This is a genomic window from Neobacillus niacini (assembly GCF_031456445.1).
GTDB classification, from domain to species: Bacteria; Bacillota; Bacilli; order Bacillales; family Cytobacillaceae; genus Neobacillus; species Neobacillus niacini_I.
The window spans coordinates 1-101354 of sequence record NZ_JAVDUQ010000016.1 but is presented as its reverse complement, the minus strand read 5'-3'; the positions used below and the strand labels follow the sequence as shown (position 1 = coordinate 101354).

At 38.8% G+C, this 101354-nt stretch carries 93 protein-coding genes, 10 tRNA genes, 1 pseudogene, 1 riboswitch and 2 other annotated features; of the genes and pseudogenes, 32 read left to right on the top strand and 72 right to left on the bottom strand.

Annotated features, from left to right (window positions below; all coding sequences use genetic code 11):
* Positions 1–123: 123 nt before the first annotated feature.
* Both ezrA and refZ read right to left on the bottom strand, forming a co-directional pair.
* The gene (ezrA, locus tag J2Y67_RS14715; protein ID WP_310175267.1) at positions 124–1812 is read right to left on the bottom strand and encodes a septation ring formation regulator EzrA; all 1689 of its coding nucleotides are present in this window, start codon (positions 1810–1812) and stop codon (positions 124–126) included.
* Between the two features lie 171 nt (positions 1813–1983).
* Complete coding sequence (refZ, locus tag J2Y67_RS14710) at positions 1984–2613, bottom strand: forespore capture DNA-binding protein RefZ (protein WP_310175265.1); 630 nt, start codon at positions 2611–2613, stop codon at positions 1984–1986.
* A gap of 159 nt (positions 2614–2772) precedes the next feature.
* Here refZ and J2Y67_RS14705 point away from each other — a divergent pair, with 159 nt between their 5' ends.
* Positions 2773–3255 carry a GAF domain-containing protein gene (locus tag J2Y67_RS14705; protein WP_310175263.1) on the top strand — a complete coding sequence of 161 codons (483 nt, stop codon included), beginning with the start codon at positions 2773–2775 and terminating at the stop codon, positions 3253–3255.
* A gap of 45 nt (positions 3256–3300) precedes the next feature.
* On the opposite strand, the gene megL is transcribed toward J2Y67_RS14705, so the two are convergent.
* A complete protein-coding gene (gene megL, locus J2Y67_RS14700) occupies positions 3301–4485 on the bottom strand; it encodes a methionine gamma-lyase (protein WP_310175261.1) in 1185 nt (394 codons plus the stop codon).
* 133 nt (positions 4486–4618) lie between these two features.
* Positions 4619–6055: a sensor domain-containing diguanylate cyclase gene (locus J2Y67_RS14695; RefSeq protein WP_310175259.1), complete on the bottom strand. Its 1437-nt coding sequence runs from the start codon at positions 6053–6055 to the stop codon at positions 4619–4621.
* 382 nt (positions 6056–6437) lie between these two features.
* Between J2Y67_RS14695 and rpsD the strand changes: the two genes are divergently transcribed.
* Entirely contained in the window at positions 6438–7040 is a 603-nt protein-coding gene (gene rpsD, locus J2Y67_RS14690) for a 30S ribosomal protein S4 (RefSeq protein WP_310175257.1), read from the top strand.
* Between the two features lie 44 nt (positions 7041–7084).
* On the opposite strand, the gene J2Y67_RS14685 is transcribed toward rpsD, so the two are convergent.
* Positions 7085–7276 (bottom strand): DUF6954 family protein, encoded by a 192-nt coding sequence (locus tag J2Y67_RS14685; protein WP_310175255.1) that lies wholly within the window; start codon positions 7274–7276, stop codon positions 7085–7087.
* Between the two features lie 844 nt (positions 7277–8120).
* Entirely contained in the window at positions 8121–9377 is a 1257-nt protein-coding gene (gene tyrS / locus J2Y67_RS14680) for a tyrosine--tRNA ligase (protein WP_310175253.1), read from the bottom strand.
* Between the two features lie 45 nt (positions 9378–9422).
* Positions 9423–9637 (bottom strand) — a binding site (T-box leader).
* Positions 9638–9785: 148 nt separating this feature from the next.
* Between tyrS and J2Y67_RS14675 the strand changes: the two genes are divergently transcribed.
* Positions 9786–12578 carry a transglycosylase domain-containing protein gene (locus tag J2Y67_RS14675; RefSeq protein ID WP_310175251.1) on the top strand — a complete coding sequence of 931 codons (2793 nt, stop codon included), beginning with the start codon at positions 9786–9788 and terminating at the stop codon, positions 12576–12578.
* 22 nt (positions 12579–12600) lie between these two features.
* On the opposite strand, the gene acsA is transcribed toward J2Y67_RS14675, so the two are convergent.
* Positions 12601–14319, bottom strand: a complete 1719-nt coding sequence (gene acsA / locus J2Y67_RS14670; RefSeq protein ID WP_310175249.1) for an acetate--CoA ligase — start codon at positions 14317–14319, stop codon at positions 12601–12603.
* A 197-nt stretch (positions 14320–14516) separates the two neighbouring features.
* On the opposite strand from acsA, the gene J2Y67_RS14665 reads away from it, so the two are divergent.
* The 3 genes from J2Y67_RS14665 to J2Y67_RS14655 are packed head-to-tail and all read left to right on the top strand — an operon-like array spanning position 14517 to position 17015.
* Complete coding sequence (locus J2Y67_RS14665) at positions 14517–15149, top strand: N-acetyltransferase (RefSeq protein WP_310175247.1); 633 nt, start codon at positions 14517–14519, stop codon at positions 15147–15149.
* A 49-nt stretch (positions 15150–15198) separates the two neighbouring features.
* Complete coding sequence (locus J2Y67_RS14660; RefSeq protein ID WP_310175245.1) at positions 15199–15846, top strand: acetoin utilization AcuB family protein; 648 nt, start codon at positions 15199–15201, stop codon at positions 15844–15846.
* The gene (locus J2Y67_RS14655; protein ID WP_310175243.1) at positions 15843–17015 is read left to right on the top strand and encodes an acetoin utilization protein AcuC; all 1173 of its coding nucleotides are present in this window, start codon (positions 15843–15845) and stop codon (positions 17013–17015) included. The genes J2Y67_RS14660 and J2Y67_RS14655 overlap by 4 nt, the downstream gene beginning before the upstream one ends.
* Before the next feature lie 39 nt (positions 17016–17054).
* On the opposite strand, the gene ccpA is transcribed toward J2Y67_RS14655, so the two are convergent.
* The 11 genes from ccpA to J2Y67_RS14600 form a co-directional block, all read right to left on the bottom strand.
* Positions 17055–18053, bottom strand: a complete 999-nt coding sequence (gene ccpA / locus J2Y67_RS14650; RefSeq protein WP_310175241.1) for a catabolite control protein A — start codon at positions 18051–18053, stop codon at positions 17055–17057.
* Between the two features lie 263 nt (positions 18054–18316).
* A complete protein-coding gene (locus tag J2Y67_RS14645) occupies positions 18317–19393 on the bottom strand; it encodes a bifunctional 3-deoxy-7-phosphoheptulonate synthase/chorismate mutase (protein WP_310175239.1) in 1077 nt (358 codons plus the stop codon).
* A 305-nt stretch (positions 19394–19698) separates the two neighbouring features.
* A complete protein-coding gene (ytxJ, locus tag J2Y67_RS14640; protein ID WP_396954079.1) occupies positions 19699–20031 on the bottom strand; it encodes a bacillithiol system redox-active protein YtxJ in 333 nt (110 codons plus the stop codon).
* Positions 20032–20120: 89 nt separating this feature from the next.
* Positions 20121–20609, bottom strand: coding sequence for a YtxH domain-containing protein (locus tag J2Y67_RS14635; protein ID WP_310175237.1), 489 nt, complete (start codon positions 20607–20609; stop codon positions 20121–20123).
* Positions 20610–20639: 30 nt separating this feature from the next.
* Entirely contained in the window at positions 20640–21101 is a 462-nt protein-coding gene (locus J2Y67_RS14630) for a DUF948 domain-containing protein (protein ID WP_310175235.1), read from the bottom strand.
* Positions 21102–21329: 228 nt separating this feature from the next.
* Positions 21330–22628, bottom strand: coding sequence for a UDP-N-acetylmuramate--L-alanine ligase (gene murC, locus J2Y67_RS14625; RefSeq protein ID WP_310175233.1), 1299 nt, complete (start codon positions 22626–22628; stop codon positions 21330–21332).
* 233 nt (positions 22629–22861) lie between these two features.
* Positions 22862–25306 (bottom strand): DNA translocase FtsK, encoded by a 2445-nt coding sequence (locus tag J2Y67_RS14620; protein ID WP_310175231.1) that lies wholly within the window; start codon positions 25304–25306, stop codon positions 22862–22864.
* A gap of 164 nt (positions 25307–25470) precedes the next feature.
* Positions 25471–26265, bottom strand: coding sequence for a DUF1444 domain-containing protein (locus J2Y67_RS14615; RefSeq protein WP_310175229.1), 795 nt, complete (start codon positions 26263–26265; stop codon positions 25471–25473).
* Positions 26266–26347: 82 nt separating this feature from the next.
* Positions 26348–26662, bottom strand: coding sequence for a thioredoxin family protein (locus tag J2Y67_RS14610; protein WP_310175227.1), 315 nt, complete (start codon positions 26660–26662; stop codon positions 26348–26350).
* A 431-nt stretch (positions 26663–27093) separates the two neighbouring features.
* Positions 27094–27612: a DUF84 family protein gene (locus J2Y67_RS14605; RefSeq protein WP_310175225.1), complete on the bottom strand. Its 519-nt coding sequence runs from the start codon at positions 27610–27612 to the stop codon at positions 27094–27096.
* Positions 27613–27672: 60 nt separating this feature from the next.
* A complete protein-coding gene (locus J2Y67_RS14600; protein ID WP_310175224.1) occupies positions 27673–28746 on the bottom strand; it encodes a M42 family metallopeptidase in 1074 nt (357 codons plus the stop codon).
* Positions 28747–28938: 192 nt separating this feature from the next.
* On the opposite strand from J2Y67_RS14600, the gene J2Y67_RS14595 reads away from it, so the two are divergent.
* Entirely contained in the window at positions 28939–29262 is a 324-nt protein-coding gene (locus J2Y67_RS14595; RefSeq protein ID WP_310175222.1) for a PepSY domain-containing protein, read from the top strand.
* A gap of 44 nt (positions 29263–29306) precedes the next feature.
* On the opposite strand, the gene J2Y67_RS14590 is transcribed toward J2Y67_RS14595, so the two are convergent.
* Entirely contained in the window at positions 29307–30143 is an 837-nt protein-coding gene (locus J2Y67_RS14590; protein ID WP_310175220.1) for a YtnP family quorum-quenching lactonase, read from the bottom strand.
* A gap of 67 nt (positions 30144–30210) precedes the next feature.
* Positions 30211–30873, bottom strand: a complete 663-nt coding sequence (gene trmB / locus J2Y67_RS14585; RefSeq protein WP_310175218.1) for a tRNA (guanosine(46)-N7)-methyltransferase TrmB — start codon at positions 30871–30873, stop codon at positions 30211–30213.
* A 167-nt stretch (positions 30874–31040) separates the two neighbouring features.
* Between trmB and J2Y67_RS14580 the strand changes: the two genes are divergently transcribed.
* Complete coding sequence (locus tag J2Y67_RS14580) at positions 31041–31319, top strand: YtzH-like family protein (protein WP_310175216.1); 279 nt, start codon at positions 31041–31043, stop codon at positions 31317–31319.
* On the opposite strand, the gene J2Y67_RS14575 is transcribed toward J2Y67_RS14580, so the two are convergent.
* From J2Y67_RS14575 to J2Y67_RS14550, 6 genes are all read right to left on the bottom strand, one after another.
* Positions 31320–32093 (bottom strand): phosphotransferase family protein, encoded by a 774-nt coding sequence (locus J2Y67_RS14575; protein ID WP_310175214.1) that lies wholly within the window; start codon positions 32091–32093, stop codon positions 31320–31322.
* A gap of 239 nt (positions 32094–32332) precedes the next feature.
* The gene (gene pulA, locus J2Y67_RS14570) at positions 32333–34477 is read right to left on the bottom strand and encodes a type I pullulanase (protein ID WP_310175212.1); all 2145 of its coding nucleotides are present in this window, start codon (positions 34475–34477) and stop codon (positions 32333–32335) included.
* Positions 34464–35444 (bottom strand): diacylglycerol/lipid kinase family protein, encoded by a 981-nt coding sequence (locus J2Y67_RS14565; RefSeq protein WP_310175210.1) that lies wholly within the window; start codon positions 35442–35444, stop codon positions 34464–34466. The genes pulA and J2Y67_RS14565 overlap by 14 nt, the downstream gene beginning before the upstream one ends.
* Before the next feature lie 18 nt (positions 35445–35462).
* Positions 35463–36029 (bottom strand): RNA 2',3'-cyclic phosphodiesterase, encoded by a 567-nt coding sequence (thpR, locus tag J2Y67_RS14560; RefSeq protein ID WP_310175208.1) that lies wholly within the window; start codon positions 36027–36029, stop codon positions 35463–35465.
* A 629-nt stretch (positions 36030–36658) separates the two neighbouring features.
* Positions 36659–36790: a hypothetical protein gene (locus J2Y67_RS14555; protein WP_310175206.1), complete on the bottom strand. Its 132-nt coding sequence runs from the start codon at positions 36788–36790 to the stop codon at positions 36659–36661.
* Between the two features lie 440 nt (positions 36791–37230).
* Entirely contained in the window at positions 37231–37362 is a 132-nt protein-coding gene (locus J2Y67_RS14550) for a hypothetical protein (RefSeq protein ID WP_310175205.1), read from the bottom strand.
* 179 nt (positions 37363–37541) lie between these two features.
* Between J2Y67_RS14550 and J2Y67_RS14545 the strand changes: the two are divergent.
* Positions 37542–37715: pseudogene (locus tag J2Y67_RS14545) on the top strand (transposase); the annotation flags it as partial.
* A gap of 256 nt (positions 37716–37971) precedes the next feature.
* On the opposite strand, the gene pepV reads toward J2Y67_RS14545, so the two are convergent.
* Entirely contained in the window at positions 37972–39393 is a 1422-nt protein-coding gene (gene pepV / locus J2Y67_RS14540) for a dipeptidase PepV (protein WP_310175202.1), read from the bottom strand.
* A gap of 236 nt (positions 39394–39629) precedes the next feature.
* On the bottom strand, positions 39630–40859 hold the full coding sequence (locus J2Y67_RS14535; protein ID WP_310175200.1) for an RNA-guided endonuclease TnpB family protein: 1230 nt from the start codon (positions 40857–40859) through the stop codon (positions 39630–39632).
* A gap of 676 nt (positions 40860–41535) precedes the next feature.
* Here J2Y67_RS14535 and J2Y67_RS14530 point away from each other — a divergent pair.
* Both J2Y67_RS14530 and J2Y67_RS14525 read left to right on the top strand, forming a co-directional pair.
* Complete coding sequence (locus J2Y67_RS14530; protein ID WP_071358441.1) at positions 41536–41757, top strand: DeoR family transcriptional regulator; 222 nt, start codon at positions 41536–41538, stop codon at positions 41755–41757.
* A gap of 489 nt (positions 41758–42246) precedes the next feature.
* Entirely contained in the window at positions 42247–43584 is a 1338-nt protein-coding gene (locus tag J2Y67_RS14525) for an amino acid permease (RefSeq protein WP_310175194.1), read from the top strand.
* Positions 43585–43651: 67 nt separating this feature from the next.
* On the opposite strand, the gene J2Y67_RS14520 is transcribed toward J2Y67_RS14525, so the two are convergent.
* From J2Y67_RS14520 to J2Y67_RS14510, 3 genes are all read right to left on the bottom strand, one after another.
* A complete protein-coding gene (locus tag J2Y67_RS14520) occupies positions 43652–44026 on the bottom strand; it encodes an ArsR/SmtB family transcription factor (RefSeq protein WP_310175193.1) in 375 nt (124 codons plus the stop codon).
* A complete protein-coding gene (locus J2Y67_RS14515; protein ID WP_310175191.1) occupies positions 44027–44443 on the bottom strand; it encodes an SRPBCC family protein in 417 nt (138 codons plus the stop codon).
* A gap of 186 nt (positions 44444–44629) precedes the next feature.
* Positions 44630–45151: an LURP-one-related/scramblase family protein gene (locus J2Y67_RS14510; RefSeq protein ID WP_310175189.1), complete on the bottom strand. Its 522-nt coding sequence runs from the start codon at positions 45149–45151 to the stop codon at positions 44630–44632.
* 122 nt (positions 45152–45273) lie between these two features.
* Here J2Y67_RS14510 and J2Y67_RS14505 point away from each other — a divergent pair, with 122 nt between their 5' ends.
* A complete protein-coding gene (locus J2Y67_RS14505; protein ID WP_310175187.1) occupies positions 45274–46020 on the top strand; it encodes an AAA family ATPase in 747 nt (248 codons plus the stop codon).
* A gap of 48 nt (positions 46021–46068) precedes the next feature.
* Here the strand turns inward: J2Y67_RS14505 and speD are convergent, their stop codons facing one another.
* The gene (gene speD / locus J2Y67_RS14500) at positions 46069–46878 is read right to left on the bottom strand and encodes an adenosylmethionine decarboxylase (RefSeq protein ID WP_310175185.1); all 810 of its coding nucleotides are present in this window, start codon (positions 46876–46878) and stop codon (positions 46069–46071) included.
* Positions 46879–47024: 146 nt separating this feature from the next.
* Here speD and J2Y67_RS14495 point away from each other — a divergent pair, with 146 nt between their 5' ends.
* The gene (locus tag J2Y67_RS14495) at positions 47025–48278 is read left to right on the top strand and encodes a TolB family protein (RefSeq protein ID WP_310175183.1); all 1254 of its coding nucleotides are present in this window, start codon (positions 47025–47027) and stop codon (positions 48276–48278) included.
* A 47-nt stretch (positions 48279–48325) separates the two neighbouring features.
* Here the strand turns inward: J2Y67_RS14495 and J2Y67_RS14490 are convergent, their stop codons facing one another.
* From J2Y67_RS14490 to J2Y67_RS14480, 3 genes are read right to left on the bottom strand one after another with little or no spacing between them, the layout of a single operon-like run.
* Positions 48326–49018, bottom strand: coding sequence for a hypothetical protein (locus J2Y67_RS14490; RefSeq protein ID WP_310175181.1), 693 nt, complete (start codon positions 49016–49018; stop codon positions 48326–48328).
* Positions 49019–49046: 28 nt separating this feature from the next.
* On the bottom strand, positions 49047–49766 hold the full coding sequence (locus J2Y67_RS14485) for a pseudouridine synthase (protein WP_310175179.1): 720 nt from the start codon (positions 49764–49766) through the stop codon (positions 49047–49049).
* A 27-nt stretch (positions 49767–49793) separates the two neighbouring features.
* Positions 49794–51404 carry a putative polysaccharide biosynthesis protein gene (locus tag J2Y67_RS14480; RefSeq protein ID WP_310175177.1) on the bottom strand — a complete coding sequence of 537 codons (1611 nt, stop codon included), beginning with the start codon at positions 51402–51404 and terminating at the stop codon, positions 49794–49796.
* 233 nt (positions 51405–51637) lie between these two features.
* Here J2Y67_RS14480 and J2Y67_RS14475 point away from each other — a divergent pair, with 233 nt between their 5' ends.
* Entirely contained in the window at positions 51638–52918 is a 1281-nt protein-coding gene (locus tag J2Y67_RS14475; RefSeq protein ID WP_310175175.1) for a BaiN/RdsA family NAD(P)/FAD-dependent oxidoreductase, read from the top strand.
* A 136-nt stretch (positions 52919–53054) separates the two neighbouring features.
* Here the strand turns inward: J2Y67_RS14475 and J2Y67_RS14470 are convergent, their stop codons facing one another.
* Positions 53055–53240 carry a sporulation protein Cse60 gene (locus J2Y67_RS14470; RefSeq protein WP_071356693.1) on the bottom strand — a complete coding sequence of 62 codons (186 nt, stop codon included), beginning with the start codon at positions 53238–53240 and terminating at the stop codon, positions 53055–53057.
* Between the two features lie 140 nt (positions 53241–53380).
* Between J2Y67_RS14470 and J2Y67_RS14465 the strand changes: the two genes are divergently transcribed.
* Complete coding sequence (locus J2Y67_RS14465) at positions 53381–53737, top strand: hypothetical protein (RefSeq protein ID WP_310175170.1); 357 nt, start codon at positions 53381–53383, stop codon at positions 53735–53737.
* A gap of 120 nt (positions 53738–53857) precedes the next feature.
* Here the strand turns inward: J2Y67_RS14465 and J2Y67_RS14460 are convergent, their stop codons facing one another.
* From J2Y67_RS14460 to J2Y67_RS14440, 5 genes are all read right to left on the bottom strand, one after another.
* Positions 53858–54172: a rhodanese-like domain-containing protein gene (locus J2Y67_RS14460; protein WP_310175168.1), complete on the bottom strand. Its 315-nt coding sequence runs from the start codon at positions 54170–54172 to the stop codon at positions 53858–53860.
* Positions 54173–54228: 56 nt separating this feature from the next.
* Positions 54229–56646 carry a leucine--tRNA ligase gene (gene leuS, locus J2Y67_RS14455; RefSeq protein WP_310175166.1) on the bottom strand — a complete coding sequence of 806 codons (2418 nt, stop codon included), beginning with the start codon at positions 56644–56646 and terminating at the stop codon, positions 54229–54231.
* 41 nt (positions 56647–56687) lie between these two features.
* Positions 56688–56906: a binding site (T-box leader), on the bottom strand.
* Positions 56907–57059: 153 nt separating this feature from the next.
* Positions 57060–58241 carry an MDR family MFS transporter gene (locus J2Y67_RS14450; protein ID WP_310175164.1) on the bottom strand — a complete coding sequence of 394 codons (1182 nt, stop codon included), beginning with the start codon at positions 58239–58241 and terminating at the stop codon, positions 57060–57062.
* Between the two features lie 148 nt (positions 58242–58389).
* A complete protein-coding gene (locus tag J2Y67_RS14445; protein WP_310175162.1) occupies positions 58390–58569 on the bottom strand; it encodes a glycogen biosynthesis protein GlgD in 180 nt (59 codons plus the stop codon).
* 20 nt (positions 58570–58589) lie between these two features.
* Positions 58590–58877, bottom strand: coding sequence for a YtzC family protein (locus J2Y67_RS14440; protein ID WP_310175160.1), 288 nt, complete (start codon positions 58875–58877; stop codon positions 58590–58592).
* A 198-nt stretch (positions 58878–59075) separates the two neighbouring features.
* Between J2Y67_RS14440 and mnmL the strand changes: the two genes are divergently transcribed.
* Complete coding sequence (gene mnmL / locus J2Y67_RS14435) at positions 59076–60032, top strand: tRNA modification radical SAM protein MnmL/YtqA (protein ID WP_310175158.1); 957 nt, start codon at positions 59076–59078, stop codon at positions 60030–60032.
* On the top strand, positions 60032–60604 hold the full coding sequence (mnmM, locus tag J2Y67_RS14430; RefSeq protein ID WP_310175156.1) for a tRNA 5-(aminomethyl)-2-thiouridylate-methyltransferase MnmM: 573 nt from the start codon (positions 60032–60034) through the stop codon (positions 60602–60604). The genes mnmL and mnmM overlap by 1 nt, the downstream gene beginning before the upstream one ends.
* A gap of 27 nt (positions 60605–60631) precedes the next feature.
* Here mnmM and J2Y67_RS14425 read toward each other — a convergent pair whose 3' ends face one another.
* Both J2Y67_RS14425 and J2Y67_RS14420 read right to left on the bottom strand, forming a co-directional pair.
* Positions 60632–61723, bottom strand: coding sequence for a tetraprenyl-beta-curcumene synthase family protein (locus J2Y67_RS14425; RefSeq protein ID WP_310175154.1), 1092 nt, complete (start codon positions 61721–61723; stop codon positions 60632–60634).
* 103 nt (positions 61724–61826) lie between these two features.
* Positions 61827–62630, bottom strand: coding sequence for an alpha/beta hydrolase (locus J2Y67_RS14420; protein WP_310175152.1), 804 nt, complete (start codon positions 62628–62630; stop codon positions 61827–61829).
* Between the two features lie 208 nt (positions 62631–62838).
* On the opposite strand from J2Y67_RS14420, the gene J2Y67_RS14415 reads away from it, so the two are divergent.
* Entirely contained in the window at positions 62839–63357 is a 519-nt protein-coding gene (locus J2Y67_RS14415) for a gamma carbonic anhydrase (protein WP_310175150.1), read from the top strand.
* A gap of 12 nt (positions 63358–63369) precedes the next feature.
* Here J2Y67_RS14415 and asnB read toward each other — a convergent pair whose 3' ends face one another.
* Together asnB and metK are read right to left on the bottom strand one after the other, a co-directional pair.
* Positions 63370–65268 carry an asparagine synthase (glutamine-hydrolyzing) gene (gene asnB / locus J2Y67_RS14410; protein ID WP_310175147.1) on the bottom strand — a complete coding sequence of 633 codons (1899 nt, stop codon included), beginning with the start codon at positions 65266–65268 and terminating at the stop codon, positions 63370–63372.
* 153 nt (positions 65269–65421) lie between these two features.
* On the bottom strand, positions 65422–66621 hold the full coding sequence (gene metK, locus J2Y67_RS14405) for a methionine adenosyltransferase (protein WP_310175145.1): 1200 nt from the start codon (positions 66619–66621) through the stop codon (positions 65422–65424).
* A 246-nt stretch (positions 66622–66867) separates the two neighbouring features.
* Positions 66868–67024, bottom strand: a riboswitch (SAM riboswitch).
* Positions 67025–67300: 276 nt separating this feature from the next.
* Between metK and pckA the strand changes: the two genes are divergently transcribed.
* Positions 67301–68884, top strand: a complete 1584-nt coding sequence (pckA, locus tag J2Y67_RS14400) for a phosphoenolpyruvate carboxykinase (ATP) (protein WP_310175142.1) — start codon at positions 67301–67303, stop codon at positions 68882–68884.
* Between the two features lie 181 nt (positions 68885–69065).
* Here the strand turns inward: pckA and J2Y67_RS14395 are convergent, their stop codons facing one another.
* Both J2Y67_RS14395 and J2Y67_RS14390 read right to left on the bottom strand, forming a co-directional pair.
* Positions 69066–69308, bottom strand: a complete 243-nt coding sequence (locus J2Y67_RS14395) for a DUF2584 domain-containing protein (RefSeq protein ID WP_310175140.1) — start codon at positions 69306–69308, stop codon at positions 69066–69068.
* 35 nt (positions 69309–69343) lie between these two features.
* The gene (locus J2Y67_RS14390) at positions 69344–70108 is read right to left on the bottom strand and encodes an alpha/beta hydrolase family protein (RefSeq protein ID WP_310175269.1); all 765 of its coding nucleotides are present in this window, start codon (positions 70106–70108) and stop codon (positions 69344–69346) included.
* A 145-nt stretch (positions 70109–70253) separates the two neighbouring features.
* Between J2Y67_RS14390 and J2Y67_RS14385 the strand changes: the two genes are divergently transcribed.
* Genes J2Y67_RS14385 through J2Y67_RS14375 form a run of 3 tightly spaced genes read left to right on the top strand, consistent with a single transcriptional unit; the run spans position 70254 to position 72876 of the window.
* Positions 70254–71267: an ABC transporter substrate-binding protein gene (locus J2Y67_RS14385; RefSeq protein ID WP_310175138.1), complete on the top strand. Its 1014-nt coding sequence runs from the start codon at positions 70254–70256 to the stop codon at positions 71265–71267.
* A 51-nt stretch (positions 71268–71318) separates the two neighbouring features.
* Positions 71319–72089, top strand: a complete 771-nt coding sequence (locus J2Y67_RS14380) for an ABC transporter ATP-binding protein (protein ID WP_310175136.1) — start codon at positions 71319–71321, stop codon at positions 72087–72089.
* Entirely contained in the window at positions 72076–72876 is an 801-nt protein-coding gene (locus tag J2Y67_RS14375; RefSeq protein ID WP_310175135.1) for an ABC transporter permease, read from the top strand. The genes J2Y67_RS14380 and J2Y67_RS14375 overlap by 14 nt, the downstream gene beginning before the upstream one ends.
* Positions 72877–72908: 32 nt before the next feature.
* On the opposite strand, the gene ytkD is transcribed toward J2Y67_RS14375, so the two are convergent.
* On the bottom strand, positions 72909–73370 hold the full coding sequence (gene ytkD, locus J2Y67_RS14370) for an RNA deprotection pyrophosphohydrolase (RefSeq protein ID WP_310175133.1): 462 nt from the start codon (positions 73368–73370) through the stop codon (positions 72909–72911).
* Between the two features lie 1061 nt (positions 73371–74431).
* Positions 74432–74755, bottom strand: coding sequence for a hydrolase (locus tag J2Y67_RS14360; protein WP_310175131.1), 324 nt, complete (start codon positions 74753–74755; stop codon positions 74432–74434).
* 519 nt (positions 74756–75274) lie between these two features.
* On the opposite strand from J2Y67_RS14360, the gene J2Y67_RS14355 reads away from it, so the two are divergent.
* The 6 genes from J2Y67_RS14355 (at position 75275) to ytzI (ending at position 81122) form a co-directional block, all read left to right on the top strand.
* A complete protein-coding gene (locus J2Y67_RS14355; RefSeq protein WP_310175129.1) occupies positions 75275–76798 on the top strand; it encodes an NADH dehydrogenase subunit 5 in 1524 nt (507 codons plus the stop codon).
* Positions 76795–79413 carry a DUF2309 domain-containing protein gene (locus tag J2Y67_RS14350; RefSeq protein ID WP_310175128.1) on the top strand — a complete coding sequence of 873 codons (2619 nt, stop codon included), beginning with the start codon at positions 76795–76797 and terminating at the stop codon, positions 79411–79413. Before J2Y67_RS14355 ends, J2Y67_RS14350 begins: the two co-directional genes overlap by 4 nt.
* Positions 79414–79488: 75 nt before the next feature.
* Positions 79489–79854 carry a Na-translocating system protein MpsC family protein gene (locus J2Y67_RS14345; protein ID WP_310175126.1) on the top strand — a complete coding sequence of 122 codons (366 nt, stop codon included), beginning with the start codon at positions 79489–79491 and terminating at the stop codon, positions 79852–79854.
* Positions 79855–79878: 24 nt separating this feature from the next.
* Positions 79879–80364 (top strand): carbonic anhydrase, encoded by a 486-nt coding sequence (locus J2Y67_RS14340; protein WP_310175124.1) that lies wholly within the window; start codon positions 79879–79881, stop codon positions 80362–80364.
* A gap of 229 nt (positions 80365–80593) precedes the next feature.
* On the top strand, positions 80594–80851 hold the full coding sequence (locus J2Y67_RS14335; RefSeq protein WP_310175122.1) for a DUF6154 family protein: 258 nt from the start codon (positions 80594–80596) through the stop codon (positions 80849–80851).
* A gap of 103 nt (positions 80852–80954) precedes the next feature.
* Positions 80955–81122, top strand: a complete 168-nt coding sequence (gene ytzI, locus J2Y67_RS14330; RefSeq protein WP_310175121.1) for a YtzI protein — start codon at positions 80955–80957, stop codon at positions 81120–81122.
* Positions 81123–81156: 34 nt separating this feature from the next.
* Here the strand turns inward: ytzI and J2Y67_RS14325 are convergent, their stop codons facing one another.
* On the bottom strand, positions 81157–81627 hold the full coding sequence (locus J2Y67_RS14325; protein ID WP_310175119.1) for an S-ribosylhomocysteine lyase: 471 nt from the start codon (positions 81625–81627) through the stop codon (positions 81157–81159).
* Positions 81628–81768: 141 nt separating this feature from the next.
* On the opposite strand from J2Y67_RS14325, the gene yidD reads away from it, so the two are divergent.
* Positions 81769–82023, top strand: coding sequence for a membrane protein insertion efficiency factor YidD (yidD, locus tag J2Y67_RS14320; protein WP_310175117.1), 255 nt, complete (start codon positions 81769–81771; stop codon positions 82021–82023).
* Here the strand turns inward: yidD and J2Y67_RS14315 are convergent.
* The gene (locus tag J2Y67_RS14315; RefSeq protein WP_310175115.1) at positions 82004–82576 is read right to left on the bottom strand and encodes a beta-class carbonic anhydrase; all 573 of its coding nucleotides are present in this window, start codon (positions 82574–82576) and stop codon (positions 82004–82006) included. The genes yidD and J2Y67_RS14315 overlap by 20 nt on opposite strands.
* A gap of 208 nt (positions 82577–82784) precedes the next feature.
* On the opposite strand from J2Y67_RS14315, the gene J2Y67_RS14310 reads away from it, so the two are divergent.
* Positions 82785–83723: a metal ABC transporter solute-binding protein, Zn/Mn family gene (locus J2Y67_RS14310; RefSeq protein WP_310175113.1), complete on the top strand. Its 939-nt coding sequence runs from the start codon at positions 82785–82787 to the stop codon at positions 83721–83723.
* 83 nt (positions 83724–83806) lie between these two features.
* A complete protein-coding gene (locus tag J2Y67_RS14305) occupies positions 83807–83965 on the top strand; it encodes a DUF1540 domain-containing protein (RefSeq protein WP_310175111.1) in 159 nt (52 codons plus the stop codon).
* 71 nt (positions 83966–84036) lie between these two features.
* Here the strand turns inward: J2Y67_RS14305 and J2Y67_RS14300 are convergent, their stop codons facing one another.
* Genes J2Y67_RS14300 through J2Y67_RS14275 form a run of 6 tightly spaced genes read right to left on the bottom strand, consistent with a single transcriptional unit; the run spans position 84037 to position 90458 of the window.
* Complete coding sequence (locus J2Y67_RS14300; protein WP_310175109.1) at positions 84037–85518, bottom strand: o-succinylbenzoate--CoA ligase; 1482 nt, start codon at positions 85516–85518, stop codon at positions 84037–84039.
* Complete coding sequence (locus tag J2Y67_RS14295) at positions 85508–85669, bottom strand: hypothetical protein (protein ID WP_310175107.1); 162 nt, start codon at positions 85667–85669, stop codon at positions 85508–85510. Before J2Y67_RS14295 ends, J2Y67_RS14300 begins: the two co-directional genes overlap by 11 nt.
* The gene (menB, locus tag J2Y67_RS14290) at positions 85666–86484 is read right to left on the bottom strand and encodes a 1,4-dihydroxy-2-naphthoyl-CoA synthase (protein WP_310175106.1); all 819 of its coding nucleotides are present in this window, start codon (positions 86482–86484) and stop codon (positions 85666–85668) included. The genes J2Y67_RS14295 and menB overlap by 4 nt, the downstream gene beginning before the upstream one ends.
* Positions 86485–86498: 14 nt before the next feature.
* Entirely contained in the window at positions 86499–87311 is an 813-nt protein-coding gene (menH, locus tag J2Y67_RS14285) for a 2-succinyl-6-hydroxy-2,4-cyclohexadiene-1-carboxylate synthase (protein WP_310175104.1), read from the bottom strand.
* Positions 87302–89056 (bottom strand): 2-succinyl-5-enolpyruvyl-6-hydroxy-3-cyclohexene-1-carboxylic-acid synthase, encoded by a 1755-nt coding sequence (gene menD / locus J2Y67_RS14280; protein ID WP_310175102.1) that lies wholly within the window; start codon positions 89054–89056, stop codon positions 87302–87304. Before menD ends, menH begins: the two co-directional genes overlap by 10 nt.
* 1 nt (position 89057) lies before the next feature.
* Positions 89058–90458, bottom strand: coding sequence for an isochorismate synthase (locus J2Y67_RS14275; RefSeq protein WP_310175099.1), 1401 nt, complete (start codon positions 90456–90458; stop codon positions 89058–89060).
* A gap of 354 nt (positions 90459–90812) precedes the next feature.
* Between J2Y67_RS14275 and J2Y67_RS14270 the strand changes: the two genes are divergently transcribed.
* Positions 90813–91742 (top strand): 1,4-dihydroxy-2-naphthoate polyprenyltransferase, encoded by a 930-nt coding sequence (locus tag J2Y67_RS14270; RefSeq protein WP_310175097.1) that lies wholly within the window; start codon positions 90813–90815, stop codon positions 91740–91742.
* Positions 91743–91778: 36 nt separating this feature from the next.
* On the opposite strand, the gene J2Y67_RS14265 is transcribed toward J2Y67_RS14270, so the two are convergent.
* From J2Y67_RS14265 to J2Y67_RS14195, 15 genes are all read right to left on the bottom strand, one after another.
* Entirely contained in the window at positions 91779–94166 is a 2388-nt protein-coding gene (locus J2Y67_RS14265) for a glycogen/starch/alpha-glucan phosphorylase (protein WP_310175095.1), read from the bottom strand.
* A complete protein-coding gene (glgA, locus tag J2Y67_RS14260; RefSeq protein ID WP_310175093.1) occupies positions 94156–95607 on the bottom strand; it encodes a glycogen synthase GlgA in 1452 nt (483 codons plus the stop codon). The genes J2Y67_RS14265 and glgA overlap by 11 nt, the downstream gene beginning before the upstream one ends.
* The gene (locus J2Y67_RS14255) at positions 95604–96635 is read right to left on the bottom strand and encodes a GlgC family sugar phosphate nucleotidyltransferase (protein ID WP_310175091.1); all 1032 of its coding nucleotides are present in this window, start codon (positions 96633–96635) and stop codon (positions 95604–95606) included. The genes glgA and J2Y67_RS14255 overlap by 4 nt, the downstream gene beginning before the upstream one ends.
* 23 nt (positions 96636–96658) lie before the next feature.
* Positions 96659–97804: a glucose-1-phosphate adenylyltransferase gene (locus J2Y67_RS14250; protein ID WP_310175089.1), complete on the bottom strand. Its 1146-nt coding sequence runs from the start codon at positions 97802–97804 to the stop codon at positions 96659–96661.
* Complete coding sequence (gene glgB / locus J2Y67_RS14245) at positions 97746–99692, bottom strand: 1,4-alpha-glucan branching protein GlgB (protein ID WP_310175088.1); 1947 nt, start codon at positions 99690–99692, stop codon at positions 97746–97748. The genes J2Y67_RS14250 and glgB overlap by 59 nt, the downstream gene beginning before the upstream one ends.
* A gap of 735 nt (positions 99693–100427) precedes the next feature.
* A tRNA-Glu gene (locus J2Y67_RS14240) sits at positions 100428–100499 on the bottom strand.
* Between the two features lie 10 nt (positions 100500–100509).
* A tRNA-Ser gene (locus tag J2Y67_RS14235) sits at positions 100510–100600 on the bottom strand.
* Between the two features lie 3 nt (positions 100601–100603).
* Positions 100604–100678, bottom strand: a tRNA-Asn gene (locus J2Y67_RS14230).
* A gap of 38 nt (positions 100679–100716) precedes the next feature.
* Positions 100717–100790 (bottom strand) — tRNA-Ile (locus J2Y67_RS14225).
* A gap of 6 nt (positions 100791–100796) precedes the next feature.
* Positions 100797–100870: transfer RNA gene (locus J2Y67_RS14220), tRNA-Gly, on the bottom strand.
* Between the two features lie 8 nt (positions 100871–100878).
* Positions 100879–100954: transfer RNA gene (locus tag J2Y67_RS14215), tRNA-His, on the bottom strand.
* Positions 100955–100980: 26 nt separating this feature from the next.
* Positions 100981–101056 (bottom strand) — tRNA-Phe (locus J2Y67_RS14210).
* 6 nt (positions 101057–101062) lie between these two features.
* Positions 101063–101139, bottom strand: a tRNA-Asp gene (locus J2Y67_RS14205).
* Between the two features lie 3 nt (positions 101140–101142).
* Positions 101143–101216: transfer RNA gene (locus tag J2Y67_RS14200), tRNA-Met, on the bottom strand.
* 44 nt (positions 101217–101260) lie between these two features.
* Positions 101261–101353, bottom strand: a tRNA-Ser gene (locus J2Y67_RS14195).
* Position 101354 lies beyond the last annotated feature (1 nt).

Here is a 101354-nt window from a genome sequence, read left to right as displayed (position 1 = left end):
GCCAAATTTAATGGCCTTAGCCCGATAGAATATCGAGCTAAGGCCATTGCCTAATTTTATTTTTTTATACTGTCTACTTGACAGGGTGCAGTTCAGGGCTGAATCGGTTTTCTGTTTATCCTTTTATTCATTTTCAATGGCTGCTTTTATTTTCTTTAAGGCTCCAGGGTCAACACCTTCTATTGAAGCTGCGACTTGCTCTAATGCCTCTTGATATTCATAATGCCTGAAAGCTTGTTCTGCATCTGATAATCCCTTTGCAATGGCTGGAAATTTGCTGCGGTATCGGTTTCCATATTGTATGGCTTTCTCCGCCAGCATCGCATTTTCAATCAATTCCACGGTAGAATGAGTAAGTTTATCAACCGTTAAAACGGCAATTTCTAAATATTGATTAAGGGCAGAAATGTTTAGCGGTTTTTCCTCAAGCTGAAGCTTTACATTTTGTATGCTCTCATTTGTATCCTCAAACAAATACTTATAATCCTCCGGCAATCCAGGAATATTGCTTTTGGAAACGAGCCGGACGGTTTCGCCAACCTTTTTTGTTAACTCTCTTACTTTGTCTCTTGCTTCAAGTTCATCCTTACGTAACGATTGAAGTTTATCGGTAAATTGCTGCTGCTCTACTCTGATGTTTTCAAGCTGCTCTTTTATCTCGTTTAATTCCTCGCTAATTTTTGTCTGAGCCGTTTCATTTAGTTTTAGTTTTTCAACAAGGATTTCATAATGTTTATACACTGCAGAAAGCTCTTTTTCTAAATGTCTTTGTGTTTCAAAATCATATTCCTTTAAATGATAGGTTTGCTGGACATTCGTCACTTCATCAATTAGGTGATTGTTTTCTTCTTGTGCCGCAAGCAAAAGATCATAGGTGATTTTCTCATTTTTAATAATAAAATGCTTTGCATGAACTTCTTTTTCCAGTAAATCAAATAGGATATCCACACGATCCTTGGTTTCTTTTACACTTTCAACGGCTCTATCTAAATCCGTTTCTTCAATCAACTGGAGGGCTTCTGACAGCTTCTCTTCTAATGCTTTGATTTCCTGCTCCAATTGAATATGTTCCAAGTAATAGCCCTGCTGTGCCATTTCCTTAAACCCATCATGGACATCTGAAAGCTGTGCAGGCAGGATCGATTGAACTTCAATTAGTAGCTGTGGTATAAGTTCCATCACATTTTTAATGGTCCTTAAATGGCTGTTAATGGTTAACACAATTTCGCGGGCTTCCAGGTAGTTTCCATTCTCCGTTTTTTCATCAAACTCCTGAAATTTTTTCGTTACCTCTTCCAGTTGCTTCTCCAGACTTTTTTCTGCCTTGCTGAAGGTATGACGGTGGGCAAGAAGCATTTTTTTTGTTTCCCGGTATAGTTCTTTTAATTGTTCAATTTCTACCCGGTTTTTTTCCTCGCTTCCAACCAACTCATGCAATTCTTCCAATATTTTTGTAATCTGATTTTCGATTTCCTGCAAGGTATCATTGATTGTCCGCTGAACTGTTTTAGCCTTTTTAAACCGATAGCGATCTATGTATTCCTCCGCATCAAACAACATTTCCTCTAAACTCGGGAGCTTCACCGTGACAATGTCATCCCATTGGTTACGCCAATTCTCGAACAATTCCTCCGTTTGCCCTGTCATATTAAGTTGTTTCACCTTGGACATTTCTTCCAAAATTGGGCGATTCATCAAATCTATCTTCCAAGCTTCTAAACGATCCATTTCTCTAAAATACTTTTTCTTTATTACATATCCTAATAAAAATATTACTAGAATCAGGATAAAAAATCCTATGAAATACTTCACATGTAAGCCTCCTGTTCCGAAAAACATCCGATTCAAATCACTTTAGGTGTCAGTTTATATAAAAAAAGCACGATATGTTCAATTCAATGTATTTATGATACCATGTTAACGACAATTTTTGACTATTATTTTCAATTTTTTTGCAAAAGAAATCAAAAAAATAGAGGCTCATCATAAAATAGCCTCTTTCTTCACTACTACACCATTACAAAGGGTATTTTCAATCCAATAGTACATTTCATTTAAATATTTTTGCTCAAAGAAACGTTCATTTGGAAAAATATAAAGTACTTCTCTTAAATATTGAGAATTCATGAAAGGCATCATTAGTAAACCCTTTAGCTGTATAGTCAAATAAGGAGCAGAGTGAGGCCGGAATTCCTTCCATTCCATTCCTTTTTCAAAGACTTTTTGTAAATAATATTTTTCTTTTAGATTATATGTCGACATTATTTCTCTGACTATTTGTGAATCCAATGACATTTCACGGTATACAACATTTGCTAAATGAATATTTTCACATTGGTAATGGAGCAATTTGGCAGTCATTCGTTTTAAACAATCTTTGGCACCGAGCCCGATCAGGGCATATTCCTCTTCCATGATTCGGAGGTATTGTTCATAAAAATGTGTAAAGCAATATTCCAAAAGGCCAAGCTTATTTTCAAAATAGTAAGCAACCGTTGCAGAGTTAACATTTGCATACCCTGCAATATCCCTAATTGATGCGCCGGAATATCCATTGGAATTAAATAATTTAATCGCTGCTTCAATAATTGCTTCCTTCAAATTTTTTTTCATGCTTTTCCCCCTCGAAAGTGGATCGAACTTTTACCCCTTACATAAATGTTTCTTTATTTCTTCTCTTATTCCTTTATTTAAAAATCGACAAATTCTATCTGATTTCATTGGGATTTGATAAAATAGAATAAAAAACTAACGAAAAATAGGTGAAAAAACATGTTTAACGTCGAAATCTACACGGGCAGCCGTGAGGAAAATTATGAACTTGTAAAAAAACAATTACACGCACTGATTCATGATGAAAGAAATCAAATTGCGAATCTTAGTAATGCCTGTGCCTTATTAAACCAATTTCTTGACCGCACCAACTGGGTTGGGTTTTATTTAATGGATGAGAAGGAAGAGCTTGTGTTAGGACCTTTCCAAGGACTCCCTGCCTGTGTTCGAATCCCTGTTGGTAAAGGCGTTTGCGGCACTTCCGCAAAGTTAAAAGAAACCGTCAGAGTAGAAGATGTGAACCAGTTTTCAGGACATATTGCCTGTGATGCTGCATCACAATCTGAAATTGTCATCCCATTGCTAAAAGACGGACAATTACTTGGTGTCTTAGATATTGATTCACCGGAAACAAACCGCTTCGATGAGCTTGATCAGGTGAAATTGGAAGAGTTTGTTGAAATTTTAATGCAGCATATTTAAATAACAGAGCACGGAAGAATTTTCGTCTTCCGTGCTCTGTTATTTTTATAGCTTTTCAAGTGATTGATCAAGGTCTTCGATAATATCCTCCCAAGCTTCAAGACCTACTGAAAGCCGGAGTAAATTTTCCGTTATTCCCATTTTACTTCTTTCTATTTCAGGGACTACTGCATGTGTCATCGTAGCAGGATGCTGAATTAATGTTTCTGCATCCCCAAGACTAACAGCGATTTTTATTAAGTTTAACTCATTCATAAACCGCTGTGCCGTTTCCTTTGTTCCTACTATAGAAAAAGAAATAAGACCTCCGGGCTTTTTCATTTGTTTTTTCATAATTTGATAGTCTGGATGATCCACGTCACCAGGGTAATGTACAGTCTCAATTTTGGGATGATTCCTTAAAAAATGAAAGATTTTATCTGTATTTTCACAATGACGGTCGATTCTAACTGGTAAAGTTTTTAATCCCCTTAGTAAAAGCCAGGCATCAAAGGGAGAAATGATTCCTCCAATATCTTTTTGCGTTGTTCTTGAAACCTTTTGAATCCATTCCTTTTTACCAACGACGATGCCGGCCAGAACATCACCATGTCCACAAATATATTTTGTCGCACTATGGATGACGACATCACAGCCATAGGTAAGCGGGGTTTGCAGGTAAGGAGAACAAAAAGTATTATCGACCACTACCGGTATGCCTTTTTCATTCGCAATTTTAGCAATCATCCCTAAATCAACCAGTTTCATTGTAGGATTTATCGGCGTTTCAATATAAATACATGCAGTGTTTGGAAGAATCGCCTTTTCAACCATTTCTTCTGAATCCATTGAAGAGAAATCATGTTCAATCCCATATTTCTCTTTCAAGATTTGCAGGAACCCAAAAGTACAGCCATAAACCCCCTGTGAACAAAGAATGTGGTCACCTGTTTTCGTTAAGGCAACTAATGTAGCAGAAACAGCTGCCATTCCCGATGAAAAGGCTAAGGCAGCGTCCCCTTTTTCAAGTACCGCCAACCGTTCTTCCAGTATTTTCACAGTTGGGTTTCCTAATCTTGAATAAATGTATCCATCTTCCTGACCGGAAAACCTTTTTTCCCCTTGCTCAGCAGTGGAAAAGGTAAAGGTTGATGTTTGATACAATGGTGGAACGAGACTCCCCTGATGTTCATTCGAAACGTAGCCTGAATGAATGACCTCTGTTTCAAAGCGCAAATTTTTATCCTCCAATTTTATCCCTCCTATTTTTCCGAAAACGCTTTCATTTCTATAGAATATGAAGCTTCTATCAATAAAGTACGCAAACAAAAATTCAATCTAAAACAGAGTAAGGCACCCATGAATCCATGGATGCATGGATGCCTTAACTTGCCATTATACGATCATTTTGATTAATGACTTTATTTTTCCCTGTCCCTTTTGCCGTGTAGAGAGACTCGTCAGCCCTTTTAAATAAATAATTATAGGAATCAAGCTGGTCTTTATTCCAATAGGATACACCGCAGGATACGGTGATCGATGGAACAGAGCATTCAGCCACAGCTTTTACCAAACGCTCGGCGATTGCCACCCCTGTCTCTAATGTAACTTTAGGAAGATAGATCGCCAGCTCCTCTCCGCCCCAACGTGCCCCAACATCTTGATCGCGAATATTTCCACGAATAATATTAGCCACTTGGACCAGTACCTCATCGCCAATCTGGTGTCCATATGTATCATTAATGTCCTTAAAATTATCAATATCAATTAGAATAAATGTCCCTTGCTCATCCTCTTTCATCGACAATTGAATCTTTTCATCCAGATAATTTCGCGAATGGAGTTTCGTTAAATGATCCGTAATAATCATTCTCTCCAATTCTTCCCTAAGCATTGAATTGGTAAGCGCCAGTGCGGAATGATGAATCAGCGATTGCAGAAGCTTAAATGCTTCAAATGAAAAGAAATAGGGGTCTTGATTCATTACAATACTGAAGCCACTAAATTTCCCTCTTTGGACCATTGGAACCGCCATTATGGACCGAAAACACTTTACTCCATTAATAGAAGGAAGGTTAATATCTCCGAAAAATAATGCCTCTGTTTCTATCATTATTTTATTCTTTATGTATTCAATATAGGGATTTGCTTGTTTAGTAAAGAAGTATGGGGTAGAACCCGGCAGTACTTTACTATCCATCAAATTGTCTGTGAGCAGGAAAAAACCTGCCTCCTCTGCTTGAAAGGAATGTTTAATTTGATTTGTCATAAAGGTAATCATATCTTTTAGCCTTAGATTCGAGTTTAAACGATGTGAGGTCTCATTAATTAATTGTAAATCGGATATAACCTGCTTGGACTGCTGATAAAGCTTGTTGTTTTCCAATGCACCACCCGCAGCATTGGCCAGATGTGTGATAAATTCGATTTCATCTTTTGGAAATACAAGTATATTTGGGGCAAAAATTTGCAGTACTCCATAAACTCCCTGTTTTCCTTTAAGCGGAGCATAAAGGACAGAGCGGTTCTCTTCAAGAGAATTTTCCATTTTGACATTTCCTGAAACATAGGCCTCCATAGCTGTAATATTTTCACTATCGTATTCAAGATCAATAATGGGTAATTCATTTTGATTGTGATAATCTTGAGAAAGAAGTAAATAGCAGGAAAAAGAAGGAAATAACTCTTCGAGAGAAACGATTATTTCCCGCAAAAGAGATTCCTTATCCATTAAAGAATGGAATTTTTCAGTTATAAGAAATAACCGCTTATATCTATTTTCTTCATTTTCTATGATTCCATTGCCACCGTTAGCGTCCATTTTTCAATTCACCCAATTTTCTCAATCTAATTCCAAATATTTGCACCTTCACCTAATTATAGTAAAAATCCATAAACTTTTGCTATTATTTTTTTGAATAATTTCTAACTTTTATAACGGTTTCAAAATTTTGACTTTACATTATTATAACAAAATATACTTGACTTAACAGCAAATAAAATTATATAATAATCTTTGTGTAAAATATTGCAGCTTATGTGAACACTTTAATCGTTCATTTTGTTCCTCGCAAGAATTGCGATGGGGTATCTTGTAACCCTCTGCTGCTAGGGCGAAGGTATCTGAAAACAAAATGGCTATCATCGTTGTTTCATAACCGTTTTTATTTTACCAAAATAAAAACATGAAGGAGGAGTCTCTCATGGCTCGTTATACCGGCCCAAGCTGGAAATTATCCCGTCGTCTTGGAATCTCTCTAAGCGGCACAGGTAAAGAATTAGATAAGCGTCCTTACGCTCCAGGACAACATGGTCCTAACCAACGCAAAAAACTTTCTGAATATGGTTTGCAATTACAAGAAAAGCAAAAACTTCGTCATATGTACGGAGTAAATGAGCGTCAATTCCGCAACCTATTTGACAAAGCTGGCAAATTAGCTGGTAAACACGGTGAAAACTTCATGGTTCTTCTTGAATCACGTCTTGATAACGTTGTTTATCGTTTAGGCTTAGCTCGCACTCGCCGTGCTGCACGTCAGTTAGTTAACCATGGTCATATCCTTGTTGATGGATCACGCGTTGATATCCCATCATACCGTTTAACTGCTGGACAAACTATCAGCCTTCGTGAAAAATCACGCAGTCTTGATGTGGTTAAAGAAGCAGTTGAAGTTAACAACTTCGTTCCTGATTTCTTAACTTTCGATGCTGATAAGTTAGAAGGTACTTTCACTCGCTTACCAGAGCGTTCTGAATTACCAGCTGAAATTAACGAAGCACTTATCGTTGAGTTCTACTCACGTTAATCTTTGTAAAAAGGAGACCCTTGAGCAATTTGTTCAGGGGTTTTTTATTTACGTTTATTAATTGATCGAAGTGATTTTCGATAAAAAAAGAGAATGACTACATATAAAATGAACACAATGAATGCTGTGACAATTCTTTCTGTTAAACCTCCATCTGCCAATAAAACCGGTCCTAAACCAAAAAATGTAACAAGTGCGAGTACGATGATAAAAATAGCATGTAATAATAATCGCAAATGTCTCACCCCCGTCTTGTTCTTCTCCTATATTAGACGATATCCATTCAGCTGTTGTTACAGAAATGTAATTCACTTCAAATAATATGCTCTTAATACCGCTTATTGGAGACAGTTTGCATTGCTTTCCTCTCAGTTTTGTCGCCTATACCGCCTATTGGCGACAGTTTGCACTGCTTTCACTTCTATTTTGTCGCCTATGCCGCCTATTGGCGACAGTTTGCACTGCTTTCCCCTTATTTTTGTCGCATATACCGCCTATTGGCGACACTTTTCATCACTTCCTCCTTATTTTTGTCGCCTATACCGTCTATTAGCGACAGTTTGACTGCTTTCCCCTTATTTTTGTCGCCTATACCGCCTATTGGCGACACTTTTCATCACTTCCTCCTTATTTTTGTCGCCTATACCGCCTATTGGCGACAGTTTGCATCGCTTTCCCCTCTATTTTGTCGCCTATACCGCTTATTGGCGACAGTTTGCATCGCTTTCCCCTCTATTTTGTCGCCTATACCGCTTATTGGCGACAGTTTTCATTGCTTCCTCCTCATTTTTGTCGCCTATACCCCTTATTGGCGACACTTTTCATCACTTCCTTCTTATTTTTGTCGCCTATACCGCCTATTGGCGACACTTTTCATCACTTCCTCCTCATTTTTGTCGCCTATACCGTTATTGGCGACAGTTTACACTGCTTTCCCCTCATTTTTGTCGCCTATACCGCCTATTGGCGACACTTCACACCGCTTTCCTCTCTATTTTGTCGCCTATTAGCTCCGAACAAAACCTCTAACAAAAAAGCCCCTGGAAAATTTCCAAGGGGCCCACCAAATCAAAAATCATTCTAGTACTTAATTAAAGTATATTTCTTCTTCCCTCTTCTAATAATCGTAAACTGTTCTTCAATCCGGTCATTTTCAGATAGGGAGTAGGAAGCATCAGTAATCCGTTCTCCGTTAACGGAAACGGCTCCGTTTGTAATATCTTCACGCGCCTGGCGTTTAGATGGTGAAATCGTTGCTGCAACAAGCAGATCAACTAGATTCCCTTCAAAACCAGAAGCATCAAATGAAGGAACATCTTTAAATCCTTGTCTAATTTCTGCAGCAGAAAGCTCCTTCACATCACCGCTAAACAATGCCTGGGTAATTTTAATTGCCTGCTGCAATGATTCTTCACCATGAATTAAACGGGTCATTTCTTCGGCTAAAGCCTTTTGCGCCTTACGAAGATGCGGTTCTTCCTGTACAGACTTTTCTAGCTGCTCAATTTCCTCATGTGACAGGAAGGTGAAGTATTTCAGGTATTTGATCACATCCGCATCCGCAGAATTAATCCAGAACTGATAGAATTCATATGGGGTTGTTTTTTCAGGATCAAGCCAAACGGCACCGCCTTCCGTTTTCCCGAACTTTGTACCATCCGCTTTTGTTACTAACGGAATCGTCAAACCAAAAGCTTTCGAGCCTTCGCCCTGCATTTTACGGATCAATTCCAGCCCGGAGGTAATATTTCCCCACTGATCACTTCCGCCTATTTGTAATTTACAATTATGGTGCTCATATAAATGCTGGAAATCCATGGCTTGTAAAATTGTGTAGGTAAATTCAGTAAAAGAAATACCTGTTTCAAGCCGTGAAGCGATCGTATCCTTTGCCAACATGTAATTTACACCGATATGTTTTCCGATATCACGTAAAAACGATACGATATCCATGGAACCAGCCCAATCATAGTTATTTACCATGATGGCCCCATTTTCACCATTAAAATCAAAAATCGCTGCTAATTGTTTTTGGATGCCTTCCACATTTTTTTGGACCGCTTCTAATGTTTGCAGATTACGCTCTTCACTTTTACCGCTTGGATCCCCAATTAGCCCTGTCGCACCACCGACTAGCACAATAGGACGATGCCCGTGCTGTTGAAATCTTCTAAGTGTTAAAAACGGAACTAGGTGACCAATATGCAAGCTGTCCGCTGTTGGATCCGCACCACAATATAATGAAATTTTTTCACTTGATAATAAATCTTTTAAACCTTCTTCATCCGTTTGCTGGTAAATAATCCCACGCCATGCCAAATCTTCTAATAAATTCATTAAAAATTCCTCCTAAATAAGAAATAAAAAACGCCCCTGCAAACATGCAGGGACGTATAATACGCGGTACCACCCGGCTTGAGGAAAAACTTCCTCCACCTTAAAAAATTAACGGCTTATCCGTTCTCTGCTACTCCAATCTTCACAGAGAAAGCTCCAGGACGTAATTCAATTTTCTATATGTATCAGCTCTCACCTTCCGCTGACTCTCTACAAACAGGGATAGAAAATCTACTGTTGATTCCTTTCACAGCTTTTAATTATAAAATTGATTATACCTTTTTTACCACATTTCAATGTCTTCTGTCAAACTCAAATTGGAAAATTAAGATAAATGTAGGACTTTGTCATTTTTTTGAACATGTATATGCTATAATGTAGGTGATTTAAGTCGAGGTGATGCTCTTAATGAAGGAAAAACTGAAGGCATGGATGGAAAGTTTAAAATCCTCCCTAAACTTGATTACACATAAAAAAACAGTAAAAAGTGCTCGAATTACATACTCAGTGGTTTGGAATCTTTTATTACTCTTTTTAATCGTAGTCATTCTTGGCGGTTCCTTTGCAACTGGTGTTGGTGCAGGGTACTTTGCCTCACTTGTGAAGGATGAACCCGTCCGATCTTACAGTAGTTTGAAAAAAGATATTTATAATTATGCCGAGACTTCTGACCTCTACTTTGCAGATAATGTTTATCTTGGAAAACTAAGATCAGACCTTGAACGCGAAGAAGTAAAGTTGGATCAGGTTTCAGATTACCTTGTAAAAGCTGTCATTTCAACAGAGGACGAGTATTTTTACCAGCATCATGGTGTCGTTCCAAAAGCCGTTTTTCGCGCCCTTTTTCAGGAAGTCACCAATTCAGCCGTTCAATCGGGCGGAAGTACGTTGACCCAGCAGCTGATCAAAAACCAAATTTTAACCAATGAGGTTTCCTTTCAACGGAAAGCAAATGAAATTTTACTCGCCCTTCGTTTAGAAAAATTTTTCTCCAAAAAAGAAATTCTTGAGGCCTACTTAAATGTTTCAACATTTGGACGAAATTCATCCGGTCGAAATATTGCAGGCGTACAGGCAGCAGCAAAGGGAATCTTCGGGAAAAGTGCAAAAAAGCTCACATTACCGGAAGCAGCCTTTATCGCAGGGTTACCGCAGAGCCCCTTCGGATACACCCCTTTTACAAGGGACGGTAAAGTGAAAGAGAATCTTGTACCGGGGATAAACCGGATGAAAACTGTTTTAAAAAGGATGTATGATGGCGGTTACATTAACAAAAAGCAGTATGCGAAAGCAGCCGCCTATGACATTACAAAGGATTTTACACCACCGCGCCCAAATCCTTTGGAGAAATATCCATGGCTAACAATTGAAATTGAAAAGCGTTCAATCGATGTTCTTGCCACAGTTTTAGCCCAAAAAGATGGAATCAGTGAAAAAGAATTAAAGAAAGATAGTAATCTTCATTACAAGTACCAAACATTAGCCAGCCATGATTTAAAACAAAATGGCTACGAAATTCACACAACCATTAACAAAAAAATGTATGATGCCATGCAAAAAGTAAAGGATCGTTATCCTTATTATGGCCCTGATAAATCGGAAGAAAAGAAAGACCCGGAGACAGGTAAAATAAAAACAGTCATGGAGCCTGTAGAAGTAGGGGCTATACTGATTGAAAATAAAACCGGTAAAATCATCAGCTTTGTCGGCGGAAGAGATTATGATAAACAGCAGCTTAATCACGCTACCAGCGCGATTCGCCAAAACGGTTCAACCATGAAACCGCTCCTTGTATACGGGCCAGCAATCGAATTAGGAAAAGCTTCACCTGGAACTGTCCTGCCTGACGTTGCTTTAAGCCTTAACCCGGCAAGCAGCAGTCCTTGGCCTCATAATTATGACTTAAGGTACAGTGGTTTAGTCTCAGCAAGATATGCTCTTGCATGGTCTTTTAACGTACCTGCTGTCAAATTATACAGGGACATTATTAATCAACGTCCGGCTAAATACTTGGAAAAAATGGGCTTCTCCTCCCTTAGAAGTGAAGACTATACAAACCTTTCAACAGCTATTGGTTCCTTAAGCAACGGGGTAACTGTTGAAGAAAATACAAATGCCTTTACTACTTTTGCCAATGGCGGGAAATTTATCGACGCCTATATGATTGACAAGATCGTCGACAAAGACGGTAAAGTGATTTATCAGCATCAGGTTAAACCAGTTAAGGTTTTCACACCGCAGACCGCTTATTTAACATTAGATATGATGCGTGATGTTATGAGAATGGGAACAGCTGCAGGCATTAATTACCGTCTTAAATTTAGGACGGACTGGGCCGGAAAAACTGGTACCGGGGTTGATTATAAAGACTCATGGCTGGTTGGAACCAATCCAAATGTAACATTTGGAATTTGGACCGGTTATGATACGCCAAAATCACTTCAATCCTATGGCTATATGTCATACAGTCAGCGGACGAATAATCTTTGGGTTGATTTAATCAATTCTGCCTATAAAATAAAGCCATCCTTAATTGCTCCGAAAAAGCAATTTAAAATGCCTAATGGCATCGTAAGACGCTCTTATTGTGCAGTATCAGGTCTCCTGCCATCTGCAGCTTGCATAAATGCTGGATTAATACAAAGTGATTACTTTAATGCCAAATACGTGCCAACAAAAGTGGATGATAGTTTGGTAGCAGGAAAATACGTTACAATTGGTGACAGAAGATATTTAGCGTTGGATTCAACACCAGCCGAATTTGCGCAAAGCGGGCTTGTCTTAAACCCCGATTTTATTGCCCGAATGGTTGGTCGAAATTTCAGTAATCCAAGCCAGCTTATTCCAAACAGGAGCCGCTGGGCCCATATTCTTGTCTCTTCAGCAAAAATTGTTGATAACGGAAAGACTCCCGGACCTGTTAGGCTGAAAGCTGATGGAACTACAATCGCCTGGTCATCATCTGCAGAAAATGATGTAATTGGGTATCGAGTATACCATGCTGGACTTCTAAAATCGAAGATAGCCAGTATAAAAAGTGGTTACAGCCTTTCTCTTTCTGTACCAAGCGGAACCTTTTATGTAACGGCAGTAGATATTGCCGGAAAGGAATCCCCGCCATCTAATTTGGTTGAAGTTGGTGGAAGCGATAATAATAAAGATCAAGAACAAAACAAGCAAAAAGAAACCGCTCCGAAATAAATCGGTGCGGTTTTTTCTGCTCTTAATCTTCCATTGTCGAAAGGTCTCCAGTAGGCAGGTTTAGCTCCCATGCCTTTAAAACACGTCTCATAATTTTTCCGCTTCTTGTTTTTGGAAGCTTATCACGGAAATCAATCTCTCTAGGTGCTGCATGCGCTGCAAGACCTTTTTTCACAAATTGTCTGATTTCCTCTTTTAAATCATCACTTTCTTCAAAGCCATCCCTTAAGGCAATAAAAGCCTTAATAATTTCTCCGCGAACAGGGTCTGGCTTTCCAATAACGCCCGCTTCTGCTACCGCTGGGTGCTCCACAAGCTTGCTTTCCACCTCAAAAGGACCAACACGTTCGCCAGAAGTCATAATAACATCGTCAATCCGTCCTTGGAACCAGAAGTAACCTTCTTCGTCCATATAAGCTGAATCCCCTGAAACATACCAGCCTCCAGGCATAAAATAGGACTCATATTTTTCTTGGTTATTCCAAACGGTGTACATCATTGAAGGCCAGCCTCTTTTAATTGCAAGATTGCCCATACGATATGGAGGTAGTTCATTACCTTGGTCATCAACGATAGCAGCAATGACTCCCGGAATCGGTTTCCCCATTGAACCCGGTTTGATTGGCATGGACGGATAATTTGAAATTAACTGTGCCCCTGTTTCCGTCATCCACCAGTTATCATGAATCCGTTTATTAAATACCTTTGCTCCCCATTTAACGACTTCCGGATTTAATGGCTCTCCTACACTTAAAACATGTCGGAGGGAGCTAAGATTAAATTTTTTAACAAGCTCATCTCCTGCTCCCATTAGCATCCGGAAAGCGGTTGGAGCACTATACCAAACTGTTACACCATAATCCTCTAGCATTTGATACCATGATTCCGGGCTAAAACGGCCGCCAATAATGACATTGGAGGTCCCTGTTAACCATGGTCCGAAAATACCGTAAGAGGTTCCGGTAACCCAGCCTGGATCCGCTGTACACCAGTAAACATCATCTTCTTTTAAATCCAGAACCCATTTTGCTGTTTGATAATGCTGAATCATTGCATTATGTACATGTAAAACTCCTTTAGGTTTTCCTGTAGAACCAGAAGTATAATGCAGGATCATGCCATCGGTTCTCTCTACCCATTCAATTCTTAACTCCTTACTAGCTTCATCAAACTTTTTCAAGAAGTCAATAATCGGTCCCTGTTCATCCACATTTTTACCTATTACAAAAATATGCTTTAAATCAGGTAAATCATTAACTGGAACACGGTCAAGTAATTCCGGAGTTGTAACAAGAACCTTTGCACCGCTGTCCTGAAGACGGTCTCTGACTGCTCCCTCCATGAATGCTTCAAATAACGGACCAACAATCGCACCAAGTTTAATCGCACCTAAAACAGTGAAATAAAGCTCTGGAGAACGAGGCATAAAAATAAATACCCGGTCACCTTTTTCGACATCGCCATAGGTTTTCAGAACATTTCCTGCCTTATTCGACAAATCTTTCATTTCTTTAAATGTGTACTTTTCGTCTCTCAATCCATCACGATAGTAAAGGGCAATTTTATTCTTGCGGAAGGTTTTTACATGCCGGTCAATCGCCTCATAAGCCATATTCACCAGGCCTGTTTCATACCAAGAAAATTCCTTTTCAGTTTCTTCCCATTTGAAATTCTTATACTTTTCTTCATAATTTTCTAAGTTATAGTTTCCCTGTACTACTGGTAGCGCTTCCACTCTCATGTCAATCTCCTCCTTTAAGCTTTATTGAGATAATTATATTACAATTAGAGACTATTCTCAATTTTTAAAATTATTTTTTGTATAATAATTTTTTGAAATATATAAAAAATGTCTAAAAATTTTCTGAAAGCGCTTTTAATTAATAGATTTTTTGTATAATAGAAGTATACTTGAAACACTTTCCAGGTGGTGAACAAATGGAACATAAAAAAACGTATAATGCCAAAGAAATAAAGACTCCTCATGGGAACTTAATTATAGAAGGACCGATCTCAGCGGAAAAACTGGCAGGTTATGAATTCCATGAGGATCTTATCGCTTTTCGCACACCAACCCAGCAACACCAGGCATTAGTTGGAATTGCCGATCTTACAGAAGGAAGAATTATCATCGCCAGACATCATCACACAATTGTTGGATATGCTACCTACCTCTATCCAGACCCTCTTGAAAGATGGTCTGAAGGAAAAATGGATAATTTAATAGAATTAGGAGCCATTGAGGTCATTCCTAAATTTAGAGGCTGTGCTGTTGGTAAAAATCTTTTAATCGTATCGATGATGGATGATGCGATGGAAGATTATATTACGATTACAACAGAGTATTATTGGCACTGGGACTTAAAGGGAACGGGGCTAAATGTTTGGGAATATCGAAAGGTCATGGAAAAAATGATGAATGCCGGCGAACTTGAGTGGTATGCGACCGACGACCCGGAAATTTGTTCCCATCCCGCAAATTGTTTAATGGTCAAAATCGGTAAAAGAGTGGATAACGAATCCATCCAAAAATTTGACCGCCTGCGCTTTATGAATCGGTTTATGTATTAATAAGGTTATTCACCTGATTTTTGTTAAGGAAATGAAGGGGGAATTTTCGATGATTGTAGAAGAAATCATGAAACCAAATGTTGCAACACTTTATCCAACAGCTTCGATTAAGGATGCCTTACACCTAATGGAATCAAAAAAAATTCGCCATGTGCCCATTATCGACACAGGCAACCATTTAGTTGGTTTGGTTACAGTCGTAGATATACGTGATGCAATGCCATCTATATTTCATGCAAATGAACATTTGGAAGATTTACAAAAACCTGTTGCGACGATTATGAAAAAAAATGTCATTACTGGACATCCGCTTGATTTTGTAGAAGAGGTTGCAGGGCTTTTTTATGAACATAAAATCAGCTGCCTTCCGATCACAAATGATCAGAAGCTCGTTGGAATTATCACAGAAACAGATCTGCTACGAACAATGGTTGAATTAACAGGCGCCCATCAGCCCGGGTCTCAAATTGAAATAAAGGTCCCGAATAAATCAGGGATGCTTTTTGAAATTTCCAGTATATTCCGAAAGCGAAATGCAAATATTCTCAGCGTACTTGTATACCCGGACAAAAAGGATGATCAATATAAAATACTTGTTATTCGCGTTCAAATGATAAACCCTATGGGGTTAATTGAAGATTTGAAAAAAGCAGGACACCATGTTCTATGGCCAAATCTGCCGGGGATTTCAATATGACAGATAAATGCTCCTTTGTTTTTTCAGAAGAACTGCTGAATTATAAATTCAGCAGCCATCATCCTTTTAATCAGTTTCGCCTTAAATTAACAGTAGATTTACTAAAAAAAATAAATGGATTGGATGAGAAACAAATTATCGCTCCGAGAATGGCGACCGTAGAAGAACTACGCCTGATCCATGATCCCAATTACATTGATGCTGTTTATAAGGCTGGCCATGATCAGCTTCCAATCGAAATAGCAGAAAATTATGGTTTAGGAACCGAGGATACCCCCATTTTTCCAAACATGCATGAAGCTAGCTCATTGCTAGTAGGAGGGACAATGACGGCGGTAGACCAGGTAATGACAGGACAAGCCGTTCATGCACTTCATCTTGGAGGAGGCCTGCACCACGGTTTTCGAGGAAAGGCTTCCGGATTTTGCATTTATAATGACAGCTCTGTAGCCATAAAATATCTACAGCAAAAATACAATGCACGGGTTTTATATGTCGATACGGATGCCCACCATGGTGATGGAGTCCAATGGTCATTTTATGATGATCCCAATGTCTGTACCCTGTCTATTCATGAAACAGGCAGATATTTATTCCCGGGAACAGGTAACGTAAATGAACGTGGACAGGGAAAAGGCTATGGCTATTCGTTTAACATTCCTGTTGATGCCTTTACCGAAGATGAATCATGGCTTAATGCCTATTCACATGCAATTAGGGAAGTGGCCGATTTCTTTAAACCAGATGTTATTTTCACCCAAAATGGCGCTGACGCTCACTACTATGACCCATTAACACATCTATCCTCAACAATGAAAATTTATCGTGAAATCCCGAAGCTTGCTCATGAAATCGCCCATCAATATTGTAATGGCCGCTGGATTGCTGTTGGCGGGGGCGGGTATGACATCTGGAGAGTGGTTCCACGAGCATGGGCCCTTATTTGGCTGGAAATGACGGAAAACTCCAATTGTTATGGTAATTTACCTTCTGAATGGGTCCAATTCTGGCAGAAAGATGCCCCCTTTGAATTACCAAAGGAATGGGATGATCCGCATGATCTCTATATACCAATCCCAAGAAAGGCAGAAATTACCGAAAAAAATGAACGAACGCTTGAAAAAGCACTATATCCGATTCGAAATCAGCAAAAGAGTCAATCTAGCTAATATTTAAAGGACTATCCAAAACGGATAGTCCTTTTCCAATTACTTCGTTGATTGACGGTGTTCAATTCGGTGTGGAAGGACAACAGTATGCTGCTCCACTTTTTCTTTATTCATGTATTTTGTCAAGAGACGCATTGCTACAGCACCAATATCGTATAACGGCTGAACCACAGTCGTAAGCTGCGGGCGTACCATAAGAGACAATCTTGTATTATCCGATGTAATGACCTCAAAGTCATCAGGAATATGGTACCCCTTATCTTGTGCCCCATGGATAACACCAAGAGCCATTTCGTCAGAAGCCACTAAAATTGCTGTCGGACGGTTTTGTGCTTCTAATAATTTATCAAAGGCTTCAATACCTGAATCGTAAGTGTAATCTCCCTCAACAATTAACTCTTCATTAAAGGGAATTCCGGCTTCCTCAAGGGCATGTTTATACCCTTTTAGCTTTTTCTCTGTATTTTCCGGTTCATAAAGGGGACCCACAATATAAGCAATATTTTTATGGCCTTTATCGATAAATTCTTTAACGGCATCAAATGCTGCCTGCTCGTAATCGATATTAACCGAAGGAATGGTTTCAGATTCCTCGATGGACCCCGCAAGAACAATCGGTACAGGGGATTTTTCAAATTCCTCTACATGTTCCGGAGTAATATTGCCTCCCATAAAGACAAGCCCGTCCACTTGTTTCCCGAGCATCGTGTTAAATAAGTGTAATTCTTTATCTTTATTTTGATCAGAGTTACTTAAGATTATATTGTATTTATACATTGTGGCAATATCTTCAATACCGCGTGCTAATTCAGCATAAAAAATATTTGAGATATCCGGGATAATGACTCCAACGGTAGTGGTTTTTTTACTTGCTAATCCTCTTGCAACAGCATTTGGACGGTATCCTAGCCGTTCTATTACCTCTAGTACCTTTTTGCGGGTAACCGGTTTTACATTAGGGTTCCCATTCACTACACGTGAAACAGTTGCCATCGAAACATTTGCTTCCCGGGCAACATCATAAATCGTAATATTCACGCTCAACACTCTCCTTAAAACGATACATTATTTTTCTTTATTTTATAGCAGTTTAACGCAGCCTAGTCATTTTTTTATCTTTGCTTGTTCAATCGTTTCCGCTATTTTTATTTGTGATATAATAAACAATCTCAATTATCTATTTAATGATACGACAAGAACTTAGAAGCCGCAATTAGATTCCTCTATTTTCGGAAATTTTAAGTAAAAAAAACCTCCTGCATAGGTTCACAGAAGGTTTTTTGGAAATAATTACAAGAAAATTAAATCCGTATAAAGTTAGATGCGAGTAATTCATTGTAAAAATTGTCAAATTGTTCAAGATTCATTTGCTGCTGGGCATCCGATAGTGCAACAGCCGGATCTGGATGAACCTCAGCCATAACTCCATCTGCTCCAATTGCAATTGCAGCCTTTGCTGCTGGAAGCAATAAATCTCTTCTTCCGGTAGAGTGTGTTACGTCGACCATAACCGGTAAATGTGTCTCTTGTTTCAAAATTGGTACAGCAGAAATATCTAATGTATTTCTTGTTGCACGTTCATATGTGCGAATTCCGCGCTCGCAAAGAATAATTTGTCCGTTACCTTGCGCCATAATGTATTCAGCTGCATTGATAAATTCTTCAATAGTTGCTGCAAGCCCTCTTTTTAACAAAACAGGCTTGTTAACTGCACCAGCTGCTTTTAATAATTCAAAGTTTTGCATGTTTCGGGCACCAATTTGAATCACATCAAGATATTCAGCTGCCATTTCAATATCTGCAGGATTTACAATTTCACTGATTACAGCCATATCGAACTCGGTTGCAACACGTTTTAAAATTTTTAAACCTTCAACGCCTAAGCCTTGGAAATCATATGGAGAGGTTCTTGGTTTATAGGCACCGCCGCGAAGAAGTTTTAGTCCTTTCTCCTTCATTGCTTTTGCCACGGTTGCAACTTGCTCATAGGATTCAACTGCACAAGGACCAAAAACGAAGTGCGGTTTACCGTCTCCAATATTTTCACCTTTTAAAGTAACAATTGTATCTTCTGGCTTTTTCTTTCTGGAAACTAATAATGCTTTACTATGATCATCCTTTTGCAGGTCTAACCCTGCTTTAAAAATTTCTTTGAAAATGTGATCAATGGTTGAATTTTCAAAAGGACCATCATTGTGCTCCTTAATGACTTCCAACATTTTTCTTTCACGGACTGGATCGTAGCGATAAACCCCTTGATTCCCCTTCACTTGGCCAATCTCTTGGACGAGTCGAGCTCTTTCATTAATTAACCTCAACAATTCCAAATTTAATTCATCCACACGTGATCTTAAAAGATCCAATTCATTTGCGGTCATTATTTTCCCCGTCCTTTCATTGCCGTTCAGATATTTATATGAATAAATACTGAGTGGTGTCTTACTATTAAAAATGGTTGTTTTGAAAAACAATTTTCTGTTTTTTCAATAATTAGGCTTTATTATAGCGGAAAAAATTATTTTTGTCACCACTTTTTTCTTTAACGATTAAACGCTTTTAAGTATTAAAGTATGTTTAGGGATATTAAATTAAATTAAATTATGTTGTAAATTCAAAAGTTGTGAGACTTTACATAGCCTTTTTTAAAACGAAAGCATCCAAATATATGGATTCCGTAACAATGCTACTGATTTTCACCAACAGCATCTGCCAAAGAACGCTTGGTAATTTTCCAATGTGAGGCATTCCAGCGCGCTTCACCATTTGAAAAAAGAATAGCCTGGGGGGATTCATGCTTAATATTAAATTTCTCTGCAATTTCGTTTGATAATGGGCGTGAATCCTGTACAGCTAAAAAGTAAGCAGGAAATGCCGTTTCCGCATCTGCAAATTTTTGATATTCTTGATATGCGGCCTGACTTACCGGACATGTTAAACTATGTTTTAAAAAAAGGAATTTCTCTTCTTTTTTTAGTAATTCTTCAAACTGTTCTTGTGTTTCTATTTTTCCAATCATTTCTATTCCCTCCAAAAAATAAACGGTGAAGTCATTTTATCACTTCACCGTTTCTATCACAAATAATCAGTTTAAGATTTTAAAAATTCTTACTGTTTTACTTTTAACTCTTCTTCATCGAAAGCTTTTTTTGCTTCTTCTAGTTTTTTCTTAATATCACCGCTATTTAGGGGTGCCTCTGTCTTTAAACTTATCCTTTTTTCTCGGGGGGCTTGAATGGGAATATAAATGACTTCCGATTTGTCCTCTTGTTCTTTCTTCGCCTTCGGCTTGATTTTTGATTTGCTCAAAAGATCGGTTGATTGTTGAACCATGCCCTGTGTAATCGATGTTGTTTTGGAAGCAAGCAGGCTGCTCTTGTTCACCAAATTTTCCCGTAAATCCACGGTTTTTTCCATAAATAAACCCGTTTGCTTACTAAGTTTATTTCGCAAATCTTTCCCTGCCTTTGGCGCAAAAAACAGTGCTGCAGTGACACCTACCATCCCGCCAATCAAGGCGCCAAGCAAAAAACGATTACCGGAATCCTCGTTTCTTTTCTGATTCGTTTCCCGTGTTTCGTTATCCTTGTTTGACATAAAACACAGCCCTCCTTGACTAAACCTATTTTATCTTGATCTTACCCTGACGCTTTCACCTGAAGAAACCCTATCTTTTTCTTGTTTTTTTGCCTTCCATTTATCCTTAAGTTCAAGAATAACATTACTCCATTGAATAACTTGAGAAACTTTTTCTTTACTTTGTTCAACCTGTTTATCGAATGAATCGGTAATATTCTGTAAGGTTCCATTAAACTTACTCACCGTTGTACCAACGTCCTTCACCGCATCCACAACAGTATTTAAACTTTCTGATTTATATTTCAGATCATCCGCTATGGCATTTGTTTTTTGTAAAAGCGTGGTTGTTTCTGAAGTAACCCCTTCAAGTTGTGATTCGAGTCCTTCAAGAGTTTTCGATACGCTTTTAAGAGTTTCTTGAAGAGACTTAAGCATTTTAGAAACATAAATAACCAGGACTAAAAAGGCAATTGCAATTAAGGCAACGCTTAAGTATAAAATAATAATCATTGAGCACCTCCGCTTGATACTATCATTATGTATTACCCAACTTTGTTGGATATAAACCTCATCAACATTCTATACTACTTCAATATTTTTGTCTTGTTTTCCTGCTATTTAAATTTTAAAATTTCGTTATTTTTCAACATTTAACCATATTCAGGTAAAATAGAGATGTGTAGATCCAGAAAAACTAAAATAGAAAAAATAGGATGCCACTCAGGCATCCTATTTTTTCTAGGAAAGCTGTTTTTCATAGGATTCTTGGAATTTTTGAATATCCCCTGCTCCCATGAAAATAATCACACTATTATCATATGTTTTAAGAACGGACGTATTATCTTCTGTTAGAATTTCCGCTCCTTCAATTTTTCCCTGAAGATCTTTGATGGAAAGCTTTCCATGGTTTTCGCGTGCAGAACCAAAAATTTCACATAAATAAGCTTTATCCGCCTTGCGTAAGCTTTCAGCAAAATCTTCAAGAAATGCCTGCGTACGAGTAAAGGTATGCGGTTGGAAAACAGTAATCAATTCACGATCAGGATATTTTTGTTTAGCCGCTTCAATCGTTGCTTTAATTTCAGTAGGATGATGCGCATAATCATCAATTAAAATTTGTGAGCCGATTCTTTTTTCAGAGAACCTTCTTTTTACCCCTTGGAACGTGCTTAACTGTTCCTTAACGATCGAAACATCAATTTCCTCGTAATGGCAAAGAGCAATAACGGCAAGAGAATTTAATACACTATGGTCGCCAAAGGTAGGAATCGTGAACGAATCATAAAAAGTATTTCGAATAAACACATCAAAGCTGGTTCCATCTGTCGTTTTCACAAGGTTTTTGGCTTGATAGTCATTCTCTTCTTCAAAACCATAAAATAGTACAGGAACCTTTGCTTGGATTTTTTGGAGCTGTTCATCATCCCCATAAGCAAATATTCCCTTTTTCACCTGTATGGCCATTTCTTGAAAGGCTGAGAAAACATCCTCAATATTGGCAAAATAATCTGGATGGTCAAAATCAATATTGGTCATGATTGCATAATCAGGGAAGTAGGATAAAAAGTGCCGTCTATATTCACATGCTTCGAAGACAAAATATTCTGCACCTTCCTGCCCCTTACCCGTTCCATCGCCAATTAAAAATGATGTGGGGTTTGCCCCTTCCATCACATGTGCAAGTAACCCTGTAGTGGATGTCTTCCCATGGGCACCTGTAATCGCAATGCTTGTAAAGTTTTGCATAAAATCTCCCAAAAAACGATGGTAACGGACAATTGGAAGCCCTAACTTCATCGCCTCTTGAATTTCTTCATGGGTATCAGGAAAGGCGTTTCCTGCAATAATGGTCATTCCCGGTTTGATATTTTCTTTTTGAAAGGGAAGGATCTTTATTCCTGATTGCTCAAGGGCTACCTGAGTAAAAAAGTGCTTTTCGACATCGGAGCCTTGCACTTCAAACTTCATATCATGCAGAACCTGTGCCAACGCACTCATCCCAGACCCCTTAATACCTACAAAATGGTAAATAGTCATCAAAAGAACCTCCAACTAACGTCTATCTGTAAAACAGTATATGACATCTTACTTTATTTGCTAAAAGAAAAGCGTAAGCGCCTTGCTCAGGCGCTGGAGCTAGACATAAAAAGTTAACCACATTCTCATTGTAATCACATTTATTTATTATAACACTCTTCGTTCTTAAAAACTATTTAAGAACTTATTACTTTTATTTCATACATTATTTACAGTTTCAAAGAATATTGGGATTATCGATTTAAATTTGCCTCATGAATGGATTCTATATCCGATGCCGTAATTAGAACTTCACGTGGTTTACTTCCATTTGCGCTTGAAATAAACCCGTTTGCTTCAATCATATCCATTAATCTTGCTGCACGGTTGTACCCGATTTTAAAGCGGCGCTGCAAACTGGAGGTTGATGCCGTACCTTGGTCAATGATAAACTCACAGGCTTCATAAAAAAGTTCATCCTCCTCCTCTGTAACCTGCGCCTTCTTTAAAAGTTCTTCTTGTTCAAATAAATAATCCGGTTCCTGCTGCTCTCTTACATGGGCAACGACAAGATCAATTTCTTCATCAGAAACATATGTTCCTTGCAAACGGACAGGCTTCGATGAACCATTTTCTAAAAAGAGCATATCCCCCCGCCCAAGCAATTTTTCAGCCCCGCTTATATCAATAATGGTTCGTGAATCAACTTGTGAGGAAACAGAAAAAGCAATTCGTGTTGGAATATTTGCTTTAATTAGCCCTGTTATAACATCTACAGAAGGTCTTTGAGTAGCCACAATTAAATGTATTCCACAAGCTCTTGCCTTTTGGGCTATTCGGCAAATGGCTTCCTCCACATCCGCCGGTGACATCATCATTAAATCAGCCAATTCATCAATGATAATGACTATAAACGGAAGCTTGTCGGAATATCTCTTATGTTCCATCGCTAGCTCGTTAAAGCGGTTGATGTCACGTACACCTGTATGCGCAAAAAGCTCATAGCGTCTTTCCATTTCTTCGACAGCCCATTTTAATGCAGCTGTTGCCGCTTTTACATCTGTAATAACCGGACTGACCAGATGGGGGATTCGATTATAAGGGGCGAGCTCTACCATTTTAGGGTCAATCAGCAATAGCTTTAAATCTTCAGGACTGGCTTTAAATAATAAACTAACTAGGATGGTGTTTATACAAACACTTTTTCCCGATCCCGTCGCTCCGGCAATTAAGCCGTGCGGCATTTTCTTCAAATCAGTCACAATTGGTTTTCCTGAAATATCGAGCCCTAATACAGCCGTTAAGGGGGAACTTGATTCCTTAAAAACATTGCTTTGGATAATTTCATTAATGAATACTGGTCGTGATTTCTGATTAGGAACTTCGATACCAATCGTATGCTTCCCTGGGATAGGAGCCTCAATCCGGATATCTCTGGCAGCCAGACTTAATTTAATATCATCGCTAAGGTTTGTAATTTTATTAACCTTGACACCCGGCTCGGGCTGAACCTCAAAGCGGGTTACGGCTGGTCCTTGTGTTACATTCACTACTTTTGCCCCTACATTAAAATTTTGCAAGGTTTGATTTAGTAATTCTTGTTGGGTTTCAATCCACACAGTGTCTTTTTCAATCATAACCGGCGGGCTTAACAAAGAAAACATAGGAAATTGATAGACATCCGCTTCCGCAATAGCCACTTCTTTAAAGGTCTCGGTTTCATCAGGAGCACTTGCCTCTTCTTTCGGTGCGGCGTTATCTATTTGGTAAATCGGTTCTTCCTTGATTTTCTCATGAACCACTGGTATTTCCTTAACCATTTCTGCCGGTTTGTTCATCTCAAACGGCATTATCGAATTTTGGCCCATTTTTCTTTGAATTTTTCTTTCTTCCCATTTCTGCTTATCCTGCTTTAACATCATGACATTGAATGGTAAATGGGATCGTTTTGGATTTGGGTTCTCTGTCTGCACCTTAATGGTTTCTTCGTTCATTTGTGGAGAGTTGTTAGATTCATCAGGTTGAACGGATAAGGTCTCTTTATCACGATCATGTATCAAGTCTGGAACGTTTAAGGATGACTCCAAGTGTAGTAGATTTTCCTCTTTTTTAATCTCCTCCACTAGCGGACTAGGTTCTGGTTCTGTTACTAGGATAACAGGATTTTCATTTTGTTTCTGTGGTGGAACCTGATCCTCTTTCGTAATGTTTTGATCATTTTTGGAGATTTGAGTCTCTTCCTTTATAAAATGAGTCAGTTCATGCTCGACAATCAATGGGCTGCTCGTTTTCACTGGTTTTCTGAATCCAAAAACCGGGGAAGGAATTTCAGTTGCATGAAAAGGTCTGCTCTTTTTTTGCTGCTGTTCTTTTTGTATTTTAGGTGCAACACTTTTCTCTTGCTGAACCTCGGTATGCTCCGGCTCTTTCCTTTTCTGATGTCTTTCTGTTTTCTTTTTTGAGCTTTCTTCTTTTTTGGTGATTAATTTTTCTTCTTTTATAATGGGTAAACGAATTCTCCCTTTCGGATATTGGTAAGAAATACGTGCCTCTATTTCCCTCCCGCCTTCCTTATTTTTCAAAGAAGGAAGGTCTCTCATTTCATTATGTACTCTAGATTGATTCGGGTTATATTCGAAATCCTCTTCATCTTCTTCATCATTTTTAAACCTTTGAAAAAAGTTTTGGAACCAGCTCAAAACTATCACTCTTTCTACTTTCATCTATTATTCTATTTTAGCAGTATTTAATAATATTTCGACAAAAAATCTATGATTCAGTCGAAATATAGTGGAATAGGTAGTGATTCGTAAAAGACAAATGAAAAAAGACCACTTTTTGGTTGTGATCCTTCCTCATTTTTTCACTTATTTTTTCCTAAAATAAAAATTGGCTCTAATTCCCCATCCTCGTACAAAAATGACAATGCCGTGATCGGCACATGGCCATTTGCAAAGAAGCTCATTGCCATTTGTGCTAAAACATCATAGCCCCTGTCATTACGAATATCGGCAATGATCAGCACATCCTGATGCGGTACAGCTATGATCATTGTTCCTGAAACTTTCTTTTGCATCTCATTTAAAAAGCCTTTATTTAAAATCCGGCTGGCATCGTAACCATCATTTGTGTTGAGGAAATAAAATACATTTCCAGCAACTGTATCTTCTTTTACAGGGGTTGGAAGAGACCTCGCATTAAATAATGCAATTTCTCTTATCCGATTTGCTTCCCATCCCTCATTTTCCATGACACGTGAATCAATTAAACGATAGGTTTTTCCCATATCAATGGCATAATAAATTTTCGTCTCTGCCGTATGCTCATCGATTAGAAATGGAACACCCTCTTCTGCTTCTATTGGAAATGATGCAGAACGGATTACGGGGAATATTTTTTTTTCATGGGTTATTAACTGGACGTTGTTTTTCATAGCCCGCAGACCTTCTTCAACGTAATAAACCACTTCATCAATCGCTTTTTCCTTTTTGGTATGCCAATTAGCGATTATTCCTGGAAGAGAAACCGTAATCCCTTTTCCAGCTGCAGCATTTTCGATGCGAAGCTGATCTTTATCCCGGTCATACGTTATGTTCCGATCAGGAGCCGCCAATCGCTGTTCTAATTCTTTTCGCATTTTTTTATTATCCATTTTCATTTATCCCTCCATTAAAAAGGAGATGCGCATCTTATTGTAACATGAAAAAACTCCATCTCAAAAGGAGAAGGAGTGAATCATTTTATTTTAGACCCTTGATGAAGTTTTCAATTTCTTCTTGAGTTTTCCTATCCTTACTCACAAAGCGGCCGAGCTCTTTGCCGTTTTCAAAACCGATAAAGCTTGGAATCCCAAATACATCAAGCTGCTGGCAAAGATCAATAAATTGATCACGGTCAACATGAATAAAGGTATATTCCTTAAAATTTTCTTCGATTTCAGGCAGGACCGGTTCAATGAAACGGCAATCCCCGCACCAGTTGGCTGAAAACATAAAAATCGTTTTTCCGTTATCCCGAAGTTGTTCAAATTGCTCCATAGACTCTAAATTTTTCATTTTCACTGCCTCCAAATTTTATTATAGACTCTCGGCATTCGCCGAGTCAGATGGTTCAAGTGTTTTCTTAAACCACTTGAATTTAATTCCTCCTACTTTGTATAGGGGGGATTTTTCTTTTTACAAAAAGACTCTGTTAAATTTGCCTGTTGATTTCCGCTCCAGGCACTTCGCTTTCCGTGGGCATCCTGGAGCGGAAATCAACCACTTCTCTAAAAGCAACAAAGTTTACGAAAACAGCCTTCACCTAGTCGATTTTTTTTAAAAATGATAGATGTAGGTTTATTTGGCATACACATTTTTAAAAATACAATGAAACCTATAATTACTTCAGATATTTCGGACAGAATTCCCAGTGAAATTTTTACAAGCCTCTCGATGAATTGCTTATTTATTCCGAGAGTCTATTATTTTTACTCATTACTCCATTTTCATCCTTTTTGCTTCGTTTGATAGGTGTGTTGCCCAACGAGCAGGTTCATGATATGAGTAAACATTTCATCCCGTTTAATGAAACCATCGGTAAAAATTCCAATTGCGCCTTCTTTTTTTCGGACATTCTCCTTATGGGCGAAATCCTCCATTACGGGTCCTAATTCTTCGCCCGCCCTCAAACGTGACGCAACTTCTTCAGGAAGCAGGATTCTTGCCCCTCCGGCAATAATGGGTTCCCTGCCTTTTGCGGCTAGCGCTCCCCAATTACAAATCAATAAACCATGTTTAGATTCTTGCACGCCGCCTTCAAGTCCAATGCCAATATCGCCATTTCCTTGTTTTAGTGCTCCCACAGCCCGATTGATTGCTCCTTGAATCGTTTCATCATCCGAAAACGGCTGGTCACTTACTCCTGACTGGATATCTAAGGAGAGAAACTCCGCCTCTGTTTCACCAAATGCATTTTTAACCGCAGTAATTTTAGCAGGATTTTCGGTACCTATTATGATTTTCATCGGTGTATTGGCATCTCCTTATTCGCAAAAAAGAGGCATACACTATGCCCCATATAATGTTTAACTGTTTGCTTTGATTGAATTCACTGTGGATTGATCACAAGTTTTTACAAGCTTGATGAGCAATTCTTTAGCCGCAGCATAATCATCTACATGGATGATAGATGCATGTGTATGGATGTAGCGTGAGCAAATACCGATAACAGCACTTGGAACACCTTCATTGGATAAGTGAACCCTTCCAGCATCTGTCCCGCCTTGCGATACGAAATATTGATAGGGAATATTATTCGTTTCAGCCATATCCAGAACAAATTCTCTCATACCACGATGGGTAACCATTGAGCGATCAAGGATTCGCAACAAGGTTCCTTTTCCTAACTGGCCAAATTCTGACTTTTTCCCAGACATATCATTAGCAGGGCTCGCATCCAGTGCAAAAAAGATATCAGGATGAATCATATTTGCAGCGGTCTGTGCCCCTCTTAATCCCACTTCTTCTTGAACCGTTGCTCCGGAATAAAGAATATTTGGCAAAGTTTCATCCTTTAATTCCTGAAGGAGTTCTATCGCTAATCCGCAGCCATAACGATTATCCCAAGCCTTTGCTAAGATTTTCTTCTCATTGGCCATCGGAGTAAATGGGCAAATAGGTAAAATCGCCTGCCCCGGTTTAATGCCAATCCGCTTGGCATCCTCCTGATCATCCGCACCAATGTCAATCAGCATATTCTTTATTTCCATAGGCTTATTTTTCTTTGATTCATCGAGTAGATGAGGAGGAATGGAACCCACTACGCCAATGACCGGGCCATTTTTCGTCATAATTTGAACGCGTTGTGCTAAAAGAACCTGGCTCCACCATCCGCCTAGTGTTTGGAACCGAATCATCCCATTATCTGTTATTGAGGTAACCATAAAGCCTACTTCATCCATATGTCCGGCTACCATTACGGTAGGACCATTTTCATTTCCTTTTTTCACACCAAAAATACTCCCCAGATTATCCTGGATAATTTCGTCCGCATAGGGTGTTAATTGTTCCCTCATAAATTTCCTGACAAGGTGTTCATTTCCAGGAGCACCAGGAAGCTCTGTCAAGGTTTGAAAAAGCTTTAATGTTTGTTCGTTCATTTTCAAGCTCCTTAAAATCAGATTGTATTTTTATGTATAGCTTTATTTTACAGAAACATTATCAAGATGACCAACATTTCAAATCGCCAATGGTTATATTATGTTCAGACCAATTAATACGATATACTAAAAGGAGAATTCTTACTTGAAAACGTATTCTTTTTTTAATTCCTATTCGGAGGTGCGTAATTTATGAATTGGAAATCCTTTTTCCTTGGTGCAGCAGCTGGAGCAATAGGCAGTTTAGCCGTAAGAGAAATCATTTCAAAAAAATTAACAGTTTCACCAGAGAAAGTATTAGAAAATGTAAAAAAACAATTTAAACAAAATGGAGCCATCAGCGGTTCATGGATACATATGGAAGCTGTGCCCTACTTAAAACAACAACTCCACTATCAAGTCTATAAAGGCGGTATCTCTAAAAATAATGAGGGTACAATAGAGCAATATGAATTTATTGCTGATGCAGCAACCGGTACGATTATTGATGTCTATTCATTATCTAATGAGCAATAACGAAAAAGGACCGTATCATTTAATTAATAGATACGGTCCTTTTTTTAGCTTTTCTTAATTGCATCGGTGATTTGTCCATCTGTCCCCCATTTAACAGCACGATAAAATGCATCATGGTAAAAAGTAAACCATGCATTTTTTTCAAGGGCATACGGCAGCCATTTTTCTTTTGCATAAATAGAATCCATTGGATAATCATCATAAGCCATAACCCATAGTACATTTTGATGAGCATGGGTTGCCAATAAATCCGCCATATGAATGGCTACCTCATCGCCATCTTCTATTAGTAAAATGGAATGACCATTACTATGACCGCCCGTATGAATCATGGTGAGGGAACCTAAGTTCCACTTTTCATCAAATGGTATGACCTGTTTTTCAATCGCTTGCCAATTTTCCTTCCAATACGTATTTTTGGAACGAATATTAGGGTTACGCATTTCATCCCATTCAATTTTAGAAGTGATAATTTTCGCATTTGGAAAGGCTGAAATATATTCTCCGTCAATAAGCTTTGTCAGACCGCCGGCATGATCAAAATGCAAATGTGTCATAAGAACATAATCAATCTCTTCCGGTTTTAATCCCGCTTGTTCAAGAGATGAATCCAATTCTGATTCCTTTGTTACCCCGAAATTTCGCAATTGTTTTTCCGTTAATTTTCCTTTGCTGATTCCGGACTCAACTAATATATTCATCCCTTCCATTTGGATTAATATCGGGTCTGTTGGACATTCTATTTGATTTTTTTCATTTGCAGGATACTTTTTCGCCCAAAGCATTTTTGGGACGACACCAAACATCGCTCCGCCATCTAAGTTTGTAACACCACCGGAAAGCCAGGTCAATGAAACCTTCCCAATTTGTAATTTTTCCACAGTCCTCTCCTCCTTCCCTTTATTTTACCATTATCTGATAATTTAGAAAAACAAAAAAAGACAGCCCTTATAAAGAACTGTCCTTTCCTTCATTTTGGTATTTTACTTCACAACGATAAATACGATTTCCCTTTTCAGAGAATTTCTGTTCATATTCGGTCATGATATTGCCTTCATAATCACTATTGTGAAGATCAAGACTGAGATATTTCAATAATAAACCGTACTGTGAAAAGCTCATTAACGAAAACTCGAATAACCCTTGATTATCCGTTTTAAAATGAATTTCTCCACCATCAACTAAAATATCTTCATATTTTTTCAAAAAGTCGCTATACGTCAATCTTCTTTTTTCATGACGAACCTTTGGCCATGGATCAGAAAAATTCAAATAAACTCGACTGACATCGTTTTTTGTAAAATATTTCTCTAATTCAGCTGCGTTAACATTTAAAAGCTTTAAGTTCGGTAAATCCGCTTCAATCAGGCGATCCAATGCTGCAACAATCACGCTGTCATATACTTCAATACCCATATAGTTAATATCCGGGTGGGCTTTCGCCATTTCAGTGACAAAACGGCCTTTACCCGTTCCAATTTCGATATGAAGCGGCTGGCTCTTCGCAAATGCTTCATTCCATCTTCCTTTAAAATCTTCCGGATTGGGAACAATATATTGTGGATGCTGCTCTATTTTCTCCCTTGCCCAAGGCTTATTTCGAAGTCTCATCTTTACACTCCTAAAAATATTTTCGTTCAAACCATACCATGCTAGGATTCCCGCTTGCAAGGTGAATCTTTTGGAAATGCAGTAAGGCACTGCAATGTATAAACAAAAAAAGAATTCACAACCTAACTGTGAATTCTTTATATTATCACTTGAAAGGGTGTTTCTCTATGCCATTAAGTCACCAAGACCAAGTTACGTTACTAAAAGATATATTAAGTAATCATCAAACAGATTGCTGCGGATCGGTTGCAGAATGTGAACAATTGGAACGGTTAGTAAAATCCCTTATGGTTAATACGCAAGTCGATCAAAATGTAAAAAACATTTTGCAGGAAGTTTATCAATACAGTCAAAACGGCGCCGAGACCGCTGATTTAGACCAGCACATCTTATCAAACCAAGAAAACTTATCGGGATGGGTCAGTCATATTGATCAATTTTCATAATTAAAGAATGACATTTAAAAACTTTACCCACTTATCCATTTCCTGAAATCTACTTTTATCTTTATGCCATTGAATGGAAGATACAGTTTGAATTGCCACATACCATTTCATTCTCAGTCTTAAATCATCTGTTAGTATTTTCCCATACATTGGCAACCATTTGTGCCAGCGTTCTTCCGGAATATACCAATAAAGAAGTAATCCTAAATCAATAGCAGGGTCAGCAATCATCGCACCGTCCCAATCAATCAAATACAACTGGTTGTTTTCGTCAAGCAGCCAGTTGTTATGATTCACATCACCGTGGCAAACAACCTTTTCCTCACTATGAATATTTGATACTTCTTCTTTTAAAAAGTCCATCGTTTTTTGAACTTCCGGTAATCCAAGGACCTCTGAATCTAATTGTGATTGCACGGATTGAAAAATCATTTCAGGAGACATTGCCGTTTTTTCAAGGCGGCATAACATGCCTAGCATTGGCTCTGAGCGATGAATTTTCTTTAGAAGCTTTGCGACGGCTTCTTGATCCATTTCAGCCGGTTTAAGTTCCCTGCCGGAAAGCCATTGCTGTGCCGTTATAACATCGCCATTTTCCAATCGTTTTGTCCAAACAAGCTTTGGGACAATGCCTTCAGCTGATAAGACTGCAAGAAATGGAGAGGAATTACGCTTCAGAAAAAGCTTTTGATCCTGATACTGGGCAAAGAAAGCTTCTCCAGTCGCTCCTCCAGCAGGGACAATTTCCCATTCTTGTCCAAGTATATGTTCCAAAATTGTTCACCTTCAATTATGACCGTTCTAATGGGATACTTCCCCATTTTATTCCGAAGTAAAATCCTTGCTGCTGGAAGGTTCTTTTTTCCCGTACTACTTCACAGCTTTAAAAAATTTAAGAATATTTATCCTAAATAACAAAAAATAAAAAAAGCTATTGATATCATTTCACACAATAGCCATCATAATAAATTTTATCCCCAAAGAGCTTTTTTCGTCAAGTAAATCTAAAGAATCTATTTTTTTGCAAAAATATTTAAACTGATAGGTTGAATTTTTATTTTCCCTCCGGACATGCCTCTGCTTAAAGAAATACCAGTCTCATTATGGTCGGCTAATACAACCCATGCTCCCTCTGGAAGGCTGATTATTTCTTCATTTTTCCGCGGATTTATCACAAGAATCACTTCACGATATTCTCCATTATTATTTTGATATTCAAAGCTGATGAGCGGCGCGTGAAGGGGATTTTGTTTCATAGATAAGCGGATTTCCTCGGCGGTTCGCAATCTGAAACAGGATAACTTTTTTCGTATTTCTATTAAACCTTTTAAATATTGGACATTTTTTATATATTGGCTTTTTCGATTCCAATCCAGTTGGTTTATAGAATTAGGGGATCGATAGCTATTCCCCTCACCTTGCTTCGTGCGGAAGAATTCCTGACCGCTATGAAGAAACGGAACTCCCTGTGACACGACAACGAGAGCTGTGGCAAGCAAATGATATTTCATTCGAATGGATTCATCCTCAGATCGATGGCATGCCAATAATTTATCCCACATCGTGTGATTATCATGACATTCCACATAATTGACGGTTTGGGAGGGTTCATTAAATAACTTATTTTCCTTTTTGAAAACTCCAACACTGCCTGCAATCAGTTCGGCTGCTGCTTCATGATAATGTTCATTTCCGAAAGCATATCCTTTATCAAATAAATTAAAGGTACTTCCCTTGATGGTATCCCGAAATTTATCATTAAATTGGGCAATAGAAGGAAGTTGGGATTGGTTTTGAATAATCGCCTTATTTTCAAGGGGGAGGGGTGTATTTAAATTCCATCCTTCACCAAGCAGCAGGATTCCCTTTGCCAATCGATCACACATATTTCTTATTTCAGACATGGTTTCCACATCAAGAATTCCCATTAAGTCAAAACGAAAACCATCGACATGGTACTCTTCCAACCAAAACCGAATGGAATCGAGGATAAACTTCCTGACCATTCTTTTTTCTGAAGCAATATCATTTCCAACTCCGGTACCGTTTGATGGCATCCCAAATTCATTATGACGAAAATAATAGCCTGGAACAATTTTTTCAAACGGGGAGTTTTCACGTTTGTACACATGATTATAAACGACATCCATAATTACCTTTAGACCGGCATGATGTATATGGTCAATTAATTGCTTTAATTCCGTTATTCGCGAATAAGGATCAGCGGGGTCTGTAGCATAGCTGCCATCAGGAGCATTAAAATGTACAGGGTTATATCCCCAGTTATACTCCTTTTGAGGTTCTAATTCATCTACCCCTGCAAAATCATGAAAAGGGAGAAACTCAATATGGGTAATCCCTAAATCTTTTAAATAGGATAGTCCCGTCAAGTCTCCTTCCTTTCTTTTGGTATCGAATTCCCCTGCCCCCAGGTAAAGTCCTTTATGTTTGACTCCGCTATTGGGGTGAACGGTAAAATCCCTGATATGCGCTTCATAGATAATCGCGTCGACTGGACTTTCCAATTCAGGCAAGGGGATTTTCGACCTCGCCGTCTTTTCCGGCTTAATAATTACGCCATGCTCCCCATTGACTGAAACGGCTGTAGCATAAGGGTCAACAGCCTCCTGCCATATTTGATTCACCAGGACAAGAAAAGTATAGTGATGATATTCTAAATCACAATGGACCGCTGCAGACCAAACACCATTGTCCTCACGCTTCATTTTTACAATTTCAGCATATGAACCTTGAGGCGGGCGAAGTTTAATTTTCACTTGAGTAGCTGTCGGCGCCCATAGTTTAAATTGAGTGCAGGAGTCCCTACACTTAACCCCAAGGTCGTTCCCATCATAATAAAATTTTTCATCGAATAAATCCGTACGAATCACTGCTCCAATTTGAAGATCAGTTTTACCGCCATGGTCATCCATTATCCAATATAATTTTCCAAAACAAATTTCATCTGAAAGCTGACAAACATACTTATTATTATTTTCTATTCGTCTTTTTTCCAAAATTTTTAAGGGTTGTGTCTGAAATCCATCACTTATCGAAAATGTTGCGGACAAATCTTGATGATATGAAAGAGGAAGAAGGATCGTAATGACCCTCATCTCATCCAAGTAGGCAAGAAAATTTCGTTCACTGGAAATCATTCGAATCCCTCTCTTTCAAATCAACTTCTTCTAAATGTTGTTTTCTTGTCACGATCTTTAATGCCTTTGATTTGAGCTGAATCTTTAATGGAACATAACCAATGTGTTCCCCGTCAGCATGGGCATAAAGGGGGCTTGAGGATTGAATAAAAATGTTCTTCCCTTTAAAGCTTTTAACTTCCTTAAAAAGGACATGCTTCCCCCAAAAAACACTAATAAATACTAACAACAGTTTTAGCCTTGATAATTGATGGACAACTGTAATATCCAAAACACCATCATTCGGCTCGGCATCAGGTGCAATCTTCATGCCGCCGCCATAAAAGGGTTGATTGGAAACTGTGACAAACCATGTATGTTCAAATATATGCTTTTTACCATCAATTGATAGCTGAATTGTTGAACGTTTATACGTAAAAAGCTTAATCAATAAAAAATAAACATAGACTAACCTTCCCAAGGATCGTTTATTTAAAACTGATTTAATCTTTGAACGATTTACTTCATAGGAAATTAGTGCATCAAATCCAACACCCATATTGTTTATAAAATAGCAATCAGCTTGATTCTCCCTTACGATTTTCCCAATATCAACGGCGGCTTCCTTTTGTATCAAGCGGATTAAAACTTTAAGGGCTAGCTCCGGTTCAGAAGGAAGTTGAAATCCTCTCGAAAAATCATTTCCTGATCCTCCCGGTATAAACCCAAGAGTGATATTATTATAATGTACAACTCCATTCACCACTTCATGCATGGTTCCATCACCGCCGACTGCAATAATGATGGTTTGTTCCTTACTTCGCACTGCAATTTGCGCCGCAAGTATTTTTGCATGTCCTGGATAATCGGTAAAAAACGCGATATAGGGTATTTGCTCGCCTTTTAATTGGTTCTCAATCTTACTCCAGACTTTTTTACAGGCCCCGTTACCTGCTTTCGGATTAATAATAAAGTAGATGGTTTTCATACCGAATCAGCCTTTTTATTAGATTAGAGGAAAGATTTCCTTCACTTCATATTTAGGTGTTTTCTGAAGATGGGTTTGAAATAAAACCACTTCACTCGCTAAAAAAGCAAGGGGATTCTGCTGCAGTTCATGCCAAACATCAAGCATTTCATTTTGAAACGGTTCCTCCCCTGACCATTTTCTTGCAAGAGTGATATGAGGACGAAAAGGTCTTGTTTCGAGTTGAAAGCCTGCATCCTCACATGCTGTAAATACTTTTTTTCTAGCTGATTGAAGTTCATCGCTTTTTATCGTATCCCCCCAAAAAATGCGGGGAGATTCTTTACGTCCAAAAATTCCAAGTTGGTTGATTTTTAATGAAAAAGAATGGATTCCCCTTAGTTCATTTCTAACGTATTCTTTTGATTTTTCCAGTTGTTCTAATGATGCAAATCCTAAAAAAGCTAAAGTAATATGCAAATCCTCATGATGGACCCAGCGGTTAAAAGGAAGGGAGAGTTTTAATTTTTCACAATGATCCTTCATGATTAATTTTATTTCTTTTGGAAGAGGAACAGCATAAAAAAAATGAGTTTGATGGGTCATTTCTAAATCCTTTCTTTACTTAATTTTAGTCGATTTTAATCCATTTGTATCCAAAAACAAAATCCAAAGGTTTTCGATATTTTTTACATTATTTTAGTAATTATTATAATCAATTCAGGCTGTCGACAAAGCTTTCAATAGATTTTATTACTTCTCTACATTTGCATTCCTTAGCGATTCACTGCGTTAATTTATTATAATTCCGTTAATATTGGCTGTTCAACAGGTCTGTTGATTTACGCTCCAGGCGCAAGCGGTTCGCGGGCGCGCCGGGGAGCCTCCTCGGCGCTTTGCTCCTGCGGGAGTACGGGTCTCCCCTGCCCCATACTCCCGCAGGACATTGAATTGCTTCCTCGAATCCGCACACGCACGAAGGAAATGCGATCGCATTTCCTAGGAGTCTTCTCGCCTTCCACTCCAATCAACAAGTGTATTCAATAAAAACCTACCACTCCACCAATATTGCCGTGTTACAACTTTTACTTATTTTTTGAGCAGTACTTCTGACTACTTTTCTTTTCCCTTTTCCTGTAAAACCAGCTCGTTTGGGCAGTGAAACCTCTTTTCTTTTCCCTTTTTACCGGTAATCCAGTTCATCCGGGTAATGAAACCTCTTTTCTTTTCCCTTTTTACCGGAAAACCAGTTCATCCGGGCATTGAAACCTCTTTTCTTTTCCCTTTTTACGGGTAAACCAGCTCGTTCGGGCAATGGAACCTCTTTTCTTTTCCCTTTTTACCGGTAAATCAGCTCGTTTGGGCAATGAAACCTCTTTTCTTTTCCCTTTTTACCGGAAAACCAGTTCATCCGGGCAGTGAAACCTCTTTTCTTTTCCCTTTTTACGAGAAAACTAGCTCGTTTGGGCAATGAAACCTCTTTTCTTTTCCCTTTTCACGGGAAAACCAGTTCATCCGGGCATTGAAACCTCTTTTCTTTTCCCTTTTTACCGGAAAACCAGTTCATCCGGGCAGTGAAACCTCTTTTCTTTTCCCTTTTTACGGGTAAACCAGCTCGTTCGGGCAATGGAACCTCTTTTCTTTTCCCTTTTTACAGGAAAACCAGCTCATCCGTGTAATGAAACCTCTTTTCTTTTCCCTTTTTACAGGAAAACCAGTTCATCCGGGCAATGATACCTCTTTTCTTTTCCCTTTTTACGGGAAAACCAGTTCATCCGGGCAGTGAAACCTCTTTTCTTTTCCCTTTTTACCGGTAAACCAGTTCATCCGGGCAATGAAACCTCTTTTCTTTTCCCTTTTTACCGGTAAACCAGTTCATCCGGGCAATGAAACCTCTTTTCTTTTCCCTTTTTACGAGAAAACTAGCTCGTTTGGGCAATGAAACCTCTTTTCTTTTCCCTTTTTACCGGTAAATCAGCTCGTTTGGGCAATGAAACCTCTTTTCTTTTCCCTTTTTACGGGAAAACCAACTTGTTTGGGCAATATATGGGAAGAGTAAAAGGAAAAAGTAAGTTCCAATCGCTTATCTCAATCGAGAAAAATGCTTTAAAAAAAGGAAATAAAATTGAGCGGAGTTTCGCAGACTCAAAAGAGCTGCATGGGCTTCGCTATTGCCGGTTACGGGGATTGAAGAATGTAAGTGAACAGGCTCTCCTTACTGCAGCCTATCAAAATATAAAAAAGATTGCATCACACTTAGCATGGCTGGAAAAAGTGTGTTCCAATACCTAGATAATTTTCCTCCTGTTGTTTGGAGCGGAAGGTGCGTAGACCCCTGCGGAAGTACGGAACTGGAGCGGAAATCAACAGGCCCATGCGCATGGACAATCCATAAGAATCGATTTTAGATTCTGATAAAGTAAAAATAAATTGTTTTTTTTAAAGGCTATATTGAGAGGTTTGCGTTCCAAACAATATAGTACTTCAACATAATCATCAAAAAGACGTGTAGCAGAGGTTGGCTGACACGTCTTTTACTTGTATTGCTCTATTCTTCTTTTGCTAACTCATAGATTGCTTGTGCGTAAATGGCTGTTGCTTTGAATAAATCCTCAAGATCGATATATTCATCCTTTTGATGGGCTACATCCAGTCTTCCCGGAAATAAGGGGCCAAAGGCTACACCTGACTTAAGGGAACGTGCATAGGTTCCGCCGCCAATTGCCAGCAGTTCCGCTTTTTCACCTGTCTGCTCCACATAAACCCTCTTTAATGTTTCGATTAAGAAATCCTTTTCATCCACATGATGCGGTTTAGAATCTGAAAAGTTTTCAATCGCAAAACCTTTATTTTTCAACAGCACATCCAATTTTTCTTTCGTTGCGTCCATTTTATTGGTGACAGGATATCTACACGTCATTCCAATGGTTCCACCAGCCTCTTTTGTATAAGAAAACTTACCAGGATTGATAGTTAATTCTCCTGAAATATCATCCGAATAGGCGACTCCTAAATGAACTCCCCTTGAATCATCGAAGAAATAACGGGAAACAAATTGAAAATATTGGGCTGATTTTCCATCTAAATCGAGCTTTGAAAGAAACTCCGATAAGAACAGTCCGGCATTTTTACCGTTTCTTGGCTCCATTCCATGGGCAGAAACTCCTTTTACTTCTAAAGTAAGTTCTTGTTTTTCAACGGAATAATGATGCTCAAGTTCATATTGATTCATGAAATTTGAAAACCTTTCAGTGATCTCTGCTTGACTCTCCTTGACATGAATCACTGCCTTTGCATAATCAGGAACCATATTATATCTTTTCCCGGAGAAATAGGTTTGAACTTCAACATTTGCATCTGCATTGCCCTGTTCAGGAACTTTTTGGATCATATCAAAGTCGGAAATTCCCTTTTCCGCATTAATAATCGGAAAATCTGCATCCGGCGCAAACCCAAGTGATGGCATTTCTTCATGCTTAAAATAATGCTCCACACAGCGCCAATTGCTTTCTTCATCTGTTCCAATAATCATACGAATCCGTTTCTTTAACGGCAGACCAAGTTCCTTCACAATTTTCATAGCATAATAAGCTGCCATGGTCGGTCCTTTATCATCAATCGCTCCTCGCGCATAGATTCTTCCATCACGGATTTCTGCTGCGTAAGGATCACTTGTCCATCCATCACCTTCCGGAACCACATCGACATGGCAAAGAATTCCTAATAATTCCTTTCCCTCACCAAACTCTAGGTGTCCGGCAAGATTGCCGACGTTTTTAGGTATAAACCCATCCTTTTCTCCCAGGGTCAACATGTATTCTAGTGCCTCTTTTACGCCTTTTCCAAGCGGAGCATCTGGCGTTGCATTTTCTTCATCTAATAAACTTTTGATATGTAGTAGCCCCTGTGCATCTTTAATGAGTGCCTCTTTTCTTTTATCCACTTCATTAATCCAATCAATCTTTGTCAATTCGAATGCCTCCTAAACCAAATATAATATGTAAAGACAATATTATTATTGCAAATATCTTTTGAACTTCTCATGACTAAAGTCATGAGATTCCTGCTTCACTGGGAACTGCACTACGTTATATAGCGTCTTACACTCCCTCCATTGCCCAAAAGCTCGACAAACAGCATCTTGAGATGCTGACAGGCACACCCCGCAGTTCCTGCGGTGGGGAAAACACATATGTTAATTAAAAATTAGGCTACTTTTAAGTTAGAATATAGCTCTTTTAAAATACGTATACCTTCCTCTTTAATATTCTTAGCTGCATTCACATCTCGTTCCGCAATTTGGACACACCCATTCACGGTCAGAAAGAGATAATAAGGGTGTTTTTCTTTGCAACCATTACATTGCTTCGAAGAAGCAAAGAAACGTTCCACAGGAATTACTTTTTTCTTTGCCCAATCAGCTTTGTAGGAAACGAATGTTTTATACATGGACCAACTAACATCCGCAATACTGCGAGCTAACTTTTTGTTTTTAATCATACCTTTTACATTTAAATCTTCTAAAACAATGATTTGGTTTTCGTTCACTAGTTTACGAGATTCTTTATGTAAAAAGTCTTTACGTATATTGGCAATATGAAGATGCAATTTACTTATTTTTTGTTGTAGTTTTTTATAATTGGAACTACCAATTTTCTTGTTTTTCAATTGACGTTGTAGTTTCGCTAATTTCTTTAGTTTTGTTTTTAAAAACTTTGGATTATCGACCTTTTTGCCATTGGAGTCAATGTAAAAGTGGTTTAATCCTAAATCTAATCCGATAATTTTATCTTCTGAAACAGTAGAAAAATCTACTGTTTCAGGTAAATCGATTATTTCTTCAATTTTTAAGGAGACGTAATATTGACCACTACTATGGTATTTAATCGTAGCTGTTTTAATTTTTCCTTTTAAACCATTTTCTTGAAACATCTTACAATGTTTCTTTGAAAGACGAATTTTTACTTTCCCTAACTTAGGTAGTTGAACCATTTGGTTTTGAATATCTAATTTAATATTTCCATTGGTTTCTTTGGTCGTATAACCTTGTTCAGATTTATGTTTGGATTTGAATTTTGGGAATCCATTTTGACCTTTAAAAAAGCGTTGAAAGGCATCTTCTACAGATTCCATCGCTGTTTCTAAGGCGAATTTGTCAGCTTTTTTTAGCCAATTGAACATAGGATGTTCTTTTAGAACATTAAATGATTTTTTAAAATCACCTACACTTAATGTTTCATTAGTTAGTCGATACACTTCTTTTCGTTCGCCTAAATAGAAGTTGAAGGCAAAGCGAGAACATCCTGCTGTTTGATGGATTTGTTCCTTTTGTTTTTTGTTTGGTTCCATTCGGAGTTTGAGACCATAATGACGTAGTTTTAAACCATCTTTAGCTAATTCTTCATTCTTTTCTTTGGTTGTTTTTCTTTTTGCCATTTGACTCACCTCCATTTGCTAAGAATATTTTACCAAAAAACCAGAACACTTGTCCTGTAAAACACTTTTATTTTCAAAAAAAATATGCCCTAACTCACGACTGAAGTCACGAGTGTGCGGGCATAAATCATCAATTTTCATAACAAATGCGAAATCTGGAATGGATTTTACCTTTTTCTGAAAAATTTACTAAAAATTCAATTAATTAATCATATTTCTAGCTTGATTCCCCATATTCTATACTAAGAGAATTTGAAGGAGGGAGAGTAACCACTATCTTTTATTAAGGCTATTTTCGCATAGATTGTTGTTTTTCGTATAAGTTCATCAACCCGTCTAACTATATGCTTCGTGGCATCTTTTCGTATGAATATTTGCGAAAATTGCCTACAAACTTAGTAAATGAACATTATTAAGCTCCCAAAGCAACAAAGTTTACGAAAAGAACCTTTATTAAAAAGATTATTTTGCAAAATGATGTATAATGGTGGAAATTTTCAGAAATTGTGGGTACAATAAGGTTAGATGTATGACATCTAAGTGTCCACTTAAACGATCCAGGTAAAGGAGATGTCTGCGGAAAAGAAACTACATATTCTTGAAGATTCATTCTTCAAAGAGGCTGTCGGTAGAGGGAATTCGCCATAGGTTTGAAAAAAGGATAGGGAGTGGTTCTTTGAAACCTTCAACTAACCGGATGTTAAACCGCATCAAATGTATCTACATGTTTATTCGCAATAATGGCACTGTGACAACGCAGGAACTTGTAGAGGAATTTGGTATCACTCCTCGCACCATACAACGAGATTTAAATGTCTTAGCCTATAATGACTTGGTCATTAGCCCAAGCCGCGGAAAATGGACCACCACAGAAAAGAAAGTGAAAATGACATCTTAAACAGATTATTTATGAATAATAAAATAATGTAAAAAATAGCACGCGATGATTTCGCGTGCTATTTTTTTGAGTTATTTGAGATCGATCTCCTGCAAAAAAATTCGAAAAAATAAGTTCTCTACTTACCTTTTAACGTCAGCATGTAAAAAATCCACGCCCGTTATCTCTTTAAATTCTTGGTCATTTATGATGCCAAGTATTTTAAAAAGGAAAGAATATTTTAAGATTTTTTTATGGATACGCGGGGTCGAATTCATTTCTATCACCCTCCAATTTTAATATTATTTTATTCGCGATATCTAAAAAGTTTCCTTCAGGCAAAAAAAATTCTTAAAGTGAATTATTTAACATCACGACAAAGATATCAGACTTTTCAGTTACTTGATTTACAAACTATTAAAATATATTATATTACTATAAAATTCTTTAACACATAAAAGCGTTTAAGCACAAAAGAACAATTATTAAAAATAGAAGGGTTGGAACATCTTGGAGAAAAATCAACAAGGATTAAAAAGGGGTTTATTACCGCGGCATGTTCAGTTTATGGCTTTAGCTGGGATGATTGGGACCGGCATTTTCAAAGGAAGTTCAGATACATTAAATATCGCTGGTCCAGGTGTCGTGTTAACTTATTTTATTGGCGGAATATTATTGCTAATCATTATGGCGGCATTAGGAGAAATGGCGGTTGCCTATCCTAACTTAAACGTCCAGCTTTTAGTGAATAAAGCATTTGGGTTCAAAGTATCGTTCATTGTTGGCTGGCTCTATTGGATAAATTGGATCATTGTTACTGTGGTTGAATTGCTCGCTGCAGGTAGTTTCCTGCAATTCTGGTTCCCTTCTGCCCCATTATGGCTTTTAAGTCTTTTTTGCGGTTTATTAATTGTGGGAATTAATTTATTTCAAGTTAAATACTATGGGGAACTCGAATTTTGGTTTGCCGGAATTAAAATTTTAGCTTTAACGGTGTTTATAATCTTAGGTATCTTGATTCTGACAGGAGTAATCCCAAGCTCAATTGGTGAACCTCTCTCCAATTACACGGAACATGGTGGTTTTTTCCCCCATGGATTTAGTGGAGTCGCGAGCGCTTTTTTAGTGGTTATGTTTTCCTACGGCGGAGCAGAATTAATCGGGGTGGCTGTTACGGAAACAAAGGATACAGAAAAAGTTTTGCCAAAGATCATTAAAGGTGCCGTATGGCGGGTCATTATTTTTTATATTTTTCCAATCCTCATCATTTGTGGAATGATACCATGGAACAAGGTATCAGATGTAGATAGTCCCTTTGTCCAAGTATTAAGTATTACCGGGCTGCCGGGTGCTGCACATATTATGAACTTTGTGCTCTTAACCGCGGTTCTTTCAGCGGCCAATTCCGGAATTTATGCTACATCAAGAACGTTATTTTCAATGGCGCAAAGCGGTGTGGCACCGAAAAATCTATTAAAAATTTCGAAAACAGGAATCCCTTTAGCTGGGATTTTAATAACAAGTGCATGTATTTTAGCCGGAATCTTTTTAGCCTATATCACACCGGACCAGGTGATTAGCTATCTAATGACCATTCCAGGGTTTACAGTGATGTTAATTTGGATTAGTATCTGTGCAGCTCAGTTAAAGCTAAGACCACATTATAAAAACAAACCATTTTTCCGGGTAAAAGGATTTCCATTCACTACTATTTTTGCGATTCTCTCTTTAAGTGTCATTTTTATTGGATTTCTCTTAAATTCAAATAATCTTATTGGCTCAACTGTTTGTTTGGTAATCATGGGAATTTTGATTGTTCTTTCTTTTACTGTTCGAAAAATGAATTAGCAATAAAAAGCCGGCAGCTACTTGCCGGCTTTTCGTTTATACCCATTTGTGAGGGTATCACTTTTTTCTATTCTTCAGACTTGATTACCTCGGTTGGTCCCGCTAAATGATTGTTATCTGGCTCATCGGATTCCACAAAACGCCTAAGCGCCGAAAGTTTATTATCCCAAAAGATTTCAAAGTATTGAAGCCAATCCTTTAATTCATATAGAGGCTCAGCTTCAAGCATATACCGTGTTTCTCTACCTACCTTACGTTCTTTAACCAGACCTGCATCGGCTAATACTCTTAAGTGCTTGGAAACGGCAGTGCGGCTAATTGGGAATTGATCACTGATTGCTTTAACAGGCATTTCCTGCTGGCTTAAAAGTTTTAACAGCCTTCGGCGAGTTGGGTCAGCGATAGCTTGAAAGACATCATGTTTGGCCGAAGAAGCTGCCATTTATGCCTCAACATATCCTTGCAATTTTTTAACAAGACCTGCCCAGCCTTGGTTCATATTTTCACGAATTGGAGTATGCGGTGCACCAAATTCAGTAACCTTGTTCGCATCCCAGCCGCCATGGATAAGGGTAAATTCAGTTTTACCATCCAGTTCTTTTAATTCAAACGTAAGCGTCCAATCTTTTCCCCAATTAAAAGAAAGACGATTGGGAGGGTCGACTTGAGTTACCTTACAAGGTGACATACCAAACTGTCCGGCATTTAAATGAAATTCATTGCCCTCTACCGGCTCCATATTATTCGGCATGAACCATGCGGCAAGCCCCTCTGAAGTAGCTACAGCAGCCCAAACTTTTTCAATGGGAGCATGATAAATTTCTGTATACCTAATATCCTGTAATGTTTCATTTGTCATTTTTAAGAGTCCTCCTCAAATCGTTTCCGTCAAAAACGAAACCCTTTGGTTTCACATCAAAAATATATAACACCTTTTGGTTTCATGTCAATAGTTTAAAAAATAAAAAGGGCAACACTACAGTAGGTAAAGTCACCTTAACAGACCAGTTTCATTCAAAAATGGTTTTATTAAGCACTATAAAAATCAATTTCCCGCACTGCCTGCTGCAGCTCCATTATTTTTTCTTCTTTTTTGAATGGCATTGACTCCCATTACAACCGCTATCAATTCAGCTGAACTGAGTTTCTCGTCAATATTCGTTAATTGGTAAGAGGGTGATGCAAAAAATCCGTTTACTTTTTCAAATTTGGCTACTTGGTTGGATTGTTCATCTAATACTTCATATTGGCGGGAAAAGACCTCTGCCTCAATCGTATAAATACCACGGGTATAAGCATTATATTCATATTTTTTAGCCAAGAACGTTAGCTTTTGTTTGAGAATCCCAATTTCTTGACCGCTGCCGTCTGAAATCCTCCATTTATTGCTAAAGAAACCAAATCTACCGCTAATAATCTTTTTCCCATCCCCCTCTATTACGTCAATACTAGAGGAAAAGGCGCTATTTAGATCCAACTCCCCTACCTTCTCTTTTAAACTATTAAAAACTTCCGTCCTGCCAGACGAAAAAAAATTATCTTTAAAATAAAGCGAATTCTTGTTCATTCTGCCACTCCTCGTAACTTTTTCTATCTACCAATATTACGTTAATTTTTGGAAAAAGTTTCATTTAAGAGAAACTGAAAATTTGATACAATCAAAGTAAAATTTCCTCTTGAGGTATATTTATGATAAATAATCAATACTTACGAAGCGTCCAATTAAAAAGGAGTCATGTACCATCTTTTAAAAAATATCCATTTAATCTCCCCAGTCTGAAATCATTGGATGAATTAAAATTCCACCCCAATGTGACCTTTCTTATTGGGGAGAATGGGATGGGGAAGTCAACGTTATTAGAAGCGATTGCTATCGAATTAGGCTTTAATCCAGAAGGAGGGTCCCTTAACTTTAATTTTTCTACCTTTGATTCTCACTCACCTCTTGGGGATTATTTGATGGTTATAAAGGGAGTTGATCGACCAAGTGATGGTTTTTTCCTGCGGGCAGAAAGTTTTTATAATGTTGCTTCCAATATTGAGGAATTAGATCGGGAAGGCAGCGGTCCGCGAGTCATAGATTCTTTTGGGGGAGTTTCACTGCATGAACAATCGCATGGAGAAGCATTCTTTGCTACCTTTCTCCATCGTTTTCGTGGAAATGGGGTCTATCTATTGGATGAACCTGAGGCCGCTCTTTCACCCCTGAGGCAAATGTCGATGCTGACAAGAATTCATGACCTGGTTCAAGATCACTCTCAATTTATTATCGCAACCCATTCTCCAATTATCATGGCGTATCCGAACGCGAAAATTTTCGAGTTTACAGAGGAAGGGATTCACGAACGCCCTCTTGAAAAGACGAATCATTATAAAATGATGAAGCAATTTTTTGAGGACAAAGATAGAATGCTACATCATTTGTTAAATGGGTAATTTCCACAAGAGAAAGAGCTTAGAGTTATTTTCTAAGCTCTTTCTTGGCTATTGAACAATATTTTTCCCATAAAAAATTTCGTCCATTTCCATTGTTATTCTTTCGGTGATTTCAATGTGTTCATCAGGAGATAATTTTTCCTTTGTGTAACCAAATAAATAATGATTTAAATCGAACTCCCGCAGCTTACATTTTGTGTGAAAAATATGCTCTTGGTATACATTTACATCAATCATATCAAACATTTCGCCAACATCTTCAGGTATATAGTTTTGAATCGAACTGATTTCATGGTCAATAAATAGCTTATGCCCGCTTTTATCCCTAGTAAATCCGCGGACGCGGTAATCAATAATCATAACATCTGTTTCAAACGAACGGATTAAATAATGCAGGGCCTTAAGCGGTGAAATTTCCCCGCAGGTAGAGACATCAATATCTGCCCTAAAAGTACTTATGCCTTCATCAGGATGATACTCCGGGTATGTATGAACGGTAATATGACTTTTATCCAACTGGATGACGACTGATTCTGGCAGCGGTCCTGGGGATTCCTCAAAGGATTCGGATGGAGCGTGCTCAACTGGACCTTCTGAGACTAAAAGAGTCACGCTTGCTCCTGCTGGTTCAAAGTCCTGGCTGGCAATATTTAAGACATGGGCTCCAATGATGTCCGAAACATGCTTTAACATTTTGGTTAATCGGTCCGCACTGTACTCCTCATCAATATATTGCAAATAGGCCTCACGTTCTTCTTTTGTTCTCGTATAGCAAATATCATACATATTAAAGCTAAGTGATTTTGTCAGGTTATTAAAGCCATGTAACTCAATCCGCTGTTCATGTGTTAGCTTCATGATATACTTCCCCCTCTTCAAAAATCCCAAGTAAATATTTATAGATTACCCACTGTTTTACCATGTTATTTGCAATGTTGTTCATTTGTTTTTTTTATCATAATTCTCACTTTCTTGTGGAAAATAATAGAAGGTGAGGTGAAAGAATGAAAAAACAATTTTTCATAGTATTTATTATATTTCTGCTGCTGCCAAGCTTTGCAACCGCAGAACCAATTGATGCTTCCTTAAAAATGGCCTATATCAAAGATGGATCTCTTTGGACAATGATGAATGGAAGAAAGGAGAAAATAACGAAAAAACCGGGTCATTACCCTCATGCTCCCCAATGGTCGCATGATGGAAAGTGGATTTTGTATCAAATCGAACCGAAGGATGAACTTAACACTGAAAAACATACAGAAATTTGGGTTTATAATACCGAAACAAAGCGGCACAAAAGGATTACCTCTAATGGTACAAATCCGAAATGGTCGCCGATTGAGAATTTAGTAGCTTTTAAAAGCGGCGGGGTGTTAAATGTCTCCGACCTTGATCATTTTTATAATATTGCATTAGGGGTCGGAGATTATAATTGGTTTCCAGATGGCCGCTCCTTTATTGCCTCTTCAAGTGCATCCTTACGTCCTGATGGGTGGACAAATCCAGTTCTTTTTAAAATATCGCTGGAAAAGAATTTGAAAAAGATGACAAGCCTAACAAAAAACGTAAAGCCTTTTTATACACTTCCAAAAGAATTGAAGAAAGGCGATGTTAGCATAATTGCTATTGATGGAATCGATTTTCAGTTTTCTCCTAATGGCGAGTGGATTTCTTTTATTGTGGGACCAACAGCGTCTTGGTCCATGGACAGTAATATGGCTTGTGTTATTTCTTCAGACGGAAAGAATTTTGAGGTTTTGGATGAAGTCATCCTTGGAGTGGATCATCCCCAATGGGCATTGCAAAAAAATTTAATCGGTTACATCGCTGGGGGCGGAAGAATTGTTTTTGGGTTCAAGAATAAGAACATGAAGGTAACTGAACTTCCGGCCTATAAAACCCATAGCCTGACACCGGCACATTTTGCAGAGTTAGGATTCGGTTGGAAGGATGACCATACACTTTATGTATCCAGGGTAAAAGAAACAGAGTGGTCTAACGAAGCAGGCAAGCGCCCTGACCCATCATTATTTTTAATTAATCTCATTAACCAGAAGCAGACACAGATTACCCATCCACCAGCAGACTTCGGGGATTACCATCCTGTTTATATTCCTTCTGTGGCCCAATTAACTTGGTTACGGAAAAAGGATGTCGCAGCCTCCGAAGAAGATTTATGGATTTCAAATCAAGACGGAAAAAAGGCAAAGCTGCTGATTAAAAATATCGGTAGTTATTCTTTTTTTGAAAAACAATAGGATTTTAGTGAAGGACGTTTCTTTACAAAAAATATAAAAAACGTCCTTCATAACGACGATGAAGGATTTCTCTCCAAAGAACATGAAATACGTCCTTCATAACGGCGATGAAGGACATTTCTTTCCAAAGAACATGAAATACGTCCTTCATAACGGCGATGAAGGACATTTCTCTCCAAAGAACATGAAATACGTCCTTCATAACAGCGATGAAGGACATTTCTTTCCAAAGAACATGAAAAAACGTCCTTCATAACGACGATGAAGGACATTTCTCTCCAAAGAACATAAAAAACGTCCTTCATAACGACGATGAAGGACATTTCTCTCCAAAATGCATGAAAAACGTCCTTCATAACGGCGATGAAGGACATTTCTCTCCAAAATGTATGAAAAACGTCCTTCATAACGGCGATGAAGGACATTTCTCTCCAAAGAACATAAAAAACGTCCTTCATAACGGCGATGAAGGACATTTCTCTCCAAAGAACATGAAAAACGTCCTTCATAACAGCGATGAAGGACATTTCTTTCCAAAGAACATGAAAAACGTCCTTCATAACGACGATGAAGGACATTTCTCTCCAAAATACATGAAATACGACCTTCATAACGACGATGAAGGACATTTCTCTCCAAAATACATGAAAAACATCCTTCATAACGGCGATGAAGGACATTTCTCTCCAAAATACATGTAAAACGTCCTTCATAACGGCGATGAAGGACATTTCTGCCAAATAAAACAGGAAAATGTCCTTCAAAATGTTATTTCACTTGATACTCCATCAATAACTCCATTTCTTCATCTGTTAGCTCACGATATTCTCCAAGTTCAAGTGTCTCATCCAGAGCTAGCGGCCCCATCGAGATCCGCTGCAGGTAAACGACCTTTTTCCCAACGGCTTCGAACATTCTTTTTACTTGATGAAATTTCCCTTCGGTAATCGTAAGCTCAATATCAGAACGAAGACCTGATTTTAAAATTTTTAACTCACCGGGCTTTGTTTTATAGCCATCATCGAGTGTTACCCCATCTGCAAACGCGTGGATATCATCCTCCGTTACTTCCCTGTCAATCACAGCAAAATAGGTTTTCGGAACATGCTTTTTTGGGGAAAGTAAGCGATGGGCCAATTGACCATCATTTGTAATCAGGAGCAGCCCTTCTGTGTCCTTGTCCAGCCTGCCGACTGGAAATGGCTCATACACTTGATCTTCAAGCTCCAATAGGTCAATAACCGTTTCGCAGGAATGATCCTCAGTGGCTGATAAAACCCCTTGTGGTTTATTCATCATCAAATAAATAAACTCTTTATATTCAATCGCTTCACCATTTAATGTAACGGTTTCTTTATTGGGATCCACATGCTCTTTGGCGTCTTTTACGACAACATCATTTACTTTTACGGCACCGCTTTTTAGAAGCTGTTTTACTTCTTTGCGGCTCCCATAGCCAAGATTTGCCAGCATTTTATCAATTCTCATTGCTCATGCCCCCTTTTGAGAAGGTTTTTAAACTCTTAGATGCAGCTTTTGCTTTATACGGTCAACGCGATCCCCGAATAAACGGTTGATCAGTCCTGATTTTAACCCTAGGTAAAAATAGATTACCGCACCAACTGCTGCCGTAACGACAATAATAATAAGGGATTGTCCCTTTGATGCAGGTGACAGGAAAAGCGTCAATAACCTATAAACGATTTCACAACCTGCCCACATACAGCCTGCAAAGATAAAGATTAGCATACTTCTCCTAAAGACAAGCCGATACTGATACCCTACAAATTTTTTAATGACAAATAAATTGATGGCGATGGCTGCCATATATCCAAGGGTCGTTGCCAGTACGGCTCCTTGTGGTCCCCACATTTTTATCAATGGAATATTTAACGATAATTTAATTAGCAATCCTACCAGCAAGGTTAAAACCGTAAAGCGTTGTTCATTAATCCCTTGTAAAATAGAGGCTGTTACATAGTACATAGCAAACAAGATTGCAACAGGGGCATACACCCTTAATACTTCCACTCCAAGCATTTTATGCTCATAGAATACGGTATAAACAGGCTCTGCCAACAAAGAAAGTCCAATGGCTGCCGGCAAGGTTAAGTAAAGAAGCACTTGAAATGCTTGATTTAATTGGCGATTCAATCCACTACGGTCATTCTCAACGAATGCCTTCGTGATACTTGGTACCAGCGCCAACGAAAATCCTGTTGCAAGTGAGACGGGAATAATGACAATCTTATGTGACTCAAAGTTTAAAATCGAAAAGGCTGATTTTGCAAACTCCGTTGCACCCAATGCACGGTAAAAGGTAAATTGATCAATCGCCTGGAATAATGGATTGTTGATTCCTACAAATACAAATGGGGCTGCATATAAAACGATTTCTTTATAAATCTCTTTTAGTGAAATATTGATTGTCCCTTTATCCTGAAGAAGAAGCTCATCCAAATAATGCTTTCTCTTATACCAGTACCAAAATAACATCAATAAACTTCCGATTGCTCCGACAAAGGCAGCAAAGGTTGCAACACTAACTGCTTGTACCGTGCTGCCCTTAAACCAATGCAAGACGACATATGCACCGGCAAGGGTAAAAGTAATCCTGACAATTTGTTCAATTACTTGCGATACTGCGGAAGGTCCCATTGATTGATGCCCTTGGAAAAATCCACGAATTAAGCTCATAAATGGAACTACGATCAAGGCAAAGCTTACAGCCCTAATTACCGTTGTGATATCTTTTAAACTTGATCCAACATCCTCGTTTTTCGTAAACATCATTTCTGCGAAAAGCGGGGCAGAAAAATAGAGGATTAAGAAAGATACAATTCCTGTCGCCATCATGATCACTAAGCCCGATTTAAATAACTTACGACCAACAGCATATTCCTCAAGGGCATTATATTTAGATATAAATTTTGAAACAGCAAGAGGCACCCCGGCTGTCGCAATACTGATAAAAATCGTATAGGGAACATAGGAGTATTGATAAAGAGCTGTTCCAGAAGACCCTACTATTTGATAAAAAGGTATGACATAGAATAAGCCAAGAACCTTTGATAAAATCGTTCCAAAGGTTAATATAAACGTTCCTCTTAAAAGCTTAGACGACATAGAATCCCTTCCTGTTTAAAGAAAAAGAAATAAAAATATATTCTTTCTCAAAGTTAATTCGACTTTTTTTGCACACTATAGTAGTTTACAACTGTTTTCCCTTCGACGCTACTAACAATCATATTAAATTTTTTTGAAATATTGACTTTCCGTTTTCTTTTCAGAAAAAATGGTAAGGTTTATAATGGAATAGTTTAACCAAAAACTACTTGGAACATAAAGTTGGTGAAAGAATGGAATTTGATGTAATTGTTATTGGCGGTGGTCCATCAGGTTTGATGGCTTCGATAGCCGCTGGTGAAAAGGGTGCGAAAGTCCTATTAATTGATAAAGGCGACAAACTTGGCCGAAAGCTCGCTATTTCCGGGGGCGGACGGTGCAATGTGACAAACCGGCTCCCTGTTGATGAAATTATTAAACACATCCCGGGAAATGGAAAATTTTTATACAGTGCGTTTTCCATCTTTAGCAATGAGGATATTATTGCTTTTTTTGAAAAACTCGGGATTGCTTTAAAGGAAGAAGATCACGGGCGGATGTTCCCTGCATCGAATAAAGCCCAATCCGTTGTAGATGCTCTTTTGCAAAAATTAGAAGTTCTGAAGGTCCGTATTTTTAAAAACACAGCCGTAAAGGATGTCATCTATGAGAACGGGCAGGCTGCAGGCGTTTTGCTGAGGGATGGTCAAGAAATAATTGCAAAATCAGTTGTGATTGCTGTAGGCGGGAAATCTGTTCCCCATACCGGGTCAACCGGGGATGGGTATTCATGGGCGGAGAAAGCTGGCCATACCGTGACCGAGTTGTTCCCGACCGAGGTACCTGTCACTTCAAGCGAAGCCTTTATTCAAAAGAAAACTCTTCAAGGGCTTTCCTTAAGGGACATTGAATTAAGTGTTTTAAATCCAAAAGGCAAGCCAATTATTTCTCACCGAATGGATATGATTTTTACTCATTTCGGGGTTAGCGGGCCAGCTGTTTTACGCTGCAGTCAATTTGTGGTCAAAGCGATGAAAAAATGGAATTTAAAAGAGGTAACCATGAGCCTTGATGTCCTCCCTGACAAAAAAGAAGAGGTCCTTTTTCAAGAGATTAGTAAGCTCGTGAAAATGGAGCCGAAGAAAAGTATCAAAAATACCTTAAAAGGGTTGGTTCCCGAGCGATACCTTTTATTTTTACTGGAGAACAATGAGATAGATCCTGCGGCACCGTGTGGAACGATTTCGCATGAAAAAATTCGTAGTTTTGCAAAAAGCTGCAAGCAATTTACCTTTCAAGTAAACGGCACCCTGCCACTTGAAAAAGCATTTGTCACAGGAGGCGGGATTTCTGTAAAAGAAATTGAGCCGCAAACGATGGGCTCTAAAAGGATGAATGGTTTATATTTTTGCGGGGAAATCCTGGATATCCACGGCTATACCGGCGGATATAATATTACCTCTGCACTCGTAACCGGGAGACTCGCCGGAACAAATGCTGCTCTTTTTGCAAAATCTATTATGAAACAGGCCTGATCAAAAGAAAAGCGGAAGTGCCTTGGTCAGGGGCGACAAGCACAAGACGAGCCGGCGAGAAGGTTGCTCTTTAACCTTCTTGACGGATTGGCTTGTGACCTCGAGCCCCTAGGCGCTGGAGCTGGACAGTACAAATTCAGGCCTTGTAAATTATCATGGCTGAAAAACAATAAATTTGTTCTTCCTCTTCTTCCTCTGTCATCGCCGCGACATTATATTTAATATCTAATAGACTTTTTTCATCCAAACCTTTTAAAAACCGGTTCATTTCCTTTTCTAAATCCTTCTCATGCTCCCGGTCAAACAATTTAACCTGAATCACTTTCTTCTCTCCCTTTCCTTTTTCCTATCATTATCGCCTTATTTTCAGAATTTTAAAAATCAATATCCACAAAAATTTAAGATTTATTTAAGGTTGGGCTTATAAACTACAATCAGAAATAAAGAAAGGAGTAAAAGAAATTGGATAAAAAACAAGGAATCTCTTGGGGTGTCAGCTTCGGGAGCATAGCATTAGTTGCAGGAATGGTATCCTATCTCGGACTATCAAATAGTAATAATAATCAAGCAGCAGTGAGTCAAAACGCTCCGGCTAATCAAAATACAAATCAGCAAGCTCAAAATAATTTTAATTCTAGTAGTGGTCAAGGGACTGGTGATGCCAATTCGAATTCAAATTTCAGCTTTGATGATGACCAAGCATCACAGTTTGATCAAAATAACGGAAATTCTTTTCAACAAAACCAAGATCAATTTACGGACGGCGGCCAATCTTTCGGGCATCATGGCGGCTTTGATACAACGACAGGTGGAACCTGAATCCATAGTAAAAACCGATTCCACAATGGAATCGGTTATTTTGGTCGAAGGGAAAGGTAACCTTCCCCTCAAGGCATAAGAGTAACTACGCTTCTATCTTCGCCCTTAAGGGCTTGCCAATCAGCGAGTTTCCTTTATTTCTCCTGGCCAATTCATCATTCCGCCAATCATATTGCGGACCTTATAGCCTTGTTCCTGCAGGTAGTAGCAGACATTTTCACTGCGGCGGCTTGAGCGGCAGATGAAGATATATTCTTTATCCTTATCAAAATAGTCAAGGTTAGCCGGGATGTCCCCCATCCGGATATGCTTTGCTCCCGGAATCATACCTTCCGCAACCTCTTCATCTTCCCTCACGTCAACAAGTTCGAGCTTTTCCCCCTGCTCAAGCTTCGACTTTAATTCTTCCGGAGTAATAATTTGAATTTCTTCCATTTTTAAACATCCTTTCAGAAAAACATCCCCCTATAGATAGGAGGATGCTCCTTAATTTAATTTGCTACGATATTCACTAATTTTCCAGGAACGGTAATGACCTTTCGGACCGTTTTTCCTTCAATTTGTTCCTTCACTCGGTCATCGTCCATGGCAATACCTTCTAATGCTTCTTTGCTGGCATCTGTTGGCACCATTAGCTTCGTTTTCACCTTTCCATTCACTTGGATGACAATTTCCACTTCTTCATCTACAAGCTTTGCTTCATCATATGCTGGCCATGCTTCATAGGAAATGGTACCGTTATGACCTAACTTTTCCCAAAGCTCTTCTGCAATATGCGGGCAAACAGGTGAAAGTAATTTCACAAAGCCTTCCATATAATCCTTTGGAAGCACCATTGATTTATAAGCTTCATTGATAAATACCATCATTTGTGAAATAGCGGTATTAAATCGTAAGCCTTCATAATCCTCGGTTACCTTTTTCACAGTTTGATGATAGATTTTATCTAAATTAGCTGCTTCTTCGTTTGGCTGGATTTTCGGATTTAACTCACCATTCTCCTCAACTAGTAAACGCCATATCCGATCAAGGAAGCGGCGTGAGCCGTCAAGTCCATTTGTTGACCATGCAATTGAGGCATCAAGCGGTCCCATGAACATTTCATATAAACGGAGCGTATCGGCACCGTGACTGTCCACAATATCATCGGGATTAACGACATTTCCTTTTGATTTACTCATTTTTTCATTGTTTTCGCCTAAAATCATCCCTTGGTTAAATAATTTTTGGAATGGTTCCTTCGTTGGCACAACACCAATATCATATAAAAACTTATGCCAGAAACGAGCGTAAAGTAAGTGAAGCACCGCATGCTCCGCCCCGCCAATATAGGTATCAACCGGAAGCCAATGCTTTAATTTTTCTTCAGAAGCAAGTGCTTCTGAATTTTTCGGATCAATATAGCGTAAATAATACCAGCAGCTACCTGCCCATTGTGGCATCGTATTGGTTTCACGACGGCCTTTTTTACCGGTTTCTGGATCCATGACATTTACCCAGTCATCAATAATGGCAAGTGGTGATTCACCTGTTCCAGAAGGTCGAATTTCCGTTGTTTTTGGAAGCATTAATGGAAGCTCTTCTTCCGCCACAGCGGTCATTGTGCCATCTTCCCAATGGATAATCGGAATGGGTTCACCCCAGTAACGCTGACGGCTGAATAGCCAGTCACGTAAACGGAACGTTACTTTCTTCGTACCAATCCCTTTCTCTTCAAGCCAAGCAATCATTTTTTGAATCGCTTCTGCTTTATCTAATCCATTTAAGAATTCAGAGTTAATATGTTCTCCATCACCAGTGTATGCTTCGGTTTCAATATCTCCGCCAGCAACGACCTGCTTAATCGGTAAGTCAAATTGCTTTGCGAATTCATAATCGCGTTCATCATGCGCTGGAACCGCCATGATGGCACCAGTTCCATAGCTGACTAATACATAATCAGCAATCCAGATAGGCATTTTTTCACCGTTTGCTGGATTAATGGCATATGCACCCGTGAATACGCCGGTTTTCTCCTTCGCAAGATCCGTCCGCTCAAGATCGCTTTTAGTTTTTACTTTATCTAAATAGGCATCCACTGCTGCACGCTGTTCAGCGGTTGTAATTTTATCAACAAAGGTATGCTCAGGAGCTAGAACTGCATAGGTTGCTCCAAATAGTGTATCTGGTCTTGTTGTGAACACTGTGAAGGTTTCATCATGTCCGTCGATTTGGAAAGTGACTTCAGCACCTTCAGAGCGGCCAATCCAATTTCGTTGCATTTCTTTCAAACTTTCCGGCCAATCAAGCTCTTCAAGATCTTCAAGCAGACGATCGGCATAGGCCGTAATTTTTAACATCCATTGCTTCATTGGTCGGCGTTCTACCGGATGTCCTCCGCGTTCACTTTTTCCATCAATGACTTCTTCATTTGCTAAAACCGTTCCAAGTGCTGGACACCAGTTAACCGCCACTTCATCAATATAGGCAAGGCCCTTTTCCCAAAGTTTCAAGAAAATCCATTGCGTCCATTTATAATATTCTGGATCGGTTGTGTTTACTTCACGGTCCCAATCATAAGAAAAACCCAGTGATTTAATTTGTCTGCGGAACGTGTTAATATTTTTCTCCGTAAATTCAGCCGGATCATTTCCCGTATCCAAAGCATACTGTTCAGCTGGTAACCCGAATGCATCCCAGCCCATTGGATGAAGCACATTATAACCCTGCATCCGTTTCGTACGAGAAAGAATGTCTGTTGCTGTATAACCTTCAGGGTGCCCAACATGAAGTCCAGCACCGGATGGATATGGAAACATATCTAAAGCGTAGAATTTACGTTTATCATATTCTTCGCTTGTTTTGAATACCTTTTCATCTTCCCACTTCTTTTGCCACTTTTTTTCAATTTGTTGGTGATCGAAACTCATCGTCAGTTTCCTCCTTAAAAAATAAAAACCTCCCATCCCAAAAAAGGGACGAGAGGATTGTATGTATCTTCCCGCGGTACCACCCACATTAGTGTTAAAAACACTCGCTTCATTCTCCTTAACGCGGTAAACGGCAAACATTACTCTTCTTTCGTGCTTGCAACTCCTAGGCGAGTTCATGATGTACCCGATTGACTTTCACCAGCCGTCAACTCTCTAAACGGGCAGGAACCATTACTATTCCTAATCCATGTCTTTCAATATAAAGATATACGGATATTGTATAAAATTTCCCGGCAATTTGCAAGAAAACAAAAGCCTAAATTCAGAATTGCCGCATTCCTTATCTTTTAAACATAAAAATGGACAAAGAGTTCAAAAAACTGCTTTGTCCATTCCACACGGACGAATCCTCAGATTTGTCCACGAACGGTGCGTGGTACTGTTGCACGATCATAGATTAGTGTTGTGATAATAGCCACCAAAAATAATGCGATTAATATGGTAAATAATGTCGACATGCTATATAAATCGACGATGATTCCACCTAATAGCGGACCAAGCATCCTGCCGCCAGTGGCAGTGCTATTGACAATTCCTTGATAAAATCCTTCACGACCCTTAGGTGATAAGGAGAAAGCAACGGTTGGAACCGCCGGCCAAATAAACATTTCCCCAATGGTTAAAATAATCATCCCGAGAAGAAACCCGAGAAAAGTACTGGAATTACCAACAACCACAAAGGAAATAATAAAAATGATGATTCCGGTCACCATCTGTATCTTTAACGAGGTAACCCAGCGTTTTAAAACACTGTTTAAAAGTGGTTGGCCAAGAACAATGAGTGCCCCATTTATCGTCCATAATAAACTATATTGTGATAAGGAAATATGGATTTCCTGTGTGTATGAGGCGATGGTCGTGGTCCATTGAACATAGGCTACCCAGCATAACAAATAACCGGAACATAGGATAAGTAATGCTCTTAAATTCCGTTTGTTTTTTACATGTAAAGGTTCTTCTGACTTTTTCTTTTGTTTTACAGGACTTACTGTGATATTCCGATAACCAAACACAGCAATGAAGAAAAAGATGATATACATTACGGCATTTGCAAGAAAAATTAATTGCATAGAATAATCTGCAACAATCCCACAAAGTGCTGCTCCGACCGCAACTCCAAGGTTTTGGGCAACATACACGGCATTAAAGGCTTTACGCCCTCCCTCAACCCATACAGAACCTGCCATGGCGTACATGGATGGAAAAATAACACCCGTTCCTAGTCCTATGATGGTTAAAAAGATCACATATTCTGGCCACCCATGCCAAATTGAAAGTCCAATAATGGCAAACAAGGAAATACCAATTCCTACCAGAATCGATTTATAACCCCCATACTTATCAAAAAAACTACCGCCAATTAGGTTGCCAATGACACTCGCCCCAGAGTTTAACATGAGAACAACCCCAGCCATTGATAAACTTTTCCCTAAATGATCATGAATATAGATTGTATTTAAAGGCCATAAAAAAGAAGAGCCAGTTGAATTCACTGCCATCCCGATAATTAACAGCCATAATGCACGCGGCATGAAAATTCCCCTTTACAATTAAATATTTCGAAACCCTACATAAGTGTAGGGTACTTTTACTTAACGCGCAATCCTTTTTCATTGCCTTATTTCGACTATAAAAACAAAAATAAAAAACCCCCAACATTTGTTGAGGGTGCTTAGCCAATTAAGATGATTGTTCCTTTTCCTGATGAAATTTCGATTTTACTGGCTGGCCGCCAGTCTTTTCATATTTCTTTTTTGCCTGTTTCACTACATCAACGTCCTGGCCTAACTCTATATCGTTATTATTGATGCCATTCCTCGTTTTTTGTTCCGGATTTTGCTGTTTCGACCGTTTTTTCACCAAGTTTTCCTCCTCTTTGGTTACTCAAGAATTTGTGTATTTTGATAAGGTCCCTGTAAAATCATTGTATTTTGTACCTGCTGAAGCTGTAGTCTCATTCTGTGAAGTTGTTCCCTCTGCTGTGAATTTGCGAATTGGGCCATTTTACAAATGTCCTGGTACGTTCCTTCAAGTCCTTGTAAGGCTTTTGTATAATCATCATTATTGTAATGCTCTTGAAGGCTGCCCTCTCGATAATGCTCCTGAGCACATCGAATCGCATCCTCACATTGTTGAATTAAATGACTCATTGATTCACGAGTAGCCATCTAAGAACCCCTTTCCTATTGCTGTAACACCTGAAGCGTGCCGCTTCAATTCTTATTTTGTTCTCGATTTCCCTTCCTATGACAGTAAAAGTCTGATAATTCCTTCCAAGAAAAATCCATTTGGATAAGCCTATACTTCATGATAAAATTGACTTTATGTGCTTCTTTGTAAAATTAACTTAATAAGGAGGTTTTCGAATGCTTGAAACGAAACCTTTTCTATATGCAATAGATGATAAACGGTATCATACTTGGAATTATCATCTTCGCCAGCAATTCGGCCACAAGGTTTTTAAAGTGGCATTAGATGGCGGATTTGATTGTCCGAACCGTGACGGTACCGTTGCCCATGGAGGCTGTACCTTTTGCAGTGCTTCAGGTTCCGGGGATTTTGCCGGAAACCGTGCGGAGACATTAGAAACCCAATTTCGCGAAATAAAAGAAAAAATGCATACAAAATGGAAAGACGGAAAATATATGGCCTATTTCCAAGCATTTACGAATACCCATGCACCTGTTGAGATCCTTCGGCAGAAATATGAAGCCGTACTCAAACAGGAAGGTGTTGTGGGGCTGTCGATTGCCACTCGTCCGGACTGTCTGCCGGATGATGTAGTGGAATACTTGGCCGAATTAAATAAAAGAACCTATCTTTGGGTGGAACTTGGTTTACAGACGGTCCATGAGCGGACTGCTATGTTAATTAACCGCGCCCATGATTTTCAATGCTATGTTGATGGCGTTAACAAGCTAAGGAAACATGGGATCCGCATTTGCTCTCATATTATTAATGGACTGCCGCTTGAAACAAATGAAATGATGATGGAGACGGCCCGTGAGGTCGCAAAATTAGATGTTCAAGGGATTAAAATCCATTTACTTCATCTTTTAAAAGGCACACCGATGGTAAAACAATATGAAAAAGGCATGCTTGAGTTTCTTTCCCAAGAAAATTATGTAAGCTTAGTATGCGATCAATTAGAAATTTTACCACCCGAAATGATTGTTCATCGTATTACCGGTGACGGACCAATTGATTTAATGGTTGGACCAATGTGGAGTGTAAATAAATGGGAAGTTTTGAATGCAATTGATGCAGAGCTTAAAAGAAGAAACAGCTGGCAGGGGAAATTTTATCAAAAGGGGAATGTCTGATGAAATTAGAGCGGATTCTTCCTTTTGCCAAACAATTACTGACCAAGGCTGTAAAACCTGGTGATATCGCTGTTGATGCCACACTAGGGAATGGGCACGATACCCAATTTTTAGCTGAGCTTGTAGGTGAGACTGGCAAAGTATATGGCTTCGATGTTCAGGAAAATGCGATAGCGGCGAGTAGAGACCGGTTATCCCAACAAGCCATGCTTGATCGGGTAACACTTTTTCATACAGGACACGAGAACATTAAACAAAAAATTCCTGCTGCTGATTACGGAAGAATCAAAGGGGCGATTTTTAACCTGGGATACCTGCCGGGCAGCGATAAAACGGTGGTCACGAAACCTGTGACGACTATTGCAGCTGTTAAGCAACTTTTAGACATAATGGAGCCTGAAGGCATCATTATTCTTGTCATTTATCATGGACATTCTGAAGGTGCTTTGGAACGCGATGCCTTACTCGAATATTGCCAAAAACTAGATCAAAAGTCTGCTCATGTCCTAATGTATCAATTTATCAACCAACAAAATAATCCTCCATTTATTGTGGCAATAGAAAAACGTTAAAAACCAGGCTTGAGAAAAAGCCTGGTTTTACTTTATCAATCTTGTCGCAAATGATGGCACCCATTTTTGGAAAGAACGATAAGCCAGCCCATTTATAAAAAAGAAGTAGCTAATGATTCCGCCTGTTTTTATGATTTCCTTTGCTAATTTCCGAACATTTTTTTGTTTCCTTACTTTTGTATCCGATAAATAAATCCCTAACAATCCGCGATTAATGAGCTGGTGGAATTTCTTGTGAGGAAGAAATTCTGTATGACGGTCCGCCTCTATAACAAAGTGCTTTAACCGTTTAAAGAGTTTTTCCTGATTTTCATAATAAAAACAAAAATTCAAATCCCCGCCCTTAATGTCCTCCTCTTGATCAATAAAATAATCTAATAAAATATGCAGTCCCTGTATATAAGGAAAATAACCTTTGCGGATATTTTCCGCATCCTTCGCCTCGAAATCCTCCCGCATTGCATAGGAAATAAGACAAAATATTCCAAGAGTAGAACCGGAACAGGCAGAAAACTCGTACCATTCCATATCCGGAAGTTGATTTTTATAAAGATTGAACCAATTTTCTAACCTAGGTACCCGCTCCTCTTTGACCACATGCTTGTGAATTTGCAAATCACAATAATAGTGGCAAAGCTCCAGAAGGTATTTCCTGATTAGCTTATAATTCCCTATTTCATTTAATACCGAACGACATGTTGCTGCCAAATCATTTAAATAATCATTATCGTCTTGGTCCTCACGGAGGCGATAATAATTTTTCCCTTCAGCCTCTATTGACAGCGCATCGGCCATCGATTCATGAAGAGCGGCAAAATCGTTCGGATCAAGGGAGGTACTTCGGTCACAAAGATTGTCCAAATAATCGCTGATGGTTTGATAAGCAACAATAAACTTCACGGCTTTTTTATAATGCTTACCCGCCGTTAATGCCAGAATTGCACCGCCTTCACAGTGGAACGTTTTATGCTCAATACTGGCAAGTGCCTGGTTTCTCAGCTCTGGATTGGGTATATTTTCCGCACGTTTTTTCCAATAGCCCAATTCTTGATGAACAGCTGGAATGATTTTACGGTATACGTTTGACATTAGATTGATTGGCATCATTGAAAAGCTCATCATTCCACCTCTTTTTATAGAATAAGAAGGTATAAAATTTTGACTTTGGAGAATTGTCCAGCTCCAGCACTTGACGGGGCTGATCAAGGCACTTGCGCTTTTCTTATACAATATAGCCAATTGCTTTTATTTGACTAGTGACAAAATCCTTTGCGTATTCAAAGACCTCTTCCCGCTCAGGTTCGTTAAAAATTTCATGGTACAATTTGGGCCATTCCTTAAATCTTTTTTCTGAAAATGGGGCATGGTTAAACCACTCTTTTACCAATTTTTTTTTGACAATTTTATCATCCCCACCCTGCATGACAAGGATTGGCACATCATGCGTTTTTTCCAAATTTAAAAAGGCAAGTTTCATTGCTGCCGTTAATTCTCGATACCACCTGACAGAAACCTTTGTAACATATAGAGTATCGTTTGCATCAGCTTCCCTGACATCCATATTCCTTGTCGCCATTTCCACTGTTAAACCAGAATTCATTCGGAAGGAAGGGTAGAGAAGATTCAAACCATACGATAGAAACTCTAATAATTTGGATGGTGTTTGGACAAGACCGAGACAAGGGGAAGAAAGAATCACACCAGCTAAATTCATTCTCTCCTCCTGCAAAAGCCGAATCGAAATTAAGCCACCCATGCTGTGGCCAAGTAAAAATACGGGCAGATTATAACGATAGGCAGCCTGGACCCAGTCCTTTACTTCTATTATGTATTCATCAAAGGAATCAATATGTCCTCTAAGGGATCTGGTTGTCATGCCTTGACCGGGAAGATCGGCCATGATGACATGAAAGCCTGATGTTCTCCACATTTCAATCAGCCATCCGTAGCGACGATGATGTTCCATTGCCCCATGGACCATCACGATAACCGCTTTAGCCTCCCCTTCTGCTTCCCACTTCCACATTTTTCTTCCTCCTTAGAAACTGTAAGCGCCGCGCGCTAATACTAAGCAATAAACAAGATATTAGGTATTTCCTCGTCATAATTATTATATTATTTTAACATAAGTTACAAAAATGACATGCATTTAATAGGAGAACATTTTTCAAATACTTTTAATTTCTTCCTCATTTTCGTTAAAATAAAACCATCACTAAGAAAGGAGAAAAAATATGATTTATCCTTTTAAAAATAAATACCCGCAAATTGCTGATTCAGCATTTATTGCTGATTTTGTTACCATTACAGGCGATGTAACCATCGGGGAAGAATCGGGTGTGTGGTTTAACACCTCAATCCGCGGAGACGTAGCTCCTACCATTATTGGGAAAAAGGTAAATATCCAAGACAATTCAGTCCTGCATCAAAGCCCAAATAATCCACTCATTCTAGAGGATGAAGTAACAGTTGGACATCAGGTAATCTTACATAGCTGTATCATTCGAAGGAAAGCATTAATCGGCATGGGTTCGATTATTCTGGATCAAGCAGAAATCGGGGAAGGCGCATTTATCGGTGCTGGCAGTCTTGTTCCGCAAGGAAAAAAAATTCCACCAAATACATTGGCATTTGGAAGACCAGCTAAAGTCATTCGGGAATTAAATGCTGAAGATATTAAAGACATGGAAAGAATCACGCGAGAATATGCAGAAAAGGCTCAATATTATAAATCACTGCAAACCAAAAACTAAGGGAAGATTCCCTTAGTTTTTTAATACTTCCAGCTCTCGTGTAAAATCCCGCTGGAACGAGTATTTTTCTTCAACATAAACCTGATGCCAAATCATGAACATAAGCACGGTCCAAATTTTCCGGCTGTAATCCCCTTTATCCTGACAATGATCATCCAATACCTTCAATAAATACTTTTTATTAATCAAATGATCGGTTTGGCTTTCACGGATGATGGATTTCGCCCATTCGTTCATTTCATCTTTCAGCCAGTGACGAATCGGCACAGGAAACCCAAGCTTTTTTCGATGTAACACATGGTCCGGAACGATTCCCTCCACTGCTTTTCTTAAAATATACTTTGTCGTTCCATTCGCTGTTTTTAATCGATCAGGTATTTTAGAAGCAACGGAAAAAACTAACTTGTCTAAAAAGGGAACACGCAACTCTAATGAATGGGCCATCGTCATTTTATCAGCCTTCAATAAGATATCTCCCCGCAGCCATGTATGAATATCAATAAACTGCATGCGGTTAACAGGGTCATATCCTAATGACTCTTGATAAAAAGGTTTGGTAATCTCAGTATAGTTCAAACCTTCTTGATAAACATTCAGCAACTCCCGCTTCTGTTCTTCCGTGAACATTTTGGCATTCCCAATATAACGTTCCTCCATTGGCGTTACCCCGCGTTCAATAAAGCTTTTCCCTTTTGTTCCTTCCGGCATAACATGAGCCATCCATTTTAAAAATAATTTCACCACTCTTGGGATTTTACTAAAGACTTCCAGTGATTGCGGCTCGCGGTAAATATTATATCCGCCAAAAAGTTCATCTGCTCCTTCACCCGAGAGAACCACTGTCACATGCCTGCGAGCCGCGCGAGCTACAAAATAGAGAGGAACACAAGCCGGATCGGCAAGAGGGTCATCCATATGCCACATAATTTTTGGGAGTTCTGCTATATATTCCTCTGGTGAAATCACATAACTAATATTTTCAACCCCAAGTTTTTCTGCTGTTTCCTTTGCAACATCAATTTCACTGAATCCATTCCGTTCAAAACCAACCGAAAACGTTTTAATCGCCGGGTTAAATTCCTTAGCTAATGAGACAATAATTGAGGAATCGATCCCTCCTGAAAGGAAAGAACCAACTGGAACATCACTGCGCATATGAATTTTTACCGATTCAGTTAATACATCCTTGATTTCTTTGATCACATCCGACTCCGATTGGTTAACAGGGTGAAATTGCGCTTTCCAGTATCTTTTTATTTCTAAAGGCGAACCAATCCTCTTTGTAAAATAATGACCGGGCTTTAATTTTTTAATCCCTTCTGATAAGGTTTCCGGTTCGGGGACAAATTGATAGGTAAAATAGTGCTGCAGGGCATCATAATTCAGAACATCGTTTTTACGCGCAAGTAAAATACTCTTTTTTTCAGAAGCAAAGAAGGTTCTTCCGTCCTCTTCAGAATAGAAAAATGGTTTAATCCCAAATGGGTCCCGTGCTCCAAAAATCTGCTGTTCCTGTTTGTCCCAAATAATAAAGGCAAACATCCCGCGGAGCTTTTCAACAGCCCGTTCTTTTATATGACTGTAAAGAGCGACAATGACTTCCGTGTCAGAGCTTGTAGTAAATTCTAATCCTTCCACTAAGAGCTCTTCACGCAATTCAACATAGTTATACACTTCGCCATTGAAAATAATCCAAAAACGCTCATTTTCATATGTTAACGGTTGGTGCCCACTTTCTATATCAATAATACTTAAGCGGCGGAATCCAAACTGGATATGTTCATCGTAATAAAAGCCATCATCGTCAGGTCCACGATGGGTAATGATATCATTCATAGTTTTAAATTGCTGTTTCTGATCATCCTGATAAACCTTCGGCTGATCATGGACACAACCAATAAAGCCGCACATTATGTACTCACCCACTTCATTTTAAAATAGATATTATCCAGTTTTCACCTGTTTAGGGTGACTTAAACATCCTATTCCCTTAACCATTTAAGTATGTGACGAAAAAAAACAAAAGAGAGTTACATTTTTATGTAACTCTCTTTGTTAAAATTCTTATTGGTTTGCTTGTTCCCTTAAGGTGTCAGCTTTATCAGTACGCTCCCAAGGAAGATCTACATCTGTACGGCCGAAATGTCCGTAAGCAGCTGTTTGTTTATAAATCGGGCGGCGAAGGTCAAGCATGTTAATGATGCCAGCTGGGCGAAGATCAAAGTTTTTACTTACTAATTCAACCAAGATCTCCTCGTTTACTTTACCTGTACCGAATGTATCAACGGAAATGGAAACAGGTCTTGCTACACCAATGGCATAAGCAAGCTGCACTTCACATTTTTCAGCAAGTCCTGCAGCAACGATATTTTTTGCTACATAACGGGCTGCATAAGCAGCAGATCGGTCCACTTTTGTAGGATCCTTACCAGAGAATGCACCACCGCCATGACGTGCATAGCCGCCATACGTATCAACGATAATTTTACGTCCTGTTAGACCTGCGTCCCCTTGAGGTCCGCCGATAACAAAACGTCCTGTAGGGTTAATAAAGTATTTTGTGTTCTCATCAATTAATTCTTTTGGTACAACTGGATTAATCACATATTCCTTTAAATTACGTTGAATTTGCTCAAGTGTAATTTCAGGATGATGCTGTGTTGAAATAACAATTGTATCAATACGAACTGGCTTATCATTTTCGTCGTACTCAACCGTAACCTGAGTTTTTCCGTCCGGACGAAGGTATGGAAGAATCTCTTCTTTACGAACCTCTGTTAAACGGCGTGCAAGCTTATGAGCCAGCGAAATTGGAAGCGGCATAAGCTCTTTCGTTTCATTACATGCAAAACCAAACATTAAACCTTGGTCCCCTGCACCAATTGCTTCAATTTGTTCATCAGACATTTGACCTTCACGTGCTTCAAGTGCCTGATCAACTCCCATTGCAATGTCCGGTGATTGTTCATCAATCGAGGTTAATACCGCACAGGTTTCGGAGTCGAAGCCATATTTTGCACGGTTGTAACCAATTCCTTTAATAGTTTCACGAACGATTTTTGGAATATCTACATAAGTAGAAGTGGTGATTTCACCCGCAACAAGGACAAGTCCGGTTGTAACTGAAGTCTCAGCTGCAACTCGTGCATTAGCATCCTTTGCTAAAATGGCATCTAAAATGGAATCAGAAATTTGGTCACAGATTTTATCAGGATGACCTTCAGTTACTGATTCAGAAGTAAACAAACGGCGTTTTGTTGACAATCTGAATTCCTCCTAAATTTATTATATGAGGTTATCTGTGCCGGGCTTTTAAACCTTTGACTTGAGTTAACCTCGGGCTGATACGGTACTCATTCCCTTAGTAGTATGAAATAAATATGGGCATTTTATTAGAAAAACAACCCCCATAGTACTTTTTCAAGGGTAGAAATAAAAGATTATTGCACCAAAACAAAAAACCTTCCCATTTGAGGAAAGGTTAAGAGCATACTGTTTCCGCGCCTTTCACTCTTATCGTTCAAGGTCTAGCCTTGCTTCAGGTTTAGCACCTTTGCTTAGAAAATGACCAGTTTAAAAAGGAATATCCTTTTGTCGACTGCTTTCCTAAAAATAGCAGGTTGCTGGGTTTCATTGGGCCTGTCCCTCCACCAGCTCGGGATAAGAGAGTATCCGTTCAATTTAAAATCTTAACCTACCTTGTCGAAGGATGTCAATCAAATTTTTAAAAATAAAAGAACAACAATATCAGAGAAAAAATCATTTTTTTGTAAAAGATAATATTAATGAATATTCCGCCTAAATAAACACATTCATTTATGAATAATGTATAAAATGTGTTAGTTATTTTTTTGAATTAGTATAGACTAATAAATTAAATGTGTTATACTTTTTATCAAGATGCAGTCTTTGCTAAAAAAACTAAAAAGGAAGGTCCCATTCGATGAATTCTGTTCATATTCCAAATGAATTAACCCAATTATTAGAAGAAAAAAATGTTCAAATCCAATTATCCGTTCCGCAATTAGTGGAGAAAGTATTAAGCCGTAATGAAGGAACTTTAACATCATCAGGTGCTATTAGTGTAGCAACTGGTAAATATACCGGACGTTCTCCCCAAGACAAATTTATTGTCGATGAAGGATCAACAAAGGACAAGATTGACTGGGGAAATAATCAGCCTATTTCAGAAGAAGCTTTCACAAACCTTTACAATAAAGTTCTTGACTATTTAAAAACCAAAGAAGAAATTTATGTATTTAAAGGATTTGCGGGCGCAGACAAAAAATCACAGCTGCCAATCCAGGTTGTTAATGAATATGCATGGCATAACCTTTTTGCCCATCAATTATTTATTCGCCCTAATGCAGAAGAGCTATTAGGACATGAAGCTGGATTTACCGTAATTTCTGCACCAAACTTTAAAGCCAATCCGGCCGTTGACGGTACAAAATCCGAAACATTTATTATCATTTCTTTCGAACGCCGTACCGTATTAATTGGTGGTACAGAATATGCGGGCGAAATGAAAAAGTCTATTTTCTCTGTCATGAATTATTTACTGCCAGAAAACAATATTCTCTCCATGCACTGTTCTGCCAATGTAGGCCAAGAAGGTGATGTTGCTTTATTCTTTGGTCTTTCCGGAACAGGTAAAACGACCTTATCCGCTGATCCAAATCGCAAATTAATTGGGGATGACGAACATGGCTGGTCTTCAAATGGAGTCTTTAATATTGAAGGCGGTTGCTATGCTAAAACGATTAATCTTTCTCGTGAAAAAGAACCGCAAATCTTTGATGCCATTTGCTTTGGAACTGTGTTAGAAAACGTTATTATTAATCCTGAATCGAGAATTCCTGATTATGATGATAACACATTAACAGAAAACACTCGTGCAGCTTACCCAATTCAAGCGATTGATAATATTGTTGAGCCAAGCATTGCCGGTCACCCAAATACGATTGTCTTTTTAACAGCTGATGCTTTTGGCGTACTGCCGCCAATCGCTAAATTAACGAAGGAACAAGCAATGTACCACTTCTTGAGTGGTTATACTTCGAAGCTTGCTGGTACAGAACGTGGAATCACTTCACCACAAGCTACATTCTCAACTTGCTTTGGGGCTCCGTTCCTGCCGCTGCCTGCAAGACGTTATGCAGAAATGCTTGGTGAGAAAATCCTTGAGCATGGCGCAAATGTTTTCCTTGTAAATACAGGTTGGACTGGCGGGGAATACGGCGTTGGCAACAGGATGAAGCTTTCCTACACAAGAGCAATGATTCAGGCAGCTCTTGAAGACGAATTAAATCATGTGGAAACTGTTCAGGATAAAATCTTTGGTCTGCATATTCCGCTTCACATTGCAGGAGTTCCAGACGAGGTTCTTCAACCGCACAAAACATGGTCAGACCCTCATGCATATGAACAGAAAGCAAAAGAATTAGCAGAAAAATTCCGTCAAAACTTCAAAAAGTTCTCTAGTGCTGCAAGAGACATTGAAGAAAAAGGCGGACCAATCGCATAACATGAGAAAAGAGGTGCCCCTTATAATAAAGTGGCATCTCTTTTTTTACCTTGATTTAGTTTTATCTGCGGTAAAGGAACATTTATCTGCGTTACTGAATGATTTATCTGCGATAAACACGCTTTTATCTGCGAACCGATTTTTCATAAAAGAAAAAAGCAGGAGTCTAAAGCACCCCTGCTCAATTCGTCGAGTTCAATGAAATTAATTGGTACGTAATTTTAGTCGTTTGCTCCTGCCATTCTACTTTCCGAATGACTGCTGTTCCATTGGAATCACTTTGAATCGATTTTCGAACCTCAATAGGAATATCAATTGGATAAAGTCTGTATCCTTCTTTTACTAAATAGAACAAATTTTCTTCTACCCGCTTTTCATTTCCTTTTGTCACAATCATCGTGTTTAACTCAAGAGGCATGCCCATATGATCCACTCCTCTGCTAATTGGTTACTTCCATTCTACCATCTTTTGATTTGTCTTTTCATCCAATTCGTTAAATCTTGGACAATTTTTCGATTCACTGCTGGAGGAAAATAATGAGTGTAAGATTCAAAATACCATGATTCTACTGGTTTATTTAAAGCTTTCAGTCTCCGCTCAAGACGATACGCATGTTCAACCGAAACATTATGATCGTTCACTCCATGGATAATTAGAACTGGTGCTTCTAAATCCGCCAATTTATATAAGGGAGTCCGTTCCTCATATCGTTCAGGAAATTTTTCAGGGGTTCCGCCAATCACCCTTTTCATCATTCTGCGCATATCGGTTCGCTCCGTATAAGTCAAAGCCATATCACTTACTCCACCCCAGGTGACTAGGGATGCGGCTTCGGGAAATTTAACGCCCGTTAACAAAGCCATTACCCCGCCCCGTGAAAAACCGAAAATATGAATATGCTGCACTTGCGGAAGGGACTTTAACAACCAAAAGGCCGAAAAAGCATCCTCCCTGTCCTCACCGGCAAAATCCTCATTCCCCTCTCCGCCTTGATTGCCCCGATAAAAGGGTGCAAAAACAATGAACCCTTCCGCGGCAAATTGGGCAATTCTAGCCGGTCTAACCCTCCCCACATTTTTTATTCCGCCACGTAAATAAAGAAATCCCTCATTCGTTTTTTCATATTTCGGTTCCGCCAGCATTCCTTTTACCTTTAATCCGTTTGAAACGTAGGTAACCAGCTTTAGCTCCACATTCGGATTTGGAGAAGGGAATCGATGCATCTCAATGATTTCTCCTGTATCTGCATTCACCCTGACCACTCCTTTTTTTGATTAATTTTGTAACTGGGCAATCACACATTTTTTCCCGTTTCATACGATATCATAGGCAAACAGCCCAGATTTTTTCAAGATTAGGAGGTTCATCATGAAGAAATGGTTCAAATTCAGTTTTTCCATATTGATCATTGCTACTTTTATGTTCTCACTAGTCGCCTGCAATAATGATACTGCGAAGCCGAAAAAACTGGAAAAAGTCCGTTTAGCGGAAGTCACTCGATCAATTTTTTATGCTCCCGAATATGTTGCCCTGGAAAAAGGATTTTTTAAAGCTGAGGGATTGGATGTAAAACTGACGACTACCTTCGGTGGCGACAAAACCATGACGGCATTACTTTCCGGTGGAACAGATATTGCACTTGTCGGCTCGGAAACTTCGATTTATGTTTATGCACAAGGTGCAGAAGATCCGGTGATTAACTTTGCGCAATTAACACAAACAGACGGAACATTTCTTGTTTCCCGTAAAAAAATCGACAATTTTTCTTGGGATATGCTGAAAGGAAAAACCTTCTTAGGTCAGCGTAAAGGCGGTATGCCGCAAATGGTTGGCGAGTTTGTTTTAAAGAAACACGGAATTGATCCGCATAAGGATTTAAATTTAATTCAAAACATTGACTTCGCCAATATTTCCAGTGCTTTTGCTTCTGGTACCGGTGAATTTGTCCAATTATTTGAGCCAACAGCAAGTATTTTTGAAAAAGAAGGAAAAGGACATATTATTGCTTCTTTCGGCACGGAATCAGGCCATGTTCCCTATACCACCTTTATGGCAAAACAAAGCTATATGAAGGAGCATAAAGCGACGGTTGAAAAATTCACCAGAGCTATTTATAAAGCTCAACAATGGGTGAAAACACACAGTAAAGAGGAAATTGCTAAGGCTGTTCAGCCTTATTTCCAGGATACTGACTTTGAAATTATTAAAATGGTGGTCGAACGTTATAAAAGTCAAGGCTCTTTTGCAACAGACCCAATCCTCGATGAAGAAGAATGGAATAATCTCCAAAACATTATGAAAGAGGCCGGCGAACTGCCGAAACATGTGGATTACAAAACGCTGGTGAATACGAGCGTTGCAGAAAAAGTGATTAAAAAATAATTGATCCCAAGGCTTCGAATATTTTTAAAAATTATTTTAGGAGGCGGTCCGATGAGTTTCTTAACCATTAATGAAATCCATCATACCTATTTAACAAAAAACTCCGTGACCACGGCCCTCTCCGATGTTACGTTAAAAATCGAGGAAGGGGAATTTGTCTCCTTTCTCGGCCCAAGCGGCTGTGGAAAAACAACCCTTCTCTCCATTATTGCCGGGTTACTCAAACCGACCCAAGGAACGGTGCTGCTGGAAAATAAACCTGTATCCACAAACTGCCATGAAATTGGCTATATGCTTCAGCAGGATTACCTGTTCCCTTGGAAAACAATTGAAGAAAATGTCCTTTTAGGACTGAAATTATCAAATCAACTTAATGAAAAGTCAAAAACGAAAACCTTACAGCTTTTAAATCAAATCGGTCTAATAGGTGTGGAGAAACAGCTGCCTAAACAATTATCGGGCGGCATGCGGCAGCGCGCTGCACTTGTTCGAACATTAGCAACAGAACCTAAGCTATTAATGCTGGATGAACCCTTTTCAGCCCTTGATTACCAAACAAAGCTAAAATTAGAGGTATTACTCGCAGGCACATTAAGAGAGTTAAAAAAAACAGCCATCCTTGTTACACATGATATTGGTGAAGCGATAGCCATGAGTGATCGAGTATTTTTGTTTTCAGCAAGACCCGGAAGGCTCTATCAAACTTTTCAGATACCTAAAGAGCTAAGAACAGCATCTCCTTTGGAAGTCCGCAACCACACATTATATCCCAATCTGTTTGAGACCATATGGAAGGAGCTGGAGTCCCTTGAATCCTCATAAAGTAAAACAGCTTCACCAAGAATACCTGCACTTCCTAAGGGTTGAAAAGAGGTGGGTGCGATTTTATCAGCTGTTAATTTTCCTCTTATTTTTTATAGGATGGGAAATGGCAAGCAGACTCCATTGGGTTGACCCGCTCATTTTCAGTTCCCCTTCCAAAATTGGGCTGTTATTTTTAGAAAAAATTAAAGATGGATCGTTGCTTGATAACACCATTGTTACCCTAACAGAAACGGTTTTTGGATTTATCTTAGGGACCTTGCTCGGTACGGTTATGGCAGCCATTTTATGGTGGTCCCCGATGATATCAAAAATCTTCGATCCCTATCTAGTTATCTTAAATGCCTTACCCAAAGTTGCCCTCGGTCCAATTTTAATTGTTGCTTTAGGTCCTGGTTATCCTTCGATTATTGCAATGGGTGTTATTATATCTGTTATTGTGACAACCATTGTGATTTATACATCTTTTCGCGAAGTTGATCCAAACTACATCAAAGTTCTGCAAACATTTGGGGCCACCCGTTTTCAATGCTTTAAAGAAGCCATTCTGCCGGCCAGTTTTCCAACCATTATCTCAACTTTAAAAGTAAATGTGGGATTATCATGGGTAGGAGTCATTGTTGGAGAATACCTTGTTTCAGCTAAAGGTCTGGGTTATTTAATTATTTACGGCTTCCAGGTGTTTAATTTTACTTTAGTGATGCTATCACTGCTTGTGGTTGCTGTCTTAGCAACAATTATGTACCAGCTTGTGGACTTTATTGAGAAAAAACTGATTAAAGAATAGCGAAAATGTATCGCTATTCTTTTTGTTTTTTATCAGCTTTTAATATGTTTAATACATTCCTCCACTACCTGATCCTTCATGATGAAGCTGAATTCATCCCGAAACCGCTTCTGTAGGAGGTTTCCTTTGACAATTACCGGACCATTTGTTTCATAATAGGTATTTGTTTTACTAATTAATTCTACAATTCCGTGAAATACTGCTTTTACAAATATCCCTTTAGGGTCTGTCACCCTGTATTCCCCGATTTTTTTTAATTCACCAAGGACGGCACCCGTTTCCTCTAAGACTTCCCTTCGTGCCGCCTCATCTAAGGTTTCCCCCGCCTCCATTTTACCTCCCGGAAATTCGAGACCTCGCTTTTTATGTTGGGTCAAAACCCACGCATCGTCATATTGGCAAATCACTAAAACATGTTTCGCGTCCTCCGGAAAACTTTTTTCAGAAAAAGATAACTCCACTTTGTTCCCATTTTCATCGATAAACTCTATCATTTCATTACCGCCTAATCCGTTGATTCTTTTATTATAATTAAATTTTAAGAAACAAAAAATCCTTATCTTTTTATGGATAAGGATTTCTAGGTTGTCGAGAAAGGATATTTTCCTCGGCAATTTTTTACTTTGTCAAATCTAAATAGCAATTTTAATGATAGTCCCTTCAAAAGGGCCTGTTGATTTCCGCTCCGGTCACTCGCTTTCCGCGGGGAGGTCCTGGAGCCTCCTCGGCGCTTGCGCCTGTGGGGTCTCCAGTGACCTCTCTATCCCGCAGGAGTCGAGTGCCCTCCGCTCCAATCACCAGGGGGGCAAATCAATTATTTAATTCCTCAAATATTCGCCAGTATCTACCTCTACTTCTTTGTATATTTATGTTTTTTTGCGCTTGCCTTTAAATGGGTTGAATCAGTAAATAAAGCATGTCCCCCAACCATATTGTCTATCAGAACGCATCCCAAAAAGATTCCCAATAAACATCACTCCTAAAAAGAATAAGCCGATCAGTTGGGCGGTCATTATCCTCATTATATAAATTTAAACTTTTTCAAGAAGAAATGAAAAATCAATAATATTTGCAATCAAGCCTAGAAGTTGGTCATCTGGAACTATTCATCAATAGAAACAAATTCATACTCACTTTGAGTAACCAATTTTTGCTTAAACATTAAATTCACCACTTATTTTAAATAGTTAAGAAGTTAAAATTTTTATTGAATGCACCTGTTGATTGGAGCGGAAGGCACGAAGACTCCTCGGAAATGCTATCGCATTTCCTTCGTGCGTGGGCGGATTCGGGGAAGCAATTCAATGTCCTGCGGGAGTACGGGGCAGGGGAGACCCCGGAAGCGCCAAAGCGCTGAGGAGGCTCCCCGGCACGCCCGCGGAAAGCGAAGTGCCTGGAGAGGAAATCAACAGACTTGTTGCACAGACCAAACTAATAATATTACAATAAATTAACGCAGTGAATTGTTAAAGAGGGCAAATAAAATAAAAAGATATCGAAAGATTTTCGACAGCCTGAAAATCCTTATCTTTTTATGGATAAGGATTTCCTTTTTTTATTCACTTTTTGGCAGGATATTCATGGTTTCAATATGATTCCTTGCTTCTTCGTCCCCGAGTTTATAAATCATTCCATATACTTGCTGAATCGTACTGTCATAGTGGTCATTTTCCCGATCATGATGATATTCAACATAGGGGATATGTGCCCGTATAAAGTTATCCCATTCCGTTGCATAGTTTTGATCAAATAATCCACGCAGCTGGCTAATTTCTTCATCGGTTGCTTGAATTTTATAACTCCATGTTGAACTTCTGGCACTTTGCGTTATATGCCCTGTTCCAACATCTATATAATAGGTTTTCTTTTGCTCATCCATGCTGTCAGCCCCTTTTTTCAGGCCATTCCCTTTCGTTTCAAAGGCAGCCCGATTTTCTAACCCTAATTATCATTTTTCACAAAGAGATAAATTTTATTCTTTTTTAAGAAATGAACGGTGTATCATTGATCATAAAATGTTGAATAGATAATAGTACTTTTCTTAATTAATTTGACAGAATGTTTAATTAGCAGTAAAATTATTATCACATAAAACTTATTCTATTATTATATTAAAATTTATTTTCCTTTAGCATTCTGTTAATAACATAAAATTGGCTCTATGAAAAAGGAAATCTATATTTTTGGTAAAAAACAGAATAGGTTAAATCGGAATATCCTTCCATAGGCATGGAAGGAAATATTATATAAAAAAGGTAGACTAATAAAAGGCTCAAATTGGGCTAGTTAAAAGTAAACCGACAATTTTCAGCGTTTAATGGTTTGATTTCAAAACCATTAAAACATTGAAAAATTGTCGGTTTTTTTGTTGTAAAAATTTTAGATAGAAAGGAAATTGATGCAAATGGTTTTACTGCCAACGATTTTTTTTATCATGCTTGCGATTTCCGTGCTTAGTTCCTTATTCCTTTTATTTCCGAAAGTTCCATTGAATTTTGTTCGTATTCATACCGCAATCCTTTTAATGCCCGCGATTTCCGCACTAATGGCGCTGGTTTTTGGAAATGGGGGAGTAAATTTTGGTCCATGGCATCTTGATTCATTATCATGGCTGCTTGCATTATTTGTCCTTACGATTAGTTTCATTGTACAGAAGTACTCCGTTCATTATTTACTTGGAGAACATTCTTATCGGAAATATTTTGCACTGCTCACCATGACTACGGCCGCCGATTCTCTTGCCTGGCTAAGTAATGACACCCGCTTATTATTACTTTGCTGGGGACTGACGCTTTTGGGATTAACCCTGCTTATCGGATTAAAAAAAGAGTGGCAGGTTGCCAGGAATGCTTCTGCACTGTCAGGCCGCCTTTTTGCACTTAGTTGGATCATCTTGGTGGTTGCCTTTATCTGGATTACACAGGCAACAGGACAGTGGCAGTTAACGAAGGTCCTTTCAGAAAATAGTCTTACTCAACTTGATTCATGGGAAAAAACCTGTATAAACCTGCTGCTAATTGTTGCTGTTATGATTCCATCTGCACAATGGCCTTTCCACCGCTGGCTGTTAGACTCTAGTATTGCGCCAACGCCTATTTCTGCCGTGATGCACGCAGGGATTGTGAATGCCGGTGGAATTATGTTAACCCGTTTCTCACCACTTTTCAGTGGAGATGCGGCACAGATGGTTCTACTAGTATTATCTAGTTTTTCCGTTTTAATGGGGACCGGGATTATGCTGGTTCAGGTTGACTATAAACGACAACTCGTAGGCTCTACGATTGCACAGATGGGCTTCATGCTGATTCAATGTGCATTAGGCGCCTATTGGGCAGCAATTATTCATGCTGTGTTACACGGTCTATTCAAGGCTACCCTTTTCCTTCAGGCTGGTTCTGCCGTACATCACCATAAATCGATCATCGGAACATCAAAGCCTTCATCTTGGAAAGGGACAATCACTGGGGGCTTTTTAGGATTGTTATTGGGGATAGCGTTCTGGTTGACTTCTCCTAAAGATGGTTATCAATTAATCAGCGCTCTCATTCTAGGATGGTGTGTTTTACTTGCCTGGAGACAACTTGTGACCTATGGAAACGGCAGGGTCGGGCAAATTGCAGGATTTATACTGTTTGCAGGAGCGGGCATTGTTTTCCACTTCGTCCATACTGCCTTTTTAAGACTGTTAGAGGTAAACGTACAGATTGGAGCACAACCACCAGAACCTGCTGTCCTTTTGCTTCTGGTTATCGTGCTTATTGGCAGTGCTCTTAATCTATTACTGTTTCGTTATCGAACATCCGCTGCCTTTGCTGTCATTTATCTGTGGCTCTTACGGTTAAGTGAACCGAAAAATAAATCTTTTGAAAGCCATCCAAAGTATCTGACACGCTTACTTTCTCAAGGAGGGAATTTACGGTGAGTACTACATTAACATTGGCCCAATCATTCATTTTAGAAAAGAAGTCTTATACCCAGAATCTTAACGATTTGGTGAAGTCAGCAAGTGAAGTCATAGCCCCCCTCGGTCCTATCAGTACGTTTGCGGCCCGAAATCCGTGGATGGGATTAGAACAGCAACCATTTGAAAAAGTTGCACGCAGGTTAAAGGATGTTTGTGATGTAGATATTTACCCGACCGAATCTGTATTGAAGTCAGCACGTAATCGAGGTGAAATTCGTCAGGAATTTCTTGAAATTTCACTTCAAAAATGGCTGGATTCACAATCTTTAGACCTGCCGCATGATGTTGCGGAACGCTTTTGCCGGGCTGCACTTTTTGTGGACCAGCCGCTTACTGTGCTTTCGCCAGCATCTGAGCTAAAGAGATTGGGAAAGAAGCTAAGTTATTTTAAGCACCAGATTGCCGAAAAACAAGCCGTTAAAACGTTTAGTCAACGCTTGGAACAACTGGGTAATGAAGAAACAGCTAAAGATCTCAACCGCCACATGATTAAGTGGTGTAAATTATTTCTCGATGAATCCCAGGCTGTCGTGTCAATGCCTAATCGGAAAGATGGTTTCTATCATGCGTGGCTGAGCTTGGTCAAGTACGACCCGGCCCTAAAATCTTCTGTACGTAAAGAGTTTAATGATTTACCAGAAAAGGCTGAGGATGCTTTAATACAAGCATTACTGAAACTGGAAATCCCTTTTTCCGAGATACAAGAATATCTAGAAGCACATTTACTTGCCCTTCCAGGCTGGGCGGGAATGATGCTGTGGCGCTCTCAGCAATCATTTTCGGAAAATTCACTGCTTGAGGAATACTTAGCTGTTCGGATTTCTCTTGAGTATGCTTTGATTAAACCATTTCTCCCCTTGCCTGAGAAAAAAATAGAGGATAAAGTCTTCTTAGAACCGTTGGCTGCAGCCTGGGTCCAGTGGGGGGGCGTGCCCATCAACCAATTGTCCCAGTTATCGTCTGCAGAACTAAAAAACTATTTGACACTTGCCTATCGTTTTAAACGGGGGCTACGCCAACGCCTATGGTTAGAAGCATGGGAAAAAACATACGAAGATCAATTAAAAAAGATAATTGTATCAAAACAAATGAATTCAGAAAAAAGTGTCAAACCTGTATCAGCACAAATTGTATTTTGTATTGATGTACGTTCTGAACCTTTTCGCCGTAAACTTGAACAAGAGGGGCCATTTGAGACATTGGGAGCTGCCGGTTTTTTCGGATTGCCGATTGAAATCTCTGAGCTGGGCAGTCATCACAGTCATGACTCCTTACCGGTTATGTTTAAACCACAATTTAAAGTAAAAGAAACTTCATCTGAAGTGAAATTAAAACAATACCAACAAAGGAGCAAGGTTGCTCATTCACTCAGTACCACGTTTAAGACAATGAAACATAACCTTCCTTCAAGCCTGCTGCTGCCAGAGATTAGCGGTCCATGGATGGGTTTACAAACATTGGCAAGGAGTTTGGTTCCAAGAAGGGCAGGATCTGCTTTCCGAAAAATTCAAAAAACATGGCTGCGCAAACCTTCCACTAAACTCTCATTAGAGAGGGAGTATACTTTAGATTCGGAATTACCGGTTGGATTTACTGATGAGGAAAAAGTGTCCTATGTGCATCAAGCGCTGAAAATAATGGGGCTTACCGATCATTTCGCTCCATTAGTGGTCATTTGCGGCCATGGCAGTCACAGCACAAACAATCCATATGCCTCTTCACTAGACTGTGGTGCATGCGGAGGGGCATCAAGCGGATTTAATGCCCGGGTTCTTGCGTCCTTGTGCAATCTTCCAAGGGTTAGACAAACTCTCGCTAGAGAGGGAATTTCGATTCCGACCGATACCGTTTTTGCGGCAGCTGAACATATTACCACCCTTGATAAACTAAAATGGATTTATGTTCCACAACTTACAGTTCAAGCCAAAAAAGTATTTGATCAAATTGAGTCCATTTTGTTAAAAGTTAGTGAAAAAGCCAATGCTGAACGTATACCACAATTACCAAATATCAACTTGACTTGTAAAAACCCGAAGAGAGAGGCAGAGCGCTTTGCAGAAGATTGGAGTGAAATACGTCCAGAGTGGGGTCTAGCGCGCAATGCCGCCTTTATTATCGGGGAACGAAACCTAACCCGGGATTGCAATTTGAACGGGAGAGTTTTTCTGCAAAATTATAAATGGCAAAATGATAAAAACGGTGATCTTCTTGCCACCATTATTAATGGTCCGGGAACAGTTTGCCAATGGATTAACTTGCAGTATTATGCATCTACTGTTGCACCGCACTATTATGGCAGTGGAAATAAAGCAACCCAAACCGTAACAGCCGGTATTGGAGTAATGCAAGGGAATGCCAGTGACTTATTATCTGGACTTCCTTGGCAATCCGTGATGAAATCGGATCAAGAGGTCTATCATGCACCATTAAGACTGCTAATGGTAATTCAAGCGCCAAGAAAATATGTGCAAAGGGCACTTAGCGAAAATCAGGAATTCTATCAAAAAGTACAAAATGGATGGATTCGGCTTGCGTCTATTGATCCGGAAGGAAACTGGGAGAGTTGGTCTTAACAGCTTTCCCCCATCAAATAAGTCTAACTATATATATTTATAACTTTTAAAAAGAGAGAAGGAACAGGAATCAATATGGATAAGTCAAAAGGAATGATTGAAGCTGAAATAAGTAAAGCTTTAACTCATTGGGAAAAAAGTTATCTTGGACGCGGATCAGTATCCGTAAAATCAGATATTTTACGGGATATGATTATTGTGATATTACATGGTATATTATCCCCCGCTGAGTATTCATTATGTCAGGATAAAGAGGGATTGTTATCTGTTAAAAAGACTCGAAATAGCTTAGTGGAATCAGGCATAGAGGAATTAAAGGACATTATCTTCACGATCACAGGCCAGGAAGTGATTAGTTTTTACACCGATATCAGTACGCGTACTGGAGAACGGATTATGGTTTTTAAACTCTCCAATAATTTAGAGAACATATTATCTTAAAAAAATGATAATGAGGTGAATGTAATGTGTATAGATGAAAAGAAAAAAGTGCTTTTAGTCATTGGAAAAATGGACCAGAAAATGGAATCGATTATAAAGGAAAAGATTAAAACGGATCCTGAAAACATCTTAATTTTGCAAAGTTATCAACCCGTCGTTTCGCCTTTCAGTGATTTAATGAGGGACATCATCATTGCTGTTTATCAGGAAAATGCAGATGAAATCATTGTAGCAGCTGCAGAAGATAATAAAAAAAACCTAGAAACAATAGTTAAAAAGATAAATGAAAATAAAGAATCCCAGAAAAAGATTCAAACATTTGATTATCTTTTTAAATATTGCAAGCCAGAGTTTCCAGAAAGTGAAATAATGGAATGGCTCAAGGGCAGCGTTACATTTACGGATAGTGTACATACAAGTGTCAACGTTATACAAAACCATCCATTGATTCCATCCCATGTAAAAGTCAGGGAAATATTAAGCCTCAAGGCAGAACTTGCTTTCTTTTGAGGACCGATAACTTCAAAATGAAAAGGGGTAGTCAACGCACTACTCCTATCCTACCTACCCCAAATATTACCTTCCGCAATGATAAATTTTATTCTTTTTTAAATTTTGGTTCATTTTTTAGAAATGAATGCTGTATAATTATCATAAAATTAAGGAAACAGATTTTTAATTATGAAAAAGGGATAAAATAATGATTAAGTAAAAATTTTTCTCCTAGGAGGTGAACAATTTGAAATTAGTTGATGAACTCTATGAAATGTATCGGAATAAATTGACTGGTGACGAAGAAGATATCGATATGCTGGCATTCGCTTTTCTTGAAGAAATGTCCCATGAAGATTTACTTGCATTAATCCAGGATATGGATAAACAAGAGCTTTATGATTTAATGGGTTTATATTTAATCGAAAGTTTAAAGGGTAAATTTGCTCAAGAAGAATTTGGACAGCACCGGACACATACTTTTTATCCTCGAAATATACATTAATTTTACATATAAAGTAAAGAGAAATTGCTATTTAGCAATTTCCTTTTTTTATACAAAAAAAGAGGAATGACATGATACAATAACAGTAAAAGGGGGAAAAAAGATGTATACAGTTATGGTAATAGGTATTATCATCGTAATCGTTGTATTGCTGTTAGCAGTGCTTACCACATCAAAAGCCTATAATTATAAACATACAGTTGATAAATTAGAAAATAATCCTTATATAGAGAATGAAAGCAAGGATGACGGGGAGCAAAAGAAGCCATAAAAAATCCTATTCAATTGAATAGGATTTTTTATGGCTATGCAAATACTTGCTTTAATTCCTCTTTGCCGTTTTTAAGCCATTCACGCATTAATTCCTTAGCAGCTTCTAAATTATGAAGTTTAGCTTGACCACATTGTCTTTCTGTTGCAGCAGGAACTTCTGTTGCTTCAAGGCAAATTTTCATTGTATCTTCAATAAGATCAATAATTTCTTCAACTGTCGGTTCACCATTGACAACCAGGTAATATCCAGTTTGACATCCCATTGGTGAGATATCAATAATGTTGAAATCATACTTTTCGGCTGCCTCACGAATATTATGTGCCAGTAGATGTTCAAGAGAATGAATGGCATCTGGTTTCATGGCCGCTTTATTTGGCTGGCAAAATCGGATATCAAATTTATTTACAACACCGTCGCTGCCTACCTTTTGGACACCACAGTGGCGAACATACGGGGCTTTAACAGCATTATGATCTAGATCAAAACTTTCAACTGAAGGCATTTATACCACTCCTTTACATATCTATTCCCTATCATACTATAAATTCCGAGTTTTTACATCTACTTAGTTTAAATTAACAATTTAGACCTTATGTTAAAATTATGATATGTTGTAAGTAATGATGATTAGGGGGTGAACTGTATGTTAAAAAAAGCTTTTATCGGGTTGATTCGTTTTTATCAAATGGTGATCTCACCTTTAAAACCACCCACATGTCGTTTTTATCCCACCTGTTCCCACTATGGCTTAGAGGCAGTTCAGCGCTTTGGAGCAATAAAGGGAGGCTGGCTAACAATCAAACGAATCTTAAAGTGTCATCCATTCCACCCAGGTGGTATCGATCCTGTTCCAGAAAAAAAGAACGGTAATAAGGATATTAGTCCTCGTATCCGTTGACAATCAAATCAAGCTTTCCTGTCTTAGGATCAATAACAAGACCATGAACCGGCACGCCTTCTGGCATTAGCGGGTGAAACTTAATTGTGTTTACGCTGTGAACGACACTCTCTTCCACATGATCAAAACCATGTAACCACTCTTCAAAATCAACCCCGGCATATTTTAATGTATCAAGTTTTTCTTCCGAAATTCCCCGCTTCTTCATGCTTTCAATTACCGGATCGGCTTTTAATCCACTCATCCCACAATCATGATGGGCAATAACCATTACCTCATCTGCCTGTAATTCAAAGATTGAAATCAAAATACTGCGCATAATACTTCCAAACGGATGGGAAACAATTGCACCTGCATTTTTGACAAGTTTGATATCCCCGTTATTTAAATTCAATGCTTTTGGCAATAACTCCAATAATCTAGTGTCCATACAGGTAAGAACCACCAATTTCTTTTTTGGAAATTTGGTCGTTTCATATTTTTCATATTCCCGATTTTCTACAAATTGCTTATTAAATTCCAAAATATCATTTAGCATTTTCTTCTCAGTCATAGCCATCTACCTTTCGTATCGTATTTCCTTTTCTTTATCTTATATAAATTCTGCTTCCGGCAGTAAATTTTTTGCTTGCAAATCAGGTTATTTTTTTGTAAGATACAGAAGGAAATCGGAATCGTTCCGTATTATACATGTAAATTCAAAAAATTTTCTAACTTAAATCGTAATTAATCCGATTTATTTTAATAACAAAGGAGTATTTATGAAAAAAATTATTTTATTTCTTTCAATCCTGATTCCTTTCAGTTTACTTTTGGCTGGATGTGCCTTCACTAATAACCCATCACAAAAAAAGAAAGGCCAATTAACCGTCTATACAACAGTATTCCCACTTCAATATTTTACTGAACAAATTGGCGGAAAGTATGTAAATGTAAAAACGATTTATCCTCCAGGAGCGGATGAACATACATTTGAACCATCGCAAAAGGATATGATGAATCTTGCCGATTCAGACCTGTTTTTCTATATTGGTTTAGGTCTTGAAGGCTTTGTAGAAAAGGCAAAGACCACTCTACAAGATGAGAATGTCACGTTGGTTGCTGTCGCTGATCATCTGCAATTACCAAAAGATCAGCATGCCGATGAAGCGGATGAAGATGGTCAACATCATGGCGATGTAAATCCACATGTTTGGCTTGACCCTATTTACTCTAAAGAAATGGCAGGAGTCATTAAAGATTCATTAGTAAAAAAAATGCCGCAGCATAAAGCACTATTTGAGAAAAATTACCAAAAGCTTGCAAAGCAATTGGATGACCTAAATAAAAGGTATCAACAAACGATAAAAAATGCACCGCATAAAGAAATGATCGTCACCCATGCAGCCTTTGGCTATTGGGAAAATCGTTATGGACTTAAGCAAATTAGTATTTCTGGTTTATCGACAACAAATGAACCCACACAAAAAGAATTAGAAAAAATCATTTCATTGGCAGACCGTGAAGGATTGCACTATATTCTTTTCGAACAAAATGTTCATTCCAAATTAGGAGAAATTGTCCAAAATGAAATTGGCGCAAAGGCACTTCCCATCCATAATTTGGCCATTTTAACTGAAGATAATATTAAAAATAAAGAAACTTATTTTACACTAATGAATAAAAATTTAGCAACGCTAAAAACCGCTTTAGCTAAATAGAATTCCTATTACTCCCATGGATGGTTCAAGTCTAAACATCAAAAGCTATAGCTGTATTACGAAATCCAAAGGAGTGATACAAAATGGCACAAGATGTTTTATGTGAAGTCAATAACTGTACTTATTGGGCAAAAGGAAATAAATGCAGCGCCGAGCAAATATATGTTGTTAGCCATAAAGGCAAAACCGCTGACAATATCCAAGAAACAGATTGCAAAACTTTTGAACCTGAGGGAATGTAACCCGTTTTCAGTGATAAAACTGTTTTACTTTTAAAAAAGAACCGGGCAATAATGATTTGCCTGGTTCTTTTTTAATTGTTATCGTTCCTAAGCTTTCTTCTTAATAGTTTGTTTGAAGCATTTCTTGGGAGCTCTTCAACAAAATAAAAATCCTTCGGCACTTTGTATTTCGCTAAACGTTCCAAACAAAATTGCCGTATTTCATCCCCTGATACATCCATTCCCTCTTTTTTCACAATAAAGGCAATGGGTACTTGTCCCCACCGTTCGTCCTCCTGCCCTGTTACCCCGGCATCCGCAACGAAAGGATGGGAGAGAAGAACAGATTCAATTTCAGCCGGGTATACATTTTCCCCTCCTGAGATAATCAAATCGGAACGGCGATCTAGAACATATAAAAAGCCTTCACCGTCCAAGTAGCCAATATCTCCGGTTGAAAACCAGCCATTATATACCTTGTCTGACATTGCTTCTGGTCGATTTAAATAACCTGGAGTAACATTGGGACCTTTCACGAAAATTTCTCCGGTTTCATTGTCCTTGGCTTTTCGGCCATCTTCACGCTTAATCTGAATTTGTGAAGGGAATAGCGGCTTTCCTGCGGATCCTAATCTTGAAATACTGTATTCCGGTGATAAGGTTACAATTTGCGAGGAGGTTTCTGTCATTCCATATGTCTGAAACACAGGGATTTCCTTTGCAACGCAGGCTTGAAGTAACGGCAATGGTGCGGGACCTCCGCCAAGAAGCATGCAGCGGAAAGATTCCGGCAGCCGCTCTTCTCCAAGAAAATCAACGATTCTGGTTAACATAGTTCCTACAACAGACATAATGGTAACCCGTTTGCTGCGAAAATCCTCTATTGTTTTTTCAACGTCAAAGGTCTCATGAAGGACAATCGGCATCCCGTATATGATACTGCGCATGAGAATCGAATAACCACTTATATGAAAAAGAGGGACTGAACAAAGCCAGCAATCCTCATCGATAAATCCCAGATTAAGTGCTGACCCAACCGAACTCCACCAGTGATTTCCATATGTCTGTAAAACACCTTTTGGATTACCTGTGGTCCCCGAGGTGTACATGATGGTGCAAACATCCCCAAGATTAATCTCTTCCTGTATATCAGGAGCTTCAGTTGGGAGGCTGTCCAATTGTTCTTTTAGAAGAGTTGGAAGTGTTGGAAACATATCTCTTATTTCATGCTCTTTATCCGCAAAATTTCGTTCCGTTATCAAAAAGGCTGCCTGGGAATCTTTTAGCTGCCAGACGATTTCAGACACGGTTAGACGGTTATTGAGAATAACTGCTCTAATTCCAAGAAGTTGAAGTGCAAACAATATCACTATGGTATCCAGGTGGTTTTTTAACAAAACCCCCACATATTGACCCTTTTGCAACCCCCGGCCTTGAAGTTTTCCTGCGGTTTCCATTGATTGCTCATAAAGTTCTTTAAAAGTTACTTGCCAGTCATCAAAATAAACCGCCACACGATCAGGTGTTAAGGATGCTCTTTTCATCAAAAAATTCGGCATCCATTCATTTTGCATCGTAACCACCAACTTTTATTGTAATGCCTTTATAATTTATTGGTCTTTGAAAACTACCTAGCTCCAGCGCCGAAAACGGGCGCCTCTGCTTTTCTATTAAAACAGCTTGATGGAGACCATCAAGCTGTGGTGAGTTTGTTTTTAAAATCAAGGAAAACGCGGGAATTGATCGAAACCAGGCTTACGCTTTTCTTTAAATGCATCGCGGCCTTCTTTCGCTTCTTCCGTTGTATAGTATAGTAATGTTGCATCACCAGCAAATTGCTGAAGTCCAGCCAAACCATCTGTATCCGCGTTCATGGCAGCTTTTATGAAGCGAAGAGCTGTTGGGCTCTTTTCAAGCATTTCCTCACACCATTTAATGGTTTCTTCTTCTACCTGCTCTAAAGGAACAACGGTATTCACAAGGCCCATATCAAGTGCCTGCTGCGCATTATATTGACGGCATAAATACCAAATTTCACGTGCCTTTTTATGACCGATAATTCTGGCAAGATAACCTGAACCATATCCGGCATCAAAGCTTCCTACTTTTGGTCCTGTTTGACCGAAAACAGCATTATCTGCTGCAATTGTTAAATCACAGACAACATGTAAGACATGTCCACCGCCAATGGCGTACCCCTTTACCATTGCAATTACTGGTTTAGGAATGACACGGATTAGACGTTGAAGATCAAGTACGTTTAGACGAGGAATTTGGTCATCCCCAACATAGCCGCCATGTCCACGGACACTTTGGTCTCCCCCGGAACAAAATGCTTTATCTCCTGCACCTGTTAAAACAATAACACCTACATTTGAGTCATCACGTGCATAAGCAAAAGCATCAATTAATTCCATTACGGTCTTTGGTGTAAAAGCATTATGTACATGCGGGCGGTTAATGGTAATTTTCGCAATACCATTATAGGTTTCATAAATTATTTCATCGTATTTGCGACCTGCAACCCATTCAACTGTCATAAGTTGATCCTCCTTTAGTTTTTATTCGACAAATAGTCACTAACTATTGTACCAAACTTTTCTCTATCTTCCACATGAATTGCATGCCCGCTCTTTGGAACAGAAATCCATGCACCATTTTTCAATCTTTTCATCATTTTTTCTGCAATCCGACAAAACTTTACATCTTTATCACCGGTTAACAGTAAAACCTCGCATGATACCTGATTTAATTCCTCCCACCAGGAAGGCTGAGCACCTGTTCCCATTCCAATTAAACTGTTTGCAAGTCCTGTTGGGGAGTTATTTAACCTCTGTTTTCTTATCAATTTCTTCGTTTCAGCCGGGAGATTTTCCATCGTGTTGAATAATGGGATTCTCCCCCAATAATCGACAAATGATTCAATGCCTTCTTCTTTAATAAAACTTGCAAGTTTAAAATCATTTATGCAGCGGCTTTTCCGTTCTTCTTCCGTTTCCAAACCAGGTGAAGCACTTTCCAAAACCAGCTTTCTTACCATCTCAGGATAAAGAATCGCAAAGGTTAATGCAAGTCTTCCCCCCATCGAATAGCCAAGAACATCCACCTTTTCAATCCCTAACTGTTCTAGTATGCGGTTCAAATCCCTCGCAGCGGTCTCAATTTTATAGCGGTTTAGTTCCTCGCTAATTTGGGTTTTACCATGACCAACGATATCAGGAATGATTAATTTAGAATGCCCACCCCAAACAGAGCAAAAAGGAGTCCATGTAGAGGAATCTCCTGTAAACCCATGCAGGAGAAGTAATGGAAAACCTATTCCGCATATTTCGACATGAACCTGCAAATTTTCAACCATTACATCCATTCATGGTCACCTTTGACAAAATTTGATATTTCCCGGGAAACAGATCGCCAAAATTCGCGGTGTTCTTCTGTATTTTTTTCTCTATTTGTCACCACTTCAAATACATTTAAACCTTTAGCTTGACCATTTTTCATTAGAGAATGGAAATGATCCCAATCTTTTATTCTTGTAAAATTCCCGTTATACATCTTCACAGCATATTCAAAATCAATATCTAATGGTGTGCCAAATAGCAGCTCAAAATGAGTTGGATGTTCCGACTGAGGAAGGAAAGAGAAAATTCCTCCGCCATTATTATTAATGACAAGAATTTGAATGTCGATTTCATGTAGCTTTGCTGCTAATAATCCATTTAAATCATGAAAAAAGGTTAAATCCCCCAACACAAGATAAAGCGGTTTTGAATATAAAGCAGCACCTAAAGCAGTCGAAACGGTACCATCAATTCCATTTGCCCCTCTATTCGCCATAATACTAATCGATTTATCATTATTTAAGAAAAAACTATCCAAATCCCGAATAGGCATACTGTTTCCAACAAATAAAGTGGCACCCTCTGGAAGCATCTCTGCCAGTTGAGCAAATACTTTCGCTTCACTTAACTTGGTTTCATCTTTTATCACGCCCATATGGTCTTTCGTAAATTGATTAACCCTTTTCCACCTATCTAAAAAAGATGTTGCCGATTTCTTCACGACACTTGACTCCAACTTTTTACAGAAGGTTGATTCATTACAATAAATCATGTTGGTTGTTAATGCTGCAGGATCACGCCAGCCACTGCCGCCATCAATCACATATTGCACTGCATTATGATTTTCTTTTAAGAAGATTGTTAATGCTTTTGAAACCGGCATCGCTCCGAATCGAATCACTACATCAGGTTTTAGATGGTTTTTCGCATCTTCATTCCGTAAAAAGGTATCATAGGTTTCGATGATTTTATCCTTATTATGTTTTCCGCTTCTTAGCTGTGATAACGGATCAACCAGAATTGGATAGTTTAAGGTTTCCGCCAGCCTTGTTACCTTCTCTGCAAAAGTCTTGTCCCCTATATTCCCGCAAACAATGATTCCCTTTTCCTTCTCCTGAAGCACCGAGGCAATCGACTTAAATTGTTCATCATCAATCGTAACATCTCCATTAATGACCTTTACATAACCATTCGGGCGTTCCGTCACATGAAACAGATTTTCATCCAATTTTGGGATTAATGGCTCCCTTAAAGGAAAATTCAAGTGAACAGGACCAGATGGAGCTTGCGTCGCTATGGCTGCTGCACGGGCACAAACTGTCCTTGCATAGCGGATGATTTCATCACTTTTTTCAGGTAATGCCATCTCAGTAAACCACTTAACATGATGGCCATATAAATGATTTTGATCAATCGCCTGTGGGGCACCTACGTTTCGTAGTTCATGAGGTCTATCTGCCGTTAATACAAGTAACGGTACCCTAGCGTATCGTGCCTCGACAATCGCAGGATAGTAATTTGCAGCGGCAGTACCTGATGTACACAGAATGGCTACAGGACGATTGGAAGCCTTTGCAATCCCTAATGCAAAGAATGCTGCTGAGCGTTCATCTACATGGATATGAAGTTTTAAGTCAGGGTGTTCCGCCATGACCATAGCCATTGGGGTCGAACGGGAGCCTGGGCTGACTACGACATCTGTTATGCCGGAGAGAACAAGCTCTGAAACGAATGCTGCAATATAGGCAGTTAGTGATTCTTGATGACTCATATTATTTTCCTCCAAGAGCACGAAGCATCGGTCTAAATTTTAAACCAGTCTCCAAATATTCACTTTCTGATTCAGAATCGGCAACAACACCGCACCCGGCGAATAAGGAGACTTCATTTCCCTGAATAAGACCGGAGCGAATCGCAACAGCAAATTCTCCATTTTCACGATAATCTACCCAGCCCAAGGGTGCTGCATAAAAGCCCCGGTCCAGTTTTTCCACTTCCCTGATTTTTTCAACCGCTTCTTTTTTGGGAAGTCCTCCAAGGGCAGGTGTCGGATGGAGCCTATCAACTATATGCAGTAATGAAGCATCTATCTTAGCTTTTCCAACTACCGGTGTATAAAGATGCTGTATATCTCTAATTTTCATTAAATGAGGCTTATCTGGAAGGATCATTTCTTCACATGATTCCTCTAAAGCTTCCTTAATCATTTCCACAACAAAGCCGTGCTCAATTAGATTTTTCTTATCGTTTAATAACGTTTCGCCTAAAAGATCATCCTCTTCCTCGGTCTGCCCTCTCGAAATGGAGCCGGCAAGACAAGTCGAAAAAATGTGATCATCCTGTTTTTTAATTAGCCGTTCGGGGGTCGCCCCGATAAAGCAATCTCCATTAGATTCAAACACAAAAAGATAACTATCTTTTTGCTGTTCAAATAAACGATTTAATACGGATTCCGGTTCAACCAAATCATCAAAAAACAGACGAAGTTCTCTGGCAAGTACCACCTTTTTTAACGACCCTATCTTTAAGTCTTTTACTACCTCATCAACTGACGCTTTCCATGACTCAGGGGAAATTTCTTTCATTTTAAGAAGAGCCGCTGACTTTGTTTCGGTCTTCTGGTTAATAGAAAGTAAAAACTGATTTCTCTCATCCAGAACTTTTGTAAATAATGATTCATCATCATTTGGGGTACAGACAATATTGGTTGTTAGAAAAGTTTGACCCTTGATAATACTTAACATATATTTTGGGATATGAAACAGTGAATCAGAATATTTCGACCAAAGATCTGTTTTGGGTTTGTGAGGGTCAAAAGAGAATCCGCCAAACATGACGGGACCAATCCCCAATTCAGAATATGGATTATAAATAAAACTATCCTTTAAAAAATTCTGCCATTCATTATCAACAAGAAAAAAGCGGTCAGTAGCCTGATCCGACTGAATTTGTTTTGTTATTCCAATACCTGCTATCACCATATCATCCATCGGGTCCTTCCAAAAAAAACGCTCACCCAGATAGCGTTCCTTACCCAGCATAAAAAATGTAAAAGGGTTAATCCTATCCATTTGATGAACTTCGCTTACTAAAATGGACCTTCCAAGCTTTTTTGCTCTTATAAGAGCTAAAAGACCCCTTTCCTTTAATTCTAATTCGTGAATGGTAACCAAAAAAATCCCTCCAAAACAGCTGAAAAAGCTGTTATCCATTCATTTTCAAGCCTATTTAAACATACTACTCCCCTTGTAAAAAAGTCAATAAATCCTTGTTTTTAACCTTCCTTTTCATTCCTTATTATATAGCAAATTGGTCAATTTCGTATAAAAACAGTATATTCAGGTGATTTCCTCATAGAATCCAAACCAATCTTTCCAATCAAACAGGTATTATCTGCTAAGCTACCTAATAAAATTCCATTGACACTGACTCTTTGTTTTCTTACACTTAGTATTTGGAAAGATCGTTCGTCCTATTAGAAATGTAGCTTGTAATATAGATAAAATTTTAAAAGGGAGAGAACAAATATGCAGCCAAATATACAGCGTCCAGCTGTGGAATCAAACCGTGGTTTTCAAGTTTGGTGGCAAATGACCCGTCCCCATACGTTAACTGCATCTTTTGTACCGGTACTGCTTGGTACTGCACTTGCACTTAAATATGAAAAAATCCATGTTGGGCTTTTTATTGCCATGCTTATTGCCAGCTTGTTGATCCAGGCAGCAACCAATATGTTTAATGAATATTTTGATTTCAAACGCGGTTTAGATAATGAACATTCGGTTGGAATTGGCGGTACAATTGTCCGTGATGGAATCAAACCAAAAACCGTTTTAAATCTTGCCTTTAGTTTTTATGGAATTGCGCTGTTGTTAGGAGTATATATTTGCGCAAACAGCAGCTGGTGGTTAGCTTTAGTAGGATTAATTTGTATGACAATCGGCTATTTTTATACCGGAGGACCTTTTCCAATCGCTTATACCCCATTTGGAGAGATTTTTTCTGGTTTCTTTATGGGAATGTTGATTATTTTAATATCCTTCTTTATTCAAACAGGTACAGTTAATAGTACCAGTATTCTTGTTTCTGTTCCAAGTATGGTACTAGTCGGTGAAATCATGTTATCCAATAACATTCGTGACCTTGAGGGTGATAAAGAAAACGGCCGAAAAACAGTTGCGATTCTCTTAGGAAAGAAAAGAGCCATTTATTTACTTGCCGGGATGTTTACCTTTTCCTATCTTTGGGTGCTAGCTCTAATAATTGCTGGAGTCACTCCGGCATGGGTGGCAATTGTTATTATTAGTGCACCAAAAGCAATTAAGGCGACAAAGGGATTTATCGAGAACACCCTGCCAATCCAAATGGCACCAGCCATGAAAGCTACAGCCCAAACAAATACCATTTTTGGATTTTTATTAGCAGTCGGAATCTTCATTGGACATATTTTCTCATAGTTAAAAGGGAGACCAAGCTTTTTGGTCTCCCTTTTATTATTTAATTTTCCAAATATCATCCGCATACTCTTGAATCGTTCGGTCGCTGGAAAAATAGCCGGCATTTGCAATGTTTGCTAAGCTCATTTTTTGCCACTTAATTGGATCCATAAAGGTTTTGCCGATTGCCTTTTGGATATCCACATAGGAGGCAAAGTCTTTTAATACAAAATATTGATCATTCTCCTCTAGTAAAGAATCGAATATCGGCTCGAACTCATTATATACCCCCGGGAAGAATCCATTAACCAGCTGATCCACAGCCTGCTGAATCCGCCAATCATGATGATAATATTCAAGTGATTGGTATCCGCCATGTTGGTAATAATGCAGTACTTCATCTGAAGTAAGTCCAAAAGTAAAGATATTGGATTCTCCTACTAATTCACGGATCTCAATATTTGCACCGTCCAGTGTACCGACCGTCAGTGCTCCATTAATCATAAATTTCATATTTCCCGTTCCGGAGGCTTCTTTACTCGCTGTGGAAATTTGTTCACTTACATCGGCAGCCGGAAAAATTTTTTCCGCTAATGAAACGCGGTAATTTTCCATGAAAATGACTTTCATTCGATCACCAATTTTCGGATCAGAATTGACCTTTTCCGCAACTGTATTAATCAATTTAATGATCTTCTTTGCATAATAGTATCCCGGTGAAGCTTTTGCACCAAATATAAACACCCTTGGAACCATTGAAAAACTTGAATCCTCTTTAATTTGATTATAAAGATACATGATATGTAAAACATTGAGGAGCTGACGTTTATACGCATGAAGTCTTTTTACCTGCACATCAAAAATAGAATTCGTATCAACTGCCACCCCTGTTTTATCATAGATGATGTCTGCAAGTCTTTCTTTATTATCCTTTTTTATCTTCGCCAATTGTTCGAGGAAAGATGTTTTACTTTCATATTGGCTTAGCCGGACTAGTTCATTCGGTGCTTGTGTCCAATTAGCGCCAATCGTTTCAGTAATTAAGCTCGATAATTTCGGGTTTGCCTTTAATAGCCAGCGCCGATGGGCGATTCCATTCGTTTTATTGTTGAATTTCTCCGGAAACAACTGATAAAACTGACTCATTTCCCGATGCTTTAGAATTTCTGTGTGCAATTTGGCAACACCATTCACACTAAAGCTTCCGACAATAGCTAAGTGAGCCATTTTTACGTGATCATCTGCAATAATAGCTAGCTTCCCAATTCTATCCCACTCGCCCGGATAACGGTCCCACAGCTCCTTGCAAAACCGTTCATTTATCTCTTCAACAATCATATAAATTCGCGGCAGCAGCGGGCGGAAAATCCTGAGCGGCCATTTCTCTAATGCCTCTGTCAAAGTAGTATGATTTGTATAGGAAATCGTATTCCTTGTGATATACCAGGCCTCGTCCCAATCAAAGGATTCCTCATCCATTAATATCCGCATCAATTCAGGTATAGCCAGAACAGGATGCGTATCATTGATATGAATACAAACATGCTCATGAAGTTGCATCAAATTCCCATGCTGTTGCCGGTAAGACTTAATAATCGATTGAAGGCTCGCAGAAACTAAAAAATACTGCTGCTTTAACCGTAAGATTTTTCCTTCGTCATGAGTATCGTCAGGATATAAAAATTCTGAAACAGACTCTGTTTCTCTTTTATACATTAAAATGTCATGGTGAATAGGAAATTGAGAAGGCTCCGCATTCCAAAGCCTCAATGTATTAACTGTATCAGTGTGGTAGCCAACTACCGGCATGTCATGCGGCACAGCGGTAATGGTTTCAGCATTCAGATGCTGAAACAGAAGGCGGCCATTTTCCATTTTGGCTTCTACCTTCCCCCAAAATGGAATTTTAACTGCCAAATCCGCTTTTCGGATTTCCCAAACATTACCGCTCCGAAGCCATTGCTCCGGAAGTTCAACCTGGTATCCATCGACAATCTTTTGTTCAAACAAACCGTGTTTATATCGAATTCCATGCCCATGGCCTGGTAGATTCAGCGAAGCAAGGGAATCTAAAAAACAGGCGGCTAGCCTGCCTAATCCGCCGTTTCCCAAGCCTGCATCTGCTTCAAACTCTTCTAACTCACCTAAATCAATCCCAAGTTCCTGCAGCCCGTCCTGGACCACTTGTTCGATACCAAGATTAATTAAATTCTGTCGTAAAAGTTTTCCAAGAAGATACTCGATAGAGAGATAATAAACTTGTTTTCCCTTCGTTTCCCGATATCGCTCGTTTGTTTTAATCCAATCATTGCTTACATATTCGCGAATCATATTTCCAAGGGTTTGAAAATGATCCTGCTCCGTACTCTCAGTAAAACTAGTTCCGCATACCATCTCAACTCTTTTTAAAAAAGTTCTTTTAAACTCTTTTTTACTAGAAAACATGAGTTTCACTCCTTGAGATGAGCTCTGCATAGAGTTGATTATATCTGAATGCTGACTGTGCCCAGCTGTTATCCATCTCCATTGCCCTCTTTACGAGTTTTGGCCAAACATGCTGATCATGGTAAAAATGAATGGCTCTTCGAATCGTATAGAGCATGTCATGTGCATTAAAATGACTAAATGAAAAGCCATTTCCTTCCCCTGCTATTTCGTTCCAGGCTTGGACTGTATCATTCAAACCGCCAGTTTCTCTCACAATCGGGATGGCTCCATATTTCATGGCAATAAGCTGACCAAGCCCGCATGGTTCAAAGAGGGACGGCATTAAAAATAGGTCGGCTGCTGCATATAGCTTATGGGCAAGCTCTTCATTAAATCCGGTATGAACCTTTAGCTTTTCAGGGTAAACCCTTGCAGCTTGTCTGAAATACTCCTCAAACTCGTAATCACCCGTTCCAAGAATAATGACCTGTATATCCTCCTGCAGTATTTCCCGAAGAACACATTTTACAAGATCAAGCCCTTTTTGTTTCGTCAGTCTTGAAATCATCACCATAAGCGGGGTTCCAGAAGACTGCGGAAGCCCAAACAACTTTTGAATCTCGCGCTTATTAATTCCCTTTTTCTCATGATTATTAGCCGTGTAGGTTTGATATAAAAATGGATCTTTTTCCGGATTATAAAAATCCTCATCAATCCCGTTTAGGATCCCAAAAAGGTCTTCCTCTCTGGTTTTAAGTAAACCATCAAGCTTTTCCCCATAGGTTGGAGTTTGTATTTCCTGCTTGTACGTAGGGCTAACAGTTGTAATTTTATCAGCAGCAACAAGACCTGCTTTCATAAAATTGACATTTCCAAAAAACTCCAATTGTCCCAAATCGATAGATGCTCGATCTATTCCGAATAAATCCTCTAAAACTTCATTTGAGTAAATTCCCTGAAATTGAAGATTATGAATCGTAAAGACAGTACGAACTTTACCGTAACCTTTTCGTTTATAATATTCCTTTCTTAAAAGGAAAGGAATCATCGCTGTATGCCAGTCATGGCAATGGAGGACATCCGGAAAGAAATTTAGGTGTGATAAGGTTTCTAACACAGCCCGGTTAAAGAAAGCAAATCTTTCTCCATCATCATAGAACCCATAAAGACTTTCTCGTTTGAAATAATATTCATTATCCACAAAATAAAAGGTAAGACCTTGGTAATCGAGCTCTTCTATCCCGCAATATTGATTTCTCCAGCCCACTGGAACAGTAAATTCCTTTACTTTTTTCATTTCCTTCTTAAAATCATCAGAAATTGTACCATATTTAGGAAGAATCACTCTTACATCTGTACCAAGACTTTTTAATTCCTTTGGAAGAGAGCCTGCAACATCGGCAAGCCCTCCAGATTTTACAAATGGTCCACACTCAGAAACTGCAAATAAAACTTTCACGAATTAATCAACACTCCTTGTTTCGTACCTTTACGGATAACATATGGATTCTGAGCTGTACCCGTTAATTGGGTTCCAGCCGGAACTTTGACATCCTTATCTAAAATGACCGAATCTAGGAAACAATTATCCTCAATTTGGCACTTCTGCATGATAATACAGTTTTTAATAACCGACCCTTTACCAATTTTAACGCCCCTGGAGATAATACTATTTTCAACCGTACCGTTGATTAAGCAGCCATTGGCAATCATCGTATTTTTTACGTTTGATCCTTTGATATATTTCGTTGGCGGTTCATCCTTTACCTTCGTTAAAATTGGCTGCTCTTTTAAAAATAGCTGCTTCCAAACAGCCGGGCTTAACATTTCCATACTAGTAGAATAATAGTTCTGGAATGAATCGATCATCATTGCATATCCATCATATACATGGTGACAGACTGTGTACGAATGATGAATATCCTGTACCACGTCCTTCATACAGGTATATCCTGTTTCACCCCTTGTTTCAATTAAGTTCGTAAGCAGGGAGGTTTTGACTAAGTAAATCTCCATCGGCTGGCCATTCTTATGATGAAGTTCTGTGATATCACAACCTGAACGGATATGCCAATCCAAAAGAGGTTTAAAGTTCATATTAAAAACAGTATAGCAATTAGCAATAATTGCGTACTCTTGGGTGCTGCGATAAAAATAGTCCATATTAGCCGCAAAATGATCAAATGAACCGACTCTGTTTTGATCATTTTCGAGAATGGGCGAAGGAAAAAAGAACAAACCATCTCGTTTTCGATTTAAATCCCAATTCTTCCCTGAACCAAGATGGTCCATTAACGAACGATATTGTGCTTTCGGAAAAATCCCCACACTGCGAATTCCTGAATTCACCATGTTGGAAAGAATAAAGTCAATCATTCGGTAGCGACCGCCAAAAGGAAGGGCTGCAAGTGAGCGGTGTGTTATTAAATCCTCTAAATCTTCATGATAGGTTGTTGCGTCAATTACTCCTAATAGCTCTCTTTTCAAAACCTTATTCCCTCCTTAATTATTTAAATAGCAGGATATAACCCACTTAACATTTCTTTTGTCACAAGGATAATTTCATTATCATAGGAACGGATGACTGTTCCATCCGGAACCGTAACTTCACTTGGCACAATTGCCTTTTCAATCAGGACATTATTGCCAATAATTGCGTCTGGCATAATGACTGTTTCCTTTATAATTGACCCTTGCCCAACACTTACCCCTTGAAATAGAACTGACTTTTCAATCTCACCTTCAATGGTGCAACCTTCATTGATAAGTGATTCTTTTACGATGGCATTTGGGGCAATATATTGCGGTGGCTGGTTCGGATTAACTGAGTAGATTCTCCAGTCATGATCAAATAAATCTAATTCACACTCATTATTTAATAAATCCATATTAGCTTCCCAAAGGCTTTGGACTGTACCTACATCCTTCCAATATCCTTTAAAAGGATAGGCATACAGTTTCTTCTTTTCATCCAGTAATAATGGAATAACATCCTTTCCAAAGTCATGACTGGAATGCGGATTCCTCTCATCCATTTCCAAATATTCTTTCAGTATATTCCAGCTGAAAATATAAATGCCCATGGAAGCAAGATTATTTTTAGGGCTGCTTGGCTTTTCCTCAAATTCTGTGATTCTCATTTCCTCATTCGTACTCATAATGCCAAAGCGGTTCGCTTCTGCCCATGGTACTTCAATTAAGGAAATGGTGACATCTGCCCTTTTTTCAATATGATATTCAAGCATGTTTTCATAGTTCATTTTATAAATGTGATCCCCGGAAAGAATTAACACATAATCCGGCTGATATTGCTTAAGATAATTTAGATTTTGATAAATAGCACTTGCCGTACCTGTGTACCACTTCACTTCAGATGACTCACTATAAGGAGGTAAAACGGTTACCCCGCCGTCCTTACGGTCAAGATCCCACGCACTGCCTATTCCAATATAGGAGTTTAATAGTAATGGCTGATATTGTGTTAAGACACCAACAGTATCGATTCCAGAGTTGGAGCAATTGCTTAAGGGAAAATCAATAATCCGATATTTCCCTCCAAATGGTACAGCAGGTTTTGCAAGGTCCTTTGTGAGAGAATTAAGTCTGCTTCCTTTCCCTCCTGCCAATAGCATGGCTACGCACTTTTTCTTTCCCATTTCCTTTTCGCTCCTTTCGTTTTTTAACAGGTCTAATTATGAGGAATCCAAATGGAGGTATGGTTAGTTCAACGGAATATCCACGCCCATGAATCGGCTCCTCTAAAGAAATGATTTTCTTTTTATTCATCCATCCGGCACCGCCGAAATTTTCATAATCACTATTAAAAACTTCACGATATTCTCCAGGGGACGGAACTCCAACCCGATAATGTTCATACCCAACCCCTGTAAAATTACAAATAATAATTAATGACTCTTCAACTTTTTTCCCTTTTCGGATAAAAGAAAAGATTGATTGGTGATGATTATCTACATCAATCCATTCAAAACCGTCCTGGAGATGGTCTAATTCAAATAAAGGTTTTGATCTTTTGTAAAACTTTGTTAATTCTTTAACATATACATTTAAATTTTGATGCATTTCATAGTCCAGCAGATTCCAATCAAGCTGCTCTTTATCCTTCCACTCTGAAAACTGCCCCAATTCAAAACCCATAAATAACAGTTTCTTTCCTGGGTGGGCATACATATAGCCAAGCAGTAATCTTAATTGAGCAAATTTCTCCCAATATTCACCTGGCATTTTGTCTAATAATGATTTTTTCCCGTGGACCACTTCATCATGCGAAAATGGCAGCATGAAATTTTCTGAAAAAGCATATAAAAGCGAAAAGGATACATTTGAATGGACTTTTGAGCGAGAATAGGGCGGTGTCTCCATATATTCAAGCATGTCATTCATCCAGCCCATATTCCATTTATAATCAAAGCCTAAACCGCCATAATGAACGGGTGTGGTAACTTGAGGAAAATCAGTTGAATCCTCTCCAATTACCAAGAAGGATGGGTCATATTCGTGGATTTCTTTGTTTAATTTTTTTAAAAATTCAATTCCAAACGGATTTTCAATTTTTCCATCTGCATTCGGCCAATAAATGATATTGGCAACGGCATCCATTCGAAAACCATCTATATGGTAGTATTGCATCCAAAAAAATGCATTCGAAATAAGGAAGCTTTGTACTTCAGCTTTGCCTAAATCAAAATTTGCAGTCCCCCACACCGGGTTCTCTCGATCGTTCACATGACTATAGGAATAAACATGTGTGCCATCAAATTGATATAAACCATGTGCATCTTTACAAAAATGCCCTGGCACCCAGTCAAGAATGACTCCTACTCCTTGCTGGTGGCACTGGTCAACGAAATACATGAATTCTTCAGGTGTACCGTATCTTGACGTTACAGAATAATAACCTGTACCCTGATATCCCCAGGAATCATCGAGTGGATGTTCAACCAGGGGCAAGATTTCAATATGTGTAAACCCATGTTCAAGAACATAGGGAAGAAGTTCATCTGCCAAATCCTTATAGGATAAAAACTCTTCCTTTTGCTTCTTCATCCAAGAACCGAGATGAACTTCATAAATTACGGAAGGCTCAGACAGAAAATTTCGTTTTTTCCGTTGATTCATCCATTGTTCATCTTGCCATTTATAGCCTTCTATTGAATAAACAATTGAGGCGGTATTCGGGCGAAGCTCTGAATAGAAAGCATATGGATCAGCCTTTTTAATGACCTCACCTTTTTCCGTGAAAATTTCGTACTTATAAAGACAACCTTCAAGGTCCTGGTCCATAATGAGAATCCAAACACCTTCATCATTCACTTTTTGTAGTTCATATCCCTTACCGTTCCAATTATTAAAATCGCCAGCTAGCCTTACCTTTAGTGCCCTGGGGGCCCATACGCAAAACCGTGTATATACCTTATCGGAATCTCTATAGATATGAGCGCCAAAAAGCTGGTGACTTTGAAAAAAGCTTCCTTCATGAAATAAATGCAACTGGTAGTCAGTAGGAAAAAAAGTATTCACTGCCATGGCTTTTCACATCTCCATTGAAAATATGTATTACAAAGTACAATTATAATTGTAAATATTGTATTTTCGTTGAAATACTTTTTTATGTTTTCTGACAATAACTTTTATCAGGTTTCAAAATGCATGTTATTTCGTCAAAATTCGACTGAAGCAGACAAAGAAAATAACGGTTATCGACAAAATCAGATTAAATCTCTTAAAAAAAGTTTCATTTTGGCAACGTTTACATTAGTGGAAAACACGAGTAAAAAGTATATAGTGGAAAGTATTTTGTTCAAAATGGAAGGTATTTACACAAAATATATAGCGGAGGGTATAAGGTACAAAGTGGAAAGTAAATCGTTCAAAGTGGATAATATTTAGCCTAAAGCGGAAAGTAATTCTTGAAAACTGGAAAATATATTTAGCTAAGTGGAAAATAAATTAGATTGCACACGAACAAACAGTAATTAAATATAAGATAATCCTCAAACTTTCATTAAAACCCTCCTTTTCACCTATTATATTACGGCTTTAAGAGCTTTTAAGGTAAATAGAAAGTTAATCCACTCAAAGTGGAAAATATTTAGCTTAAATCGGAAAATAAACCTTATAAACTGGAAAATATATTGAGGTAAGAGGTAAGTAAGATGATTTTATGAGGAGCTTCAAAAACATAGCTTGAAAATAAGCGCATTTGAAAAGGACCTTTGAATATAAAAAAAGCTGATGAATAGACTCATCAGCTTCATATTATGACCCCTACGGGACTCGAACCCGTGTTACCTCCGTGAAAGGGAGGTGTCTTAACCGCTTGACCAAGGGGCCAATAAATTTATGGCAGAGAAGAAGGGATTCGAACCCTCGCGCCGGTTACCCGACCTACACCCTTAGCAGGGGCGCCCCTTGAGCCACTTGGGTACTTCTCTACATGGCTCCGCAGGTAGGACTCGAACCTACGACCGATCGGTTAACAGCCGATAGCTCTACCACTGAGCTACTGCGGAATAATGATAAGTTATTTTGCTATCGCAAAAAACTTTAGTGGGCCTAAATGGACTCGAACCATCGACCTCACGCTTATCAGGCGTGCGCTCTAACCAGCTGAGCTATAGGCCCATATTTTGGAGCGGGTGATGGGAATCGAACCCACTACATCAGCTTGGAAGGCTGAGGTTTTACCAGTAAACTACACCCGCAAAATTAATGGGGCGACTGATGGGAATCGAACCCACGAATGTCGGAACCACAATCCGATGCGTTAACCACTTCGCCACAATCGCCATGGTATTAAATCTAAAAAATTAAATGGTGGCTCAGGACGGAATCGAACCGCCGACACAAGGATTTTCAGTCCTTTGCTCTACCGACTGAGCTACTGAGCCAACATATGGCGGTCTGGACGGGACTCGAACCCGCGACCTCCTGCGTGACAGGCAGGCATTCTAACCAACTGAACTACCAGACCAAATTGCGGAGGCAGGATTTGAACCTGCGACCTTCGGGTTATGAGCCCGACGAGCTACCAGACTGCTCCACCCCGCGATAATAAAAATTGAAGCCTCAAACTTGCTGAAGATAAAGTAATATGGCGGAGGAAGAGGGATTCGAACCCCCGCGCGGTTTAACCCGCCTGTCGGTTTTCAAGACCGATCCCTTCAGCCGGACTTGGGTATTCCTCCA

What these genes read in the sequence shown, in the direction of transcription:
- J2Y67_RS14360 (WP_310175131.1), bottom strand. Translation starts at nt 74,755, where the DNA reads ATGGATGAGCAAAAGAAAACCTATTATATAGATGTTGGAACAGGGCAT.
- J2Y67_RS14510 (WP_310175189.1), bottom strand. Translation starts at nt 45,151, where the DNA reads ATGAACAAGAATTCGCTTTATTTTAAAGATAATTTTTTTTCGTCTGGC.
- J2Y67_RS14345 (WP_310175126.1), top strand. Translation starts at nt 79,489, where the DNA reads ATGGATAAGTCAAAAGGAATGATTGAAGCTGAAATAAGTAAAGCTTTA.
- J2Y67_RS14495 (WP_310175183.1), top strand. Translation starts at nt 47,025, where the DNA reads ATGAAAAAACAATTTTTCATAGTATTTATTATATTTCTGCTGCTGCCA.
- acsA (WP_310175249.1), bottom strand. Translation starts at nt 14,319, where the DNA reads ATGAGAGTGGAAGCGCTACCAGTAGTACAGGGAAACTATAACTTAGAA.
- J2Y67_RS14270 (WP_310175097.1), top strand. Translation starts at nt 90,813, where the DNA reads ATGCAGCCAAATATACAGCGTCCAGCTGTGGAATCAAACCGTGGTTTT.
- J2Y67_RS14520 (WP_310175193.1), bottom strand. Translation starts at nt 44,026, where the DNA reads ATGGCAGCTTCTTCGGCCAAACATGATGTCTTTCAAGCTATCGCTGAC.
- menB (WP_310175106.1), bottom strand. Translation starts at nt 86,484, where the DNA reads ATGACAGTTGAATGGGTTGCAGGTCGCAAATACGATGAAATAATTTAT.
- J2Y67_RS14440 (WP_310175160.1), bottom strand. Translation starts at nt 58,877, where the DNA reads ATGGCTACTCGTGAATCAATGAGTCATTTAATTCAACAATGTGAGGAT.
- J2Y67_RS14580 (WP_310175216.1), top strand. Translation starts at nt 31,041, where the DNA reads ATGCCATTAAGTCACCAAGACCAAGTTACGTTACTAAAAGATATATTA.
- mnmM (WP_310175156.1), top strand. Translation starts at nt 60,032, where the DNA reads ATGAAATTAGAGCGGATTCTTCCTTTTGCCAAACAATTACTGACCAAG.
- J2Y67_RS14300 (WP_310175109.1), bottom strand. Translation starts at nt 85,518, where the DNA reads ATGCAAAATGAATGGATGCCGAATTTTTTGATGAAAAGAGCATCCTTA.
- J2Y67_RS14705 (WP_310175263.1), top strand. Translation starts at nt 2,773, where the DNA reads ATGTTTAACGTCGAAATCTACACGGGCAGCCGTGAGGAAAATTATGAA.
- J2Y67_RS14420 (WP_310175152.1), bottom strand. Translation starts at nt 62,630, where the DNA reads ATGTGGAAGTGGGAAGCAGAAGGGGAGGCTAAAGCGGTTATCGTGATG.
- J2Y67_RS14480 (WP_310175177.1), bottom strand. Translation starts at nt 51,404, where the DNA reads ATGTCGTCTAAGCTTTTAAGAGGAACGTTTATATTAACCTTTGGAACG.
- glgB (WP_310175088.1), bottom strand. Translation starts at nt 99,692, where the DNA reads ATGGCAGTGAATACTTTTTTTCCTACTGACTACCAGTTGCATTTATTT.
- pulA (WP_310175212.1), bottom strand. Translation starts at nt 34,477, where the DNA reads ATGATTTCCAGTGAACGAAATTTTCTTGCCTACTTGGATGAGATGAGG.
- J2Y67_RS14635 (WP_310175237.1), bottom strand. Translation starts at nt 20,609, where the DNA reads ATGTCAAACAAGGATAACGAAACACGGGAAACGAATCAGAAAAGAAAC.
- murC (WP_310175233.1), bottom strand. Translation starts at nt 22,628, where the DNA reads ATGACTATTTACCATTTTGTAGGTATTAAGGGGTCTGGGATGAGTGCG.
- tyrS (WP_310175253.1), bottom strand. Translation starts at nt 9,377, where the DNA reads ATGAATTTATTAGAAGATTTGGCATGGCGTGGGATTATTTACCAGCAA.
- ytzI (WP_310175121.1), top strand. Translation starts at nt 80,955, where the DNA reads ATGTATACAGTTATGGTAATAGGTATTATCATCGTAATCGTTGTATTG.
- pckA (WP_310175142.1), top strand. Translation starts at nt 67,301, where the DNA reads ATGAATTCTGTTCATATTCCAAATGAATTAACCCAATTATTAGAAGAA.
- J2Y67_RS14390 (WP_310175269.1), bottom strand. Translation starts at nt 70,108, where the DNA reads ATGCATCGATTCCCTTCTCCAAATCCGAATGTGGAGCTAAAGCTGGTT.
- menH (WP_310175104.1), bottom strand. Translation starts at nt 87,311, where the DNA reads ATGGATGTAATGGTTGAAAATTTGCAGGTTCATGTCGAAATATGCGGA.
- J2Y67_RS14505 (WP_310175187.1), top strand. Translation starts at nt 45,274, where the DNA reads ATGATAAATAATCAATACTTACGAAGCGTCCAATTAAAAAGGAGTCAT.
- J2Y67_RS14450 (WP_310175164.1), bottom strand. Translation starts at nt 58,241, where the DNA reads ATGCCGCGTGCATTATGGCTGTTAATTATCGGGATGGCAGTGAATTCA.
- J2Y67_RS14340 (WP_310175124.1), top strand. Translation starts at nt 79,879, where the DNA reads ATGTGTATAGATGAAAAGAAAAAAGTGCTTTTAGTCATTGGAAAAATG.
- J2Y67_RS14380 (WP_310175136.1), top strand. Translation starts at nt 71,319, where the DNA reads ATGAGTTTCTTAACCATTAATGAAATCCATCATACCTATTTAACAAAA.
- J2Y67_RS14695 (WP_310175259.1), bottom strand. Translation starts at nt 6,055, where the DNA reads ATGGACGCTAACGGTGGCAATGGAATCATAGAAAATGAAGAAAATAGA.
- J2Y67_RS14660 (WP_310175245.1), top strand. Translation starts at nt 15,199, where the DNA reads ATGATTGTAGAAGAAATCATGAAACCAAATGTTGCAACACTTTATCCA.
- leuS (WP_310175166.1), bottom strand. Translation starts at nt 56,646, where the DNA reads ATGAGTTTCGATCACCAACAAATTGAAAAAAAGTGGCAAAAGAAGTGG.
- J2Y67_RS14425 (WP_310175154.1), bottom strand. Translation starts at nt 61,723, where the DNA reads ATGAGCTTTTCAATGATGCCAATCAATCTAATGTCAAACGTATACCGT.
- J2Y67_RS14385 (WP_310175138.1), top strand. Translation starts at nt 70,254, where the DNA reads ATGAAGAAATGGTTCAAATTCAGTTTTTCCATATTGATCATTGCTACT.
- refZ (WP_310175265.1), bottom strand. Translation starts at nt 2,613, where the DNA reads ATGAAAAAAAATTTGAAGGAAGCAATTATTGAAGCAGCGATTAAATTA.
- J2Y67_RS14630 (WP_310175235.1), bottom strand. Translation starts at nt 21,101, where the DNA reads ATGATTATTATTTTATACTTAAGCGTTGCCTTAATTGCAATTGCCTTT.
- trmB (WP_310175218.1), bottom strand. Translation starts at nt 30,873, where the DNA reads ATGAGACTTCGAAATAAGCCTTGGGCAAGGGAGAAAATAGAGCAGCAT.
- menD (WP_310175102.1), bottom strand. Translation starts at nt 89,056, where the DNA reads ATGAGTCATCAAGAATCACTAACTGCCTATATTGCAGCATTCGTTTCA.
- J2Y67_RS14310 (WP_310175113.1), top strand. Translation starts at nt 82,785, where the DNA reads ATGAAAAAAATTATTTTATTTCTTTCAATCCTGATTCCTTTCAGTTTA.
- J2Y67_RS14600 (WP_310175224.1), bottom strand. Translation starts at nt 28,746, where the DNA reads ATGAACGAACAAACATTAAAGCTTTTTCAAACCTTGACAGAGCTTCCT.
- J2Y67_RS14265 (WP_310175095.1), bottom strand. Translation starts at nt 94,166, where the DNA reads ATGTTTTCTAGTAAAAAAGAGTTTAAAAGAACTTTTTTAAAAAGAGTT.
- J2Y67_RS14325 (WP_310175119.1), bottom strand. Translation starts at nt 81,627, where the DNA reads ATGCCTTCAGTTGAAAGTTTTGATCTAGATCATAATGCTGTTAAAGCC.
- J2Y67_RS14515 (WP_310175191.1), bottom strand. Translation starts at nt 44,443, where the DNA reads ATGACAAATGAAACATTACAGGATATTAGGTATACAGAAATTTATCAT.
- J2Y67_RS14645 (WP_310175239.1), bottom strand. Translation starts at nt 19,393, where the DNA reads ATGACCGCAAATGAATTGGATCTTTTAAGATCACGTGTGGATGAATTA.
- asnB (WP_310175147.1), bottom strand. Translation starts at nt 65,268, where the DNA reads ATGTGCGGCTTTATTGGTTGTGTCCATGATCAGCCGAAGGTTTATCAG.
- J2Y67_RS14610 (WP_310175227.1), bottom strand. Translation starts at nt 26,662, where the DNA reads ATGAAAAATTTAGAGTCTATGGAGCAATTTGAACAACTTCGGGATAAC.
- J2Y67_RS14250 (WP_310175089.1), bottom strand. Translation starts at nt 97,804, where the DNA reads ATGGGAAAGAAAAAGTGCGTAGCCATGCTATTGGCAGGAGGGAAAGGA.
- rpsD (WP_310175257.1), top strand. Translation starts at nt 6,438, where the DNA reads ATGGCTCGTTATACCGGCCCAAGCTGGAAATTATCCCGTCGTCTTGGA.
- J2Y67_RS14595 (WP_310175222.1), top strand. Translation starts at nt 28,939, where the DNA reads ATGAATTGGAAATCCTTTTTCCTTGGTGCAGCAGCTGGAGCAATAGGC.
- J2Y67_RS14355 (WP_310175129.1), top strand. Translation starts at nt 75,275, where the DNA reads ATGCAAATGGTTTTACTGCCAACGATTTTTTTTATCATGCTTGCGATT.
- J2Y67_RS14395 (WP_310175140.1), bottom strand. Translation starts at nt 69,308, where the DNA reads ATGGGCATGCCTCTTGAGTTAAACACGATGATTGTGACAAAAGGAAAT.
- J2Y67_RS14535 (WP_310175200.1), bottom strand. Translation starts at nt 40,859, where the DNA reads ATGGCAAAAAGAAAAACAACCAAAGAAAAGAATGAAGAATTAGCTAAA.
- J2Y67_RS14615 (WP_310175229.1), bottom strand. Translation starts at nt 26,265, where the DNA reads ATGAAAATGGATAATAAAAAAATGCGAAAAGAATTAGAACAGCGATTG.
- J2Y67_RS14675 (WP_310175251.1), top strand. Translation starts at nt 9,786, where the DNA reads ATGAAGGAAAAACTGAAGGCATGGATGGAAAGTTTAAAATCCTCCCTA.
- J2Y67_RS14315 (WP_310175115.1), bottom strand. Translation starts at nt 82,576, where the DNA reads ATGACTGAGAAGAAAATGCTAAATGATATTTTGGAATTTAATAAGCAA.
- J2Y67_RS14475 (WP_310175175.1), top strand. Translation starts at nt 51,638, where the DNA reads ATGGAATTTGATGTAATTGTTATTGGCGGTGGTCCATCAGGTTTGATG.
- ytkD (WP_310175133.1), bottom strand. Translation starts at nt 73,370, where the DNA reads ATGATAGAGTTTATCGATGAAAATGGGAACAAAGTGGAGTTATCTTTT.
- J2Y67_RS14305 (WP_310175111.1), top strand. Translation starts at nt 83,807, where the DNA reads ATGGCACAAGATGTTTTATGTGAAGTCAATAACTGTACTTATTGGGCA.
- J2Y67_RS14460 (WP_310175168.1), bottom strand. Translation starts at nt 54,172, where the DNA reads ATGGAAGAAATTCAAATTATTACTCCGGAAGAATTAAAGTCGAAGCTT.
- mnmL (WP_310175158.1), top strand. Translation starts at nt 59,076, where the DNA reads ATGCTTGAAACGAAACCTTTTCTATATGCAATAGATGATAAACGGTAT.
- J2Y67_RS14665 (WP_310175247.1), top strand. Translation starts at nt 14,517, where the DNA reads ATGGAACATAAAAAAACGTATAATGCCAAAGAAATAAAGACTCCTCAT.
- J2Y67_RS14485 (WP_310175179.1), bottom strand. Translation starts at nt 49,766, where the DNA reads ATGAGAATTGATAAAATGCTGGCAAATCTTGGCTATGGGAGCCGCAAA.
- speD (WP_310175185.1), bottom strand. Translation starts at nt 46,878, where the DNA reads ATGAAGCTAACACATGAACAGCGGATTGAGTTACATGGCTTTAATAAC.
- yidD (WP_310175117.1), top strand. Translation starts at nt 81,769, where the DNA reads ATGTTAAAAAAAGCTTTTATCGGGTTGATTCGTTTTTATCAAATGGTG.
- thpR (WP_310175208.1), bottom strand. Translation starts at nt 36,029, where the DNA reads ATGACCCATCAAACTCATTTTTTTTATGCTGTTCCTCTTCCAAAAGAA.
- J2Y67_RS14655 (WP_310175243.1), top strand. Translation starts at nt 15,843, where the DNA reads ATGACAGATAAATGCTCCTTTGTTTTTTCAGAAGAACTGCTGAATTAT.
- J2Y67_RS14565 (WP_310175210.1), bottom strand. Translation starts at nt 35,444, where the DNA reads ATGAAAACCATCTACTTTATTATTAATCCGAAAGCAGGTAACGGGGCC.
- J2Y67_RS14605 (WP_310175225.1), bottom strand. Translation starts at nt 27,612, where the DNA reads ATGAAAATCATAATAGGTACCGAAAATCCTGCTAAAATTACTGCGGTT.
- J2Y67_RS14415 (WP_310175150.1), top strand. Translation starts at nt 62,839, where the DNA reads ATGATTTATCCTTTTAAAAATAAATACCCGCAAATTGCTGATTCAGCA.
- ytxJ (WP_396954079.1), bottom strand. Translation starts at nt 20,031, where the DNA reads ATGATTGGAAAAATAGAAACACAAGAACAGTTTGAAGAATTACTAAAA.